We start from the raw sequence: 115,343 nt of genomic DNA, 5'->3' as shown, positions 1-115,343 counted from the left end.
TGCTGTAAATCGCCGCACTATCGCTGTCTGTAATATCGACACCGTTCAGAACCAAGTGCACCAGCTCTTCCTCTGCCGTATCCACGATGATCTGTCCATCACTGAGCGTTCCGCTGAGTACATAGGTACCCGGGCTCGTAATGGTCACAGATCCTTCGACAGTTTCTGCACCCGTACCGTTAATTTGAGCACTTGCTCCATCCAGCTCAATGGTTACAGCACTCTCTGCACTCCATTCGGTGTTACGGTCCTCCTCATCGAAGGTAATCATATCCTCCAGCTTCAAGCTCGCCAGCTCAGCTGTGGCCTCATTCGCGGTGCCTGCTTCAGATGTTCCTGTATCGTCGGTCGCTGACGCATCACTGCATGCTGTCATCAGAGCAGCGCATAAGAATACGACGCTAAGTCTGTTCGCTATGCTTGTCTTTTTCATTTTATTCATCCTTTCAGGGCGCTCGGAAATTGAGCTGTTCTTTATAGCCTTGCGTATTGGCTCGGATAAGAGATGGCTATCTCCTTTATCAGGACGCTCGCAATTTGACTGTCTCTCTCCGGTTGGCTCCGCCAAAAGTCGTTCGTCATTCAAATTCCTCGCTAGGATGAGAGTCACCAACTTTACTGAAATCCTCGCTGCTAAGCACGGAGATAAAGAACTAGCTTAATTCCTCGCTAAGTATTTTGGGCTCAAATTTCATTTCATTTGAAATTTGAGCTGATTATAAGGTCAATCACAGTGGAGTGGATACATTAATACTCTGACGTCGTCGGGCTCATCGTCAGGGAAAGATCCAGATTACCATTACGGCATCGGATTTCATCCAGGAATTCTTTTTGGTTGGTAAGCTGATTCATCGTCACGCCGTACACAAGCTCATACAAGCTTCCCAGCTCGGTTGTTCTGATCTTTTTCAGCTCATATTGCACGTTGTATTTCTGGAACACCTCGTCAAAGGCATCATCGTAGCTCAAATTCTCAGGAATCGTGATTTTAAGAGTTCTTTGCAATGTTTTTCTTGCACCAAAGTTAAATTTACTCAGGACGAACATCAGAATACACAGGATCAGGGTGAACAACACCGCATACCCGAAGGCTCCCACACCACAGGCAAGACCCGCTGCCATCGTAAACAGGACAAAAGCAATATCCTTCGGATCCCCAGGCGCACTTCGAAACCGGATGATGGAGAACGCTCCCGCCAAGCTAAACGCTCGTGCAATATTGCTGCCAATCAGCAGAATAATAATGGCCACAATGGCCGGTAAGATGACCATAGTCAAGGAAAAGCTCTGGGTATACCCGTTTGTGTTCGTCTTCATATAGGTAAGACTGATGATACCGCCTAACAAAATGGCGATGAGAATACTGAGCACCGTGCTCATAAATGTAAGTTCTGTCGTTGTGTCTGTAGCTGCGTTTAATAGGGAATCAAGCATAAAGCATACTCTCCTGTTTCTGTTTTTCGTTTTTGATCATTTTTTTGTATTCATTGCCGTATTTGGAGAAACTCGTTCGATACAGCTGATGCTCTGAGAGCAGGACCGACAGCCACATGGGCACTGTTTTTTCGGCCTTCACTTCCATGAGCCATTGGCCTTCATCCAGCAGCTGCTCGCCGTAATCTCCGTTTTCCAATTTCAAGTCATAGCGTCTTGTGCGAATATTGGTATCAAACGTAATTCGAAGATCGCGGCTGTCTTTGCAAAAGAGTGCTTTTCTGTCATAAGACAGGTACAGCTTAGGTGCCAAATCGTACATCCGCAGGAAATAGCTGATCTCGTTCACGACTTGGGCGTTCATGTAATCCTTCAGCTCCGGCGCCTGTCCGGTACGGACAAATTCGTATGCCTCATCCAGCTTGAGCGCGGTTCTCCGCTTGTTGACCAGGCCGAACACCTTCTTCTTGATCTCGAGATACACCTTTGCGTCCTTGCTCGGAACACCGTAGGCTCTGAGTCTGAGCTTCTCCTTATACTTGGGCTTCGCCAGGCTCGCTCTGATCAATGAATCATGTGCTGTGTCGAAGTACAGATTGCTTATGGAATAAAATTCATGCTGCTTGTTATATTCATCGGGTTCCATATATTCCATGAGATCAAGATACAGCCTCCGGTACGAGTTGCTGTCGAGCAGGTATTTGCTCTCATAGCGGTTAAATACCTCTATAGCCATGTGCTTCAGATCCTTTCTCTGTTGTGGTAGGTCTCATGTGGTGATGTATGTATCGTAAGCTCTCAACCTTTAATGAATCTTAAATGGATTTAACATTTCGAGAATCTTTTTTACACTGCGTTTACAATCCTGATCTCTAATTAAGAAGCTTCATATAATAGGCACTGATTATTGATCTGAAAGTTATCCATTCGTATGATGGTAGAATAAACAGCTTAAGGTTGGTTAAAGGTACTCCTGCTATACTAGACCTATTCTAAACCTACAGATAATCCATACAGAGGATGAAAAAGCGATGAGAATATTAATTGTGGAAGACGAGCTTCATCTTGCGGAGGCACTCTCCCAAATCTTAAAGAAACAAAACTATTCCGTAGATATGGTCCATGACGGCAGAAGCGGACTCGATTATGCTCTCAGCGGGATCTATGATCTGCTGCTGCTTGATATTATGATGCCGGAAATGGATGGGATCACTGTCCTGAAGGAAATTCGCAAGGAAGGCCTCTCCACTCCCGTCATTCTGCTGACGGCCAAAGGCGAGATCGATGACAAAATTACCGGGCTGGATTATGGTGCCGACGACTACGTCGCCAAGCCCTTCTCCTCTGGAGAACTGCTGGCCCGAATCAGAGCCGTGCTGCGGCGCAAAAGCGAGGTCATGCCAGAGGAAGGTCTGAAATTCGGGGATATGGAGCTCAATACTTCTACCCTGAAGCTTTCGGTTAACGGGAAGGAAATGAAGCTGAATCTGAAAGAAAATGAGCTATTGGAGCTGCTAATGGTAAGGAAGCAGTCGATTACCTCCAAGGAGCAGATTATTGAGAAGCTGTGGGGCTTTGATTCTGATGTCGAGCACAACAATGTAGAGGTATATATCTCTTTTTTGCGTAAGAAGCTGAACTTCCTGAATTCTGGCGTCCGCATCAGCACCGTTCGAGGCGTTGGGTATGTGTTAGAGGTGAATACCTGATGTTTACCAAGCTTAGAAACCGGTTCCTGATCTTGAATCTCGTCATCATCTCGATCATTATGCTGGTTGCTTTTACCTCGATATATACGATTACGTATCGGGATGTTCAGCGAAATATTCATATGGAGCTGAATAAAGTAACGGATTCCTACACCCGGGACTTTGATCTTCCGCACGGAGATCGTCCAGGTGCAGATCTGAATATGGGAGGACCGGACGATGGTGAGTTCGGATTCGAAGGATCACCGCCCAAACGTTCAATCTCCTTCATGCTGGAGACAGATTCCAGCCTCACCATTACAGGTCGTGAGACCACGCTTGAACTGGAGGAGACGTTCTATCCGCTTGCTCTGGATGCAGCCGTTGCGGAGAACAAAGCGAGTGGACAATTTGAACTGGATGGCAGTCACTGGACTTTTGAGATTCTTCAGACCAGCACAGGCTACATGCTAGTATTTCTCGATACCAGCTCACAACAGGTTATCCTGACGAATCTGATCTATACCTTCGCGATTGTTGCACTCGTGATGCTGATCGTCATCTTCTTTACGAGCCGCTTCTTTGCCAACCGGTCTATTACACCGATTCAGGAGGCCTTTGACAAGCAGAAGCAGTTCATCGCCGATGCCTCTCATGAGTTAAAGACACCACTGACCATTATCAATACCAATACGGATGTTCTGCTGGCTAACAGTGAGGATCAGATCCGAGATCAGGAGAAATGGCTCTATTATATCAAGTCCGAAACGGAGCGCATGACCAGACTGACCAATGATCTCCTATACCTGACGGAGATGGATGATTCTCGTGCGGGTACCCTGTATACGAAATTTGATATGAGCGAGGCGGTCGAAAATATTCTGTTAACGATGGAAGCCGTTATGTTCGAGAAGCAGGTTCACCTCAGCTATGAGATCGAACCCGGTCTTCAGGTAACCGGAGCGAGTGAACAGCTTAAGCAAGTGGTCATGATTCTGCTCGATAATGCCGTCAAATACACGAATGAGGGCGGCTCCGTTACTCTCACTCTAAAAAAACAGCAGCAAGAGGTCGTCTTATCCGTCACGAATACCGGTGAAGGTATTGCTCCAGAGCATTTGTCACGAATATTTGACCGCTTCTATCGAACAGATTCCGGGAGAGCTCGCAAGCAGGGTGGCTACGGACTGGGTCTCGCCATTGCGAAGTCGATTGTGGAGCAGCACAAGGGCAGGATTTATGCTAAGAGTACCGTAGGTGAATCGACCACATTTTATGTGCACCTATCCTAGCATTGCTGCTTAATATAGTGAATTAACATTTAACTTGCTTAACGTTTCATTGCGTAAGTGACCAATATCTTTCCTTGAGAAAATATTCCATATATAATGGGGTAAGATCAGTACAGTCGAACTTCATATGTGGAGACGAAGGAGGGAATACGTATGGATCAGCGGATCAACCTCTACCCAGAGGAGCTGCAGCAGATTTCGCGCCAGTTCACTCAGGCATCCCAGAATGGACAAACGGTGGTGCAGCAGCTGAACAAGATGATTCTTGAATCGGAGGGTCAGTGGGAAGGCGAGCGGCAGCGGGAATTTCTCCAGCGGATTCAGGAGAGTCTCACCTCCGTCCAATCCTACTTGAGTGGGTTGCAGGAGACAGGTACGCAGCTGCAGCAGACGGCAGTTCATTTTCAAAATGCGGACCAAAGCAGATAATACAGCAACACAACAAAGAAGCCGTGGACAAATACCAAGTCCACGGCTTCTTTTACTTACTTTAATCGAGATCCTCACCATTGGAAGCGATGACCTTCTGATACCAGCCGAAGCTTTTCTTCTTATATCGATCGAGTGTTCCCTTGCCATGATCATCCTGATCCACATAGATGAATCCATAACGTTTGGACATCTCGGAAGTGGAAGCACTGATGATATCAATGACACCCCAGCTTGTATAACCCATCAGATCTACGCCATCCATTACCGCTTCCTTCATCTGCTGAATGTGCTGGCGGAAATAATCAATCCGGTAGTCATCTTGGATGGAACCATCCGGTTCTACTGTATCTCTTGCTCCCAACCCATTCTCCACAACAAACAGAGGCAGCTGATAGCGATCATACATTTCCTTCAAGGCAACTCGTAGTCCAATCGGATCCAACTGCCACCCCCACTCTGTTCGTGGGAGATTCGGATTACGGATCGTACTGTACAGATTACCGCCGGTAACTCCGTACTCCTCCGGATTCACCGCAGAGACGAGCGAGGTGTAATAGCTGAACGATATGAAATCAACGGTGTGCTGCTTCAGCAGATCCAGATCACCCGGCTCCATATGAACAGATACCCCATGCTCTGCCCAATATCTCGCCATGTAAGGAGGATAGCTTCCTCTAACCTGTACATCGGTATGCAGTAGATTGAGCTGATTATCGATCTGTGTCTGAAGCACATCCTCAGGCTTGGACGTTGCCGGGTAATGAATCATGCGGGCAAGCATGCAGCCAATCTTGAACTCTGAATTGATCTCGCGGGCGAGCTTCGTTACTCTACTACTGGCTACAAATTGATGATGCAAAGCTTGGTACGAAGCCTGCATTGGATTCTCTACCCGGTCCTCTACAATGCCTCCGCCGGTGAACGGCTCGATAATCGTGGTGTTGATCTCGTTAAAGGTCAGCCAGTATTTGACCTTATCCTTGTATCGATTCATTACCGTATCCGCATACCTAACGAAATGGTCGATGACTTCACGTCCGGCCCAGCCCCCGTAATTAAGCACTAGGTTCATTGGCATTTCATAGTGAGACAGTGTGACCAACGGCTCGATGTTGTTTTTTCTCAGCTCATCAAACACCTCATCGTAGAATCGCAGACCTTCCTCGTTTGGCGTCAGGTCGTCTCCATTTGGAAAAATACGCGGCCAATTGATAGACAAACGGAATACTTTAAGTCCCAGCTCGGCAAATAAAGCAATATCTTCTTTGAAACGATGGTAAAAATCGATTCCGTAGCGCTTAGGGTAACCTTCCGCACTGCGATGTGCCATTGCCTTCTGTATGGAATCACTCGTTACATGCATCAATTCCTTGAGATTAACATAGTCCTTCTTATCGAAGTATGGGACCATGTCCGCTGTAGACAAGCCTTTGCCGCCTGCATCATAGGCACCTTCAGCTTGATTGGCCGCAATGGCACCTCCCCATAGAAAGTCTTTAGAAAAACCCTGTACATTCTGCATTTTGTATATCTCTCCTCTCAAATTACAGCCTAGCTGCTAACACAGCTTCCCCTGTTCTGATATCGCCAAGCTTCAAGGGTCTGATCTCTGTATAATCCGCCGTATTGGTGACAACCATCGCTGTTGTGATATCGTAGTTCTCTGCGATTTTATCCAGTTCAAAGGTAAGCAGCTCATCCCCCGCCTGCACCCGGTCGCCCGTTGCCACATGAGATTCAAAATATTGCCCCCGCAGCTTGACGGTATTAATACCGACATGAATTAAGAGCTCCATTCCGTTGTCACTGCGAACGACGATAGCATGCTTCGTCTTGAATACATTCATAACCGTGCCTGTAACCGGAGACGCTAGCTTGCCAATGGAAGGTACAAAGGCCACACCTTTACCCATCAGCTCTTCACCAAAGGTAGGATCATTAACTTCCGAGAGCGGAACCGCCTTCCCTGTCATTGGCGCAACGGCTGTTGCATCCTCAGTCGGTACCGGGGTCTCCGGCAGCTCGGATACGACTGCCGCTTCCTTCGCTACGGGTACAGATGTTGTTTCTGTTGTTTCAGTTGCTGCAACAGATGATGCTGAAGCTGTAACATCTGACTTTCCTGTTGTTTCTTGCTCTGCTTCTTCCTCACGTATTCCGAAGATGACTGTCATAATGACAGCAACGCCAAAAGCAAGAATCATCGCAATCAAGGAATACCAGAAGGTTTGACCTACCAGAGCTGGCAAGCCAGGCAAGCCCCCATTTCCGGCCAATACGTAAGCTTTTGCACCGAAGGCAAGTCCGAATCCGCCGCCCACGGCACTACCGATCATGGCCGCCGCAAAAGGCCGTTTATATTTCATGTTAATACCGTACATTGCCGGTTCTGTTACACCCATGAGTGCAGTGAAGCTGGTGGACAGAGCAACAGATTTCAGGTTCTTGTCCTTCGCTCGGATAAATACCCCAAGCGTCGCGCCCGCTTGCCCCATGTTGGAGATGTAAGTAAGCGGCAGGAACTTGTCAAAACCAAGCGTAGCGATGTTGCTCAGAATAACAGGCACAAGTGCATAGTGCATCCCTGTCATCGTAATAACCGCCATCGCTCCCCCAAGAACAATACCTGCAATCAGTCCGCCCTCATCAAGCAGCCAGTTGATTCCACCGGACAGCCCGCTTCCGATTACCGTCCCCAGTGGACCAATCGCGATGAGTGTGACTGGAACCATAATTAGCAGTGAAATGAGAGGTACTAAGAGCAGCTTTAATGCAGAAGGGATGATCTTGTCTACCCACTTTTCTACATAAGACAGAATCCAGACTGCTAGCAGCACGGGAATGACAGACGACGCATACGACACTGCCGTAACCGGAATGCCTAAGAAGGATACCGCTGCTTCGCCTGACAAGAGGGTGCCCATATCCGGATACATGAGCGCGGTACTAAGGGCTAGGGCAACAAACGGATTGCTGCCAAATTTCCGAGCCGCACTAGCTGCAATCAGCATAGGCAGGAAGTAGAATACCCCGTCACCGATCGCGGATAAGATCCGGTATGTATCGGTTCCGACGGAGATCCAGCCTAATGATGACAGCAGGGCCAGCAGCCCTTTGAGTAAACCCGCTGCCGTAATGGCAGGAAGCATAGGTGCGAAGACGCCTGCTATCGTTTCGAATATTTTCAGGATCACATTTTGCTTCTTATCCGGTTTTTTCGTTTGCTCGCTCTCTTTTGCTTGTGCAAGCTCTGGATACTCTTTCACCATGGCATCGAATACCTTCGGTACTTCGTTACCGATAATGACCTGGAATTGGTCTCCTGACACATTTGTGCCCATGACCTTCTCGATCTTTTTAAATGAATGGCTGTCGACCTTGTCATGATCTTTAAGCTCAAACCGTAAACGCGTAATGCAGTGATATACAGAATTGACGTTATCCACGCCGCCGACAGACTTGATAATCTCCTGCGCCGCTTTTTGATGACTCATCTTAGATTCCCCCTGATCTTTTTGCGCATAAAAAAATACCCGAACGAAACCAGCACACCATGTATCGCATGCAAGAACTCATCCGGGTATTGCCTGATTGAACAGTAACAAGCCCTGTATAAATCTATTTCATAATAACTTTAGCTGACTCATGAAATGGATTCGTTGTATATTTATTTTTTGTGTTTCATCAATCGTTCCAGATGCAGCGTCAAGTATAACTGCTCCGAGTGCGTCATCTCATACTGATAATGCTTGAGGATGAACGTCTCGATTTTCTCTATACACTTAAACGTTGATGGATAATTCTTTCGTACCACTTCATATAAATACTCCTCTGTATCATCATACGATGAATGGGTAATCACACGCTGGCAGAAGTATTTGAGATGCGTAATGAATCGGAAATAGTTGACGGAATCCTCATCAAACTCTACGTTAAAATGATATTTGATAATATTCATGATCTCCTGCAGCAGCTGCATGAGATGCGTCACATCATTCATGGAGTCGTTGACTTCTGCATTGATGAAGTGCAGAGCGATATTGCAAATCTCCTCTTTGGGAAAATCAATCCCGAGTCTCTCCTTGATCAAGGTCAGTGCATCCGCGGCTACATCATATTCCGCCTTGTAAAAATGCTGCACTTCCCATGTCAGTGGGTTACGAGTAATTTGCCCTTTCGTTAACCGCTGCACTGCAAAATGGATATGGTCAGATAAAGAAACGTAAATCCCATCGCTGATCGACTTGTTCAGCTGCGTGCGCGCGAGACTGACGATATCGTCTGTAACCTGCAAAATTTCTGCGGGCACTTCGGCCACAATCGCCTTGAATCTCTCGTATATGGACGAATCCTGCAAACGGAATATTTTCTCGATGCGTCCTTCGTCGATGGTGTCGCCAACCTTGAACTGAAAACCAATTCCTCGGCCGAGAATCAGCAGCTCCTGGTCCTTGTCATCCATCGTGCTTACAATATTGTTGTTGAATATCTGTTTAATGATCACATGAACCACCACTTTTTTGAGGAATAAAAAAAGGGCAAAACGACAACGGGTATATACAAAGATATCCCCATTGTGGTTTTGCCCGCATTACCGGTAACAAGCCTCGCAAATACCTTAACACAAGCTGAAAACGGTGTCAACATGGTGGGTCTTCCCAGTAACCTAAGCAGATCCATGATCATACTATCGTCTCACTGTCCCACTCTTAGTGAATAGGATGTCCACCTAAGCCTCTTTTAAACGTGCAGAGAACTGCTCCTCTTCCTGATCCACAAATCCCATGAATACGATCTCCTCAATATCCTCATGATTGAAACCGTACGTATAATCCGGGTTGATATACCCTTCCGGATACAAACATCCGATATAGTCAAAAGTTCGCGGTGGCTCGGTCATCATAATCTGCTTGCGCCCGTAAATAACCAGCTTCTTGGATCCTTCCTTCAATCGGACGATGGAGCCGTTAGGGAGCGGTGTTTCTGAATTGTTCATTGTTAGCTATACCTCCTTTAACCATGCTGAGCAGTCTGCTGATCTCCATTCGGAGCGCTGCTTCCTTGATGAATTCGTCTAATCCAATAGTACCGATGGAGCTCCATGATGAAATGAAACAGTACAAAAGCGAGCATCGAGTACACACACATCAGGACAATGACAACGGTGTTCTCACTCACAAACATCAATGACAGGTTCGCGAGCAAATATCCGAGTCCGGCGATCATCGTTAACGGCAGCAGATGCAGCCCCTTACGCTCTTCCTGCTGCTTCTTCTCTGGTGGGGTCCGGAGCTTCCGCAGATGAGAACGCACATAGTGATACAGTGCAAATCCATAAACGGCAAAAGAACCGATCGCATACCATGGGGTCGTTAACTCCAGACTGCTATATGCAAACTTCTGCGTTGCCAGCATCAGACCAAGTGATGCTACAATACCGAACACGCCCCTGAACAGAATATAGTTCAGCTGCAGCCTCCGGGGAATTGCCATCATTGCAAGGGCCCAACCATTCATGACAGCAAGCGGCGGGAACAACAGATAGGCATAGAGCGGCTCGTATGGTGCGCTTAAGATCGGAATAATCAAGAACACGTTTAAGAAAAAAAGCACGAGAATACCGGCATTTAGCCGGATGGTGCTTACCGGATACAGCGAGAGATACGTCTCAAACTTTGTCCGGTCATAGTCTGTTCCTTCCCAGTTACGGTTCTGAGTCTGAGACTTATGCAGCTTACTATGCTTCGCCATCTATTTAAACCAGCCCGATACGGTAGACCAGGCCTCTTTCGCTCCATGCTTAACAACATCCTTCAAGGAGTCGTCCTCTCCATCCTTGTCGAGATCCATGTCCATCTTAATGCCCTCGGCAAGATACGTCAGTCCCACGGATACACCAAGTCCGACAGCCCCGACAGCTAGGACAGGTGCTGCCGCAGGCATCACTGCTGCTGTCAGCAGTGTAGCTCCAACCGTTGTTGCTCCCCCGACGACGACATTTCCGATAATATCTCCGGCAACCTTGTCAGTCGAAGCGTTGTTTGCGAGATTTTCTTTGGTATCGGTAAACACATCAATACCGACGCTTGCCCAGCCCAGCTTATCCTTCAGCGCTGCCTTGGCTCCGTACATCGGATCAGCCATGGAATAGATCTCTTTAATTTTGGGAGAGGCAGTTCCATTCGCAATCTTAGCTTCCATATCGCGTAAATAATAAATCTTGTAGTTTCTAGGTCTTCCATTAATCATGGGATTATTCCGAACCGAATCATAGCTGTCACGAACGAGAATTCTCGGGCTTCTCCGATCCAGCTGCTGTCTGACCATGTATCCGTTATGTACCTTATACCCGAGCCGCGCTACGGCAGCTGCCCCCATAACCGTCCCTGTAATGTTGCCAAGACCATCAATTGGTGCCATTGGATTAAAGCCTGTTATGCCAATACCGCCGCCGGACTGGTCCTCCTGTTCAAACTGCTGACGAGTAGTGTTCACAAAATTGGACAGCTCCTGCATATTCTGAGCTGCTGTCTGGAAATTGCGCTGATGCGCCTGATACATCCCTATGATGGCCTCACGGTTGCCTGTCTGCCAGGCCGCGCCATTCAGCGCATTCATCAGTGCGGTATCCACCTGTGTCAGCTGCTGCGCTACCTGCTCCAGCTGCTGAACCAGCGTGTTCAGATACGCCGATGTCATTACAATCCGAGTCATGCTTCTCCTCCTCTAGATCTGCTCCAATCCTTCAACTTGGCGTAAGAACAGACAGTGTTCGTGTCGTTATCAGATATAGGGTCTGTATAAATTCGGGCTCCGTTACCGGATATCCTTGTGCGAGATTCCGCTCTGCATCCTGAATGAATAACCAGTTTCCCTGAGGACTTCCTATATAATAAATAGTTGCCGAACGAAGCTCTGTTCCGCGAATGACTGCCTCGAACGTTCCCTGCTGCCGGGACGAAGCACAGGCTTCCATCAATGCGGGGAATAACGGAGTAGAGCTCTGCACCATTTGATCATTTTGCAGAATAGATTGCAGCATCGTGTCATCTGGATGGCCCAGCTGATTTATCATTCGATTCAGAGTCTCTGTATGCATCGTTATTCGTCCACTCTGCTCTTGCACGTCAGGCAGCAGCAGACTATCCCCCATACGGGATACGAACGCCTCAAGTCCTTCCTCAAGCGCCGTAAACAGCACTTCTCCTGTCTCTGAGGTCCACTTCATTTCAGTAACCTCGGTTCCGGATAGGAAGCCATATATAATAGTAGATTCGCCATTCGCTGTGCAGGATCTAAGAATCGTCACTGCGCTGCTGTATTTGCAGCTCTTTAACAACTCCAGCAGGACAGCGTCAAGGATGATCTCTCTACCCTCCATAGCGAGCAGCCCTGCATCCTCCAAGCCCTTTGCGATCTGAGCATAGCGTTGTTCCGGCGAAATTTCTACTCCTCGTTCCACATCCGCTTCATAGATCTTCGACCATGCTTCTCCTTCTGGTATATCCATGAGCTGGAACAAAAACGCCGCCTCCGCAGCGGTTAATTGGACTGTATAAGATGATGACAACCATTCGTCCTCCTTCTATAGCAAAAGCAGCTTCAATTTATTGTAGGGTGATTTAGAGCAGGACTCAATCACTCCTTACGCCCATGTCCTGCGTCCTATATTTTTAAATAGATACACATTTAGGAAATCCTTGAATCGATGAGCATATAAAAAACGCAGAATATCTTCTGCCAGTGCCTTATAGCGGCGTCCTGTCATTAGAAGATATCTGCGTTTATCGTTGTATTGCTGTATTCATGTGCCTGGCCATTTGCCTTATCAATCAGGCTCAGGCTTCTGCTTATCTCAGTGTTTTTAGTGCTCCGCTCCAAGCTACCGTTTGATCCAGCATCGCATTCACATTTGTCAAATGCAGCTCTTGTGGCTTGAACACCGATCCGTTCTCAAAATCAGTGAACAGGGACAATGTTGGATGCACGCGAACGTCAGCAACGGATAGCTCGCCAAGGATCCCGCGAAGATGCTCTGCTGCACGAGCCCCGCCTGTTGAGCCATAGCTTACAATACCGGCAGCCTTGTTATTCCACGCTTCACGCGCAAAGTCAATCGCGTTCTTCAGTGCTCCTGTAATACTGTGATTGTACTCCTGCACGATGAATACAAATCCGTCCAGGCTATTCAGCTTATCATTCCAAGCAGCAATGCCTGGTTCCGAGCCGTCTGTAGTACCGAGGAACGGCAATTTGTAGTCCGCAATATCGACGATCTCATAATTCGCATCTCCGCGCTTGTCAGCAATTGCCTTTACCCATTCTCCTACTTGCGGACTTACGCGTCCTTCCCGTGTACTTCCCAGAATAATACCGATGTTTAACTTCGTCATTGTCTCTTCCTCCTTGGTTTCTTTTCCAAATAATCGATCTATAAAACCCATTCTCTACACCACCTGTATTTCGATTTGCTAAAAGCAAAAGATGCATTAAGTTACTTTATGTAAGTAATTGTAGTAATTATATTATGTATTGTCAAGTAAGTAATTAAATAAAATATAGATTGTTTTTTCTCACCCTATATAATGAGCAGTTCAATAAGCCCCCGACCAGCGAAGTGATCCCTTGACTATGCCTACATTCTATCCATTTATATGTTGTCACTGTATAGAAACATACCTATGCCTTTTATTCTGCTCAAAAAAGCCTGAAAGATTCATTGCTGATCCTCCAGGCTGCTAACTACAACATATGTTTTATTATAAAGTGAAGCTCGTTATGCGAGATACCGAGCAAGAAATTGGGTGATTTACATTTTATAGTATAATCTACTTCCACTCTCCTGGCTAGCTGCCCAATTCATGTTCTTCAAGATAAGCGGTCATTTTCTCCTCAAGCCTGCTGTCTACTTTATGCTTTACCCCATCTTTCGAAGAACCCGTGACGATGGCAATTTCGCCATAAAGCAGCTTCTCCGCTTCTTTAAGAAATTGCTGGTCTCTTAAGCTGATCGTCTTTTTACCGCTCTGGATGGCAAGAAATCTTTTGGCGTGGATGACTTTAATCAGATATACAAGGTCCTTGCTGCCGGACGACTTGATATAATCTTCATAATGATCGTCAATAGATATGCTCGTACACTGCTCTGCGATGTCCTCTATGAACACATATACCTCATTTAACAGCTGATGTGCTTCTTCTTGTGCCATAACAGGGCGCATAAAAATCGTTGTATCCGTCGGCGTATAAATCGTTTCTGTGCTGAACAGCGGCGTCAAAGTGTAATATTGCTTATCCTGATCCAGAATCGGTAGCGCACCAATGGATTGGATCTGACATACGCCATTATTGCCGTAAATTACATAATCATCTACATGATACATTCGATCTCTTCCTCCATAATACATATTATACTATTCGCATTAACATACTTGGTTTAAATTTGTAATAGAAGCAATTGGTTTAGAACTGATTGATCATTAAAAGATGATAATCAGCGCTGAATCCCTTCATTTCCGATAGCTGATAGATTAAGAATACACTTTTAGACGCCGCATAAGTCAAGCTTTTTTTGTACATATGAATGCAAAAAAAGAGCATCGGATTAGTTGTCCGAATGCTCTATTAGGCAGTAAGAATCTACATTTTCGCTCGTTTATAGAAGAGAGTTACTGTTTGTATATGACACCTAGCTGATCCAGCTCATCCCCTGCTCTTCCATAAAAACCGGCAATATACCAGCCATCTGGAGCACTAAGCACCATCTGTTCTGAGGTAGCCTGTCCACCAGATACGGTATTCCCTAGGTTCGTCGTGAGCTGCACATAAAAGATCCGCTTCCCTCCGCTGCGCGTGCCTTGACCGATAACAGCCTGGGTCACATATTCATTCGCCGCCAGATTAAGGGTGTTCGCCGTTGCCGTCCCGCCATGCGCAAGTACCGTTCCATCCTCATACACGGTGGACACACCATCCACTCTGCTGCCGCTGTGGATCGTAACAGAGCTCATTCTTGAATCCGGAATCTGATTCAGATCGTTAAATCCGATTCCTCCCGATCCTCCAATGCTTGAGCTCATCTGCACATCTGGAGAAGTGGAGTAGGCAAATTCAGCCGTAATCGGATAGTGGTCAGACAGCTGCTCTCCCGTACTCGTCAAGAAGTAGGTGTCTTCAATCCGGAAGGACTCCGCATTTAATTGAAGCGCACTGCTGCCACGGTACAATATTTTGTCCACGATTTCGAAGTTAGGTCCGTTCACATCAGACTCATCCATCAGTGCTTCCCCGTCTGCCGGAATCTCACCGCCCCGCACCAGATCTACCCAGGGATCGCTTAATCCGTTACGCGTCATCAAGAGCTCGATATTATCGTCTGCACGGGTGTATCTCGTATTCGTATCGCCAAAGACGATCACGGCATTCCCTTCCGAATGCTGCTCTATATAATTGGACAACTGCTCTATGTTGCTGCGTCGTGCAGCAAGAGACTGTGCGTCCGAGCCCGCATCAGCGTGCAGATTATACACATCAATCTTGACACCAGGTTCAATCTCATAGGTCATGAACGTAAATCCTTTTGGCGTCAGCTCGTCACTTCCACTGTCAAACAGACCATGGCGATCATTCCAGGTGATTCGCTGCAGATCCCGATAGGGATATTTGGACAAGCTGTTCAGCCCGCTTCCAAAACCAGCGACCCCGCTGCTTGGTGTCAGATACGGATGTGTCACCTCAGAGATCAGCTCAGCATGATAGTTGAAATCCTCCTGAACGTTGATAATATCGTACGCATTCAGTTTCGGAGAAATCTGCACCGTATATTCTGCCGGATTAGAGCTTGAGAAAATATCAGGCAGGCCACCGACGTTGTAGCTGAGCACATTAAAGGAGCCTGTCTGGATCTCTGCTTCCGCCGCAGCCACTGGCTGTGAAGCCATAGGAATCGAAGTGAACAATACTAGTGCCGGCAGCAGGCTGCGCAGGCATTTGGATTTTAAATTCAGTTTTTTTAACCTCCTGGTCTTCGTGGATTTTATTTCGAGCTTAATTCAGTCCCAGCAATGGATGAGCAACACCGTCCTTCGCCTGTAACGTATGAATCGATCTCAATCTAGCATTAGGCTCCAGCACGCAGCAATATGATAATTGCCACCTTATATAAAAATAGGACAATTCCAAGTATGATTAGCTATTTTTGTATTTTTCGAGCTGCAATTTTACATTCTGTTAATACAAATCGTGAATGATTCGGTCGAATCCTGTCCATTGCATCGGTTATGCTCGAGAGTGGGAGGAGAGTCGATTTGAAAAAGCGGAATTCTGTATTTGCAAACCTGGCCATTTCTCATGTATCCATCGTTCTTGTTATCGTTCTGTTGCTGTGCTCTGCCTTCTATGTCTTTTTCACGAACAATTATAAGGAAGAGCTTCATAGCAAAAATAGAATTATGATGCAAAACACGGCCCAAACGATTGAATCTAACGTGCTGAAGAGAGTCGAACAGATCTATCTCGACATCTCTCTCGATAAGAGCGCAGATCTTCGTTTATTTGCTGATTCCTCCTACACCGGGCATCTCAGCAAGGTCATTGACCTGCACGAGCTGATCAAGTCCAAGGTAACGAACAATTCGGATCTTATCCATGCGGTTCATCTCTACTATCCGGATGAACGGATCATGCTGTCTTCAAACCATGGGCTGAATTATAACGCCGATCAAGGAAGCGGCTCTGTATATTTTGCAGACTGGATCAACGGCATGCAAGCCAGCAAGGACAGCAGTTTATGGACAACAACCCGGCTGGTGCCTCAGGATATCTACTCCAGTCAGCTGGACAGCAATGCGAGTGCCTTATTCACATATGTACACAGCTATCCCGTTCAGTCCTCCGGACATGACAGCGACCTGCTGATTGCCATTGATGTGAAGGAGAGCGCAGTCAGCTCCATCATTCAGCGGATGATGCCGTCGCAGTATAAGGACACCTATACTCTGGATTCGTCGGGAATGACGATAAGCGATGTAAGCAAGGGAAGTATCGGTGTCTACCGGGATTATGATTCGGGGGTACGCAGAGCGCTTATGTCTGAGACCCCGTCGGGAAGCTTCAAGGAAAATATTCATCACACCGACTATGTCGTTTCATATCAAACGCTTGAGACAACCGGCTGGAAGGTTTACAGCGCAGTGCCCGCCAGCACTTTTTATGCGCAGTCAGACTTTATTCAGAAGCTGATTGTCGGCATCTGCCTGTTTGCCATTCTGCTCGGCACCATTTTATCCGGCATATTGGCACTCGCCAGCTACAATCCGATCAAGCGCATCGTGAACAAAATCAAGGAATCTGCAGATCATGCCCCGGATCAGGTTCAGAATGAATACGGCCTCATTGATACGGCTTTTAGTAAGCTGAGCAGTAAGGTCAGCAGTCTGGAAGAGACGCTAATGGCAAACAGCTCCGTCATTAAGCATAATGTGGTGCTGAACATGCTTCGTAACGCCTACACCCCTGAAGAATTGGCAGAAGAGCTGCCTTTTCTCGGTATCCCGCAGTCATATACACATTACTGCTGCCTGCTGCTGAATCAGGGGGAGGCTGGCAATGCTCTTGATCACACCAAGGAGACATTTGCCTATCCTATCGTGAACGAGCTGAATGCTGCCTTCCTGCATGAGCACTATCTGATTGCTGAGGAGCTGCCGGACAATAAAGTGGCGCTCATTGTATGCACGAATACAGCAGGCGATTCACTGCTGAAGCAGATATCAGACCTGCTGCTCTCTTCTGACAGAAGCCAATATTATAGAAATATTCAAATATCCTGGGGCTGCTGGGTGCAGGAGATGAAGGAGATCCATCTCAGCTATAGCGAGGCAGTGACACTGATGAAATATGGTTACTTCCTGCCGGAGCAGACTATTCTGAAGGACCGCCTGATTCTCACACGAGAAAATAGTGTTGAAGAGATCCCTCAGTCTATGCTGGGCAGGTTCAGAGATAAGCTGCAGAACCGGCAGTCGGAAGATATTATCGGAGCAGTCGATGCCTTGATCAGAACTTTGCAGGAAGGAACATACCCTGCTCACTACTGCCATTTTATCCTGGCAAATATCGTATTTATGTACTCCGATCATCTGAAGAGCATCCGTTATAAGCCACCAGGTGATGAACATGCGGATCTGTATCAGCAGTATCTTCAGCTGAATCATATCCATGAATTTCGAGTATGGATTACCGAGTCCATCGCCACATTCACTGCCCAGATGGATAAAAGAAGCAGTGAAAGGGCCGTTTCCAGCATTGAACTCGCGAAGCAGTATATCGACCTCCATCTGTCGGAGGATCTGTCGCTTGATGCCGTGGCGGCAAAAGTGTTCATCAGCCCGAAGTATTTGAGCCGGCTCTTCAAGGAGGAGCTCGGGGTCACCTACACTGAATATGTCACCACTCAGCGGCTCGAAAAGGCAAAAACGCTGATCGAAAGTAACCACATGACGATCGAGCAGGTGGCGAGCACGGTTGGCTATGGAACCTCCGCCTATTTTATTAAGAAATTCAAGGAAACGTACGGCTGTACGCCGCGCAACTACATGCGCAGCATCGCTGAGCATATGTAGAGATGTGCTGAGGAGCAAGCTACATGTTCACAGATGAACACGTGAGAGGTCTCGCGCCTTGCGCATGATCATGCTCTGATAAACGCTTATTACCTATGCCGTATGTTTAGGATTCAATCTTTGTTTAAGGCAGGTTTTTACATGATGATGAAATTCATTCCGTCTCTTACTACTCTAATTGCCCTAATGAGCATACTCAGCGGTTGTGATACGAAGCCGGATGCAGCGTCCGGCCCAGCAGATCCACAAACCTCTACCTCCGCGAGCTCGCCGCGTTACCAGATTTCATGGACGATGCATCTCAATCTGCCGGTGCCAGAGGATGCTGAGATGGTTCAGCAGGTGGAGAATCAGTTCAATGTGGATCTGAACATCTGGAATATTGAGAACAACCGTTATGAAGCACTGCTCGATAAGAAGCTCGCGCAAGGCGAAATTCCGGATCTGTTCAGGGTGAGACAGCCGCAGGACCTGCTGAGGTATCAGCAGCAAGGACTGCTCGCGGAAATTCCCGAGGACATGCTGAAGGAATATGCGCCCAACATTATGAAGGCTCTCGAAGCCTATGCTCCGGACTATCAGGACGATGGAATGATTGATGGCAAATATTACGGTATTCCTGGTATCAATCCGACCAATATTTATCGTATGCCTGTCGTCTATCGCCAGGACTGGCTCGATAAGCTCGGTCTGCCTGTGCCGGATACACTGGATGAATTCGAACAAGTCATCTACGCATTTGCGAACGAAGATCCGGATGGCAACGGTCAGAAGGATACCTACGGCTTGTCCAGACAAGGAATGAATGTCGTGTTCGGTGCCTTCGGCCAGATCGTGTTCGCGGATCAGCTCTATTTTGGCAATAAGGATGGGAAGCTCGTCATCGGTGCACTGGAGCCCGAAATGAAAGAAGCACTGCAGTATCTTCGTAAATGGTACCGGGATGGTGTCATCGACCCTGAATTTATTACAGGTGAGAATAAAGGAGGCTATAAGCATCTCTCTCATGCCTTCATTGATGGGAGAATCGGCATGACCTCCATGGGCAACTATTATCACTGGATTCAAGACGGGGATTACATGACACTAAATGCATATGGTGAGGAGGCGCCCGTAGAGGCCGCATTTAATGCGAAGGAATTAAGCGTCAAAAATCCGCAGGCCCGAATTACTTTTGGCCGCCCCTTCAGCGGACCCGATGGACAGCGGGGCTCCCAGGCTTATGATATGCTAATGAGCTTTACAGCCATTGGTGCAGACGCCGCGAAAGAGCCCGGCAAAATGGAGGAAATTCTAAAGATACTAGACTACGTCAGCGCGAATCCCGATGTGGAACAATATACTTCCATGATTCATGGTATTCAGGGAAAGCATTGGCGATGGGCAGGAGACTCTCAAGAGGATGTCATCGTGCTCCCTCCTTACGACAAGATGTTCAGCTATCAGAATAGTATTGGCGCTAACATCGGAATGACCGTGCCCCTCATGCCTACTTCCCGAAGAGAGCAGTGGGCCTCTACGCTGGATCTCGATCAGGATGGCATATACAATGCATTGGAGGTCGCAACACCCTCTCTGACAGATAAAGGACCCGATCTGGTTCAATTGAAAAACAAGGCCTATATCTCAATCATTACGGGAGAGAAGCCACTGCGTTACTTCGACGACTTTGTACAGGAATTTATGGCAGCCGGTGGAGCAGAGGTGATTCAGGAAGCGAATGAGTGGTACTCCAAGCATGCAGTGAAGTTGGATGCAGAGCGTTGAGTGTTGAGAGTTGAGCCATAACACACCGCTTCATCTTCATAGAAAGATCAGCTCTGTGCGTAATTTGTAGGTGGGATAAGGGTTAAATACGGGTAAGGAATACTAGACCTGTAAAGGAGGCCGATATGTTTTTTGACAACTGGTATTCTCTATTCCGTATCATTATCGTCGGCATGCTCAGCTATTTCGCACTGATCCTCATGCTCCGTACATCCAGCAATCGCACACTTTCCCAGATGAACGCATTTGATTTTACCGTATCGGTTGCCGTTGGTTCAGTGCTTGCTACCGTCATTTTGGATGCGAATATCTCCTTGGCAGAAGGACTAACCGCATTCCTTCTCCTTCTAGGACTTCAATTTGTCGTGAGCTGGCTGTCCATGAAGTTCTCCTCGCTGAATAAGCTCATCAAGTCGGAGCCTCATTTATTGTTCTATCACGGACAGTTTGTGGACAAAGCTTTGAAGAAGACCCGTATTCAAAAAGATGATATCTACCAGGCCGCGCGAAGCGAAGGGCTGGACAGCATGGACTCCGTCGCTGCTGTTGTGCTGGAGCCAAACGGAAGCCTATCGATTGTGGAAGCTGCTGACACAGCAGCAGCCGAAGCATTGAAGCCTGTCCAAGAGTCATAACTACCTCTCTGCTCTTCTCCTCTATTCGATATGCAATACGGGCGAGATCTCAATTATCTCGCTCCTGATTATTTCGCACAGCAGCATAAAAAGGCGCCTTTCACGAAGTCCCTCGTAAAAGGCGCCTAGTTTTATTTCGCTTCCGATTTCACTTGATCCAGCATTTTGTCGTTAAATCCGAACATCCAGGTTAATACAAAGGTAATTGCCATCGCTGTCAGATTACACAAAATGTACCATGGAAGCTGACTGTTCAGATACAGGAGTGTGCCTGGAATAACTGTGATCGCCATCCCGGTTGCCTCCAGCTTGAGCAGGGAGGCCATGAAGCCGCCAATCCCACCACCGATAAGACCCATAATAAAGGGCTTCACATAACGCAGATTTACTCCGAAAATAGCCGGCTCTGATATGCCGAGAAATGCGGAAAAAGAGGATGGCAGCGACAAAGCCTTCAGCTTGTTGTTCTTGGTCTTCAGACCAACGGCCAGACAGGCCGCACCCTGAGCGGCCATAGCACTTGTCACAATGGCGTTGAACGGGTTGCTTCCCGTTTGCTCCAGCAGCTGAATCTCCAGAAAGTTAAAGATATGATGCACTCCGGTCACCACAATAATCTGGTTGAAGAAGCCGATCACAAGGCCCGCAATGCCGAGCGGCAGGTCGAGCAGGAATGTAGTTACGTTAAGAACAACCTCTTCCAGCGAATGGAAGATCGGTCCAATTGCAAACAGGCCGAGAATAATCATCACAAGCAGCGTTACGAATGGGGTAACAATCAAGTCTATTGCTTCCGGGATCCTCTTTCTCAAATATCGCTCAAACTTAGCGCCAAGAAGACCGATGAAGAAGGCCGGCAGAACGGAGCCCTGGTATCCAACCACCGGAATAAATCCGAAAATTTCTAATGCCTCCGCTGAGCCGTTCGCAACGCTATACGCATTCGGCAGCGCCGGGTTGACGAGCATCAGTCCGAGAACGATACCCAGCACCGGACTTCCACCAAATACTTTGAATGCGGACCAGGCCACAAGTGCAGGCAGGAAGGCAAAGGCCGTATCAGTCAGCACCTGTGTAAGCATGAGGAAATTCGCCGAAATATCATCCGGGGTCAAACCGAACCAGGCAAGGACTGTTTCTTGTGTCAGCAGACCACGAAGTCCCATGAACAGGCCGGTAGCGACCAATACTGGAATAATCGGCACAAAAACATCTCCAAAGGTGCGGATAGACCGTTGAAACATATTTCCAGATTTTTTCGCTTCAGATTTCAGGTCCTCCTTGCTCGTACTCTCCAGACCCAGAGCTTCCACCGCTTCAAAAATCTGATTTACAGTGCCAGTTCCGAAAATAATCTGATACTGACCGGAATTGAAGAACGCACCTTTAACCTTGTCGATGTTCTCTACTTTGTTCTGGTCGATCTTCTGCTGGTCATGAACCATAATGCGAAGCCGTGTCGCACAATGGGCAAAGGAAGCGATGTTCTCCCTTCCGCCGATGGCTTCTACTACCTGCTTAGCGATTTCACGGTTATCTGCTGCCATATTCAATCCTTCCCTTCTATATCATTTACGGCTTGAGTCAAATCCCATTTAGTGACCTTTAAGCCGGCAATTCCATGATTTGAAAAAAATCGAATTCCTTTGCTGCCTGACTGAGGAAAAATGCGGCTTGTAAACACTTCTTCACCGTCATTGATGAACAGCTCGACGGAGGAGGTGTCTACAAACAGATGAAATTTGACGTTTCTTCCATCCAATCTGCAGGATCGCGCGGTTCCGTACTCACTGCCAATCCGTTCACCAGATGCGGAGCGATCCATCGTAAGCTTGCCAAGCGTCACATCATACCTGATAACCGTGCGCTCGGTTTCACCCACTCGGATCTCCACACCGACCGCTTCAGCATCAATACCTCTGAACTCACATATCAGTTCGTATGCGATTCCGTCTATTTCGTCGTAGGATTTGGTCTCACTGGATAAAGTGTCCTGTACTCCAGCTTGCTTTCCCCGAAGCTTCTTCAGCTCCTCTACAGGCATCTGAGTGAGTTTGCCGTTCCGAAGCTCTAGCGCTCTAGGTAATGTCAGGCAGTGTGCCCATCCATGCTGATCAGTGGGATATCCGATTTCGGGCTGTCCCATCCAGGCAACCAGAATTCGTCGTCCCTGCTCATCCTCCATCGTCTGGGGAGCATAATAATCAAAACCTCGGTCCAACTCATGAAAAACGCCGTGTTCAAACTCCAGGGTCTCCCGATTCAGTGGTTTTCCCGTAATATAACCGGATTGATAAATGTTTTGATAATGATCCCCCTCAGCCTCCAGTCCCTGCGGACAAAAGATAAGAACCCCCTGTCCGTTCAGCTCAAAGTAATCGGGGCATTCCCACATGTAACCAAATTCCTTCAGCCCGGTTCCCAGCTCACCTGCAAACATCCAATCGACCAGATTCGAAGATGTATACAGAACAGCGGTTCCGGTCAGATCCATCCTCTGGGCGCCGATAATACAGCGGTAACCATCCTCGTCTCTCCACACCTTAGGATCCCGAAAGTGCTCTGTGTACCCTTCCGGCACATGGTCGATGAGGGGCTTGTTAAGCTTCGTAATATTTCCTTCTGCGTCCATGACAGCCATACATTGATATGGGCGCCTATTCCAGTTGTCATCCCGGGTGTTTCCCGTATAGATCAAATGCAGCTTTTCGTCCTTCACGATCCCGCTCCCCGAGTAAGCTCCCAGCGAATCATAGGGTGCACTCGGCTCAATGGCAATACCAGCGTTACGCCAAAATGCCAGATCCTTTGAGGCAGTGTGATACCAATATTTGAGACCATGATAGGTGCCCAGCGGGAACCACTGATAAAAGAGGTGATATTCTCCTGCATAATAAGCGAATCCATTAGGATCGTTTAATAGTCCGGTCAGGGGCTGTATATGGTAGGTCTGCCTCCAGCTGCTGTCCTTAACCCGTTTTTGCAATGCAGCGATTTCTTCCAGAGGAGCCTGATCTAGACGGCGGTATTTGAGTTCTCTGTCCATTGCCCTCTCCTTCCCTTTCAATCTGTCCGTTTGCTCTCAATTTGCGATCTATGCTGTGGCAGCTAAATGGAACCGGTTCCAATCAGCTGTAAAAATAATGAACTCAAGTTCCAAAGTTATGCCAAACTACCTTGGAACCGGTTCCGTCGTTTTCAGTATATAAGAGTTTATTTTATGTTGTCAACGCTTTCTCGTTCCATAAATTCATAGTGCAGGATGGTAAGGAGGTCGATTGACTCTTCTTGGACAAGCTTGATCACTTGGCGTGCTGCCAAGCATCCTCCATCCCAATACTTATACTTCACGGTAGTCAGACTAGGATGTATCATCTCCGTTACGTCATAGCCGCCAAAGCCAGTCACTGAAAGATCTTGGGGAATATCAATTCCTCTCATATGAGCGGCCTTCATGACGCCAAGAGCAATATTATCCGTTGCGCACACAATGGCTGATGGACGGTTCGGGCCATCCAATATGCCCGAGGCCGCCTCCACAGCTGCAGACATTCTGAATCCGCTCTCGAAAAAATACGCCTCCGCCTTCTTCTGTTCCTTTAGTGCTTTTTGGAACCCGAGCTTTCGCTGAATCCCTACAGCAACGTCCTTCTCAGTTACACCTAAATACGCTATCCTGTGATGACCCTTGGATATAATATACTGACCGATGTCATAGCCTGCGGCATAATCGTTGTAAATAATGCTGTGCACATCCTGATGCTGCTGTCCGAGAAAAATAACTGGAATCCCTATTTCTTCAACCGCGTTTAAATGGGCTTCCGTAATTTCGGTTGCAAACAGAATAATTCCTGATATTTTTTGCCGAGCCAGATCATATAAGGCTTCGATTTCCCGAGAGAGGTTCTGGTTGGTATTAATAATCATCAGCTGATACCCGTTCTGCCGCAGCTCTTCATCCATTCCGGTCACGGTTTGCGAGACTGAGTAGGAATCGAGGCGCGGCACAATAGCACCAATCATGCTGGTCTTCTTCGCTTTCAGGCTTTGGGCAAAAGAGTTTGGAATATAGCCGGTCTCCTTGATAACCTGTTCGATTTTTCGCCGGGTCACATCACTGACTGACCCCCCGTTTAAATACCGGGATACTGTGCTCTTAGCCACTCCAGCAATTTTGGCAATATCTGAAATGGTGTTCTTCATGTGATTCCCCTCTTCACTTTTCTATGCTCCCCTAAATATAACATGCGGTAAAGCACGCGCAAAACCGAATGGGTTACCCTGCTTAGTTCGTTTTACAATCACTGTGTCCTGACCTCACCATCTGATGCAAAAAATTCCGAGAGAAACTGATAAAACAACTGCTCTGTTGGCAGTAATTTTCGCTGCGTTGGGATGATCACACCTACAGTTCGAGTCACCTCAGGCCCGACGAGAGGAATTTTCACCGTGGAATGTGGAATGCTGTCAACCAAGGTGACCTCGGGCATCAGTGCAACACCCAGTCCTGCGGAGACCAAGCCTTTCAACGCATCGATATCATCCCCTTCGAAGGCAATATGGGGAGTAAACCCGATCTCACTGCAAGCCCTCAGCACAATCTCCCGAAAAATTGTCCCTTCGGGCAGTGTAACGAATGCATCATCCTGCATGTCGGACAATTGAATCGCCGTTCGATCTGCAAGCCGATGCTGAAGCGGCAATAGTGCCACAATACGTTCCGTGAAGAGAAGCTTGGACTGAATCTGCGGATCTTCACCAGGCAGCGGGGCAATCATAGCCAGATTAAATTCGCCATTAATGACACCGTCTATTAAATCCCGGTAAAGGGCCTGTCTCATCTGGAATCTGGCTTCCGGATACCGCTGACGGAAGGCATAGATGACGGTCGGCAGTACATGAGCGGCCAAGCTGATCGGAAATGCAATACGGACAACACCCTTCTCCGGATCCAAATATTCCTTCACTTCTCGTTCCGCCTCACCGATCATATTCATCACTTGCTCTACACGTGCCAGCAGTATTTTCCCGATTGGTGTCAGCTTCACTCGCCGTCCTTTGCGAATAAAGAGATCCACGCCAAGCTCGCTTTCCAGCTGAACGATCTGCCTGCTGACCGAAGATTGGGCAACGTGCAAAGCATTAGCTGCATCGGTTACATGCTCACGCCTCGCAACCTCAATAAAGTAACGCATCTGCCTAATCTCCATGGAACTCTCCCCTCCCCTTATGCGCAAAACGCATTAACTTTATCTTATCTATATATTGAAGCGATGAATTAGTTGAATTTAATATTAAACTACAATCAGATAAAGAGAAATAGGTAAACGACAAATGAATTCACACACATCAAAGGGAGTGGAACAATGAGTTTAGTGAAGGAAGTAGAGCAAGCACCAACGGGGCATGCAGATGCGGCACAGCAATACGTTAATGAGGTATTCGAAACCGTTCAGAAGCGAAACCCGGGTGAAACGGAATTCCATCAAGCAGTCAAAGAAGTTCTGATATCCTTGATTCCTGTTCTGGCCCGTAATCCGCAGTACGTGAAGCACGCTATCCTGGATCGGTTGGTCGAACCGGACAGGCTCGTATCTTTCCGTGTGCCTTGGGTAGATGATCAGGGAAACGTTCAAGTGAACCGAGGATACCGTGTTCAATTCAGCAATGCGATCGGTCCTTACAAGGGCGGGCTCCGGTTCCATCCCTCGGTTAACGCGAGTATTATCAAATTTTTGGGATTTGAACAGATCTTCAAAAATTCGTTAACCGGTCAGCCGATTGGCGGCGGTAAAGGCGGCTCTGACTTTGATCCCAAAGGAAAAACCGACCTCGAAATTATGCGCTTCTGCCAAAGCTTCATGACCGAGCTGTCAAAACATATTGGACCGGATACAGATGTTCCTGCCGGCGACATTGGTGTCGGTGCCAGAGAAATCGGCTACATGTTCGGTCACTACAAGCGGCTGGTCGGTGCGTACGAAGCAGGTGTTCTTACCGGCAAAGGTATTGGATACGGCGGAAGCCTGGGACGTAAAGAAGCCACCGGCTACGGAGCCGTATACTTTGTGGAGCAGATGCTGCAGAATGCGGACCTCAGCTTCAACGGAAGCCGCGTCGTGGTATCAGGGTCAGGAAACGTCTCCATCTATGCCATGGAAAAAGCAATGCAGTTAGGCGCCAAAGTGGTCGCGTGCAGCGACTCCAGCGGCTATATTTATCATGAAGCAGGTATTAACCTGGATACGATCAAACGGCTGAAGGAAGTAGAGAATCGCAGATGCGAGGAGTATGTGCTTGAGCATCCGGATGCGATCTATGTTGCAGGCTGCTCCGGCATTTGGACCATTCCTTGTGATATCGCCTTGCCATGCGCGACTCAGAACGAAATAGACAAAGCTTCCGCTGAATTACTTGTCCACAATGGCGTGAAAGCCGTCGGCGAAGGTGCCAACATGCCTTCTACACTCGAAGCTGTGGATGTCTTCCTCGAAAACAACGTCTTATTCGCTCCCGCTAAAGCGGCGAATGCCGGCGGCGTATCCGTGTCGGCCTTGGAGATGGCACAGAATAGCGCAAGGCTGTCCTGGACGATGGAAGAAGTCGATACGAAGCTGCAACAGATCATGAGTAATATTTATAACGAGTGTATGAGCGCTTCCGAGGAATACGGTCTTGCCGGCAACCTGGTCATTGGTGCCAATATTGCCGGGTTTGTCAAAGTGGCTGATGCGATGATTGCTCAAGGTGTTTAACGTGTGAGCTAATTGCTCAGGGCACCAATGAGAGGAGTATACAAACTTCTCTTAAAAAACATGAAGAATACAAACAGCTGCTGCCGATTACTGGCAACAGCTGTTGTGCGTTAAAGCGATATAATAAAATATCGTTTCTAACGCTTACTTCATACTTACTACAGGACAATGCGTAAGGACAACAACGTTCCAAGCAGAATACTTAGAGCCTGGTCCCTCCTGTGGCATCAATAAATTGACCCGTGATCCATCGTGCCTCCTCAGATGCTACAAACGCAACTACATCAGCGATGTCTTTCGTGGTGCCAACTCTTCCAAAAGCAGACATGGAAGCTGCTTCAGCATGAGCTTCTGGGTTGGCGAGCCATTCCTTGTTCATATCAGTAGCTGTAGTTCCAGGTCTTACTGCGTTAACCGTAATACCTCTTGATGCAAAAAGCGGAGCTAACGCTAAAGTGAGTGTCTCCACGGCTCCCTTCGAAGCTGAATAGATGGAATGCGTCGGACCGGCAACACGAGTAAAGCCAGTAGAAATGTTAATAATTCGACCACCGCTTCGCATAAACGGGCTAGCTGCTTGGGTAAGAAAGTATGGAGCTTTAACATTAACATCTATAACATCTTCAAACGTTTCAATTGATGTCTCTTCAAAAGGAATGGCCGGTGCAATACCTGCGTTATTTACTAAAATATCCAATTTCACAGATCCAATTTCCGAACCAACAGCATCTTCAAATGCAGCCCAGAGTTTTTTCACACCGGAAATACCAGTTGTCAATTCTGCTTCCAGAGCTACAGCCTTTGAGCCCAACGCCTTAATCTCTTCAACAACTTTAAAAGCAGCCCCCCTATTACTGGCGTAATGAACGCCTATAAATTCTGCTCCGCCTGCAGCTAATTTTTTGGCTATTTCAGCCCCCATCCCACGACTAGCCCCTGTGATCAAAGCAACCTTACCACTGAATCTTCCTTCGCTTGTCGACATACGATCTACTCCTTATAAGTTAATTTGAACGATCTTTAATAAAAACTTCTCAAGCATAGCTTCTGGCACTAATCCCATACTTCGCTTTAGCAAATCCATGTTTTCTACATGAAGGAACCTCCTTGAAAAGAATCTCTATGTACGTCGATGGACGACTTCGATCTGATGAACTGTAGATTTAGTAACGACCATTAAGTTAATCTATATTATATGCTTCAATTAAATATTGTCAATATCATAATGACTATTATGTTACGAGTTTATTTTTCATTCTGATACATACTGTCATTGTTCCATTAAAAGGGCGTCAGCTGTATCACATTAGGCGATTACAATACGTTTTTATGATGAAATATGCTATCAATGCAGGCCGGGTATAGCGCCTGATACATGCCAAAAGATCCAGAAGCTCAAAATTATGGTCAAACATGCGCTGACGCAATTTCTTGTCCTGTGGGCTGGCTGCATTTTGTAACGTGTGTTATGATAATGTGGAGTATGAAGATAATAATTGGATAGGAAACAATTTAATATCAATCGTTATAAAACATATTGAGGTGATCTGACTGATGGGACGTAACCGCGAATTCGATGTGGATCAGGCATTGGACGCAGCACTTTGCGTTTTTTGGCGCAAAGGCTACGAGGGCGCGTCGTACACTGACCTAACGCAGGCCACGGGTGTTGAACGCCCCGCGCTTTACTCAGCGTTTGGCAACAAGGAGGCTTTGTTCCTCCGAGCTCTTGAGCGTTATTACAAGCATTATCATGATTTCTTTCCAACAGCAATGGAACTGCCGACCTCACGGGAGGTAGTCGCACACATCTTTCGCGGTGCCGCAGAATTGCAAACTCGTTACCCGGATCATAAGGGATGTTTATATGTACACGGTGACTTGGCTGGCTCAGACGATGCCGAACCTATTCGACGTGCACTGATTAATGCGCGTGCCGATGGAGAAGCTTCGCTGCGTGATCGTTTAGAGCGGGCAAAGAAGGAGGGAGATTTACCGGAAACGGCGAACTGTACTGTGCTAGCTGCATTCGTAATGGCTGTGCTCCATGGTATGGCTGTTCAAGCCAAAGCTGGCTTCAGCCGCAATATGCTAGAGGCTGTGGCTGAGCAGGCTCTCTCTACCTGGCCTAGTAGTAATTCATCTACACTTTCCAGAGAAGTTCATCCTAATTCTTAGTGCTGCGAAATCTCCTCCATTAGATCATAGTGCTATTGGGTTCTTCATCAGATACATGGCTACAGCAGCGAGCGATCAGGACGGACTAACAAAGCATTCACCAGCTTAGCAAAGAAATACAAAAAAGGCTTCCGATATTGGAAGCCTTTTGCTTTTTTGGATCTCTGATTATCTTTCGTAAATCTATCATATGATAATGGCCAACAAAGTAATATATTCTATGAAGGTTAAGGTTTATGGACGCAATACTCCCTTTTTAAAGAACTAACTGCGTGGGTTAAGGATTGCGAGGATCTGATGATCCTCCCATTTTCCATTAATATGAACATTCTGTCGAGCGATGCCCTCTTTTTGAAAGCCAACCTTCTCAAGCACTCGAATTGAAGCGATATTATGCGTCATTGCCCCTGCTTCAATTCTATGTAATTTCAATTCATTGAAGCCATAGTCCACGGCTAGCCGAACAGCCTCTGTTGTATAGCCTCTACCGTTATTTTTTTGATCTAAGTCATATCCGATATATGCACTTTGAAGAGGGCCCCTCATCACTTGGAAAAGGCTGACCGTCCCCACTAACATATTATCGGAGTTTGTAAAGATCCCAAAATCATATGCTTGGTCATTCCGCCTATTTTCGACCTGCTTTTGGATACGATTAAGCTGTCCTTCCATCGTATAAAAATCGTCCGTACGTGTAGGAGCGTAGCTTTCAAAAAAATTACGGTTCTCTTTCTGCAACTGGAGTAGTCCAGCGGCGTCATCGACGGAAATATATCTAATATGTATGTTGTCGCTTCTCAAAGTGAGCCACTCCTCTTTTAAAAATAAGTTATTAACCATTTCTCTCTGCAATTTTGTTGGTTTCTTTTATTACAATTGCGTACATACCAATAGGCTTATTTAGAAACAATTCTCTATTAGCTTCTTCGTTTGGTTGCTCTTTACTGTCTACTCTTCCTTAATATTATATAAAATGAACTTCAGTAGAATCAATTTCATAATATCTTTAGCTGCTTCAATCTACTAACATACGTTTCAGAGTAAAGAAGAGAACCCTCGATACATCCATGCTTGCAATGAATCAAGGGTTCTCTTCTATTCCCTTAGATTTACTTTATAACATTTATTCCTAACAGCACCAGAATCCCCATTCCGACAGCCCATACGACGATGGCAATCGTCTGCCAAATCATCACATATCGTTTCGATGCACCCGACGCGATACAGACTAATGCCGCGATATGGTCTCCGATCAACAAAGGACCTAGAAGCGACACTCCGGGAACACCGTACTTTTGGAATAGATTCTGTCCGCGTTCTAGACGTTTATTTTGTTTTTCTTGTTTACGTTCGGACGATTTTCTTCCTTGCAGCCACTGCCTTACGCGATCACTAGCCAGGATAACAACCATAACCGAGATCCAGTTTCCGACGATTGCCGCTACGATCGTCATCACTGCAGGGAACCCGACCGCAATCCCTACAGGTACGGCAAAGTATCCTTCGAGAAAGGGGATCATTCCTACGAGCATAACCCCCAGGAATTGTAATATCGGATTCGAATCTTGCAGCTGTTGCAAAAATTGTTCCAACTTGCCATCATCCTTTTCTAATATTTGTTGAATTCTGCTTCCATTAGATCTTATAAGCCTTCATCGCTTTTCTAAGCTCCTTGATACTAGGGCGTTTGCCATACATCAGTACCCCGGTGCGATAGATCTTGGCCGACAACCAGCCGAACACCAGAATCGACGCAACCAGAAGGATGAGCGACACCCAGATTTCCCATACCGCAATTTCACCCATACCGATTCGAAGAATCATCACCGTTGGAGAAGTAAACGGAACGAAGCTTGAGATTTGCACGAGCAGGCTGTTCGGCGTACTAAGGCTGAAGATTCCAATATAAAAAGCAACTAAGGACAGCATCGTCATTGGTGTCAGCGCCTGGCCCAGCTCTTCGGTACGGCTGACAATGGAGCCGATGGCTGCGAACAGAACCGCATACAGGAAGAAGCCCAGAATATAGAATAAGAATCCATAGATCAGTACATCCAGATTCATAGTGGACAGGTCGATATCAATACTGCGAAGCAGCTCGATATTATGCGGCAGCATCAAGTTTCCGAAGATCACAAGTCCGAAGATTCCGATCTGCGTCAGGCTGAGCAGGAAGATCCCGATGATTTTGCCAAACATTTGTGTCAGCGGCGATACGCTCGTAATAAGAATCTCCATAATCCGCGAGCTCTTCTCTGCCGTAATTTCAGAAGCAATCATATTTCCGGTCATAATGATCGAGAAGAAGAACAGTATCATAAGTACATATACAAAGATATAATCAACAGCTGCACTTTCCACATCTGCTCCAGAACCAGCTGCAGCATCCTCTTCCACGCTTACCTCCTGAACATCAACGACAGCCGGTACGCTGATCGCTTCAATCTGCTCAGGACTAAGCGCATCCTGTACGATCGATTTGGTCTTTGCATTTTGCAATCCAGTTTGAATGGTTGTCATGACTGCCGGGGACGGATTCGCATCCTCTGCATAATAGGTAGCCATTGGTGCTGTACCGTCTCCTGCAGCATGCAGCTCAACATATCCCTCAATCACTTCATCCGCGAGGTCTGTCTTGAGCTCTGGCGCATCTGCCTGTTCATAGGTTATGAAGTGGAGAGCCGGCACCTGCTGACTGGCCACAAACTCCTCAAGCGCCTGAGCCGATGCCTGCTGCTCACCCACGACAAGCCCGATCGCCGGGATATCGGCGGGAGCATTGCCCCCACTCTCTCCGTCATTGCCTGCAAACATATCAATTACATAAGGGATATTCATGCCGATGGTCATCAGTATAGCCAGAATCAATGTCGTTATTTTAAAAGCCTTCGTCTTGGCCTTCTGCTTGTAAGTAAAACCGATAATCGTCCCGAGTTTATTCATGTCCGGTTCCTACCTCCTTGATAAAGATTTGGTTAAGCGTAGGTTCTTTAATCTCAAAATGCTCGACCGTCGATTCCTGGAGTGCTTTTTGCAGAATCAATTGAGCCGCATCGGAGGAAGAGATTGTGATCAGATATCCTTTATCCATCTCTTCTACACGAGTTACGCCTGCAATCTTCTCAAGTCCGTTCAATCTATCCGTTGTTACAAGACGCACATGCTCCCGCGGATACCGTGATTTGACCTCCTGTATATTCCCCTGCACGACCGTGTTCGAACGATGGAGAATGGTGATGTTCTTACACAGCTCTTCCACATGCTCCATCCGGTGGGTTGAGAACAGAATCGAGGTGCCTTGATCCCGAAGCTCCTTGACCGTCGCTTTGAGCAGCTCGACATTAACCGGATCCAGTCCACTGAACGCTTCATCGAGGATCAATATTTGCGGATTATGCACGACAGCAGCGATAAAGCCCATCTTCTGCTGATTCCCTTTGGACAACTCTTCGATCCGTTTATCGTAGTACTCGGGGACTTCGAACCGCTCCAGCCAGTATCGTAGGCTCTGATCCGCGTCCTTTGCATTCATACCGCGCAGCCTGCCCAGATAGTTAATCTGCTCACTGACCTTGACCTTTGGATACATTCCGCGCTCTTCGGGCAGATAACCCATCATATGCTGCAATTCAGGGCTGTATTTTTTGCCGTTGTACAAAATATCTCCGCCGTCAGGGTAGATTAGCCCCAGCACCATGCGCATCGTTGTTGTCTTCCCCGCTCCGTTGGCACCAAGCAGGCCGTATATTTCTCCTTCGCCTACTGTGAGTGTTACGCCGTTTACCGCTGTCTTGTCTCCGTACTGCTTCATTACTTGGCTCAGTTCTAATCGATTCATCGTATCTTCTCCCCCTTTTTCGTCTCCCAGCCTGTCGGACCATATCCTTCAATCCAATAGGCCAATATTTCATCCAGCTCTAGAATTCGGGCCTTCACTGGTGTAATGCCGGATTCGGATAGAATTTCCATGACGTCGCTCGTATGTGTCGTCACAATACGGCGGATACGCCCAGTCTCCTCTGACCAATCCACAACTCCCGGCAGATGCGCCGGCTTCATATCACCCTCGTACCAAATTTCTCTCCAGCTGTCCAGAAGCAGATCTTTCTCCACCATCCCGAGGGTATGCCCTCGATGCATGAGGATAATATAGTCAGCAAGCCGACGGATTTCATCAAGGATATGAGTTGCAATGATGACAGTCGTATTCCCTAGATCCATATAGCGCTGGAGTTCTATTATCATCTGCTTCCAAGAGAAGGGGTCCAGTCCCGAAGAAGGTTCATCCAGGATGAGCAGCCTAGGCTGTACGGCCAGCGCTGCTGCAATTTCATACTTCCTGCGCTCCCCCTTCGACATCTTCTTCAGCTTGGACTTGGTAGGAACCTCAAACTTGCTCAGCAGTTCTTCGAACAAACCTTGGTTCCAATTGGGATACCAATAAGCCCGAAATTCAGCCGCTTCCATTGCCGTCATATGATCTTCATCTAGAATGGATTTCTCTGTTACCGAACTGATCTTCTCTCGAAGCTCTGGTGGAAGCTCTCCTTCCACTTCACTTCCGTACCAGAGGATCCTCCCCGAATCAGGCATGACAATCTTCTGCAGCATATTGAGCAGCGTGCTCTTGCCCGATCCGTTATGACCTACTATGGCATATATATATCCCTCGGCCAGCTCCATATTAATGGGCCCGATCGTTTTCTCTTTTCGGGATTTATATACCTCTTTCATTGTTATTACGGGAGCTTCTGTCATGACTGCTTCTCCTCCTTACCATCGTAGACCTCACGGAGCACCTCACTAAACCATGCGGCCAGCTCTTCCTTCGTACTGCCAACGGAGATGCCAACCTTGGCTGCCTGAACAAGCGCATCCTTAACTGCCGTCAGCTTGAACTCGTTTCGCTCCTTCATGCCGACTTCAGCTACAAAAGTACCCGTGCCTTGTTTTGTACGAAGAAGCCCTTCATTCTCCAGATCCTGATACACTCTTCGCACGGTAATTACACTGCAGCTTAGACTGCCTGCGAATTCACGAATAGACGGCAATAGCGTTCCCTCCTTAACCTGACCGGATATAATTAGTGAACGTAGCTGACTTTCAATCTGATGGTACAAGGGCTCCGCACTGTTCTCGTTAATTTGAATAGGTATATTCACAGGTTGCGCACCCCCTCAGCCTGTATAGGTTCATCCTTCATTGTTCTCATTTGTTCGTCTCCGTCCTGCTTCCTTAACTCAAATCCCTTTGTAACAATTGTCTACGAGTCAACTTGAAGCTGATCGTAAGACTGGCTCCAGCGATGAGCAGTATCCCCCACATCATCGGCGATAATAAACCATAATCCGCACTTTGCTGAAGTGTAATTTTAATCAAATTCTGGTCGAACATCGCAGCTAGCAATGATACGAGCAGAGTGAATAGCATCAGAGCCATGGTTTGAACAAAATATCGCTTGCCGCTGCAATTAAATTCCCAGTAGAAGTAGATCGAGTTAATGAACAGCCCGTACCCAATCCACATGATTGTGAACGCCAGGACCCCCGATAGTCCAAATTGCTCTCCTCGAAGAGCTGCTGTATAGATCAAGCTGAAGAATGCAATTCCGTTAATTACAAAAGTGATCAGCATTTGAATGATACGATTCAAGAGAAGGGCATCCACAGGAACAGGAATCCGTCTCATATAAGCAAGCATTTGTGTATATGAATCTTCCTGTAAATAACGAAAGGACCTTCTTGAGAAGAAAAAGCCTAAGAATGGAACAAAAATAAGAAAAAAGTTATCTCCCATTAACGTATAGCCTTTATCCTTCAGTGCTTCATGCATGGAGGCGCCGCACATAATTGCCGCATACGCTGTGAACAACAGAGTCCAGATCCATTGAAGCCAATCTCGCCCCATTTCCTGCCTCGTCATCCACCAAGCTTGCTTCCTTACTTTCGAACTCATGCTGTATATCCTCCTCACCATTCCAGGTGTGATTACTGTATATATCTTTATACACACTATACAAACTAAGCTCATACCAAGTCAACCTCTTTTTGTAAAAAAAACGAATGTACCCGCCTTTAAGCGTTACATTCTTTGTGTTTGTATATGGAAAAGTATTCACACGTCTCTCACAGGCACAGCAAACTCCCGCCGCAGCACATCAACAAATGCGCTCTGAACAGGTGACTGCCACCTGCTGCCATGATAATAAGCCTGGCTGTATATCTTCGTCGGCATTTGGATCTCCCGATAGATAAGCTGCCCCTTTGCTTCAGCTTCCTTCACAACCATATGCGGCAGTATAGCAATGCCTAATTGAGCCATAACCGATTGTTTGATCACCTCGATGCTCGAGCTCTCCAATGTGCGTTCAGGAGCAGCCCCATTCTCCATGAGCACCCTATGGACCAGCTTGCGATAGCTGCACTCCGGCTCTGTATATATAAAGGGATATTGCTGCAGCAATTGATGATAGCTTTGATCTGTATGACCCTCAGGGAGAATCCAGCCAAATTCCTCCTGACGAAGCAATATCGCCTTCACCCCATCATATTCCAGCTGTTCTCCAATTCGAAAAACAATATCTGTCTCGCCTTCTCTCAGCCTTTGCAGCTCATTAACACCTGATGAAGCTTCAATAGTAATATTCACCTTCGGATACTGTTCCTTGAACCTCTTGAGTATTCCAGGCAGTAGATATACAGCAACCGATTCATTCGCTGTAATGCTCAGGCTTCCGGCCACTTCGTGCTTCTCTCTGGATATCTCCTTCGCCTTCTCATAGATGACAAGCAGCTCAATGGCATACTGGTGAAATCGTTCGCCCGGCTCAGTCAGGATCGTCTTCTTGCCAAGACGGTCAAACAGACGCAAGCTCAAATCCTGCTCCAAGGACTGAATATGCATCGTAACGGTGGATTGCGCATAGCTAAGCGCTTCTGCCGCTTTGGAGAAGCCTCCGTGCTTCACTACAGCACAAAATGTTTTGACATGCTTGATATCCATAGCGATGCTCCTTTTATATCATCCTTTGCGAACAACCTTATCGGATCTTCTGATGATCATTATACCACCTGCTGTATTACAATAAATGAAATTCAAGATGTGAGGAGATCCATTAACCCATGAAAAAAACGGAGTACCATGTGGCGATCGTCGGCGCTACCGGAGCTGTCGGAACCAAAATTAAAGAACTGCTTGAACAAGACACCCAATTTGCAATCGGTCAATTGAAGCTTCTCTCCTCTCGGAGATCTGCAGGTACACTCATCCCGTTTCGGGATGAAGTGATTCAATGTGAAGAGCTGACAGCGACCAGCTTTGAAGATGTGGATATTGCGTTTTTTAGCGCTGGCGGTGAGGTGTCACGGCAATTTGTGCCTATCGCAGTGAGAAGCGGGGCAATCGTTATAGATAATACAAGTGAATTCCGTATGCATAAGGAAGTGCCGTTAGTTGTTCCCGAGGTCAATCCACATGTGCTGCAGACCCACCAAGGCATCGTATCCGTACCGAACTGCTCCGCCCTGCAAATGGTCACTGCTCTTACACCTATACACCACACTTACGGTCTCGAACGCATTATTGTCTCCACCTATCAGGCCGTATCCGGTTCAGGTGTCGGGGCAATCACGGAGCTGTTGTCCCAAGCCCAAGCCTCTCTTCAGGGAGAACCTGCTCAAGCTAACCTGCTGCCTGCCAAGAAGGATCAGAAGCATTATCCGATCGCATTTAACGTTTTGCCCCAGGTCGATGTATTCACAGACAATGACTATAGCTACGAAGAGCAGAAGATGATGGATGAAACTAAGAAAATCATGGAACTGCCCTTCTTAAAAATGGCTGCAACCTGCGTTCGTGTTCCTGTCGTCACTGGCCATTCCGAATCTGTATATATTGAGCTGGCAACACCTGCGTCCGTAAGTGAAATTCGTGAGCTGCTGTCCCAATCAGCCGGTGTTGTCGTACAGGATAACCCTGCAGAGCAGTTATACCCCACGCCGCTACAGGCAGCAGGAAGCCCTGATGTATTCGTTGGCCGGATCCGCAAGGACCCGGATATTCCTAATGGATTCCATCTATGGATCGTTTCTGATAACCTACTCAAAGGCGCTGCGTGGAATTCACTCCAAATCGCCCACAGCCTGATGGAACAGGATCTTATTTAATTTCATTATCTTTGCCTATAGAAAAAGGCCAGCCAACAACGTGAACATGTTGTTGGCTGGCCTTTACAATACAAGATTATATTCTCTTCAATAATTTAACCTGATCAATGCTATATGCTACGAATATTTAATCTTGTGAATCATCCTAAGCACCTATAATGACTTCCCATACAGGCTTGGTATGACCGCCCGGATACATCACATAGAGAAGCGTATAGACAACAACCCCCGTAATGGCTGTAAAAAACCATACCATTGAGGTCACTCTTCCGAGCTTCCGATGCTTCGCATATTTCTCCTTGAAGCCCCAGACCAGGGTCGTAATCCCGAATACAGCAGCCACTGTTGCCAATATAATATGAAAAATCAAAAATACATGGTAGAACAGCTTCAAATCATCTGGTCCACCCCAGGAGGTATTACCAACAATAAAGGTACGGGAAGAATAGATGATAAAAAACAGGATCGCTGCCCAAGCTCCGGCAATCATCATTTTCTTATGTGCCTCTCGCTTACCCTTTACGATGAGATACCAGCCAATCCCTACCAGCACCGCACTGATCACAATAAAGGCGGTGCTTAGTGTTGGCAGTATGAAATCCAAGTCCATGTCTCTTCCCCCTCGAGTCTTCACCTGCTTGTAGTCGTTCCTTGAATGCCTTCGTGAATCGATCGCCCTTATAGACACCTTTATGCTTCAGTTCTGCCTGATACTTGTAAGGGAATATTCTCGTCATCCTCCTGACTTTCCTTCCGATACCACTGAAAGAACACGTATGCCAGCATCACGCCGAATATCAGCTCCTGGATCATCTTCATCACAATGCCGCCGACCTGCTGATCCTGCTGTGCGGTTGACAGGAAATTGAAGAACGAAGGGCCTCCGAGACCCTGCAGGCGAAGCTGCGTTTCTGGTGATACACAGTATCCCATCGCTGCTACCCAAGCATTAGGATTGCTATAGGTCTCATAGATAGATTCTGAGGCGAAAATAATCAGTCCGCAGGCTGGCGTAAGCAGCACCATGTTGAGGAAGATATATCCGATCTTGTGTAAACCTGATCCCCTGTCCCGCTCCGGTATCGGATGCACTAGCGATCCCCACATCAGCATGGCAGTAATGAACAAGACGATGTAATACAGCCGGTGCACGGTGAAATTGAGCATGACGTAATCATGAATGACCGGAATGTGATAGAAGGAGAATAGTCCATTAAACAGCAGTGCCGCTACGATCGGATGGGCAAGAAATGAAAACCACCGAACAGGACGATAATCCAGCGCTTTACGCCAGACCCATGCCGGGATTCCTCTCATAATGAGAGGTGGAGCCGCAATATAGGATAAGGCCATGCTAAGCATATGGAAGGTAAACATCGTATGGCCAAACAAGCTGATCGGACCGCCCTGTGCCATATACAAGATGAGCATCCCGCATAGAAACATCACTTTTTGCCGTGTCGTTGCCTTCTCACTTCCTCTTGCCTTCTCGGCAACCGGACCAATCACAACAAAATAAAGTGCAGTCATCATAATCATAAAAGCCAAAAACAGCGGGCTCCACAGATCATTAAAGCTGAAATATTGTAGACCGAGCATGACTCTCCTCCTCCTGCCTTACTCCGCGTAGAAGAATGGTAATGATTGGCTTTACGAAAATTCGAAAAGGCGGCGAAAGATTCGCCGCCTTCTTGCCTCACTTACCACCACATCCACAATAAGGCGGTAATAATGGCCGTAAAGGCCACGAAGAATCCGAATGCCATAAAGATGAGCGGGATCAGATGCCCTTTGTCCTTCATATGCATCCAATATGCCATCTGAATAATGACCTGAAGCACAGCCATGACCAGCAAAATAATAATCGTAAACGTATTATTCACACCGCCGGCGGCCACTGCAGCAAATGCAATTAGCGTAAGCGCGATCGAGAATATAAAGGCAACAATATGCTTCTCCGGTCCCTCCGGACGATGGCGATGCTTAACACCTTCCGCGCCCGAGCTTGATTGACCATTACCCGCCATGGATTAAACCACCTTCCCAAGCAGATATACGACCGTAAAGATGAAGACCCAGACCACGTCGATAAAGTGCCAATAGATCGCCGACACATAAATCTTCGGTGCGGTTACGACCGTTAATCCTTTTTTGTACAGCTGTCCAATGAGAAGTCCGATCCAGCCTAGACCGAAGGCAACGTGAGCCCCGTGAAAGCCGACCAGCGTGTAGAACGCCGAACTGAATGCGCTCGTTGTCATACCAAATTCTTTATGAACAACATATTCGTAGAACTCATAGATTTCGATACCTAGAAAGACGAGTCCAAGCAGAATGGTAACCCCGAGCCAGCTAATGAGCGCTTTGACGTTATGCTTATGCATCGCTTGAATCGCAAATACGCTCGTCAAGCTGCTCACCAGCAGAGTGAAGGTTGCCGCTGCAACCAAGGGAAGATGAAACAGATCATTTGCTGTTGGTCCATCCAGTGTCTGGTTGCGAAGCGCCAGGAAGGTCGCGAATAGCGTACCGAACAGAACTGCTTCTCCGCCCATGAACAGCCAGAAGCCAAGAATCTTGTTGCGGCCCTCCAGCGTTGCTTTTTCCGGTTCATGAGGCAGCTGACCATTTACAGCTTCTGCGTGTGGGTTTGTCATGCTTTTGCCCCCTTATCTTCCAGTTCCTCAGGCTCGATATGCCATCCATGGTCGTCATAGAGTGAGCGAACGATCATACAACCGAAGGTAATCCCCAGACCAATAATGACGACAATATAGTTATTGAACATAAAATTCATGAATGCATTGCCGAAGTCATCATTCGTAAACATCAGACCGAGACCCGCGATGAATATCCCTACGGACATTAGAAACGGTAATATGGTCGCCGAAGGCATATGGATCGGTCCGACCGGCTCAGCCGGAGTCATCTCTGAATGGCCAGCCATCTTCTCTTTCCAGTAAGCATCAATTCCGCGTACGAGCGGAGTCTGTTTAAAGTTGTATTCTGGCGGAGGAGAAGGAATCGTCCATTCTAGTGTACGTCCATCCTCCCAAGGATCGTTGCCAGCATCAGCAGGCTTCAGTGAAGTCTTAACGATATTCACCAGGAACAAAATGACGCCTACACCCATCATGAGTGCACCAACCGTACTGATCAGGTTCAGCATGTCAAAGCCCTGATTCGGTGCGTAGGTTGCAACCCGGCGCTGCATCCCCATCAGACCGAGGAAGTGCTGAACGAAGAACGTAAGATGGAAGCCGATAATGAAGATCCAGAACGTAATCTTGCCCAGCCCCTCTTCGAGAACACGTCCGAACATCTTCGGCCACCAGTAGTGCAGACCGGAGAACAGTCCGAGGACAAGGCCACCTACAATGACGTAGTGAAAGTGCGCGACGACAAAATATGTATCATGGAACTGAAAGTCTGCCGGTGCAGAGGCGAGCATGACGCCGGTTACCCCGCCCATGACAAAGGTAGGAACAAAGCCGATCGCGTACAGATTCGCAGACGTGAACCGGATTTGTCCGCCCCACATTGTAAACAGCCAGTTAAAGATCTTGATCCCCGTAGGTACCGCAATCAGCATTGTTGAGATCGAGAACAAGGCATTCGCTACCGTACCCATCCCTGTTGTAAACATATGATGCGCCCAAACCATGAAGCCAAGGAACGCAATCAGAATTGTTGCAAATACCATGGAGCTGTAACCGAACAATCTCTTTCTGGAGAAGGTCGGAATAACTTCGGAAATGATTCCGAATGCCGGCAGAATCAGGATATATACTTCAGGGTGACCGAAGATCCAGAATATATGCTGCCATAATACCGGGTTACCTCCACCTGCAACATCGAAGAAGTTAGCTCCGAGTATTCGGTCAAAGGTTAGTAGAACAAGACCCACCGTAATGGCTGGGAAAGCAAACAGAATAATGGCGGATGTTATAAATGTCGTCCAGGCAAACATCGGCATTCTCATAAAAGACATCCCGGGTGCACGCATCGTAATAATCGTAGCAAGGAAGTTGATGCCCCCGATCAGCGTACCAAGACCTGCAATCTGGAGACCGATGGTGTAGAAATCGACACCGTGTGTTTTGCTGTACTCCGTGCTTGATAGCGGGACATAGGATGTCCAACCCGCGTCCGGAGCACCCCCCATCAACCAGCTCAGATTAAGCAGCAATCCCCCGAACAGAAAGGTCCAGAAGCCGAGCGAGTTCAGAAAAGGAAACGCAACGTCCCTTGCCCCGATCTGCAGCGGAAGCACCGCATTCATCAGAGCAAAAATAATCGGCATAACGCCGAGGAAGATCATTGTCGTCCCATGCATTGTAATCATTTCATTAAATGTCTGGGTGGTCATTATTTCATTGTAAGGAATAATTAATTGAAGACGAATCAGAATAGCTTCAATTCCACCGATCCCGAAGAACAAGCCTCCTGCCGCCAAGTAAAGAATCGCGATTTTTTTGTGGTCAACGGTCGTCAGCCAATCCATAATTCCCGTATACCGTTTAACCGTATGAGCGTGAGCCAAGTTCAAGTACCTCCTTCTCAATCCGCACTGTTCGTTTCATAATCCAGCTTGTAATCGGCCAAATACTCGGCTATAGCATCGACCTCTTCCGTGGTTAGTCCAAGCTCTGCCGGAGACGGCATCTCATTGCCCGGTTTGACAGCCTGCGGATCATGAAGCCATTCTTTGAGGTTCTCCTCTACAGGTGCACCCTCCTGACCTTCACGTTCATTCAGAAGCATGCTCGCGATGGATTCCCTGCCGCCGATCCCAGTAAGGTTCGGACCTAGAGGACCGCCTTGATCGCCCACAGCATGGCAGCTCAGGCAAGCAGACTTGAATTTCTCAGCAAGCTGCTCATCTTCAGGCAGAACAGCCGGCGCCTGCATCGCAGTCACCCAATTATCAAATTCTTCTTGGCTGACAGCCTTAACCTTGAATTCCATATATGCATGGGATGGTCCGCACAGCTCAGCACACTTCCCGCGGTAAACGCCTTCATTCGGTGCAGAGAAATGGAATTTGTTCAAGGTTCCGTCGAAGTTCGTGTCAATCTTGCCCGCCAGGGACGGTACCCAGAAGGAGTGAATTACATCATTACTTTCAAGTACAAATGAAATCGTCTTATCGGTTGGAATGATGAGGTCTTGTGCGGTCGTCACACCCAGATCAGGATAGCTGAATTCCCACCAGTACTGGTGAGCGGTCACTTTAACCTGAAGGGCGTTTTCGTCTTTGGTGTAGTCCTTGCCTAAAGCGGAGAGCTGCTGAACGGTTGGAACAGCCAGTATAATGACAAGCACGAGAGGAATAACGGTCCATATAATCTCCAGCTTGTGATTACCTTCCACCTGTTCAGGAATTTCATTCTGTCCTGGCCTGCGCCGGAACTTGATCAATACAAAGGCCGCAATCGCAAACACCACAAGGAGTACGACGACCATGATCGTTATGGCAAGCTTCATTAGATCAAGCTGCCCTTGTGCTACGGGACCCTGCGGTCTCAATACAGACAAATCCTCACGGCCGCAAGCGGACAATAACAATGAGAATGCTGCCAGCAATGGGAGGATTCTTTTTCCGTGCCGCCACCTTTTCATCACCTATCTACCCCACTTTTCCCAATTTCGCTGATTACCATCTGGTTCCAAAAAGCGAGTATTCTACCTGCTCTAGTACCTTTGTTGTAATCCTGTAAATTAATACAATCACTTATTAAATATAAGTCGACCCCCTGTTTTTGTCAATCTTTAGACACATGTTCACAAATTGTTCAAAAAGTCTCAAAAACCGCGCCATTATTATGTTTGTTAACGATTTCACGACTGAATAACAGAGCGATAACTCATTGTTTTCTTCCAAATTACGGATAATACGGGAACTTTCGAGCAAGTTCCGCGGTTTGCTGATTTATGTAGTTTAGTGCAAATAAATTGCTGACAACTCTAGCAATCTATTTATAGAATGCATCTCTCTTTTTTGCTATCTCAGCACATGAAATGCCATCTCATTTCTAATTTCATCCATCATTTACCACAAAAGAAAACCCGATCCTATGCAGAAGCGGGTTACAAAGAAGCCCGAAGTACCTTAATGAAAATATTACATAATTACCATTCAGAACTAGCTTTTGTTCTAACTTATACGGTTAGCAGGAGAGGGCCATCCTTTGTAATGGCTACCGTATGCTCATACTGGGCTCCGATGCTGCCATCCGCAGAACGGATCGTCCAGCCGTCATCTTCCCAGTAGACGGCACCACTCGGCCCCATAGTTAGAACAGGCTCTACCGTGATAACCATCCCCTCTTCAAGCCGGATGCCTTGACCAGGCTTGCCATAAGGGAAAATGTCCGGCTGCTCATGCATGATACGGCCAATGCCATGTCCAACCAGCGGCTTGACGATCCCGTAGCGCCACGGCTTCACGCATTTTTCAATTGCGTAACCGATGTCACCTACCGTCTTGCCCGGCAGCGCTTGCGCAATCCCCTGCTGCATAGCCTTTTCCGTCCGTTTCAGAAATCTCGCGGTCTTGGCATCGGTCTTTCCTACCGCATAAGTCCATGCAGAATCCGCCAGCCAGCCATCCTTGTTGACCACCATATCAATGGTTACTACATCTCCATTGACTAGAGCTGTATCGGAAGGGAAGCCGTGACATACAATTTCATTCACTGATGCGCATATCGCATAGGGATAGCCTTTATACCCCTTCTGTTCCGGCGTTGCACCCTGTTCGGCAAGGAAGTACTCAACAAAGTTATCGATCGCTTGGGTTGTTATTCCTGGCGTAAGCATGGATTCGATCCTTCGGTGACAAGCCTTCAGGATCCTCCCTGCCTCCCGCATGTACCCGATTTCCTCTTTTGTCTTCAGGATCACAGACATCTCAGGTCAGCCCCTTCCCGTAGTGGCGCTAACTCTATGTATATGCATGCTCACGCGCAAAAAAAACCGCCTCTCCTGCATTCCATTCACAGGCGGGCGGTTCTATTCAAATAAGAACAGTATATTCAGATGCTTGATTACAGTAGTGACGCAAAATTGAAGAATCAGGAGACTGAGGAATTCAGTCTTGTCAGTTCACGCTCGACGACGAGTGTAAGCTCCTCTTCGTACCCTCCTGTTATCCGGTATTTTTTCACATACTCCTTCACGAATTTTTTAGGATCCTTCGGCCTGAAAATCCGAGTCATTTCTCGTAAACTTTCTTTGACCTCATTATGACCTTTTGTTGCCATGATAACTCCCTCCCAAAACGTTCAAAAGTAAATGCTCCGTTTAGAGAATCCGTAGAAAAAAAGATCTAAGTGATACCATGAAGAAGTGTGTGCAGCTGTAATTAGCTTCAGGCCGGGAATCCCTGACTTAAACAGGTACCTGACATTATAAATACCCGAAATGATTCTTTTTGAACCACACTTCTATTGTATCATATTCAAAGCTTGCGTACAGCTTTCCAGAAATATCAATTTTGTAAAATACAAATCAAATGTTCAGTACCATTTTCCATATATAATGTATCGGCAAATGTTTGCTCCGGATTCAGTCCTATGACGCGAATACCAATCGTTTACATACCTTTATTATGCCGTGAACACGGATAGTTATGCGCCGAAACGGAGAACCTATCCTACTGAAGTAAGAGCTTATAGCCGTTTGTATAAGCTGCTGCACTCCCTAAGATCCATTGATTTCATGTAATAAAATAAGTTCAAGGAGGCTCCACATATGAGCAGCAAGGATAAGGACATGCTCCCGATCACGCGGGAAAAGGTTGAGGTAGATGGTGTATATACCAATGAGCGGGGGCTGACGGAGCATCTGCACAGAGGACAGCATTTTCCGCCGGACCCGATTCATGGAGCCACGGAATGGGAGCTGACGGAGTTTGCGTTTGAGAATCATCATGAAGGCAGAACAGACGAGCGCCTCGTTCCCAAAGAGGATGATGAGAATAAAAAAGGCAAAATAACAAGCCCGCGGCGTCAATTTCAGGGCGGAAGCTGACAGAGTTAGAGAACACATATCACTGTTCCTTCATGGAAGAGTGATATTTTTTTATTTAGATGGTTGTTCAACTCCACGCCTCTCTCTCATATGATGCTTAAAGAGAGATGGACAAAGGAGGAGGATACTTGATGTCCCCATTCAAATCATCGACCGGTCTTGATGAGAATATTGCAGGTGCACTGTGCTACTTCTTCGGTTTTATCGGAGCCATATTGCTGCTTGCGCTTGAGAAGCGGAGCCGTTTCGTTATGTTTCATGCACTTCAATCCTTGTTTGCCTTCGGTGCTGTTGTCGTCGGTCATGTACTCAGCGGCTTGATCCCTTTGCTTGGACCCCTGCTTGCTTCGCTGCTGTCACTGCTTGGTGTGGCGATATGGGTGATAATGCTGGCGGCAACTCTGCAAGGGAAATGGCTCAAGCTTCCTCTAGCAGGTGATCTTGCAGAGAAGCAGATGCGCAAGCTGTAGTCCCCCTAATGAGCAGAGCAACTGGTGCTTATACTTTGCCGCCTGCCTGCCCCCAGCCGCTTCATAACACATAAAAAAACCGCTGATGATCCTAAGCAGGATAACCAGCGGCTATATTTATAATAGAAGATTAGACCGATTCCGTTGTCGTGTCCGGCTCAGCCTTTTTCTGCGGTTTGGGACCCAATCCATTAAAGATCAAGTTCAGCAAGATCGCAGTAAAGCTGCCGACCACAATTCCGTTATTCAGCAAAATACCGATCTCGGAAGGAAGCTGTGAGAACAGGTTTGGTACAACCGTGACGCCGAGACCCATCCCTACGGACACCGCAATAATAAGCAGGTTCTCGTAACGGTTAAAGTCTACCTGATCAGCCAGCATCCGGATACCAGAGGAGACGACCATCCCGAACAGGGCTACAGTAGCACCGCCAAGCACAGCAGGAGGAATCATCTGAGCGGTTGCTGCAATCTTGGGAACAAATCCGATCAGAATGAGCAGCAGACCGGCCACAGCAATAACGTCCCGTGTCTTCACACGGCTCATTTGCAGCAAGCCTACGTTCTGGGAGTATGTTGTATACGGGAAGGAGTTAAAGATCCCCCCAACCACAATGGCAAGCCCTTCTGCTCTGTATCCTCTGGACAGGTCCTTAGAATCAATTTCTTTGTTCAAAATTTTACCCAGAGCCATAAATACCCCTGTTGATTCTGCGATACTGACAATTGCCACCAGGATCATCGTCAGAATAGCAGACAGGTTGAAGGTAGGCGTCCCAAAATGGAACGGTTCAGGTGCACGGAACCAGCTTGCTTCAAGCATAGGAGACAAGTCCACTTTACCGAAGAACAGCCCGGCAACCAGAGTCCCGGCAACCAGACCGAGCAGGATCGAAATCGACTGGATAAACCCCTTTGTTAAACGGTTTAAGATAATGATGAATAACAATACACCGAAGCCCAGCAGAAGGTTCACAGGATCACCGAAATCCGCCGCTCCATTACCGCCGCCAAGATCGTTTAGCGCAACCGGAATGAGCGTAAGACCAATAATCGTAACGACCGAGCCTGTAACGACCGGCGGGAAGAAACGAATCAGCTTCCCGAACAAGCCGCCAAAGATCATAACGAACAGACCAGAGGCGATAATCGCACCATAAATGGCGCTCACACCATATTGATTACCGATCAGAATCATTGGAGAAACGGCCTGGAAGGCGCAGCCGAGCATTACCGGAAGACCGATACCGAAATATTTGCCGCCCCATACTTGCAACAGTGTGGCCAGACCACAGGCCAGCAGGTCAATCGCGATCAGATACGTGATTTGATCCGGCGGCAGATTCAGACCACTTGGTCCACCGACAATCAGCGGAACGATGACGGCTCCCGCATACATGGCCAGGACGTGCTGAATGCCGAGTGAAAATGTTTTTAAAGGGTGACGATTACGGTTAAATATACGTTCACGTGACATTAGATTCCATCCTCTTCATCTGCAAATGTAACTTGTCCATTCTCAAGTGATGCAATTCGCACCAGTGATTCAACACGGTAGCCTTTCTCTTGAAGCAGGCGGCCGCCCGGCTGAAACGCTTTTTCTATTACGATACCGATGCCGACAACCTCAGCACCTGCTTGCTCAACAATCCGCGCAAGACCAAACGCCGCTTCCCCATTCGCAAGGAAATCATCAATAATAAGCACGCGGTCGCCCGGCTTCATAAACTTCTTAGCCACCGTAATTTCGTTAGACTCCTGCTTGGTGAAGGAATAAACCTTCTCTACAAAAATATCGTCACGCAGGGTCAAAGACTTCTGTTTGCGGGCAAAGATCAGCGGTGCCTCCAGTTCAAGTGCAGTCATGATGCCTGGCGCAATCCCGGAGGATTCGATGGTAAGCACCCGATTAATGTCCTCTCCCTCAAACCGTCTGACAAACTCGCGGCCGACTTCCTTCATTAGAATCGGATCCATCTGATGGTTCAGGAATGAATCCACCTTCAGTACCTGATCTGACAACACAATTCCTTCATTTATCACTTTCTCCTTTAGCAGCTTCAAGTGGTATCTCTCCTCCTGTATGGATATTTCTTAAATTTGAGCCTGATCCGGCAAAATGCAAATAACCCATTCCAAATCAACCGCCGAATAACACGGATGGATTAGAACAGGTACTGGTTAGAATAAAGATGCAGTAAAGAATTTCGAGCTCACATGCAGCAGTATAGCAGAGGCCTTCAAATTTTGTTGCATTCTTCATATTCCTCCCGTAGTCCAATCATTCCGGTGATCGGGTAGAGACATGCCGGCCCATTCCAGCACATATACGAGTTAATTGTAAATATTACGACATGAGCAAAGGAGCAAATCACTTTATTGGTGTACTCCCTTGCCTATGTTAGGACAATGTTAGAAGTATAACGAATTGATGCTGCAAAATAAAGAGTTATTTTCAAGAACCTTTTCCAAATATCTTTTCAACGGGCCAAGCCTAATGTTTAAATGAAGGGGAAGGTTCTTGCTCTTACTGTATATAGAGCCCAGGTTAGGAGAGTTGATATGAAGAAAATGTTGAATGAATTCAAGGAGTTTGCCGTTCGCGGCAACGTCATTGATCTGGCCGTCGGGGTCATTATCGGAGGAGCATTTGGCAAAATCGTAACCTCGTTCGTTAATGACATCCTCATGCCGCCAATCGGACTTCTGATGGGGAATAAGAGCTTCGAGCAATTGTTCATTCCGCTGGAGCGAGGGGTGCTGACCTCAGAAGGCAGCAAGTACACGACACTCGCTATGGCTGAGGCAGACGCCATCCCAGTACTGAAGTATGGACAATTTATCAATGTCGTACTGGACTTCCTGATCGTGGCATTCTGTATCTTCCTGTTCATCAAAGGGATTAATCGGCTGAAGCGCAAAAAAGAGGAGCCCGCACAGCCGGAGCCGACAACGAAGGCTTGTCCTTACTGTCTCTCGGACATCCCGCTTGCCGCTACGCGCTGCGCTCACTGCACCTCTGTGCTGGAAGTGGAGAGATCTTCCTAGAGAAGATTCTCCAGAATTCTGCGCAGGTTCGCATCTTCCCTGTAGACTTCTTGACCTGTATCAAGCTCGGTTACACGGAGTCTGATGTAATCTGCGCCAGGATTCACTGGCTTGAAGGTCAGGTCGTCCGGATTCTCGGTGACCACTTCATAACCCAAGCGTTTGAACATCGGGATAAGCTGCTCTGGACCGGGAGGCGTATTATTATCCATGAGCAGAAGCCCTCTTAACGGTTTAGGCTCATCTTTTTTGTAGATCACTTGAAATTTTACAATGCATTCCATGGTTCTCATACTCCCTTCTCTATCTCATCAATCATACATAAGCAACAGTATGTACTTATAGCGCTCTACCCATATTGTAATTATATTCCCCTGAAAAAGATGTAATGATGCTGACATAAGATCATCGCATTGTATGTTATATCACATCTCTGGAGGTCAACCGACATGAGTGAAGAGCAGTTTGATATATACGATCCATCTGGTGCACACATCGGTACAGCACCGCGTTCTGAGGTTCACCGCCAAGGCCACTGGCACAAATCCTTTCACTGCTGGCTGGTGCGGGACACCCCTCAAGGTAGAAGGGTTCTGTTCCAGAAGCGGACGAGCAGCAAGGATACCTTTCCCTCCTGCTATGACATCACGGCTGCAGGCCATCTCACAGCTGGAGAAACCATTCGGGAGGCGGCCAGAGAGCTTGAAGAAGAGCTTGGCCTTCGTACCGATTTTGATCAGCTTACCCCTCTGTTTGAAATAACCGAAGAAATGAAAGGCGAAATATCAGGTGTCCCCTTCATCGATCGAGAGATCAGCCATGTATTCGGCTATCTTAGTTCATGGGAGCTGACAGAATACAAGCTGCAAGTCAGTGAGGTTGCGGGATTGTATGAAGCAGATCTTACGCAGATGCTTCATATGTTCCTCGGCGGTCCAAGCGACATGACAGCAACCGGCATCCTCTATCATGAAGAAGACGGCCATTACACCAAGGTTACAGAGACAATTTGTCCTGCGCAATTTGTTGCCCGCCCTTATTCCTATTACGTTTCTGCCTTCCAAAAGTTACAACAGCTATAGATGCGGAGACATAAAAAAAGGTCCTCTGCCGCGATGCTGCACCAAGGCAAACCATCTGCGGGCAGAGAACCTGTAACCTACATACAGTACAGTGTTACCTCTCTACAACATATTTGTTCATCATATGCTCGAAGCGCCGGCCATAACGTCTCACCAGCTCCTCTCCCATATCTTCCTCTAATTCGTACAAAATCAATTCCTGCGCAAAATACTCCAGCAACAGCTTGACCATCAACGGATGCTCCGTGACGAGAGCCTGTGTTATGCATTCTTCCCCTCGAAGTCCCAGCATGCACCATTGCCGGTCAATGACAAAAGAAAACTTCCGTCCGCATAACTCGGCCGAGGGCTCAAAGGGATCCCATGGGAGCATGGAATACTGCTCCCCCGAATCGGCATCGTAAGACCAGAGCAGCCTAACCCCCCGTTCCTCTGCAGCTCTCAGCTCCTCGTGGAACAGAGCCGCCTCCTCTGGACACATATCAATGACGATCTCCTTCTCTGCCTGAGCAACCCGGACCAATAAAGTATCCAGCACCTGGCGGTCTCCCTCCATGTTATAGAAGCCTGGAGATCCCGGATGATGTCTTGGCATGGATCTCTCAACAAAATGAAGCGACTGTCTCACATTGTCCGAAATCTTGCTGGTCAGCTCTTCCGGTGTAAGCATGCTGTATCTCGCCGGCTCCCCCTTGCTGCAATGAAGATAGCCTTCTGCATTCAAGCGCTGGAGCATCGCATATATATTCGAGCGTGAAGCGCCAAGACGCTTAGCTACCTCATACCCTGATGAAGCCCCCTGGCGGGACAGATCAACCATAATTTTGGATTCCATCTCTGTAAAGCCCAGATTCTTAAGGTGCGCAAGCAGCTGCTCCATCGTCACTGTCCTCCCATGCTGTTAAGGAACCTATGCGTACCTTGTAGTTAGATCTGCTCTGCACCACAATGCGGACACCATTTCGATCCTTTTGGCAGCTCGGAGGCGCAAATTTGACATTTGACACTATCTCTCGGCACCTCTGTTTTGACAGGTGCTTCCACGTGTTCATTGTTCTCTTTCCAGTAACGGATTCGCTCGTCCAGCTCCTGCTGTCTCTCCCGTTCCCGCTGCAGTTCCTCTTGACGTCTGCGTTCCCACTCCGCGTCAAACTCTTCCTTCTCTTCCGGGAGGAAATCCTTCAGATCGTAGTCCTCTTCATCCGGTGGCAGCACATCATCATCCAGCAACAGATCAGGGAAGAGCTCCTCCTTCTCCTCTTCCGCTACAACCTCTTCCGCTGCCGCAGCTTCCGGTTTGGCCGGACTCGTATAAGTCTCCGTATTCGCAGGCGTTAATGGACGACCGCATTTCGGACAGAAATTCGCATCCAGATCAGATACATGTCCACATACACAGACCCGCTCATTCTTAAGTACTGCGATCTTCTCACGAAGCTCATTGATCTCTTCCTGCAGCTCGTCACATGCTTCTGACAGCTCCATCATTTTCTGTTCAGCGATCGACATGTCCTGAGCACGGTAACCCTCATAGAAGATACGGCCCATTTCTGTATAATTCACCGACATTTCGTGTTTGATATTCGCAATTTGTGAGTTTAGTTTGTTGATTTCCACGGCATGCTGTGCCTTCTCCGTTGCGCGGCCTGCCCCGTCTTTAATTCGCTGTAAAAAATTCATCTCAGGTTCTTCCTCCTCTTTCCCATGACAAGCTGAAAGTTAATTCACTTAACAGCTAAGCCTTCACTCATTACTTAGCCAAGACCCAAAAAGATAAAACCTGAATCAATTTCATAACTCGTTAGCCTTGATTGAAGCAGCTAAACGATATGAAAATGATTCACCTGCCGTTAAATTATACCGGATGCTTCGCAGAACTCTGTTCATTTAGGTATAATAGAGAGCGGTTTGTTTATACTTATTTGCTTCCATTTTGTGATGGTTCAGGCATGATTATAATCGTGCTATGATGCTCCCTAGCACTGCTGCAGTAGCTAAGGTGACTCTATCATACCAAATTTACAGCCCTCTTGTGAAAAGGGCAATGATTTACTTTGAAATTAGATGAGGTGTACGGTTTTTATGTATAGTGTGAACCCCATTTTTCATCTGCGTCCGCTGGGTGTTACCGGAAATTCAAGATTACCGCGAGCCAAGCCTGCTCCGGATCAGACAAGTATTGAGCTTGTGTCTGACAGGGAGAAGGATGCTTACTTCTTCAGGTCACTTGAGCAGGCAGGTATCCTGCTGAATGCTCCGCAGATCAAGGCTGTGCGACATGGCAAGGGACCGCTCCTGACACTTGCTGGCGCAGGCTGCGGCAAGACAACGGTGCTGACCTCCCGGACAGGCTACCTTATTCAGGTCGCTAATGTTCCGGCCGGGAGTATACTGCTCGTCACTTTTACAAGTAAAGCAGCCGGCGAGATGAAATCAAGAATTGCGTCTATTCCCGGTATTCGACCGGCAGCCGCCCGTGCGGTCCAAGCACGGACATTTCATTCCTTTGCGCTGATGCTGCTGCGTCACTACGGCATGACCGAGGATATTTTTGGTGATACCAAAGCCCAGCATACGATCATTAAGATGATTCAGCGCAAGCACGGACTCAGTGATGCCTTTCAGCCCGAAAGCCTGCTCTCCTCCCTATCCGCCTGGAAGATGGAGGGCAAAACCGCAGATGAGCTGCCGGATACAAGCCGTGAGGAGCGGGAGACCAAGCAAATACTGCTTGGCTATGAAGCATGGAAGAAGGAACGCCATAAAATCGATTTTGACGACATCCTGCTTCATGCGAACCGGCTGCTGTCAGACCCTAACATCCTTCGTCCGCTTCAGCAGCGCTTTCAATATATTATGGTGGATGAATTTCAGGATACGAACGGACTTCAATACGAAATTGTACGCAAGCTGGCTGCAGCACATCGGAATTTGATGGTCGTAGGAGATGATGATCAGACGATCTACACCTTCAACGGGGCTAAACAGGAGGTCATTCTGGAGTTTGACAAGCTGTACCCCGGCGCATCGGTCATTACGCTTGATATAAATTACCGCTCTGACGCCCATATCCTGGGTCTGGGTACCGAGATCATTAAGCATAATAAGAAACGCAGATATAAACGGCTCGTCTCAGCCGGCAAGCCGGGCTCGCAGCCCTTGTATGCGACTCCTTCCGGTGTAGAAGAGGAAGCCGCCTGGATCGTAAGTCATCTGCAGGAGCAGATTGGGAGCGAACAGCATTCTTATAAAGATATCGCGATTCTGCATCGCACCGCGAGCAGCAGCCGCGCGATTTTTGAACAGCTGGTACTGAAGGACGTTCCGTTCATACAGCACGGTGCAGGACCGGTGTTCTACGATCAGAGCCTGGTCAAGCCGCTGATGGATCATCTCAGATTGTCTCTCAATCCGCGGAATTTCGAGGCTATACCGAGCACACTGGGTCCTCTCTACATTTCCAGGGACGCGGGTCTGCTCTATCTGGATCAGCAGGAGAAGCAGCAGCCGAAGAAGTATCCCCTGATTCATTTTACCCGTTGGGAACAGCTGAAGCCGTTTCAGCAGGAGGCCGTGAAGGAACGGATCAAGCTGATCAAGATGCTGAAGTCCATGACGCCGCTTGCTGCCATTCAGGAGATGAGAAGACAATTCTACGATTCCTATATGGAAAGTGGAGATCCGAGCATCTACACCCATTATCGTGAGACGATTCTGGAAACACTCGATGAGCTTGAAGCGGCAGTTAAACGTTTTGAAACAGTCGAGAGCTTTGTGGCTTTTGCAGATGAGCTTACAAGACGGCATAAGGAAATGGAAAGCCTGCAGGCAGCAAGCGACAGTGACGCCGTACAGCTCATGACGATTCATCGGGCCAAAGGGCTTGAGTTCCCTATCGTCTACTTAATTGGAGCAAGTGAAGGGATCCTGCCGCACAGCTCTGCGCTCACGAAGGAAGCACCCGAGGATCGAAAGGCAGCTCTGAATACAGGTGCTTCCAGCACGGAGGTCGAGGAGGCTCTGCTTGAAGAGGAGCGCAGACTCGCCTATGTTGCGGTCACAAGAGCCAAGAAGCAGCTGTATATCACATCACCAGCAAGTCAGCACGGCAAGCCGGCCCCGGTGTCCAGATTTCTGCTGGAGGCGTTCGGCATTAAAGATTCGCAGGAACAGCGAGGGCCTGTGAGCGAGCGCAAAGCCTATACAAAGGACCATTCCCGATCCAAGGAGAAGGAGCACAGCCGCTCTGATCGATCTTCACATCAGCGGATGGAAACGGTGCCTGTATGGTCCTGCACTTCCAGCTCCTGTCCCGCCTGGATTAGACAGCATCCCGCTCAAGGTACGAGTAAGCCGTCTAACAAACCACCGTCCTGTCCTCTGTGCAAGTCGGCGATGGAGAAATCAATGCGCGAGGTCCCTGCCATACCCAAGCATTATAGATGAATGATTCATTCATGGAGAAAACCGTGTAAGAACTCATAAGCACTGCGTTACACGAATTTATGGAATAAATTAAATTTGAGTATGCCGTAGGCAGCTTAAGAGGAGGTGCTCCAATGGGAAAACAATCCTATTATGTATCCATCACTCAAAAGTTGATTCATCAAGATTCCTCTGAATCGAGTGATTATGAAGTCCACTTAGATGATGAACAGCTAAGTATTCTTCAGGATATGCTCAGGGCCATGGATCAAGAGGACAGATACACGTTGCAGCGGACCCCTGTGCCTTACAAATCAGCCGATCACGATGATGCGAACGATGAGTTTACAGGTCAATTAAAAGAACTGTATCAGTTCATCTACGACGCAGGAACCGATGACACCCGTGCCGAGATCCGTAAGCTTCGAATCTTGGACAAGCTAGAACATACCGACTATGACAATAGAGGCTATGAGAATTCACCCATGAACAAGTAAACTCGATAAGAAATGAAGCGCGTAACGAAGGCTTCATCTTACGAAAAGACCAAATTCGCATCAACGAATTTGGTCTTTTCGTATTTAAGCAAAAATAACCTGACATGAACCCTTCAACAGTTCTATTCAACGATTTTTCGTAATATCTAAAAGTAACCGCTTTAAGCTAACACCAAATTTCGTAGATCGGTCTTGACAGTGATCACAGCAGCGTTTCTCGTCAAATATGTTTACATCATATTGACAAGGATGTGAGATGACCATGTTTTCATTTCTGCGAACGTGTGGATTATTGAGCCTCGTATTGGTACTTTCCTTAATTCATGTCCCCCCTTATTCTGTTACCGCAGCAGCCCGGATTACGATTGATTCGCATCAGGATGGACAGACGATCTCCCCAGGCTTGACCCAGCTCTATGGTACGTATACCGATGTATATGAAGTGGAACTGATTGTGAACGGCGAGATGGTAACCGATGTTCAGATGGATGATCCGGACGGTAACGACAGCGGAGATTGGTCGTATTCCCTCGATACTTCACAATGGGACGGTCCGATTGAGGTTGTCTTGAAGTCGAAGGATACCGGCACCAGATATGGGATATGGTCCTCCTTTATGTCACTTGTCGTGGATAACCCTGCAGCACACATCCCTGAGGTTCTTGTTACAGGTCCGGCCGAACGCGCTATGCTGAAGGCCAAAGAGCGGGTCAATATTGCGGTTAACAGCAAGAACTCCATTACAGCAGTTGAGCTTCGCATTGATGGTAAAGAATGGATTCCACTTGCATCCAGCCGTGACGGATATTCCTATACCTGGGATACACGCATGGAAGCGAAGAAGGTACACAGTCTGGAAGCTAGAGCGACCGACGCGAACGGGAATACAGGCTACAGTCCGACGATTTACGCAGACACGAGGAAGATTTCAAATGCCGGGGAGTTAAACGATGCGGCGAATGATATGGAGATTGGTATAGAGAATGATATAGAGAATGATGTAGATAGTGAAACAGTGAATGACGGATCATTACAGATGGACCTCGAATCCATTGATTCGGTTGCTTCCGTCGTAGACAGTGTATATGAATCGGATTCGGTGACAGACAGTGTCTATGAACCAGACTCTTCCACTGAGGAATTGGGGGAATTGCTGGCTGAGCCTTCTCCACTCCCTGATCAGGATCGAGCGATATGGATATGGGAGACCGCGTCTTATCATCTCGTACGGAATCCAAATTCCTGGCCTGTCTTGTCCTCGCTTGCATCCGATACAACGACCTTTAATCAGCGGCCCATCACGACATTGTACTTAGGTGTTGACCAATATGATGGAGCCTCTATGCTGGAGGATTATCGCAGTGAAGTCCGGCAGTTTATTACATGGGCTCATGGAGCAGGATTTCGGGTAGAAGCTCTGATTGCCGGTGGAACCAAGCCGCCTTATTTTGGAGCCTACACAAGATACCGTACACAGGCGGTGCGGGAGTTTGAAAAAGTGCTGAATTACAATATTGCTTCTGATTCCGAAGCGCAGTTTGATGGCATCAATCTCGATACAGAGCCTTACATCCTGCCTGATTTCAAGACAGCCAAACCGTCTGTCCAGGTTCAGTATCTTGATATGCTTGCCGCACTTATGGAACGCAAGGCCGCTTCCGGCCTCACCTTCCCTGTAGGAGCAGCGATCCCAAGATGGTACGACACATCAGCCGATGCCAGCAACATTCCTTGGAATGGAGCAACCAAATGGATGTCGGAACACATTCAGGATACAGCAGATTATATCTCGATTATGAACTATCGTGATCAGGCGGAAGGAAGTGCCGGCATCATTAATCATGCACTCGGAGAAGCTGCTTATGCGAATGCAATCGGCAAGCCGAAATCCGTCATTATCGGAGTGGAAACCAAAGACATTGCGGATGGTGGAGACCCGGAGACGATCAGTTTCCATGAAGAAGGAAGAACCTACATGGAACAGGAGCTGGCCAAGGTCTACACTGCCTTTGAGAATGACCCTGCCTTCGGCGGCGTTGCGCTGCACCATTATTCTTCACTGATTGATTTCCCTAGCAAGTGGGGACCTGGAGGATATAGCTGGGCACCTCCTGCGGACAGCGAGCCGCCAACCGCTCCTGCCGGACAGGTGCAGGCTGTAACCTTTGACCATCAACGGATCGACCTCTCTTACGGGATGGCACAGGATAATACCGCCATCAACGATTATCGGATTTATCGCAGTACAGATGCTGCATTTAGTATTGGGCCGGAGACGTATGCTGGCACAGCCAAAGGATTATCGTTCAAAGACAAAGGACTGCTGCCGGATACGACCTACTACTATCAAGTGACAGCTGTCGATATTCAGGGCAATGAAGGTCCGGCGAGCAGCATCGTCTCTGCGACCACGGGCTCTTCCACACTCAAGCCTATGGTCATCCGTGATATGAACATCGAATTTACTGACGGAAAAGCAGCCGTCTCCTTCAGTGTCATCGACCGTGATACCGGAGAACCGGTGCCTGCCAAGGTCAGCGGCAGATTCACACGCATGGCAGGCAAGTATATTACCGCCGCTACGGATGCGAACGGACTTTTTCAAGCGGTGTCTGAGAGCATTACCGCCGCTGACGGCGAGATCAGCTTCGAGCCCCGCCGCATTATGGCATCCGGATATTACTGGGCAGGCGCGTACGATGAACTGCCTTATCTAAGTGTCACATGGGGACCGTAAATCGGTGAAATGAGAAGAAGGCAGAGCGACCTATGTGAACAGCCATCTCAGTGCTTCGGGAAAGTGCTTGGCAAAAAACATAGCATCATGTGTTCCGCCTTCTTCGACCGTGAACTTCAGCTTATCCTCGGGAAAGCCATTGTCAATCAGTGCTCTGTAGGCTTCATGTGTATTCTCTACCATATTTCGCTGGATACTTTCTTTATATACACCTTCCAGGCTGCCTACAGACATATACAGCTTCTGATCACAAGAGGGCACATCCGTATCTTGAATAAAGGCCAGCATCCCCTCGTACCACATCGAGGCAGATATAGCACCAATTCTTCCGAACAGATCCGGGCGCTGATATGCCGCATAGATCGAGATCATCCCGCCCAGAGAGGCTCCTGCCATTGCTGTATTCTCTGGACCGGAAAGGGTGCGGTAAGTCTGGTCCATATGCGGCTTCAGTACGTCCGCAACGTACGATATATACTCCTCCCCCATGCCGCCAAAACTCGCTGACCTTCCATTTAATGACGGAGCAGGCCATGGGGTATACTCATCATTGCGATGATTAGGTACGATGCCCACAAATATGATCTCGGGAAGCTCCTTGTTCCGAAGCTTGTGTTCAAGTAGATTCAAGCAATCTCGTACCAATGTCATTCCGTCCTGTATATAAACAACGGGAAATCGTGCAGCACCTTGATGATAGGATGGAGGCAAATATATGTGCACGTCCCTCCCTCCGATTTTTTCTTGCTTAAAGGTTTCTCTCATCTGTCTCTATTCTCCTCGCTATCTTAGAACAGGGTATTATGGAAGTCATCATCCCTAATTTTATTAACATGAGGCAGCAACATCCATGGACTATGTACGGAAGAGTATAGGGATGGGAGCTAAGCACCAATATAGAGGACGTTGCAACCTTCATTGCATTAACTTCGTCTAATAACTTGTCAACAGCTGGATCGAATACGCTAGGCTATTCGTGTTCTTAAGCTAAAACGACACTTACATCAAGACGAAGGAGAGATCAAGATCTAATGAACAAGAAAATGAAAACCGGCGCAGCTGCACTCGCACTGACCGCAGCCCTAAGCAGTGGATATGTGTACGCTAACGGTAACGCCGACGCCCCTGTATCTGTCTCCACCACAGCGGCAAGCAAGGTGAGTATTACAGTCAACGGTCATGCCATTGATGCAGGATTTATGCTGCCTGATGCCGAGCATCCAATGATTCCTGTCCGTGCCCTCGCAGAAGCGCTGGGTATGGAGCTCACATGGGTGAAGGATAGCAAAACAGCGGAATTAACTAAAGGCAATGTATGGACCGCTATACCGACAGGTAAAGATCAGTATAATGTGAATCGCATGTACGTCGAGCTTGGACAAGTACCTGTCATTGTCGAGGGGACACAATACGTTCCGCTAAACTTTGCAAGTGAAGTACTGCATGCCAATGTGAAGACGGAAGGAGCCTCAGTAACGATTACGACAGAAGAAGTACAGGAATTCGCAACATCAGTAGGTGTCGTTACTTATGCTGATGATTCCAGAGTCCACATTAATGGAGTCGGCCCAGAGAGCTTAATCCTGAATGCAAATGACGACACGGAATACCTGTTAGCGGATGGTACTAGCCTGGATATCACCGATCTAAAAGTCGGGGATCAAGTGGTAGCACAGCATTCCATAGTAATGGCACTCAGCATGCCGCCTCAATCTGCTGTGTACAAAATCACAGTCACAGAGCAGGCTCAAGAGAACCTTCACAGCGTTGAAGGGACCATCGGTGATATTCGTGTAACAAATAACGGTGACCGCAGCCTCCTCATCCAGAGCGGAATGCTTGCAGCAAATCCTCAGTCTGAAATCGTACTGCAGATTCATGAGGATACTCAGGTCGTGAATACCAAAGGGGAGAAGGTTGATCCGGCATCCATTACGGACGAGGATTATGTAATCGGCTTCCACAATGGTGTTCTGACCCGCAGCCTGCCTCCAATCGGCAATGCAATCAAGATCGTTGTTGATTCGGTAGACGTCAGTCAGTCCCCTGAAGAGTCAGCTGAAGCACCGGCAGAAGCTGACAATTCGGCAGAGACAATCAAGCCATTCCCTGCTGAATAACGTTTATAACAGACGTAAAATGAAAAAAGAAGCAGGAGATCTTCATGGATCTCCTGCTTCTTGTCATGTTCAAAATCTGTTCGCAATAATTATTAACTGAGCTTACCGGCAAATCTTCTCTCATGAACACGAGTAATGAGCTCATCCATCACATCATCCGGAGTTCGTTCCGTCAACCAATTCTGTCCATACATTTGAAGGATTTTTATCGCAGGAGCATCTCCCCAGAAGCCGACAAAGACCTCGTCCAGATAAATTTGTTCCGTAACGTGCTGATTCATCTCTTCCAACGTTTCTTCAAATACGGCCTTCGCAATTGGATCACTGACCCATTCACTGATCAGACTGAATTTATGAAGCTTAATCTCCTCCACTTCAAATTCACAATAGAGACGCTCTGTCATTCTTAGATCACGAGACGTGCTGCCAAGTGAGATCTTGAAATAACCACTCTCTGCTATCCAGCGGCCATGCTTGGTATTATAGTATGCAAAGTCCCTTTCCTCCAGAGTAAAGACAATCTTCTGTTTCTCTCCCGGAGCAAGCTCAATTTTCGCGAAAGCTTTTAATTCCTTGTCAGGCCGTACGAAGTTGCACTCCTCATCATGTACATACAATTGAACGACTTCTTTACCTGTCCGATCACCTGTATTTTCTATTTGTATTGATACGGTGACACCTTCATCATGCTGAGTTACTTCTAGATCGGTATAGGTAAACGTGGTGTAAGATAAACCGTGGCCGAATGGAAATGCCGGTGCTAGTTCCTTACTGTCATAATATCTATATCCAACAAATATCCCTTCACGATAGTACAGCTTGCCATTTTCTCCGCGAATCCGCATATGAGCAGGATTATCAGACAATTTAACCGGGAATGTCTCTGACAGCTTACCAGATGGGTTGGTTAGACCGAACAATATTTCTGCTATGGCTCTGCCCATACCCTGACCTGTTAACCAAGAATGAATCACACCAGGCACATGCTCTACCCAAGGATGCATGGACAGTGCAGTACCGCTGCTGGTCACCACCACACATTTCGGCTGAACGGCTGCTACCGCTTGAATGAGCGCAACTTGATGATCTGGAAGTTTAATATCTTTTAAGTCATGCATTTCTGACTCCGCATACTCCGGTTGGCCGACGAACAGAATAGCCACATCAGACTTCGCCGCGATGGACACACTTTCTCGAATCATCGCCTCATTAATGGAATCATCTTCTGGATAACCATCAGTATAGCTCAGATTCGTTGATGCTCCCGCAAGCTCCTTCATTTCTTCCCATGGAATATCGACCTGTGTAGGTGTTACCTTCGCACTTCCTGCGCCTTGGATTCTCGGCGTCTTCGCAAATCGTCCGATGATGGCAATCGAACGATCGGTATTCGGCTGCAGCGGAAGAATACGGCCCTCATTCTTTAACAGCACGATGCTCTCTGCCGCAGCTCTTCTCGCAAGTGCATGATAGTCCGGCTTGGAGCCTGCAGCAGGACCCGACTCTTCATTACCGGTCACTCGCTCTACGAGCTTAAGGATACGGGCAACGCTTTTATCGAGCTGCTCCTCCTTGAGGGTACCGTTGTTAACGGCTTCTACAATCAGCTTCATATTGTAATGAGCAGGCCCTGGCATTTCCAAGTCAAGTCCGGCTTTGAGTCCGCGAATACGGTCATTCACAGCTGTCCAATCTGACAATACGACCCCTTCGTAGCCCCATTCCTCTCTCAGAATGTCGTTCAACAAATACTCGTTCTCACTTGTATAAGATCCATTGAGCAAGTTATAAGAGCACATGATAGTCCATGGATCTGCTTTTTTAACAATCCGTTCAAACGCACTTAAATAAATTTCGCGTAGCGTGCGCTCATCAATCTCCGAGCTTGTCACCATCTTCTCGAACTCCTGATTGTTGCCGGCAAAATGCTTGAGGGAAGCACCCACCCCCTCACTTTGGAGTCCATTAATGAAGGCTGCACCAAGCTCACCTGTGAGGAAAGGGTCCTCCGAGTAGTATTCAAAGTTTCTTCCCCCAAGCGGAGTTCGCTTCATGTTGACCCCTGGTCCGAGCAGGAGCTCAACTCCCATCTCCTTGGATTCACGACCGAGCGCAATCCCGATTTCGCCCAGCAGTTCCGTGTTCCAAGACGAGCCAATGGCTGAGCCGGTAGGATAGCAGGTTGCCGGAACATTTTCCGTTGTGATGCCCATTTCTTCATCACTATTCGTTTTGCGGATACCATTGGTTCCATCATACATATGAATGGGAGGAATATTTAGCCGTTCGATTCCTTTGGTCATCCACATGTTTAGCCCTGCAGTGAGAGCTGCCTTTTCCGTCAGTGTCATTTCATCTAGTGTTGCTTCAATTGACTTATTCATCTATAACCATCCTTTACTAGCGATATTTAATTCGATGCTTGTTCTTGTTCTTTCTTCAATTCCTGTGCATCGTACAGCTTGAAGAACGGAAACCATACGATAAATACAATGGCCAACACGACAGCGAGCAGCACGAGCCCATTCAAACCAGACATAATGTAAGTCGATAATCCAATCGGTGTATACCATAGCTGGAAGATTTGACTTGGGATGCGGGCAAGTCCCATATCGAGCGCCAAATATACAATGACAGGCGTGATGAGTCCATTAATCCACATTGGCACCATTAAGAGCGGATTAAATGCAATCGGCGCTCCGTAGACCACAGGTTCGTTAATATTAAATAAGGAAGGAATAATCGTGGCCTTACCGACCGATTTCAGCTTCTTCGACTTAGCGAGCAGGAACCAGATGACCAGCGGCAGCGTCGCCCCCATGCCTCCAATACCAAGCCAGCCGGAAAAGAAGGTCTCAAAGGTGTTAATATTGACTGGATCTTGTCCTTGCGCCACCAATGCAGCATTCTCCTCGATGGCAGGAATCCATATGGCATACCAGATCGGAGTCATCACCCATGGACTGACACCAAAGGAATACAGCACGACACCAATAAAATTAAACAGTACAAAACCTAGCAGACTTTGTCCCACTGCGTTGATTGGCTCGAACACGCTTACAATGAGTGCAAAAATATCAAATTGAAGCTGATATACAAGCACCCAGCCTGTGACAAGAACAACGGCAATCGGAACAAGGAAATCAAACCAGTCCATAATGAATTCCGGAAGCGTAGAGCCTTTCTTAAAGAAAGAAAATTTATTGCAGACATTCATAATGACAGCTACAAAGACACCTACCAGAAGTGCCGTAATCATACCTGATGGACCAAAGCGCTCAAGAATGAACTGGATGGTTCCATCTTCGTTTATCGTCGGGCCAAGCAGCATGACAAACAAAGATACCCCGGTCATACCTGCAAGCAGTTTTATTTTGTGGAGTTCTTTTTTCTCCATCACCACATAAGGCGTTAGAAATGCAATAAATAAACCTAACAGTCCGAAGCTAAACGTCGTGATTGGTGTTAGGTCCGGCATGCCGGGTATGAAGTCCTGTAAGATCGAAATCAGTGTAATAATGGAACCGATGAATATCATCGGTATGGCAACCATGATGGCTTCCTGAATAGATGCAACCCAGATATTATTTGTAAACGCCTCCAATCTAGGCGCAAAGGATTCTGTCATCCATTTCATAAAACGCTTCATCTGTACTCCCCCTCGTCTCTCCTTGGTGTTTCGTGTTTCGTATCTATAGTATATTTTTTGCTGTTAACGCTTTCTTGTTATAACTTGCCGTGTCACGGGTTGTTTTTTGCCTACTTCTTTATCTTCCTACTATCTTTTCTTTCCCTCTCTAAAATAAACAACAAAAAACACCCCTCGAACTAAAAGAGGGATGTTCCGAAAAAAATATTCATATTTCTAATATTGTCTCTCCAGCGTAATCATCATCACACCATGAGGCGGAAGTATAATTTCGCACTGCCAGCTGTCTTCGTGTACTATTTCTGTCTTGATATCTGGACCGCTTCTGCCATGAAGATACATCTTCTCTTCATCTGTGAGAGATTCAGGAGCTCCCATGCGAACCCACTCATCAAACACCGATCCATGCTTCTGATCCAGCTGATAACGGGTGCATTTATAGCTTCCGGATAGCTGATCGAGTGTGACGTCGAATACTCTATTTCCTTTTTTCTCAAACACATCATAACGGTTTAGACTCGAAAGCTCAGACCAATCCCCACTGGCAAAGAGCTGATCCACATGAACATAATGGTAGAACAAGAGCTGGATACTTCCATTCTGACTGCGAGTTACCACATAACCTTCACCAATGCCAAGCAGTTCATCACCCAGCTTCTGCAGCAGTTCAAAAGCATAGTAACTCGGTTTTTTTAACCCATCTCTGCTGATAAGACCAAACCCGCCATAGAATGGAGATGAAGGAACCACACTTTCTTCAAATACATCGGTAAAGCTCCAAAATGCCAAGGCACGAGCTAGGCCGAGCGTATTCATCGCTTGATGGATGACAAACGGACCCATAAACATCGTATCATGCAGCAAATTTCGGTCATATAGCGAAAAATTCCACTCCGTGATCAGAAGCTCAAGCTCACGGAAGGCAGGGACACTTATTTTCTGCTTCAAGCGATCAAGGCTCTCTTTATAGTAGGACGGTGGCATAATTTGGGTTAGAAGCTCTTTCTCCAGCTTGGTTCTTGGGTATTCCGAATAAATATGAAATGAAAAGAAATCGAGCGGCACTTTTCGTTCTTCACAAAAGTTCATAAATTCCTCGGCCCATGTGTCATTCCATAGCGAACCATACCCCATGGCTGGTCCTCCTGTCTTCAGCTCTGGCATGATTGACTTGATTGTGCGGACAGTCGATTCATAGAAGTGAAAATACTCCTCCTTGCTCCCCGCCCAGCAAACCCCGAGCAAATCCGGCTCATTCCACACTTCGAAATACCAGCGCTTCACCTCATCTGCCCCATACCGATTCAAACAATGACGGATGAACTCGCGGACTAATGCATTCCATTTACTTTGATCAGCCGGAGGCGATATATTTCCTCGCCACCAGAACACCGTTTCACCAGAGCGGGCGAGCTGACTTGGCATAAAGCTGAGCTCTACGAACGGTCTGATGCCCACTTCCAGCAGATAATCATACAGCTTGTCCACATAAGCCCAGTTATACGCGGGATTCCCATCCATATCCTCACTGTATACCATCATTTCATCATTAAATAAGCCATGAAAACGGATGTATTGAAAGGGAATACGCCCTATCATTTCGGATAGCTGCTGTCGCCAGTCTTCTCTCAGCCCTTCCACAGCCCTGCCTGCTGTCGTTATGACATTCCAATGCTGATCATAAGGAGTAGACGCACAATCCGCCTTAATTTCAATCAGTTGATGTTCTGCTGTCTGGTGAGTCGAGGAGTCCATTGTCTTCTGCTGCGAATCCGTCCTAGGACCAAGATAACGATACAACGAGCCCATGGCATTCAAAGTATCCATCTCATAATAATCCCCGCTTGAGGATTCCTCGTAAGTCAGTGGCTTGCGATCAGGCCTGTCAGGTTCACGGATCAGGCTGGCTTCACGGTAAGCACCGGGAGTATAGCCGTACTTTTCCTTGAAATACTTATTAAACAGCTTCACATTAGCAAAGCCACAATCCAGGGCAATTTGTGTGATACTCTTGTCACCGCCTGCCAGCTCGGCCTGAGCCTTCTCCAGCCGAATCAGCGTCAAATATTTTTGAAAGGGTATGCCGATCTTATCTGTAAAGAAATGGGAGAAATAATGCAGGCTTAGATGCTCACGAGCTGCCATAGCCTGCAGCGTTATTTTTTCACTGTAATGCTGATCTACGTATGTAAGGACTCGATTCAGCCTTTTATAGTCATACTCCCGGCTTCCTTCTTCCTCGGTGGGATGGACTCCAGCATAGAAATATCTCTGCAGGCACCCGCAGAGTGTCTGTAAGATCCCCATGGTGTAGCTCTGATAACCAGACGCCTTCTTGTTGATCTCCCACACCATCTGTGCGAGATTCTGTTTAATCTGGTACATCTGCGACTCTTGATCCGTATGAGCAGCTGAATTGCAGGCGATAAATGCATTGCTTAGCCATTCCGGGCCAAACTGCAGTGTAAGTAGCACATTGTCCTGTGTTGTCCGTGCGATTTTATGTACCGACATACTGTTGACCACGATCACATCATCTGTATTGAGTACATACTCTTTCTGATCCAAATATATATCGACCGATCCCTGTAATACATAGATAATTTCAACTTCTTTATGCCAATGAAAGTCAATATGCTTTACGCTGTTAACAAACAGCTTCATTGGCAATCCATCCTGATGCTCTATAAATTCGTATAGATAGCGAATACCAATAACCTCCCCTCTCGATAACGATCATACTAATATCGTAAGCCGCCTTTGAAGTTTTCATCCAAAAAACCAATTAAAAATAAAAATTAATAGCGGCGCAGAATGCTGCGCCGCTAACTTAGAACTTATGTCATTTACAGCTTAATATTCGCTTCGTCAAAGTACTCCTCAAGCGTTAGTCCACTTGCAGCAATATCCGGTGCCAGCTCTTTGCCTACATAACGAATGTGCCAAGGCTCATAAACATAGCCTGTCGTTTCTTCCCGTCCTTCCAGATAACGAATAATGAATCCATATTCAGGCGCATGCTCAGCAAGCCACTTACCTTCCTCGGTGTCGCCAAGGATTTCTTCCAATACATTGCCTACGCTTGGGCTGGATACATCAATAGACAGTCCCGTCTGATGCTCACTCTTCCCCGGCTGTGCACTTACACGGAGCGCATATTCTTCACCATTACGTTCTACACTACTGTTGAATACGGCAACCTGACGGTCATAAGAGCGATATCCCGATACCGCGCGAAGCTCAATATTATCCGCTTCTGCAGCGGCAAACAGCTCCTCCAGCGCATCTGCGGCCTCTTGACGCATGTGCCGCTTCTCGTGAGGCTCATCGAATGAGAAGGGAACGTCCGGCTCCACAAGATCTGTCGGCTCGTATCCATCAGGCAGACTGCGTTCTTTGTTGACGATGACCGTAATCGCATCCGGGTTCGTAACCACATTCTTATCTCCAACGACTTCCACCGTACTTTGCAGGGAGCTTGCAGCCCGAAGCGCCATAATGCTGTCTTCCTCTGCACTTCCTGTGCTGTCATCCTCTCCTGCACCTTCCGTAGGATCGTCGGCGTCATCGTCCTTATTATCTTCGCCTCCGTTAGGAGCTTCGCCGTTCTCGTTCGCATCGTTATCCGCAGGCGCATCTTCACCTGTGTTGTCGTCTTCCGACGCATCTGGCGTTTCCTCCTGTGAAGGATTCTCCGCTCCATCCGGCGTCGTCTGCGTCTGATCTTCCTGTGGATCTTCCCCGTTCCCACAGCCTGCTAGTGCAAAGGCAGACAACAGCATGATCGTAAACAGAACCATAGTCCAGCGTCGTTTCTTGGTTGTTGAAGTCGTCATTTTGTTATTTCCCCTATCCCAAATTTATAGCTGTTCAAATCTCTCCCATCCATTATAGACCTATCGAGATAGAGCTTCAAACCCTCATCTTGGTATAGGTCAATCTAAGGTGGCAGATACAAAAAACCACCGAGCCTAGGATCCGCGCCTGTTCGGTGGTCTTCATTTGGTTCTGAGTAGTCGGATTACCTACTTCCGTTCATTTCTTGGCTGTCTTGAGATTCAGTTCCTCTGCCCACTTGGACGCTCTCTCCGAAACCTGCTTGCGGATATGCTCTAAAGCTGCCTCCGCAGGAACGGACGGCACAAGCTGAGCAATACCGGACGACGGCGGAGTCAGCTCTCCAGGTGGAGATAACTTCACTTCAACAGCATCGAATTCTGGACCCGGCCTGTGTAGCGAATGATTGCCAGCGGCATCGCCGATGTAGTCCAGAATGGCAGAAGAATTGCCGCCTGCGCGCTGGGTTTTGCGTTCCAGTAACGACGCTGCCTGAGAAGTGCTGGTGGATACCGATTCAAGGGACCACCTACGAAACACCTCTGTAAGCAGCTCCTCACGCGCCAGACCCAGCATATCAAGCAGTCTCAGCGTATCAGCAGCGGCCCATTCTGCAGCCGCCTGCAAGGCGAATTCGATATGAGGGCATGCGATGCGATTACAGGAGCAGCTCACAACTGCATATTTTACCCAGGAGATCAGCGCAGAATGGTTGAGCTCTACAGCGCCTCCTGTAAGCAGGAGGTACAAGGTATAGGCGTCTTCTTGCAGCTCGCCAAGCACTTCCGATCTTTGCTCTTCATTAAGCTGCTTATATGCAGCTTCGACCTCCGCCTCGTCCTCTGGTGCTTGGGAGTCAGTCTCCGCTGTGTCCCCAATGATTGCCTTCCAGCCGTGAGGCTCCAGTTTAAAATGGTTTACTTGATATGCCACTACAGCCTCACCTCCTGTTTAATCCGTTGTGTACTATACCCACATCTCACCTTGCAGGCTTACGAGGCCCTTCAGCTCATCATCGGACATTTCTGTAATCCAGTTCTCACCCGAACCGACTACTTGCTCCGACAGCTGCTTCTTGCTCTCAATCAGCTCATCAATTCGCTCTTCCAGCGTCCCTTGGCATATCAGTTTATGCACCTGGACATTTCGTTTCTGTCCGATGCGGAATACACGATCCGTCGCCTGATTCTCTACCGCAGGATTCCACCAGCGATCATAATGGATGACATGGCTCGCATGAGTCAGGTTGAGGCCTACCCCGCCTGCCCGCAAGGAGAGAACGAAGAGAGAAGGACCCTTACCGTTCTGAAATTGCTCTACCATTTCGTCTCGTTCTGCCTTCGAAACCCCTCCGTGAAGGAAGAAAGGCTTCTCATCATACCGCTGAGACAATTGCTGAACGAGAATCTCCCCCATCGACACATACTGGGTAAAAATAAGGGCTGCCTCGCCATTATCACGAATTGCATCTGTCAGCTCCATCAAGCGCTCAAGCTTGCCTGACGCCTCTACGCGCCCTGCGTCCTTGCGGCTATGCTCAATGAGTACAGGATGATCGCATATTTGCTTCAGCTTGGTCAAGGAGGATAATACAACGCCCTTGCGTGTAAATCCGGTTTGTCCCTCGATGCCGGTCAGCAGCTGATCGACTACGCCCTTGTATATAGCAGCTTGCTCCACTGTAAGTGAGCAGTAGGATTTAAGCTCCAGCTTCTCCGGCAGATCCTTGCGAATATCCGGATCACTCTTGAGTCTTCTCAGCATAAATGGCGATACCAGACGATGAAGCTCTCGCAGAGAGCTCGTGTCTTCCTGAGCACCTATTGTATAACGCTGTCTAAAGGACGCCGCCGTACCCAGATAGCCGGGATTCAGAAATTGGAAGATGGACCACAGCTCACTAAGCCTGTTCTCTACAGGCGTTCCAGTCATGGCGATACGGTGCGGCGCAGACAGCTTCATGACACTTTGTGCTTGCTTGGTTCGATAATTCTTAATGTACTGGGCTTCATCCAGCACGACAGAGGACCACTCGATCGAGGCCAGATCTGCCCCGTCCCTGCCTGCCAGATGATACGTTGTGAGAATAATATCGTGCTCCCCAGCCTGCTTTCGAAAGGCCTCTCCGTGCAGCCGCTGTGTACCATGATGAATATATAATTTAAAGTCGGGTGCAAAACGCTTAATCTCCCGCTGCCAGTTTCCAAGCAGGGAGGTAGGACAGATGATGAGGGCCGGATGCTCCATATCGAACTCCTCATCTTCCAGGATATCTTGCCCGCCCTGACGATCATCCAGCTCCCGCTCTGCATCTCTCGCTTCCCGTGCAGCAAGCTTGGAATCCAGCAGACAGGTAATCACCTGTATGGTCTTCCCGAGACCCATATCATCGGCAAGGCATACCCCGAAGCCAAGATCACGCATGGCAGCAAGCCACTGATAGCCACGCTGCTGATAGGGCCGCAGATTACCATGAAGGGAAGGCGGCGTATCCCTGATCTGGGTTCGACTCAGCACCTGGCCATCCAGTAGGAAGGACAGCATGCCAAACGATTCCGCACCAAAAATGGACATCCCCTTCCAGCTTGCTTCCTCATCCTCATCAACAGCCAGATGAATCCACTCGGACAGAGCCATGGAGCCTTCCTCATTTTTCTTCATAAAACGCAGCACCTGGCGGATTTCTTTCGGGTCAATCTCGATCCATTCCCCCCGAAACTCCACGAGCGGAAATGCAGAAGCCGCAAGCTGTGCAAGCTCCTCCTTCGTTACCGGCACCCCGTTCAGGACAGCTTCAGCCTCAAACTTAACGAGCTGCTCCATTCCCAGGGTCGGTGCCTTCTGTGCACCCGGTGGCTCACCATTCTGGAGCATCCGGAGCCGAAGCCCTGTCTTCCGCTTCCCTTCCCGACTCCAGCGGGAAGGCATCAATACGGTAATCCCCATCTGCTGCAGCTTGGGAACAGAAGAAGACATAAATTCATAAAATTGCTGTGCATCCATCTCGATCTCATGAGGAGCTGCTCCCATAGCCAACTGCAGGCTGGGTGCAGCTTCACTTGCTTTGCCTAAGGCGAGGAGCATCTGCTCCTGGACCCGGCTGTATTTTACCGTCCCTCGATCCACATCTGGCGAAGGATAAGCCCATATCGCCTCGATTGGCACCCGAAAATCAGCTTCGTTCTCGCTCTCTGCCCAGAAGCTCACTTTCCATGCAGAGGACCGCTCCAGCTCTGACGGCTCAAGCCGCAGACTCAGCTTCAATCTCCCCTCCTCAGGACCAGCAGCCTCCCCTTCGATTACGGGAGGAGCATTGTCTGCTGCTTGAACCACACTGTCGCTTAATTCCTCGATCTCTTGCACAGCAGCCTGCACACTCAGCTCCCGCGAGCCTGTCAGCAGACTGTTCCACCACAGCTCCGTGAGCGGAGAATACCCTCGTCTGTAATTAGCACGGTAACGAGACAGACTGCTCTCTACAGAGGCAATCTCGGCAGACACCGCAGCATGTATCGTTTGTCTGAGGAAAGAGTATAGGACAGCTGATCCTGCCTCCTTCACCGTACTGGCTTCCGAATCCGCGTATGCACCCGATGCGGTCAGACAGATGGCAGGGATGGACTCAGCCAGCTTCAGGAAACGTTCTGTATCAGCAGGCTCTGTTATTTTGGGAAGCCATACGGCTGTTACAGCAGACTGATTGCCTCTGCGCCTTCCACCAGCCGAGGTCACAGGGGCTGTGCCTGGCGTAATTTGCCCTCGAATCAGCAGCTCCATGGCAAATCTAGCCGCCTTAGCCCAGTATTCCATTTCACCGCCTGGGGCAAAGCCTGCCTGCTCTGCCTCTTCCTTATTCCAGCGAATCAGCAGCTCGAAGGCATCTCTTGGAGCGAGCGCCAAGCCTTCCAGCGTCCGGCCAAATGCGGGCCGCTTCTTCCTCGGGCCTGAGCTCGCTTCCTGTTGAACCGATTTCATCTGCCATCTCAGCTCAGCAAGGCGCAGAGCGGCATGTTGAAATGGACGGTAGGTTCCGTCCTTCAGCTTCATTTTTCTTATTAAATGACTCCAAGCGTCGACTTTTGGTTCCGATGTTTCTCCTGAAAAACAAAAAAACACATCTCCGAGCCATATTCCATAAAGTGGTTGATTCATCGTAAGTCACCCGTTAGCCCCTTTAGATTGTTACTCTCCATCATATACGAAAATCAATCTTTTTAAAATTGTTAAGTCGAATTCTAGGGCAATCCCTTGGTTTACTTGATTCTGTATCACAGAAAAAGAGACAGCCCTTCCATTACGGAGCCGTCTCTAAGCCATCTCTTACGATTTCTCTATATCTATGGTAATCATACGCTTACTTCATCTACTCCTTAAGGCTGTCCCAGCTCTTCTGCATATCCTCCAGCAGCTTCGCCGGGTCCGGATTTGCAATGTAGGCCTGCATCACAGCACCATACTCCTGCGGTACACCTTCCGGAAAACGGTTGAAGTTCCAGCTCAGCAACTTATCCTGATCACTGTAATTTATAATTTCTGCCGCCAGATCTCCGAGCACCTCACCGTCAGCCGTCACGCTCTTAAAGGCCGGAATAAACTTGAATTCCTCGGTCATATACCGCTTACCCGCATCCGAGGTTACGAGCCATTCCAAGAAGTCCTTCGCCTCTTCCTTCACCTCAGAGTTCTTGTTAATCACATAGTTGTTCGGCACGCCGACAAACAGTTTATCATACACCTCAGCATCATCTCCGATAGGCATTGGCAGGATGCCGAGGTTCAGATCCGGGTTGATCCCATCAATCTGCACTTGTGTCCAGTTCCCCTGCTGCATCATTGCAGCCTCGCCCGTAGCAAAGAGAGTGACCTGTGTATTATAGTCTGTCGTCAGCGGGTTCTTATTCCCATAGGCAAGGGTCAAATCGAGCAGATTAACCCAGTCTTCAAAAATAGCATTGCCCGGAATTGTTTCCGTTCCCGCATTCAGACCATCAATAAAGGCAACCGGATCGGGCTGATGTGCAAAGGGAACGTTGGCATTGTGATTCCCGAGCACCCACCATTCCTGATAACCGTTCGAGAATGGCACGATGCCGGCGTCCTGCAGCTGCTGTGCCACGGCTTCAAGCTCCGTCAGTGTCTTCGGAAGCTCCGTGATGCCTGCCTGCTCGAACAGATCCTTGTTATAAATAAATCCATATCCTTCAAGCCCAAGCGGCTGACCGTACAGCTTGCCATCCTTCGTCATTGGCTCTTTGGCGACATCAATAATATCATCTACCCACGGCTCATTCGACAGATCCTCAAGAGAATCAATCCATGTGTCCAGCTCACGGTAACCGGCAACGTTGAAAATATCCGGATGCTCTGTACCTGCAAACTTGGTCTTCAGCGCTGCACTATAGTCACTGCCGCCACCAACCGTCTCAATCTCGATATTGATATCCGGATGCTCTTCCTCATACTCAGCAATAAGCCGATCGAAGGCCTCTGCAATTTCGACCTTGTATTGAAAAATCTTAATTGTCTTCTTTCCATCCTCAGCGCCGCTGCCTGACCCTCCGCCGCAGCCGGATAGAACGACAGCACATACCCATACCAGCGTAAACAAGAACAGCCCTTTTTTCTTCAAGATGAATTCCTCCTCATATGAATTAACGTGATTGATTCACGGAATCGATGCTTAACCTTTGACCGAGCCTGCTGTAATCCCCTGAATGATGTGCTTCTGCATCAGCAGGAAGAACAGGATGATCGGTGTAATCCCCAGGACCAGCGCAGGCAGCGCGAGATCCCACTGCTTGGTGTATTGACCGAAGAACGCGTAAGTTGCGATCGGGATTGTATGCAGCTCAGCGTCCTGCAGCACAATGGAGGGCAGTAAGTAATCATTCCAGATCCACAGCGTATTCAAAATGATAATCGTGACATACATCGGCCGCATGAGCGGATAGACTATGCGAAAAAACACACCGTAGGCGTTACTGCCATCCACTCTTGCCGCCTCCTCGATCTCGACAGGCACCGATTTGACAAATCCGTGGAACAGGAAGACCGACATCGGGACCCCGAAGCCGAGGTAGCAGATGATTAGCCCCCAGTGACTGTTCATAATCCCGACGGTGCTTGTTACCTTAACGAGCGGAATCATAATCGATTGAAACGGAATGACCATCGCCGCAACGAACAGGGTGAACAGCACGCGATTGAATCGGGTATTGTGCCTAACCATGCGATAGGCGGTCATTGAGCTGATCAGCACAAGCAGTAAATTACTGATAACGGTTACAATTAAAGAATTCGTAAGCACTTTGGGAAAGTTCGTGATCTCCCATGCTCTTTGGTAATTGCTCCACTCGAACGCTTGCGGCCAGGAGGCTGCATTGGTCAGCAGATCACCGAAGGTTTTGACAGAGTTCACAAACAGGAAATAAAAAGGAACAAGAAACACGAGAGCCAGCAGGATCATGAACAATTCGGTGATGAAGGTACTTATCCGATAGCTTTTTGCAGATTCCATCTTAGGCTTCAACCTCCTTGCTCTTCGTCAATCGAACCTGAATGAACGTAATGATGGCCACGATAATGAAGAAGATCAAAGCTTTTGCCGTACCGAGTCCGTACCTTCCGTTCACGAACGCCTCATTATAAATATTCAGCGCCACCGATTCGGTCGAACGGAACGGCCCTCCCTTAGTGAGGGACAGGTTCAGGTCAAACATTTTGAAGGACCAGGAGATGGCGAGGAACAAACATACGGTAACCCCTGGCATAATGAGCGGCACAATAATACTCTTCAGAATTTGTCCTTTGCTCGCGCCGTCAATCTGAGCTGCCTCAATCACTTCATTCGGTATGTTATTCAGTGAAGATATGTAGATGACCATCAAATATCCGGCTGTCTGCCATACAAAAACAATCACAATCGCCCAGAACGCCGTTGCCTCATCTCCCAGCCAGGGAAGATTAAAAAAACGCGAGTCCTGTCGCTTCTCCAACAGATGCGAATCCGCGGACAAATATAAACTGCCAGATGAACCCGAGAAGCAGTCCGCCGATGACGTTCGGCATGAAGAAGATCGTACGCAGGACATTTTTGGTCTTGAGCGGCCTTGTCAGAAAGTAGGCAAGGAAAAAGCCGAGCACGTTGGTCAGCAGCACACCCGCAAGTGTGAACCAGGCTGTAAACGTAAAGGATTTTAGAAAGGCGGGATCATCCGTAAATATTTTCGTAAAATTGGATAAGCCTGCCCATGTGGGCTCGCTTGCCGCACCATTCCAATTAGTAAAGGAATAGTACATTCCCAGCAGAAATGGAGCCACAATAATAAGGAGGAAAAACACGAGTGAAGGACCTACAAAGACAAGCTGCTGCAGCCACTGTGAAGACCTTTTGCTAATCACGCTGGCCAGCCCCCTTTCAAGTAGCAATATTGTATCTCTAACTATCTTTAACCCATATGAATGGAAATGAATGAACATTACGGAAAATTAAAACTTTCGATGCAGATCATTACATGGCTATTCTTTTGCATACACTTATGTTGAATGTGAAATTATTGGGTAAGGATATACATGAAGGTTTAATTAACCATAGAGTCAATATTATACTTGCGAGGAGGAATTGTATGCTGCGCACCACTCACCGGAACCCTTATAAATGGCTAAACGTCATCGGATTTGTACTTGTGATCGTCATGAACGCGCTCGCTAACCTGCTGCCCATCGGCGGAAGAACCACTTCGGAGGTGTCGGCTCTATACCCTGTACTGATTACACCCGCCGGATATGCCTTCGCCATCTGGTCAGTCATTTACGCCTTTCTGGCCGGATTCATCATTCTGCAGTTTCTGCCGTCCCAGAAGCAGCGAAATACAGCGGCAGTCCTTAAATTCTGGTTCTTCATCAGTTGTCTGGCGAATGCAGGCTGGATTGTCCTATGGCAGAACCTGTGGTTCGGCTGGTCCGTGCTCGTCATCTTTATCCTGCTGTTCTCTCTGAGTCAGATGTATGTGCGTGTATTGGCACTTCAGAAGCCGACTACAGGTGAAAAATGGTTTGTCCAGCTTCCCTTCCGGATTTATCTTGGCTGGGTCAGTGTGGCCACCATTATTAATGTGACCGTTTGGCTTAGCAAACGGGAATGGGATGGATTTGGCCTTGGAGATGAGACATGGGCAATCCTGCTCCTGATCATCGGGGCGATTGTCGCACTCGCAGTCAGCTTCTCTTATCGTGATGCCGTACTACCGCTGGTCTTCGTATGGGCTTATATTGCAATTAGTGTGAAGCAATCCGATATCACCGCTGTAGCTTATACCGCAGCCGGAATTGCAGCCTTGCTGCTGATTTACTCGATCTGGCTGTTCTTCTCCAAACGAAGACAGTAAGTAATAGAGGCCTTGAATTCCTCGAGTGGCTCCGTGCCGCATATAAATAAAGAAGGACCGTCTGCCCTGTCAAATCAGGGCAAGCGGTCCTTCTTCTTTATTGTATGCTTCTACCTATACACTCTTGTTATTTCTTCAGCGTAATCGTTTCAATCTCGACCAGCGCATCCTTCGGAAGACGGGCTACCTCTACCGCGCTGCGCGCAGGATAAGGCTGGCTGAAGAACGAGCTGTACACTTCATTTACACGGGTAAAATCATTCATGTCCTTCAGGAATACCGTCGTCTTCACGACTTGGTCCAAGCTTGCTCCGGCAGCTTCAAGGATGGCCTTCACATTCTCAAGGGATAGACGAGCCTGCTCCTCAACGGTATCACCGAATTCACCTGTCTGCGGATTGATTCCGAGCTGACCAGACGTAAATATGAAACCGCCTGCTTCAACTGCCTGACTGTATGGTCCAATGGCTCCTGGTGCCTTTTCTGTGGAAATCGGGTTCTTACTCATATGTATCTCCTCCTCTGTAGGTTAGTTTATCCAAGCATTTCTATAGTCATTGTATTCAAAGCAAGCAGGCTTGTCTATTTTTGTTGTTCAGCCAGCTTCCAGATATCCTTGTTCGAATGGCGGTACACCCCGCTCTGATCTCGCATCGCTGCCCTGATCATGGCCTTCGCAACATAAGCACCCGGAACCGCTCGGTACTCCCGTCCTCTTCCTTTGCGAAGCAGCGGATCGGCAAGCGTCAGCACCCATTCACCTATCTTCTCCCCTGTGCGTTTTTCTTCTCTGTCGCCAAGCAGCAAGGATGGTCTTAGAAAATGAATACCACGAAAGCCTAGTCTCGCGATATCGTCCTCAAACTCTCCCTTGGTTCGGCTGTAGAAGATGCGTGAAGTGCTGTCTGCTCCCATGGATGTAACAGCAATCATCTGTCTCGTCCCATGAGACAACGCGAGTCTGGCTGCAGTAACGGGGTACTCCAGATCAACTTTGCGGAACGCCGCCTGCGATCCTGCCTTCTTGATCGTCGTGCCCATACAGCAGAACAATTCGTCTGCTCCGATGAAAGCCTCCTCATGCCTTTCAAGCTCGTCCCAGTTCACAATCACTTGAGACAGTTTAGGGTGGGATATCGGAAGCTCCTGTCTCACGAGCGTGGTAACCTCTTCATATTCATCATGCGCGAGCAGCTGTGATACGAGCTGCTTGCCGACCAACCCAGTAGCCCCAATGACTAATCCTTTTCGTCCCACTAGCTAGACCTCCTGACAAACTCACTTTTCCCTATCATACCATGCAAAGAGAGCACAAATCCTCTATGGGATCTGTGCTCTCTTATTTTGGAAAAATCTATTAAAGTTTCTATATAGAATGAACTAGATATCTCAAATTCACATGCCTGGTTCAATCTATGTTAGCGGTACGTTCTGCTCCAGTTATCATATTCCTTCTCGGCTTCGTCGCGGGAATGACCGTATCGCTCCTGAAGCTTGCCGACCAGCTTGTCCTTCTCACCATCGATGACATCCAGATCATCATCAGTCAGCTTACCCCATTGCTTCTTGGCTTCGCCCTTCACTTGATTCCATTTACCTTTGAATACGTTGTTATCCATTCTTCTCATCTCCTTGTCTGTATGGTGATTCCAAGTTCCTAGAGACTAGAAAGTATGTCACCAGCGTGTTATATTCTTAACCCGAATCAGGATCTTTGAATCGACAAGGCAGGAGATGAAGTTCTTAACGGATTCTTAACAGCAGGATGGTCTGCACCGGTACTGGTCTACAAATATGCCAGCTATAATCGGGTCCCACTGTGTTCCTCGGCCCTGTTCCAGTATAGAGATGGCCTCCTCATCCTTCATTCCTTTGCGGTAAGGCCGGTCCGAGGTCATAGCGTCGAAGGCATCCGCTACTGCAATAATTCTTCCAAATAAAGGAATACGCTCTCCCGCCAGCTGATCCGGATATCCCTTGCCGTCATAACGCTCGTGATGGGAACGTACCCCGGATAGGAAGGGCTTAATCGACTGTGCCGGCTGGACATGCTGTAATATCGATTCGCCAAGCACCGGGTGACGCTGAATCGTCAAATACTCCTCTTCACTGAGCTTACCTTCCTTAAGCAGCACCATATCGGGGATGCCTACTTTTCCGATGTCGTGAATCAGCGCCGTTTTGTAAAGGGTGTCAAGCTCTTCCTCTGCAAGCCCCAGCTTGCGGCCGATCATGACCGAATATTCTGCCACCCGCATGGAATGACCCGCCGTATAAGGATCCCTGGCGTCCAGCGCTGCGGATAAGGTACTAAAATAGCTGTCCTGCAGCTGCTTCACCAGCTCGTCTCTCTCCTTCAGCTCAAGACTTAATTGATTCATCCCTTCCGTCGTAGAGCCTTCCGTCGTAGAGTGATCACTTTTTATAAGACGGGCTGCTGCAAACATAGACAAGCCAATCCCAAGCAGCAGTAGCCATACGCCAAGTCCGGCATACTCCCTCATGACGGTTTCAGAGTAATAAAATTGCTGAATTTCGGTTATAAAAAACACGAGCAGCAAAGGATAGATGATGATAAAGATTAACCTTATCCATGTGTTGGGACCAAGAGAAACAGGCTGCTGCCCTGTAAAAACTAGCTGGGTAACGCTTGCCTCCGCTTTATTTTCGACGGCTAATATGTAAGGTCTAATGGCTCTCGTTGTCATCATAAATTCGATAATGGCATGCAGGTAAGCAGCGAAAAGAAAGCTTATTACAATATATAAAGTATGTATAAATGATAGTTGGAGAAGATCTAACCGCTTCAGGATCGTACTTAGCAGCACGACCGGTAAAGACAAGCAAATATAATGCGAGTACAGTATCCGACAGAAGGCGTGAGCCGGCAAGGTGTGGAGAAAATCATACGCATACTGAAGACCTGTGCCGGTCTCAGCTTGAAGCTGTATATCTTTATAAGGTCTAACCTGCCTGAGGATAAGGTATATTCCAGTCAGCAGTGTAAGAAGTAATGCGGCAGCCAAGATCACTGCCAAATAACGGGACTCTGCTGCATGCAGATGAAGCGTTAAAGATCGTATAGACAGAAGCGCCAGTACAGCAGTTGCAGCCCAGCTAGCGATGTAGTTAACAGCCAATCTTTTGCGCAGCGCTTGATACCGTTGCAAGATGAATACAACCTCGCTTTCCCTAGAAGCTTATTCTCAAGTTCTATTATAGCCCAGAAGTCCCAATAACGAGAATATGCTTTTTCCTGTTTCCCCTGAAGAAGTTCTGTATTTGTAAATTGCTGTAATCTATGATATACTACTTAGTATTATGAATATTTAACCCCATTACATTCCTCTTTGAAGGTCATGCATTTATTCGCGGCTGGCATAAGAATAATGCATATGATCCGGAGTAAGATAACTCTTCATTTAACCCCATGGAGTAATCGCGTTATAACCCAAACACGAGATTTTATGATTTTCATTCAAACTGGCGCGGTCATCGGAGCCGTAAGGACAAAAGAGAGGTAGGGCTTTTGTTGTGTGAAATGTAAGTAGAGGAATACAATGCAGCTGTAGTTTCTACGCTACTACGAAGAGCAGCATTATAATATAGGTTAAATTTATATTGCTGAACCAAGCCGCTTTTGATCATTTAGACGAGGGCGACCTTGGGAGCACAAACATTAAGCCCCCGAGCATTCATCGCACGGGGGCTGTCCAACGTTCTGGAGTGTACCGCTCGCTTGTGCTGATCGAACTCACGTGGTCACGAGCACGGCTCTCTCCTTAGCGTGACGACTATGTACTGTACGCCCATTCAGGCAATGTGATTACATCGTGTACTCTCTGCCAAAACTTAAGGCCTGCCTATGCAGGCAGACCTTAAGTTTATATCATGGTCAAATCATTACCAGCAGAAAGCTTTAACGATAATAACCAAGAGAATAAACAATACCAAGATTGCGCCGATGGATTTACCTCCATCGTAACCGCTGAAGCCGCCTACTTGGCCGCCGCCATATCCGTATCCTACTTCGCTCATTGTAACTCCTCCTTTCTGTGTACTACACTCATACCATATGTTGCTCGACCTTATTTCGACCGGGCTAATTGCCCTTTTATTTCGAATTTTGAGCTGCCGTTGAATCCGAATAGGATGGTGGTCTGTGATTAGGATGGGGACGACCGGGATGGAACGGATGAGGTGGATGGTGCAGTCCTGCTTGGAAATGCGGGCCATTCGAGTGATGATGCGGTGGCTGCTGAGGTCCTGACTGAGGATGAGGGCCATTCGGACCTGGCGGATGGTGCGGGTGTTGATGTAGTGCCTGCTGGACCTGTGGCTTGTTCGGTAATCCCTGCGACGGTCCCTGAGGAGTCGGCAAGGCTTGCACGGATTGATTCACTTCCGCAGGGGAGGGCTGATCCAGATTCATTTGCTTCAATCTCTGACCGAGCTCCCCCAATGCAGCCTTATATTTCTTCGGCAGATTGAGCTGGTCGGATTGATCAAGGAACTGCACGATCAAACCGTGCATTTTCTGCTTCTTCTCAGGCTTCACCTCTTTAAATATGTCGACAACCCCATCCTTCATCTCCATTAACGTACTGCATAGAGCCAAGAACTGCTCCGGGGATAAATTCTCCAGAAGCTTCGATGACAACAGAGAAAAAGCATTAGAGGCAGCTTCACGCTTCGCCTTCTTCTTTGTCCTTTTTCTAGCGGGGGTCTTGGACACTTTCCTTCTTACATCGGTTCGCTGTTTATTCACGGGCTTCTCTCCTTTCGGGCACATATCGCTTGGGAAAGCACCCTTTTTTAGAACGCCTTCCTATGAGTAATCATAAACTAGAAGAAAGAACGGAGGCATCTTGATTAAAGAGGGTGACATGGATGAAAAAAAGCAGCATATCAAGCAAGAATAGAAATAACAATGGCAACAATTCGGAAGAAGCTGCAGCAAGAAAGATCGAATACTTAGCCCTGATCGCTGCTATCCTTGCATTCATTGCTGCAGGCATCGGATTGTACATCGCCTTGAAAGATTTTTCTCTGCCAGATGTGACGGAGGTTATAACCTGATGCGGAGAACTCACCTTACCTAAAGTAGCTTATGCGAACCTTCATCAATTGATATGGGCACTCGTTTTACGATAGACGAATAGCGGGAAGGCTTCGGCAGATTTTTTCATCGTTCATTCGATCTGACCCGGGCTTATCCCGCATTTTTGTATACTGAAATAAGCATTCTTTTGTGGAAAAAAGAGGATGTTTTTTGTCTTAAAATTAAGTATAATCAAATTACTTAACTGTTTTTTTGTTCCATTATTATCATTTGCGACCATCTAGTCGATACATAGAGTATGTAATATTTTTGGAATGGAGGGATTCTCATGCTTGACACACTGAAATATGCAGAAGATAAAGGATACAGCGTATGCTTGGTGATGCATAACGGCACATCCTACTTCGGTGAGATTGAAATCAGCCCTGATTCAGAGAACCTGGTCATTATTTGTGACCAAGGACGGATATCAGCTAACATACATGATATTAAACACTCCTCTACCATCGTTGCTGCTCACTTCTAAGTTGATTCACCCATTGCACAAATCTCACAACAAGATATTGACATACAAGCACCTATATAGCTCTGACAAGACCAAAGAAGCGAGCGCTGTTACAGCGTTCGCTTCTTTATGTGGATCTATCGATAATAATAGGTTGGCATAATACAAGGACATCCACAGCTTCTCGGTGCTCCTGCCCCAGGATAGCCACCAAATCCGCCGCCGAATCCGCCGCCCATTCCACTGCCGATGCCTCCGCCTCCATGTCCCTGACATTCAGGCAGCCACCACATAAAGCTGCAGTATGGCGGTCTTGGCGGTGGTGTTGGTCCAGGACCGGGACCAGGACCGGGTGCAGGAAGTGTTGGGCCAAGGTATTGGGCCCCGATAATATCCACATTGCTCACTTGCATGAATTGTACAGTGCCGTTCGGAAAGACCAAATTCAAGCTGACAATGCCGCTCGTATCTGGAGGAACAGGAGGTGCGTAGCCGAGGAGCTGCCAGGTCACCTGACCATACCCGGTGATGACGGATCGGTAGTAATGCCCTACTCGGCCTCTGTTGATCTCATCCTGAAAGAAATTTGAAGGTAACAAATATACGGACATGAACGTTACACCCTTTCGTGTAAGAAAATGATCTATACACGATATATGCCCATGGTTCGGGCGAGGTTCAAAGAATCCGCACCAGCCCAAATGAGAGCATCTGCTTACGCTAACGGTGCCAAGCCGCCCTTATCATACAGTACGGGTCCCTTAGACCATGCAACAGCAAGATGCATCAGCAGCTCTGTCTTTAGCATTTCCCGGATTCCCGCATGCTCCTCCGCTTCATACAGGTTAACCCACTCACCAGGATCAGCCGCAAGGTCATACAGCTCTCCCTTAGTATGCTGTACTCTAGCCCCAGCATCCCGCACTGCTCCCTCAATATACAAGATCAGCTTCCATTCCTTCGTTCGCCACATATAGGCCGGTGCGGAATGCGGTGCGCTGACTCCTTTTCCATGAAATTCACAGAATGTCCCTTGCCGTCTCAAGTCACCCAGCAGATCAAATCCCGGCAGCATAGGGTTGCGCGGCAATCCAGCAGCTTCGCTTAGCGTCGGAACAAGATCGATAAGCTCTGCTGGGCGATCATCGATGGTACCCCGCTGCGCTTCTGCAATCCAGGAGCCCGATAAGATCAATGGCACCCGGACACTTGCATCATATAAATTATATTTGGAGAACCGGAATTGTCGCTCACCGAGCATTTCTCCGTGATCCGAAACAAAAACGATCAGCGCATTCTCCAGCCTTCCCAGTCGTTCAAGCTTCTCAAGTGCCAGGCCAAAGTAATGATCGAGCCATGAACAATTGGCAAAATATCGGAGCGTTGTACGCCTTCGCTCCTGCTCGCTCATCGCAAGAAAGGCCTTTTTCTTGTCCAGATAGGACTCCCTGCTTCGGCTGTTAAGTTCATCTGATGCGGCAAGGTGAGTATTCTCTTCGTCGAGCCATGGCGGCTGTGGAATATCCGGGATATCGGCAATGGAGTACAAATCTTCGAATCGCTTAGGCACATTAAAGCCAGCATGGGGCTTAAGGAAGGAAAGGTAGAAAAAAAGCGGACGATCCGGGTCTACGTCTTCATTCAGAAACTTGAGACTTTGCTCAGCGACCCATCCATCACGATGCTGCTCCATAGGCACCTGGCTGGTCATGCCTATATAGCCGTGAACATTCTCCTCGCCACTGCCAAAGTGAGCCGTTTCACTGCTGTAAGCTTCCAGATACTCGGGATGTGTGTCGCCCATCATGATTGCATTTTCCTCGTAATGACCGCTGTTCCGCGCGAGTCCCACAGCCCTCACCTCGAACCCTCGGGAAGACGGAATCTCCGTCCGTTCGCCGTGATTCCAATGCGTTTTCCCGAATCCAGCTGTCTGGTATCCTGCCTTGCGCATCAATTCGGGAAGCGGATCAGAGGGCAGCCTGTCCTCATCGTAAATGCCGCCATAATTGGTTCTGACCCCCGTCTGAGAAGGATAGTATCCGAACATCATGGAGGTCCGGCTCGGTACGCACATTGGAGACTGGCAAACTGCCTGACTGTATGTAATGCCCTCCGCAGCCAAACGATCTAAATTAGGCGTGTGTATATGCTCGTTGAATTTACCTATGCAATCCCAGCGCTGCTGATCTGTCATGAAAAAGATAATATTGGGCTTATCCTGCGGCATTTCCCCTTCATCCTCTCTTCATCTATTCGAGAACTTCAAGGCAAGACGGAACATTTAGACAGTCTGGTCATTATATATACATGTAGATGGAGTCGAGTCAGGCAGGTCGCGGAAATGAATGATGAGAAGACATCAAAATCTACAGCTTCTCTCTGACTGAAGCCAGCTTCTGGGCACTGGAAGACGGCTTATCACGGCGGTCATCAATCTTAACCGAAGTCGAGACCCGCTGTGCGCCTGTACCGAACGGAGTCTCGTGCAATGCCCGAATGGCAGCAAATATATCGTCCAGTTCACCTTCGATAATGGTGCTCATGGATGTAAGCTCGTATTGAATTCCAGGCTGCTTAGCCAGCGTACGCTGCAGCTCTGCCACATAAGGACTCAGGCTTGTGCTTCCTGTTCCAATCGGAATAATAGTTACCTCAGCTATAGCCATTTATATCCCCTCCAAATTAGTCGAAATTCCAATTATTTATAATTTACGCCTCGATAGGCTCTTCACTTGATTCAACATTCTGACTTTTGCTGACGATATACCCATTGTAGCATGATCCTGTTCACAGAAAAAAAATATTTAAGAGATTCTACTACTTCTTCCAGCCCTTTTCCTTTGCGGTATGTTGGGATATTTGCTATAATCGCAAATGCGTTTCAACATCAAGCTGGTGTTTACAAGCACAACATATTGGGGTAATCTTGTAATACATCAACCAAATGTAGTGTTGAGACAGAATCGACCATTGTACGAATCTCTATAACTGTCAAGCTTTTTTTAGTAGAAATTTATGCGGCTCCACATTAGGCAATTCTAGAGATTTAAGAGCTCCATGTTACGGGACAACGAACTGAGCAGGTACATATGGGCTATCCAATAATCCTATATTCACACCTTAACTCGCGTACCCCCGGCGTACAGTATAACTATACCAGCAAGCGGGGACGCAAATGGCATTTATCTGGCCGCGAGAAAGCCGGAAAATGCTTTTTCTATGTAAGATGACTTCAAGTACGATTCTCTAGCCCGAAAATCCACGATGTAGATGCGGCGAAATTCACAGCAGGATGATCTTACTTTTTTTAATGCTTTACTCCATTTATCACTATCATAAGAAAGCGAGGGCTCTTCATGCCACAAGTGGTTAACAAACCAAACAATCGTCAGCTTGCCTTTGACGAGATCCGTATTTCCGTGTACGCAGACCGTATTCTTGCTGATCTGCCTATGCTTGATAAAGAAAAACTCGTTCGTGGTGTAACCTCTAAATTGCGCCGTGACGAAGTATCCAGTGAAGAAATCAGCAATGCATTCTCCATGTCTGCTCTTGAACTGGTAACCAAAGAGGAGCCGAACTGGAAATATGCAGCAGCTCGTTCACTGCTCACTTCTCTATACAAAAAAGCGGCTAACAACCGCCGTTACAAAGCATATCCGGAAGAGCCGTACGGTGCATTCTATCCACTGATTACAACACTTGTGAAAAAAGGCATCTATCGCGAAGAGCTGCTCGATTGCTATACAAAAGAACAAATTGAAGAACTCGGTGCCACGATTGAAGCAAAAAATGACCTTCTGTTCGATTACATCGGACTCCTGACGCTGGCTGAGCGTTATCTTGCGAACGACTTCGACGGCAGAGTCATGGAGCTTCCGCAGGAACGCTACATGGTTATCGCAATGTACCTCATGCACAAAGAGCCTGCAGACAGACGTCTTGAGCTCGTTAAGGAAGCCTACTGGGCGATGAGTAATCTCTATATGACAGCAGCTACTCCAACGATGTCCAACGCAGGTAAGAAGGTAGCTGGTCAGCTGTCCAGCTGCTTCATTGATACGGTTGACGACTCGCTGGAAGGAATCTTCGATTCCAATACGGATGTAGCACGTCTCAGCAAAATGGGCGGCGGCATCGGCGTATACCTCGGAAAAGTACGTTCCAGAGGCTCCGATATCCGTGGACACAAGAATACAAGCTCCGGCGTTATTCCTTGGATCCGCCAGCTGAACAATACGGCTGTCAGTGTAGACCAGCTCGGTACACGTAAAGGTGCGATTGCCGTTTACCTTGATGTTTTCCATAAAGACATTCTGGCATTCCTGGATCTGAAGCTGAACAATGGTGACGAGCGCATGCGTGCTCATGACATTTTCCACGGCATCTGCCTGCCGGACTTGTTCCTTGAGCGTGTAGAGAGCCGCGGCGAATGGAATCTGTTCGATCCGCATGAAGTGAAGAGAGTGATGGGCTGGAAGGACGAGAACGGCCGTGCTCTGGGTCTTGAAGACTTCTATGATGAAGAATTCGGCAAAGGCACTTTCCGCGAAAGATACGAGGAGGCTACCAATCATCCAGACCTGTCCCGCATCACGGTTCAAGCGATTGATATCATGAAGCGTGTCATGAAGTCTCAGCTGGAAACAGGCACACCGTACATGTTCTACCGCGATACGGTAAACCGTGCGAACCCGAACCGTCACAAAGGAATGATCTACTCCTCCAACCTGTGTACAGAAATTATGCAGAATCAGTCTGCTACAACGATTGAGCAGGAAGAGCTTGTGACGAAGGACGGCGAGACCCGTATCATCATTACGAAGAAGCCGGGCGATTTCGTTGTCTGCAACCTGAACTCGATCCATCTTGCACGCGCTGTACCACATGGCGTTCTGGATCGTCTGGTTCCGATTCAAATGCGTATGCTCGATAATGTCATCGACATTAATAATATTGAAGTACTTCAAGCACAATATACAAACAGCCAGTACCGCGCTGTCGGTCTTGGAACCTTCGGTCTTCATCACCTGCTTGCGCTTGAGGGCATTCGCTGGGAATCCGAAGAAGCAGTAACCTACAACGACAACCTGTATGAGAAGATCAGCTATATTGCCATCAAATCCAGCATGGAGCTGGCAAAAGAAAAAGGAAGATTCCCTAAATTTGCTGGTTCAGATTGGGAGAACGGTAACTACTTCGCATCCCGCGGCTACACGGACGGAAGCCGTGAAGGTAAATTTGTCAGCACAGCGCAGTGGAATGAGCTTGCAGCAGAAGTAAGTGAGCATGGTGTACGTAACGGATGGATGATGGCGATCGCACCAAACGCATCGACTTCGATCATTGCCGGTTCCACAGCAAGTATTGACCCGTTGTATGAGCTCTTGTCTTATGAAGAGAAGACCACTTACAAGATTGCGAATCCAGCACCGGATCTGTCCGAGAAGACGATCTGGTATTACAAGACTGCATTTAATATCGATCAGCACGCTTCCATTGATATGGCTGCTGCGCGTCAGCGTCATATTGACCAGGCACAGAGCTTTAATCTGTATGTGCGTCCTGATATCCGTGCAAAAGATTTCCTTGATCTTCACCTGCATGCTTGGAAGGCGGGCATCAAGTCCACTTACTACGTACGCAGCCGTGCGCTGACGATTGAGAACGAATGTGAATCATGTGAATCTTAAGGAGGCAACACCCGAATGAATGAGCAAAAGATCTTCAACACTGAGGCACCGAATAAATCCACCCGTATCATTAACGGCGAGAACTCCGGGATTCTGAACTGGAACGACATTCGCATGCCTCATATGTATAAATTGTATAAAGTGCTGCTGCTGAATTACTGGATCGCTGACGAAATTCCAATGTCCAAGGATGCTCAGCAGTTCCCGCATCTGGATGCCGAAGAACAGCGCACATTCAAGATCAACATCGGCCTGCTGGCCGTGCTCGATTCCATGCAGACCATGTTCGTCGGGGACGTTAGAGAATACTTGACCGATTCCTCCCTTGAGGCGATCTCCGCTATTATTGCCCAGCAGGAAGTCGTGCATAATCAATCTTATTCTTATGTGCTCTCATCCCTCGTATCGTGGGATGAGCAGAAGGAAATCTTCGAGTACTGGAAGCATGATCCGGTTCTGCTGGAGCGGAATCGATTCATTGCGGATATTTATCAGAACTTCCGTGACGAAGCTACGCCGCAAACGTTCTTTGAGGCGCTTGTTGCCGATATGATTCTTGAGGGTATTTTCTTCTACAGTACATTTGCTTTCTTCTACAATCTGGCACGGGATCAGAAGATGATGGGAACGGCACAGATGATCTCTTACATTCAGCGGGATGAGAACCAGCATTGCTACTTCTTCGCTGAAGTTTACAAGCAGCTGCTGGCTGACTACCCAGAGCTGAATACAAAAGAGAACAATGACTATGTCTACCGTACAATCAACCGTGCAGTAGAGCTCGAAACCAATTGGGCACACTACACACTGGAAAAAGTACGCGGCATCAATCTTCCTGAGCTTGAAGACTACATCAAGTTCACAGCGAACAAGCGTCTTCGCCTGATGGGAATGGACAAAGCATACGAGGGCGTTGACGTCAACAGTATGCCTTGGATCAAGCCGTTCTCTGATGAGGCATTGAATGCAACGAAGACCGACTTCTTCGAAGCTAAATCCCGTAACTACGGTAAAGTCGGTGATGATAACGGATTCGACGATCTGTAAGATCAGCTGCGTTCTTTCAAGCGATAAATCATTTAACGGATAAACGATTAACGATATCAAAAAGCGATCTTCCGTCTCGGCGGGAAGATCGCTTTTTTTGGTGCAGTTAGTTCAATCGAGAATGTCAGGCATGAACCTCTACACTCGCTTGATGCTTGTCGAGGAAATCAGCCATCGCTGTATATACAAGAATTTCATTCGCCTTACGAGAGAAGCCATGGCCCTCATCTTCCAGAACGATATATTCGACTTCTGTCCCCTGCTCCTTCAACGCCGTAACAATCTGATCTGATTCAGCCTGTACTACGCGCGGATCATTCGCTCCCTGAATGACAAGCATCGGCTTCACCATCTGCTTCAGGTAAGTAATCGGTGAATCCTTGATCAGTCGTTCACGGTCTTTCACCGGATCTCCCAGCCACTGCTCCATCATCGGCTTCCATGAATCCGGAACCGATTCAATGAAGGTAAACAGATTGGACGGTCCGAAGATGTCTACTGCTGCGCGGAACAGCTCGGGATGACGTCCGGCAAGCAGCAGCGTCATATAGCCGCCGTAGCTGCCCCCCACGATAAATAGACGATCTGGTGAGCTTATACCCTGTTCAAACAGCCATTCGATACCTGCTACGCAGTCCAGTCGAGGGCCTTCACCCCAGTCTCCTTCCACCAGCTTGATGAAGGTCGCCCCATATCCTGCACTTCCGCGGAAGTTAGGCGCGAAGATGTTATAACCCCGGGCTAGAAGGAACTGGAACATCGGTCTAAAAAACTTACCTTCCGAAGCCTGCGGTCCCCCGTGCGGCCAGAAGACCGTATAACCGTTAGCCGCTTCAGGCTTCGCCTTAAACAGTAAGGCCTCAATCTCCATTCCGTCGAAGGAGGTATACCTAACGACATCCGGGTAACACAAATCCTCTTCCGTCAGCCCCACGACGACGTTATTCGTGAGCTGCTCCCACTCCCCATTCACATGACGGTAAATGTTGAAGGGCTTCACTGCCCCGCGGCCAAGAATATATACATTTCCCGATTCAGCCACCGATATCTGCTCTACGAAATCAACGGGCAGAGGAACGGACGTATACCCTTCTTCACCATAAGGGACAGCATACATTCGGCTCTCAATTCCCACACTCGTAACCATATACAAAGTCTGAGACTCTTTGTGCCACTCGATGGCTCCAACCTCTTCCTGATCAAAGGCTTGGACCGTTCTAACTTCACCCCTTGAGATGTTATATTCAGCTGCATAAGAGAATTCCTTTCCTTGGTTGGTCACAAACAGCAGCGTATCGTCATCGACAAAAGTAACGCTTCTAATGACTTGAACCTCTTCTTCAGGGAATACATACTTTACCTCAGCCTCTCCATCCGATTGGATGAACAAGGACTGATGTGTATTTGAGAACATCTTCAGATAGGCTCTGCGCTTCTCATCCGGGCTGATCGCTGCAAGATAAGTCGGTCTATTTGCTCCTTCATGAAGCAGCTCGTCCTGCCCGGATTCAAGGTCAAGGCATCTGGAATTCAGATACACCGGATTATCCTTGGAGGTGTCATAGTATATTCTTTTCCCATCCTTCGACAGCTTCACGAAATAGAACTTATCGTCTGCTTCACCGGGCACAATCTTAACCGGCTTGCCGCCGCTCGGCTTCAGCACATACAGATGCAGATTCTCATCACCGTCTTTGTCAAAATCAGCGAGTATAAACTCGCCGTTCGGGTCTGTCTTCATAAAGCTGCCTGACTGATTCTCATATGTAAGCGGGTAAGGAAAGCCGCCGGGCAGGTCCATAGCCCACAGGTTCGGCTGACCGTTCAAGTTGCTGTTAAACAATAGTCTGGATTCATCCTTGGTAACCGTAAAATATCGAATAACACTGGTTTGGAAAAATTGAGCCACGTCCGGGATAGGAAAGTTAATCATTGCGATAAAGCCTCCTTTATATTCGTTTGCTCACTTCCTCTACATCATAATTTACACATCCCTCATGATCAAGATATGGAATGCGCTTAAGCTAACGTATTGTTCGATATTTAAGGCTCATCGAGCCTCTGCCGAGATAACAGACCGAACCAATGTAATCATTCGAGAGATAGAGCGGACGAGTCGTATAGGACTCCCCTGATTCCAATTGTGAATGCCGAATCCAGGTATAATCCTCCGCAAGCGTATTAAGCTTAAGCCACCGGCCTCCGATCCCGAGCCCCGTCGCTTTGGCGAGCGCCTCCTTGCGCGTCAGCATCTGTAGTAATATTCTTGTTCGGTCCTGTTCATTACTCGAGGCAAGACAGTATTTTCGTTCGGATGGGGTCAGAAACCGGGAAGCGATTCGCTCTGCTCTCAGCATGTCCCGCATGCGCTCCACATCAACACCGACAGGACAGCTGCCTGCAATGGCAACGCATGTCAATTGATCCGTGTGGGCCAGATTGAATTCAATCCCTTGGCGGACGAAGGGCTTCCCATTCGCATGGTACTCCAGCTGTACTGACTGGGGAGAACAATCGAGGTGCTGACTGAGCACGTATTTTAAAAAAGCTCTTGAAGCGGCAAACTGGGTCCTGTCCTTCAAGGTTCGGTATCGCAGCATTCTCTTTACCTCACTATCGTTCAAGGCATTCCGCAGCTCAGGCGCCAGTGTACACTGCCCCTGGGCAGAAGTGTACTGAATCCACACCTCTAACGTGCAGCTCATACATTCACCCCCATTACTATAGCAGCTAGGTCATCACTGACATTCGCAGCTTCTCAGGGACTGCATGTTGATACAAAGCGTGCAGTATTTCCTCATCTGAAGGCAGGAGGAACATTTCTCCCATTTTCATATAATCCAGATTCATCAGTGCCGATTCTGATACATACATGCAGGCCTGCTTGAGCGAATCGAGGTCTGCATAATGTCTGCCAATACACTTCATCCGGCTCATTTGCAGTACCTTCCCGCTGATGCCTTTATACGGCAGCTCCATGAGACAAGAGACGACCTGGTTGTACAGCTGCTTGGGATCAATCGAGAACCCGCTCAGAATGGAAAATGAAAATGAGGATCGATAATAATGCTCCCATGCTGCATTTTTATTGATCAAGCCGTTATGAACTGCCTCTTGAAAAAACAGAGAAGCTTCGCCAAAGAGAGCCTCGAGTCCAACCATCAGCATGACGTGCTCTCTCGTCGACATAGAGGCAGGATCGGCTGCAAAGCCAAATTGAACAACCGGAATCGGCTGAAACCTCTGTGTTTCACGGTACATATCTATTGAGGGCTTCCTGGATAAAGCCACCTGTTCACCTGAGGCAGGAGCGATCACAGCTGGTTCGGGGATTACGCTCTCCAAATAATCAATGACAGCATCTGCCTTAACCGGACCTGCTACCGCCAGCGCCATCCGGTTCTGTGTATAATACGTCCCATAGACCTCATGCAGCACGGATGCATGGATCCCTTCAATGCTATCCGGCGTACCCGCGACATCCATAGCCAGTGGATGATTCTCCCCATACAGCATGGAGAGAAGCTGCTGCATACATAACCATACGGTCTCATCGGTATAGCCGGATAATTCCTGCCTGATGATCGACTTCTCTAATTGAATTCGCTCTTCAGGAAAATAAGGCGTGAGGATCAAATCCATAAATAGAGCCAAGTTGCTGTAATACTGATCTGTAGAAGCCATCTGATAGGTTGTTACATCGTACCTGGTAAGAGCCGAAGTCGAAGCACCTTGCCTACGTAGACGCTGATTAACCGAGGGGCCGGGCTGGCAAAACATCATGTGCTCCAGAAAGTGCGCCGTCCCATAAGGAGCATGTATTGAAGCGGATCTGATCTGTGAATCAGAGACTTCCGGTCCATCATGAATAGCTCCGTAGGATACACTGAGCGAAGTGAACGTGTGGGCATGCTCCGGCCTTGGGAGAATCCGAATGAGCATGCCTCCCGGCAGACAGTGCTCTATCACATCCTGATCGAGTGTTATTTTCATGCTTCTATGCTCCCTTCCCGCTTCTGTCCAGATTCTCATTCGGAAAAAGAACCCAGGTTACAGCTTTTTCAAGGTTCGAAGCGATATGTACAATGTCATCTGAAGTTACAGCTGTGATCTGTGCCAAGAAGTCTGCTGTATCCATTGTGGCACCCGTAAGACATTGATCCAGGTGGATATCGATCTCTTGTTCGGGCAGATCGATGCCGACTTTCATGAAATGAAGTACTCCTTCAATCGCCTGTGTGATCTCGGCCGCTTCCACCTTCCCATCGGCGACCTGCTCCAGCTCTCTGTCAATAATGGAGAGAATATCACTCATATTGCCGACTGTCGTACCCGTATGAACATGCATCAGTCCTCGGAATCGATCCAGCTCGCTCATCACTTGATATACAAGCTGGCTCCGTCTTCGCAGTTCCCGATTGAGCCGGGACATGGGGCCGGCGGCAAACAGATTATGAAATACAAAAAGCGCTGCATAGGCTGGCGAACCATAGGATACATGGGTCTTATAAGTAATGTTTAATTTACACTGATTAAAATTACCGTGTTCAATCATAAGGGAAGGCTCTTTCCCGGCGGGTATGCTGCTCCCCAAAGCTATTTGATTCGCAGATGAGATAAGAATCGGATCCCCTTGCTCTTGTACGGCAGAGGATTGCGGTGTGAACCAGGAGAATACATCATCCGTATAATGTTCAGGCAACACATTACCAACAATGTGGATGTGTATAGGTAAACGAATGGCTTTTTCATAAGCCTCATATATATGGTGCTCTTCTATGGTCCACGAGTCCTCTTCACCATCTTCACAGCTATTCGCTGATTGTGATGCATAGCCGATATAGGATAGACAACGGCTCTTTAACAAGGAGCTTGGATCATGTGCCTCTCGATGTACCGCATACTTAAGCCCATCCATTTCCTCCCTCATTCGCTCTGAATCAAAGCGATTGGGCCCGGAAGGTCTCATCATTATTTCGGATAAGAGCTTGAGCGCCTCCCTAGCGGGTGAGCTCTCTGCCTCTGAATCGCCGGGCTGCAGGACCTTAATAGCATAGGAAAGGATCTGATTGGACCCCTTCTGCTCGATGTGATACTTACAGCTTGCTCCGTACAGCATACATAACCGTTCTCTTTTTGCTGATTCGCTCAGACCTGTGCCTCCTGCTGTCCAGAGAAGCCTTCCGAGCAAGGAGTACATCTGTTCATTAATTTCTCCGCTATTGATAATGGATACCGTCAAATAAGCGTTATAGTACTTGGTCGTAGGCATTAAATGAAGAGATACGTTGCCGCGACTCGTTGATATGAAGCGATGGGACATGATGACACCTCCCTAATATGAAAGTCCAGGAATCTTAACTTAGGCTTAGGTTGTATACCTCCGCTTGGTGCAAATTCATTCCGAGCTGGCCGAAGCCTTCAACAGGCCGGCTGATCCAGTCAAGCCGGGGAGGCCCAATAGGAGAGGAAGGAGCTGTCGTCTCCTCGCTCTTCCAGGCTAGAACCTGCTCATGATGACGATCCCAGAATCGCCACTGCTCCGGCTGCTGCAGCAGCTGAGCCCGAAAGGGACCATAGATCTGCTCTGCAATATGCTGAACATCCTCACTCGGCTGAAACGGAGGAAGAAATACAATCCGGCTCTTGTAATCCGCCGTCATGGTCATGAAGTACAGACACACCGGCTTTTTGGCTTTGGGACAATATTCGGAATATCCCGCTCCTTGTTCGTATATTCGATGTTAGAAACGGCAGCTGCAGCTGATAATTGTCTGTGTTATAGCCCGTCTGTCCGTCCACGAACAAGCTGAAGCAGCCGCCTTTTTTCAAATGGGAATACAGCTTGATGCCGATCAGCTCATCCTGGGAGTTCAGCATCTCCGCTCTTGAATATTTACGAATGGACTCCCACTTATCGAGCTGCTTCTCCTGCATAACGGTATCCCTCTCCGCTACCAGATAAAAAGGAAGACCCTCACGGTAATAACCCTTGCGGATCTCTTGTCCAATCGTCACCATATTGTGTCTGACAAACCCATAGTGAAAGGTGAGGAAGGCCCCTCCCTCCTGAAGAGTATGCTGCAGGTGCTCTCGTCCATGAACCTCATCCCATTCCAAGAAGGAATACGGTGACTTCTTATGCTCTTCTACCGTCCGCAAGAAGGACAGATAATCAATCCATGTCTCCTCAGCCGTTCTCGGCCCTCCAAGCGGGTTCATTTCCTTCGCAATATTCATAAGCGCATAGAAGTAGCCCAGCTTGATGCCGGCCTCCCTCTGCTGCTCAAGCTCGAGCTGTACTGCATTTCGGTGAAGCTCAAACGATTCTCTAAGATTCATGACAGATCTCTCCTATATGTAGACTGCAATCGCAAGACATCCGGTTCTGATGCAGACCCTCGAGCATGTGGGCCATCAGCCGCAGGGCCAGCTCCATCTGCCCTGGCAGCCGATCAGAGGCGAGAACGCCTTGACCTTCAACCAAATCGCCGCCAATGAAATACAGGTCGGAACGAAGCACCATTTCCATCGCTTGCAGCACGACGTGCCAGGAAGGTCCGCCGCTCAGCGGAAAGTCGACATGAGGGAAGGTGCCGGGGTCCAGACAATCCATGTCAAAGGAGAGATATGCCACGGCCTCAGGATGAATAGCCCGCAGATCCGAAAGTATTTGCTCGATCGTCTGCGGCTCCAAACGTTCTGCAGAAATTTGAATGAGCTTATCATGGGTATACATTTGATCCACAGATCGGATCCCTCTTAGTCCCAGCTGTACGACCGCTGCAATCTCATCTTGTGCCAGCAGATGGCGTACAAAATTGGCATGATGAATTCGATCATGATGCAGCGCGTCAATGCCGCAATCATGGTGCGCATCAAACTCTATCAAAATAATCGGCTTGTTTATATACTCCAAAAATGCAGATAAGAGCATATGCGTGATCGAATGATCTCCACCTATACTGTACAGCCCTGCCTGCTCTGCAACCGAGAGCTTCACTGCCTCTGAGACGGCTGCCGAGCTCATCCCCAATTCATTACGAATGAAGAGCTCTTTCTCGCACGAACCCAAATCCTGCATAATGACGCCCTGCATCAAACGCCGGTCTGTTCCAATGTCATATAGACCGGAAGTATAGGGTGATACAAGAGCAGGGTACACGGTTCTTTTCCACGATTCGGCCCTGAGGCTGTCCTCGAACAAACCGACGGATGAATCATGAATGCTGGTCCCTCCGGCATAAGGAATACCTAATAAATAGAAGTTTGGCTTCGGCTGACCCAGCAGTGGACTGAATTTAAAATAGGGAATGAGCGGATGACGAACACCTGGAATCATCGGAGTATCTCTATCCTTATTCCAGGTGTCAGGCTGCACCTCATAGAATTGTGTAAAGCCTTCATCTGCCGCAACCCATGATTCTCCCAGACGCTGCATCAGATAGTAGGGATTCATAACGTACCTCCTTAGGCTTGTGGTGAGAATACTTTTTCTTGAGCTCTGTGATCTGAGTCCGAAGCTTCTTGGATGTAGCGCTTCTTATACATTCGAAACGTAGGGATAATAACACTGGCACCCGCTAGATTAGCGAAGAATATGCACCAATAGAAGGCTTCTGGCTGATCTAAGAGTGTCGTCATTCCGAAACCGGCAGCCACGATAAGGATAAAATAAACCGCGTTCAGCAGGAGCGCACGATACCCCTGACCTGTCTGTTCCATCGTCAGAAGAGCCGTCATTAATGGACCCATCAGTATATAGGAGGGCGCCACGATGCTCAGATACTGTACCGCTTCCTGCCGGGCTGCTTCCTCTGCGATGAGAAAGGTAACGATGGGCTCCTTGAACAGCCATACGCCGGCTGCAATCAGCGCATAGGCAGCGTATGAATGCTGCATCCCTTTCTTGAAGCCTTCATATGCTCTCTCTCCTTTCTTCTCAGCCATGTTCTGATTAATGATGATCCCAATGGCGGAACCGATCACGATGCCTGGCAGAATGGCCATGGTCTGGATTCGATAACCTACCCCGAAGCCAGCAATAACACTCTCGCCATAGGGGCTGATAATCCGGTTATAAAAGAACGTGCTTAGAAAGATAAGACAGTAAGACACAAAGACGGGTACACCTACATGCCGCAATAGAATTAACTGTGACATCCTCCATTGAAGAGGAGGAAGCTTGAGGTGACCCGTGCGAATGAGATAAATAACCGCAGCAGACAGGGATAGCAGACCGCTGATCATATTGGCATAGACGATTCCACTTAAGCTAAGGCCAATAACACGGACCAGTAAATATACAAGCAGAACATTCACTGCCGCTGTTCCTACCGCTATAAGGGAAGCCTGCTGTGCCCTGCCGAGTCCACGCAGGGCAGCACTCGCAATGGCCCCTAGAACGGTTGGGATGGCCGCAATCATCATCCCTCTTACGTAACCTGAGAAGAGCGGATGAATGGAGTCTGCAATCCCATAATAGTAGCGGAATAGCGGCACACACAGAATGACGATCAGACCGATCGTCATCGTTAGCAGAAGGCCGCCTGCTGCATAATGAGCCAGCAGACTTGAGATTTCTGCCTGATCCTTGCTGCGATGGCGAGATATCGTAACCTGTGCAGACAGCTGGAGCGCTTCGACGAGTGCGATCAAGAGGAACGAAATAGGGATATATAAAGACAGTACATACAGCACATCCTGTCCTGTATGTCCCATAAAGAACACATTCGCCATCTGAGTGATCATATTAACGAGAGAGGCTAGAAGCATAGGTACTGCTGTCTTGAGCAGCAGTCCGCTGATCTTTCCTGTCGTGTAATCCAGGCTCTTCATGACATATCTCTCCTTCGTTAAACGTCAGCAAATTTAGTGCAGGCATCGAATGCACAATGACAGAGCAGACCGACAGTTGATGATGATCCCCTGCCACGAGCATTACTCTGGTGCCGGTTTCAGGCTGGTTCAAGCGGAGCCATTCGGCAAGCTGTACCCAGACATCTCCGCTTAGCGCGTCTTCTGCCCTGCGGTGAACAGCGGGTGCTGAATCAGAATCAAATCCATAATGGAGTGCAGACTGGATAAAGGTCTGGTCCGGGCTGTATCTCTTAATGAGTGATGCTATGATCGTCTCTGCATTCGCAGAAGACCACTCCTGCTTACCCTCGTAATGAAGCTCAAGTGCTCCTCCTGCCGGGTTCACTTCCATTGCAACTGCCATATCCGTTCGAGGATAGGGCCCCACTTCCTTCTGTGGAAGGGAGTTCCCTTGTTCGGGGAAGTCAGTAACCTCTTTCTTCTGAACAATCCTTTGCTCTGAGAAGACAACAAGTGACTGACGCTGGATTGTCCAGTGCATAAGAGGAATGAATTCTACTGCGGCAATTGGACCCAGGTGAGATAAGCCGAGATAGTTTGCGAAGTGAAGCGGAGTCTCCTCCATCAGCCGGGCCAGAGGAGGATTAAGTGCATACCTGTCAGGATAGGACTGTGCTAATACAATTGAATCCCAGCAGCTGTCCTTCTGAAAGGGCTCCAGTACTTTACAAGCCATGTCCCCGCTGGTCACGCGCTTTCCGTCTCGAATATATGCGCGGGTTACAGAATCCATGGGAGTACCGAAATATGCCTTCTCCGCATACAGGTAGGGAGAGAGGACATGATAGTCTTCCGGTGATGCCTCCAATACATAATCCTGATCAGGTATAGTCAGCCAGTTGATACAGTTGACGAACAACGGAGCAATCTTCCTCTTATGCATAGCTCATCTTCCCCGTAATATAAGCCTGGAACACATTGACCTTCTGTATATTGGTCGTTCCCTCCATGAACTCAAATGCTCTTGCGTCCCGATACCATTTATTTAATAGCGGATGCTCATACAGCGATCCAGGACCCAAATAATCTGCTGCCAGCTGGGTGGCTTCCTCTGCAAGCTGAGTTGCCCGGATCTTCCCCAGCGAAGCAAGATATCCCTTCTGTCCGTCAGCATCGATCTCCATCGCGGCATAACGGATCAGTGAACGTGTTGCTGCCAGCCGAAGACACAGCTTCTCAAGCTCCTGCTGCTCCTTCTCCTTATATTGCCTGCGCTCTGCAAGCAGATAATCGTAAGCTGCCCGGGCAACACCAAGACCAAGCGCGGCTACACCGGGGCGCATCTGATGGAAGGTTTGCAGCGCTCCCCAGAAGCCCCTTCTGGATTTGCTCAAATGTCTGCCGAGCACCTGTTCCTCCTCAATCCTGCAGCCGTTGAAGGTAAGATGACTAAGCTGCACAGCACGGACACCCATCGTATCAAGTGGAACCGCACTAAACCCTTCTACCGAGGTGTCGATCAGCAGAACCTGAATTCCGAGCGGCGTATGGCTGGTCTGGGCAAATACAAGTCCCATGTCTGCACGGCAGCCGTTACCAATAAAATATTTCTCGCCATTTAGAATCATGTCTCCATCAACAGCTCTATGGACTCTCGTCTGGATTCCGGTTGCATCAGAGCCCTTCTTGGGTTCAGACAGAGCAAAAAATGTCCAGGAGGGCGCCTTCAGAAATCGGGAGTAGAAGCGCTCCTTCTGCTGAGAATCTGCAAGCTCATTGATGATAATGCCGGACATGGAGGGACCCGGACAGCCCAAGAATGTGCCTGCATCGCCATAGGCCAGCTGCTCGATGGCCGTGACCCGTTCGATACAGCTAAGCCCATAATATTTCTCTGATCCGATCGTAACGATTGGTTCGCCGCCATATTCAGGAGGAATCATCATCCGATTGGCAAGCTGCAGAGAAGGACGGCTGGTGTATAAGGACAAGCGCTCGGGCTGCTCATCTACCAGCTGTCCTACCTCCCTCAAATCGCTGCCGATCTCTTTCATTTCCTGCTCGAAGACTCGTAATTTATCGGTGGTAATCATGCTCATACTCCCTCCTTTAGGACACGTAATAAATGTTCTTAACTGCCTGGGATATGTAATAGCTATACATGACCGGTCCATTCACGTAACCATGTCCCCCGCCCAGCTTTTGAAGGAGACCAAAAGCACGGTCCAGCTCTTGATGAAGCATAGCTCGCAGCGACGCCCGATTCACAGGGCTGCAGCTATACTCCATATGCTCACTACTCGTGCTCTTGATCATCTCCAAAATCGTCAATATATCCGTAATATTGCCTTTAACCAGCTGATTCTGCAGCGTCGGCCCGTTTCCGGATACACGTCCGGAGAGGTGCTGTCTTACAAGCTCTAGTCCTGCAGCACACAGTTCTGCCCGGTACAGCAGCATTCTCTCCAGCAGCTCACTGTAGAGCGGATCCTCGTGGCTGCCTTCCTGAACACGCTTCTCCTGTGTCTGTGGAAGCCGCAGCAATTGAAGACCCTCCAGCTGTAGAATAGAATCCTGGATCAGATGGATATTCTCCAGCTCGGCGATAGAGAACAGCTCATGACCGTCATACAGGAAGCAGTCCAGCTCTTGAAGCAGCCGCTGAGAGATCATAATATAGCCGGTGCTATTGATTGGAACAATCATTTTATCCTTGATCTGAAATAAAGAATTCTCCAGAAGACGCTCGGCTCCCAGATCGGCAGAGGCACTCGCAATTCCGTTGTCAGCCGTCGCGACACTTCGATTATCCTCGTCTCTGTTCATTCTACTAGCTCCCTTCAATGTCTCATTAACACAAATCCGAAAAAGCTGCCCAGACCAATGCTGGTCATCACATAATGACTCCCTTTCTCCATCCATCCCTTCGCCATCGCTTCCGATAGGTTGATGAACGCATCACTTGAGAAGGTATGACCAATGCTCGGAATCATATCAAGGTATACCCGCTCTTGGGCGAATCCGGTCCGATGCAGAAATTCCTTCCACGTCGTCCAGTTCACATTATGCGGCAGGATATAATCCAGATCTGACAGCTCCATGCGGCAAGAGCTCAGCAACTTATCTAAGCCGCTGATAATATGGCTTACATAGGTTTGGTTAAACCCTGCCATCTCTTCCTCCGTAGCATAATATCCTGTATGAAATCTTGTATCGTTGAATAGATAAACCGATTGAATCACGTTACGGGTTTCTCCATTTTCGAGCAGCAGAGCTACCGCTGAATCGCCGAGCATTGTAGACTTGCGAATATAACGCCAGGAGTTTGGCAAAAAGTTGAACTGGTCCGCACAGAGCAGCAGGATTTGGCGAATCTCTGGATCACGTTCAATCATCCGGTTTGCCACATCCAGCGCTGCCATAGATGAAGCGCAGTTCAGCTGAGAGATGCCGTAGCACGGAAGGAGCTCCATGGAAAAAGGACGCAGCACCTTGTGCAGCAAGCCATAATCTCCCGGAACCTGCACATGGGCAGAATGGGCGTACAGCACAACGTCGACCTCATCCAGCGACTGCTTCTCCTTCAATTTCTGAATACACTGGATCAGAGCGTCATCCAATGTCTGATCCGTGTCCCATACCGGTGACCCTTTGAGCTTATGGTATTTACTCAGAAGCTGCAGCTCTCCCTTACTGTAGCCAAGCCCATCGAGGAGGTCGGCGGGAGATTCAATCCGTTCCGGAATACTTACACTGATATCCTTAATGCCTAGCCCCATCGCTCCCCTCTCCCTTCAAGCATCCTTCTTACATTTCCAGCAGCAATTGATACAGATATTCCTCCTCTTCCTCGTAGTGAAGCACGCATACATGGGTATAGGAGTGCTCTTCACTTAGAAGAGAAGACAAGGCCATGAAGGGAGCTGCACTCCACCTGCAGGTGTCGTAGCCCCTGACCTCATAGGATGGATCAAGCAGGCCGCACAGCGAAGGGTGAGCCAGGATGAGCAGCCTTTGCGGTACGGCCCTCTTCTGTACCAGCCATTCATCCATCTGGTTGTTCAGCGCCTGTGCACTCAGCGATGGCATATAGTTCATTCGGATGTCTACAATACTTCCCGAGCTTCCCTGCACCCTGTCCATGAGCAGGAGAGCTCCGGTGTCCACGCCTGAGACTTCCTGCAGCTCCTTGGTCTTATACGGCAGAGAGGTCTGATCCATCACCAGCAGCATTGCCCGGCTGAAGCCCGATTCCTTCAAGTACTGATTGATGATATGAAGGGCCATAAAGGGAGCAGCAAAGCCCATATCATTAATGGCAAAGCTCAAAAATCCGGCCCCATAACGGTCCATTATATAATTGACAATTGAAATATCCGGCCTTATATTCGGAAAGCTGTAGGCCAGAATGAATAGATCTGTCCTCGATATTTCCTGCTTCCATCGCTCATCATCCAGTATTTCTGCAGCCATATTGTGGTATGAATTGTTGTTCCCCTTCTCGAGCCATTCATAGTCTGGAATCATGTCGAAGCCGGATAATAGATCATGATGAAACCGCTCTAACTGCGGATGCTCAAAAGGAGGGCTCTTCTGCGTGAATTCCTTTACGAATAACTGCTGGATTCCGAGTGCCATCAGCTTACACCGCTACAAGCTGTCTCTCGATATATTCAGCCAGAGACCCTACTGTACTGAACACTTCCGGCTCCAGTTCATCAGGATCAATCTCCAAGCCGTCAATCCGATCCTCCAATGTCATCAGCAGCTCAAGCACCGAGGTAGAGTCAAGATGCAGCTCTTCAAACAGGGATGTCTCCAGCCCAATTGGACGTTCCTCCTTTGTGTTCAGCACTTCTTCCAATGCACCTTTGATTTCCTCAATAAGCATATTTGTTGTCATCTCTATTTCCTCCTTAGAAATATAATTTATAGAGCCGGAATCATCGGCTTGACTTCAACCAAATGCTGCTTGCCCAGCAGATCCTGCACCTGGTCCCGGTCTCGGATCAAATGAGCCTCTCCCTTAGCAACAAGCACTTCAGCCGGATACCCATGACTTAAAAAGTTTGTAGGTGAAGCTGTCGGCCCATAGGCTCCGGAGTTGAATATGCCAATCAAGTCACCCGGCTGCACTTTGGGGAGAGCTACTTTCTTGCCCACCACATCGTTCGGAGTACACAAGGGTCCTGTAATGTTGTATTCTCCTTCCGCCGGCTCATCGCAGCGGCTTAACAGAGCGATAGGAAAGTTCCGTTTAACATAGGAACCGACGCCGACAGCAGCCATATGGCAATTGGTTCCTCCGTCTGTCACAACAAAAGTTTCATCATACGATTCTTTAACGTACAGTGCCTTGCTCACCAATAATCCTGACCGCCCGACCAAATATCTTCCCAGCTCCATAATGAGCCGTGTCTCAGGATGCGTTTCTTTAAAAGCCGCGAACAAGGGATTCAGCTGCTCAGCAAGGCCATGCACATCAAGAGAGGACTCTCCTTCGAAATAGGGAACACCCAGTCCTCCTCCCACATCAACCATATCAAGCTGCACGCCAAGAGCATCCTCGATCCTTACAGCGAGATCCAGAATATGTCCGGTGTTCTGAACAATCGGATCGATGTCCAGCATCCGTGTTCCCATATAGACATGGATACCCCTGATCGTGATATGAGCATATCCATTCATCCATGCTGTGCTGCTGAATAAAGCCGCCTCATCGATGCCGAATTGACGCGGCTTGCCGCCCATAGTCAGACGAGAGCCCTTAACCGAAAAGGCAGGATTAATTCGCAGTGCAACCTTCGCTTTAACATCAAGCTCTTCTGCCAGCCGATTGATGATCTCCAGCTCCTGAAAGGACTCACAAACGATGGCGTAAATGTTGTAGTGCAGACAAGCCTTGATTTCCTCTTCGCTTTTTCCCGGCCCTAGAAAAATAATGTTGTCCGGATCAGTCCCCGCTTTTATACTTGTTATCAGCTCGGCGAGAGAGCAGACTTCTGCATGGGCTCCGAGGTTTTTAAGATAGTTATAGATAGAGATGTTCGGATTGGCCTTCAGGGAATAAAAAATGTCTACTTCCTGATGGAGCACTCGGCGAAGCTCCGAGTAAACCTCTTCAAGGATGTCTCCGTCATAGATATACAGCGGAGTTCCATATTTGCGTGTCAGACTGGATATTGCATAGTTCTGAATCGTATATTCCTGGCTCATTTGACTCCTGCCTCCCATTCCCTCAGCTTATGATCAATTGATGCATCCAGCTCAAGCAGCGCTTCGCGTGAATCTGCCACAAGCAGACCATACAGCCGCCCTGTAAACAGGCTGCCCGGCTCCTTATAAGCGGCATTTACTGTAGCAAAATTATTAATAATGAACCCTTGCCTGCTCTGCGGGCTGTAGATGAACGCTGAGAGCAGTGCTTTGAGCTCTGGGTATGGGAAATAGTCCTTTAGCGTAAGGGTATATTTCTTCGCAAGACCGCACTGCTCTTGTCCAATGAGCCGGTCCTGCAGATTGGTTTGATACGTAGACATGTTGAATCTGGCATTGATCTCAAGATTGGGATACAGTCTTCCTTCCTGATCAAGAATGGCATCAATACCGACCATCCCATAATATCCGTCTGCAAACATGGCCTTGCCGATCAACTGAGCGGCCTCCTGCAGAATTTCGATCTGAGCCTCCGTAAGTCTTGAAGGCATCACATGTCCCTGATGCACGCCGTTCTCAACCAAGGATTCCTTCACACAGAGAAACTCTACCCGGCCATTACGATCAATAAGAAATTGGTAGTTCAGGTCACAGATTTTATCAATCCACTCTTCAAGTACATAGTTGATACTGCGGGTTTCCTTTTTCCGAGACTGCTGCTCCAGCATTTTGAGCACTTTATCGAACCGCTGTCTGTCGCCAATGACCGTGATGCCCTTGCCCGACACGCCCAGTGCGTCCTTCAAAACCAGGGTACCGCCTTCTTCAAGCAAATAAGACAATTCATCAAAGCCTTGCTTCAGCTCTTCAATCGTGCTGCACTCCCTGCCATTGATCTGACGTATTCCAAGCTCTCTGTTCAGCCTGCGCGAATACCCTTTATCATTTACTTTCTGAAAAATATCTGCACTTGGAACTGCAAGAGGTATACCTACGAGCTTCGACAGCTCCTCCTCCTTGGCCGAGACGCCAAAAGGAACGAGATATACAGTGTTATGCCCGGCGATTTCCCGAAGCCGGTTTAATGTAGACTCGCAGTCCAATACATTTTCTGTTATATTTAGCTTAGGTGCGTTATTACACATTGTTAGAAGCAGTGAATTCCCGAATCCAAGTGATTTGGCGTCTGTCATCATCTCTGGGTCAGGACTTTCTTTTAACAACACATAGTCACCCTTCCCTGCAAGAAAGACACCCAATTCCTCCATTCGATTCACCAGCTCTACAGAGGAACCGACAGTGAGAGATGGCAGCTTCAGGGTATGCTCCTGCTTCCATTGCTCTTCCACTTCAAAATTGTTGATATAGATGAAAGTGGACTCTGAGCTGCCGGTCAACGCTTGCTTCAGCTTAACCGAGAAGTCGTTCGTTAACGCTTGAGACATTGTACTCATCTGCATTTCCACCTTTACTCTCATATTTCATAACAGCTGCACTAAATGTTGCACCAAGCCCAACGGATACCAGCAAATAATAATTTGCCGGCTTCAGCCTGTTTTCGGATATTGCCTTCTGCAGATTAATGAAGGGATCTGAGCAGAAGCAATGTCCTAATTCTGCAATATTGTCTATGTAAATCTGTTCAAGAGGATATTCGAGTGATGCAGCAACCTTTTTCCAGGAAGAAATGTTGACATTGTGCGGAATAATCCAGGAGATCTCCTGCAGTGTTATACCAGCCTCCCTCAAGGTATCCTGTATAACGGTGCATAACGTGGGGACATAAATTTCCTGAAACTCCTTCAATGTTTCTTCTTCACCCGTAAGCACGTTGCAGAACTTGCCAATGGTATGATGCTTGCTGTACACCATGCAGCTTCCCTCGCCTTGCGAGCCAAGCAATACGGCAGTCGATGCTTCTCCCATGACGGTCGTATTGGGTATGAGCTGTACGATTGGGCTGAACGTCTTCTCCCCCGTCAGCAGCAGCACGTACTCATCATCTGACATTGACCGCAGCAGGCGCTCTGCGATATCTAGAGCTACAATTCCAGTTGCACAGTTTTGCTGGGTTAACGAGAACACGATGCTATGCTCAAAATGATATTTCTTTTTTAATTTCTGGATTATTTTCATATTGTATGGAGAAACATCCTGAATGGTATGACAGTAGATGATGTACTTGATCTTCGAGCTATCGATATCAGGATCACTGCTTACTCGCTCGAGCAGATTACCAAGCAGGTTGAACAAGTTTCCTTGCTCCTCCTGACGAATCTTTTTTAATCCATGTATCTTTTCAAGCACTTTGATCTGTGCTGATTTTAATCCTAGATGCGTATTAAGCTGCTGGACTTCTAATGTGTTGCCCGGAATATAGGTCCAAATGTTCTTTAAGTGAAGCATAATAGGTCATCACCTCGGCAGCATAAGGCTGAATGGATTGCGGAGGATCCGGAGAGCTTCTGATTCACATCGCTCTCCTCCTCTGCAATAAAGAACTGGCGGATAGATGGAATGAAAGTGATTAGTGAGCTATGTAATCCCTTATGGCATCCTTTGTTCATCTACCCATTCAAAAGATAAACATGATTAGTCCGTGTGAGGAGCTTATGCGCGAGCGGCGGCTGCACGGGCGGCAGCTGCACGAGCAGCGGCTGCGCGAGCTTCAGCTGCGCGGGCTTCGACTGCACGAGCTTCAGCTGCGCGAGCGGCGGCTGCGCGAGCTTCAGCTGCACGAGCGGCGGCTGCGCGAGCTTCAGCTGCACGAGCGGCGGCTGCGCGGGCTTCGACTGCACGAGCTTCGACTGCGCGGGCTTCGACTGCGCGAGCTTCGACTGCACGAGCTTCGACTGCGCGGGCTTCGACTGCACGAGCTTCGACTGCGCGGGCTTCGACTGCACGAGCAGCGGCTTCGCGTGCTTCGACCTCCTGCTCTTTTGCTTTTAATTGCTCCAGTGTAATCGGTGTCGCTTTGATTTCCATTTTTCATTTCCTCCTTTCGTGGGATAAGCCCATTCTACATCCTTAATTTTCCTTTTTAAACGGTAAATGGGGGTAAACGTCGTTAATCCGATGTAAATGAATTGACAGTTACTTTGTGTTGAAAGGAGCTTATTCAACTGCCATGCTGGGAAAAAAAATTAGAGAAACCAGAGAACAAAAGGGATTATCACAAAAACAGCTTGCCGGCGAGGAAATGACAAGGGCTTATATCAGCTTGATCGAAAAGGGAAGAGCGGTGCCTTCCTCACGCATGCTGCGAGTAATTGCCAAGCGTCTGGGCAAGCCAGTTGAATATTTCTTAGGTTCAGTGACAGAGGATGAGATCCACGAGGATGTATCCGAAGCCTTACTTGACAAGGCATACATGCGTTTCAAGGCTGAAGACAACGATTCCTGCATCCGAATCGCTGAACATCTTCTGACGCTTGCCGTGCCTGAGCCTGTACAGGCAGAAGCCTACCTGCTCATGATCAGAAGCTGCAATCGGATGAAGCAGTATTCCAGGGCTGCCGAGCATGGAGAGTCCTCCGAATTTTTGTTTATCCGTTCAGGAGACCGCAAGCTCATTACCCAGTTCTATCTGGAAATGGGCAAAGCAGCGATCTATATGGAATCCTATATCCAGGCGAAGAAGCAATATCAGCAAGCCTACACCTACAGCAGCAAGCTGAAGCATTTACAGGAGGAGCATATTACTGCTCTCACCTTTTTGGCGACCTCTCATATGTTCCTGGGTGAAATTCCGGAAGCGATTGATGCTTACTTAAAAGCCGAGGATGAAGCCAGGATGGCAGGTAACCCCGAGTCATATGGCGAGATTGCCATGGGACTCGGCAAAGCTTATTTCAAATCAGATCCTCACTCACAGGAAAGTCTCTACTGGACTCAAAAGTCTGTGGACTGCTTAAAACAAGGGAATAGCGAATCGTATATCTTTGCCCTCCATAATCTTGCTGTCATTATGCTGCACACAGACAAAAAGAAAGAAGCTCTCCCCCTTCTGCATGAATGTGCATCCATTTACGACGAACGCAACATGCCGGATAAGAAAGCTTCGATATTTGAAGAAATGAGTAAGCTCTATTTGGAGGAAGGCAATCTAGAGGAAGCAGAAAAGGCCTGCAAAACAGCCATTCGATTGCTGGATTTAACCGATAGCGGTGTACAGCGCGCGCGCCTGTACAGGCTGATGGGCGCTGTCTACCATGAGCAGGCTAATCCAGAACAGGCCTACTTTTTCCTGAGAATGAGCTATGATCTGCTCAAAAGACTGAATGCAGGCAGTGAGGCCGAATCCAGCTACAAGCTCCTGACACTCAGCGAGCGTAATGATGGTATGGATTATAATGATTACCGAATGTATCTTAAGTGAGGAAATGACCCTCTCGAATTCATTATTTAGGCATTGGGGAGTTCAGATCCTGCGGCTCTACAGTCCCGGGCGGATTCGCCTGATCCTTTGAACTTCCCTCTATATCAGCGAACACAGCGCCTGTATTTACAGTTAATCCAATAACCAAAGTTAATACAACGGAATATAGAGGTGATCTCATTTTTTTCATTGTCCATCGCTCCCTGTTTTTTTTCTTAAGTTTATTACGCAGTATGGATGTGATGAAGTTGTAAATGAGGATTTACCCCCTCTTACCTGTGGAAACTGTCTAAAGCCAATAAAGAATTGCTTCACTGAGTATATTCAAATGCTGCACAATACGAGGACTAAAAAAAGAGACTTCTGATCGTTCAGAAGTCTCTTTCCACGTGAAAATTATGCTTCAAAAAAACTTGATATGCGGCTTATCTTCCCTATAGTAATTCATGCGGTCCTGCAGTGTCCCTGTATGGAACTCAAACATATGCCCATCCGGATCGAGAAAATAAATGGACTGTTGATCCCTTGCATCCCGTTCTCTGCCTGGCAATACCTTGGCATTCACCTCTGCGAGCCGTTCCCGCAGCTCATTCAAATCCTGTTCATCTACGGTAAACGCGATATGCGTGTAGGTCGGTGTCGTATAATTGCGCGGGACATTCTCTTGGTTCAGTGCAATCCAGATTCCGTTTAGATCAAAGTAAGCAAGTGTACGTCCTTCAAGCAGAATCTTGGCCCCAAATACAGTCTCATAAAACCGGATGGACTGACTCAGATTGGATACAGAAAAACAAAGATGATTAATACCTTGGATATTCAAGTATGGCTCACCTCCGTTAAATAGGATATACTCCCATAATACCATATTTAACCACGTCTTATTTCTCGATCCGTAGGGAGAACATGCACTACCCTGCCCCTAATACGGCTCCCTCCCATACAGAATTCACTTACACCAAAAAGTCCAGCTGACGACGTTCATCCACTGGACTTCTCTGTTCATATCCGCTTATTTCGAATTCTTCTGGTTCTCTCGAAGCTGAATTTCCTCGGTAAATTCTTGGAGTCCGGCTTGCAGACGCTCTACCAGCTCTGGAGCAATATCCAGGCCCCCTTGATCATTACGTGCAACCTGTGCATCCACCGTATAAACACCAGCCAAAATATGACGAGCGCCGAGCACGGAGAGGACAGGCTTCAGTGCATAATCCATGGTCAGCAGATGGGCCAGGCTCCCTCCAATAAAGAGCGGGAGAATGGTCTTGCCGGCAAGTCCCCGTTCCGGAATCAGATCCAGGAATGTCTTGAGCACGCCTGTATATGATGCCTTGTATACCGGGCTCGCTATAATAACCGCATCTGCTTCAGCCACAATACCGTTAGCCTTCACGATGGGCTCACTTTCAAATTTCGTATGGATCAGGTCTCCTGGCGGGAGCTCAGCAACGTTAATGCGTTCAACTTCAAAACCTGCTTCTCTAAGACTTTTTTCTGCAAATTCGATAACAGCATTGATCCGGGAAGTCAGGGAAGGGCTTCCGTTAATGACAGCGATTTTGGCCACGTTATTCACCTCTGACAAGTATTTGTGTTGCTTATCTATTGTTAATTCCTACTTATTTTCTTGGTATATTGTAACATGATTCCCCTTTCCGCTGTCAACCTGGGGAACAAGCTGCATCCTGTCTTTTACAGGTCTTTTGCCACGATCAGTAGATCAATATGCCGTGCATTACGTACCAGATGATGGGCAACGCCTCTTCTCCTGCTTGATCCCATTAATCGATAGTGATGCCTAGACTGGCCTGCAATGATCTGTGTGGCCTTATCCTGATTGGCCAATTGAATCAGCAGCTCCGGCACCTGGCTTCGATCACCTGCCTGAATCACACGGAATACTCCGCCAAGCCGCTCTGTCATTAATTTTAACTGATCCAGTCTGTGCTCATACTCCTTATGCAAGGAGCTGCCTCGATCCGTAAACTGTACATGATTCACGTACCAGACCGCTTTGAGCCTGTGCGCAATTCGAAACCCTCGCCTGATGAGACGAGCTGCTTCTTCGTGTGCATCTACACAGACATGAATCACTTCCTCCCTGCGCCATGGACCGCGGAGTGAATGGTTTCGCTCCCAGGCTTCCATCCGTTCATCCACATCATCTGCCAGCTCTCGAAGTGCAAGCTCTCTCAGTGCAATCAGATTGGCCTCTTTGAAAAAATGCTGTAAAGCCTGATCGACCTTTTCCAGAGCGTAAATCTTACCCTCACGCATCCGCTTTCTCAGTGCCCTTGGCGCGACGTCGACAATCTGCACCTCGTCGGCAAGGTGCAGGATGGAATCCGGCACTGTCTCTCTTACTTTAACCCCGGTGATGTGCTCGACCGTATCATTCAGGCTCTCTAGATGCTGTACATTCATGGTTGAGATGACAGAAATGCCAGCCTCAAGAATTTCAAGGACATCCTCGTACCTTTTTCTCAGCCGGCTGCCCGGGACATTGGTATGAGCAAGCTCATCCACAAGTACCACATCCGGTGCTTCCCGTCGTATCGCCTCGGTATCCATCTCCGTCAGCTCCGTCCCCCGATAAGCAATTCTCTTCCGTTCGATGAACGGAAGCTGACCTGTCTGTGCCTCTGTCTCCTCGCGTCCATGTGTTTCAAGCAGACCAATCCGGACATCGAGACCGCTGTTGAGAAGCTCATTACCTTCCCGCAGCATGGTGTACGTCTTGCCTACACCCGGAGCAGCCCCAATGTATAGTTTGAAGTGTCCTCTGATGCTGCGATTATGCCGTTCCTTGATCTCTACCAGGGAGGAGCTCCCGGCAGTATTCAAGGATTTCGTAGGCAGAATCCGTTCCCCATCATGATCAGCCCGATCCGCGACCAGAAACAAATCCACATGACGGATCTTGCGGAGCACCTCCTTCACGACGGACCCCTGCCGCAGCTCCTGGATGAAGCTCTGCTTGGAATGACCCATAACGATGCGGGTCACTCCATTTCTCAAGGCATAGTCAACGAGCTGATCGGGCAGCATTCGTCTTGACCGAAGCGGCAGCTCTTCGAATTTGGCCCCCACTTTATCAGCGAGCTGAATCATCGCTTTGCGAAATGCCTCCTCCTCTTTGGTCCGTTTACGGTCAGGGTCAACAAACGTAACAATTCGCAGATCCCCATTCAGTCTTCTTGCAATTTGCTGCCCTCTACGGATATAGATAGAGCCGTTAAAGTGATACTGCACCGAGACAAGGATCCGTTCTCCCGTGCGGGAAGGCCCTGTATATCCCTGTTCTTCTCGCAGCTTGATCAAGGATTCGCCAACGCCTTCTGCCACCAGCCGCAGGGCAAGCTCACGCAGGACCGAGAGATTCCCCTCCTTCACGACGGAGGAGTGCTGATCAACCCGGAGTTTGTGCTGCTCCACCCTGCTGAGCAGCTTCTCTGGCGTCACATCTACAAGTCTTACTTCATCCGCCATCTCGAGCACATGACCAGGCAGAACCTCCGCCGCTTTGATGCCTGTCAGCTGACTGGCTGTATGCTGAACCCCTTCCAGTTCATAGACATTCACGGTCGTGACCACACTGATGCCATGCTTAAGGAGCCGCTCTACTTCCTCAAGCCGAGTTCTTGCAGCTGCATCTGGACGATTACGGTGGGCCAGCTCATCGACCAGAACCCATTCAGGACGACAGCAGAGGATCGCTTCCACGTCCAGATCCTCCGTCTCTGTCCCGCCTCTGCTCCAGATGATGCCAGGAACTCGGTCCAGCCCGTTCATGAGCTGGGATGTCTCGACCCGGTCGGAGGCCGTCATAGAGCCGATCACAACATGGACTCCCTGCTCACTTAACGATCGGCCCTCCAGCAGCATATGATACGTCTTCCCTGTTCCACTCGCTGCACCAATCAGGATGTGCAGCCTGCCTCGGCCCTGCTTCTGAATAACTGCCAATATTTCTTCCGGTGTTTTTCTGCGAAAGGTATCGATTCAGCTCCCCTCCTGCCGCCTTTACTGAATTGTAAACTTCGATTGAAGCTCTAGATTAAGTTCCAGGACACTAACGACAGGCTCTCCCAGGAAACCGAATTGTCTGCCCTTGGTATGCTGGTCAACCATCTGCATAAGCTCTTCCTCGGAGATGCCGGTTTCAGCATGGATTCGTGGAATTTGCACTCTTGCCGCCTCTGGACTAATATGTGGATCAAGCCCCGAGCCTGAATTCGTGATAAGATCTGCGGGCAGCTGGCTTATAGGGACTTCGGGGTTCTCCTTCTGCCACTCTTGTATGGAGGCTTCCATACGAGCAAGTAAATCGGGATTTGAAGGAGCATAGTTGCCCGAGCCCGAGCCTGCTGCATTATACTCGATGCTGGATACTCTTCCATGAAAATACGCGGGCTCTGTAAACTGCTGCCCAATCAGCTCTGAACCGATCGGCTCTTGCTGCTCATTGTAGATCAGACTGCCATTCGCCTGATGCGGCATGGTGAATTGTGCGATGCCGGTGACCAGCAGATTGTAGCCCAGTCCAAGCAGCAGCAGCAGCGCAAGGCTTACCCTCAGTGATATCGTCCATACTTGCATATCTGTATCTTCCTCCTATACCCAAATGTGTACAATCAAGTCAATTATTTTGATGCCGATAAACGGAGCAATTACGCCGCCGATGCCATAGATCAGCAGATTCTGGCGAAGCAGGCCTGCCGTGCTCATGGGTTTATACCGAATCCCCCTCATCGCCAGCGGAATCAGCAGCGGAATGATAATCGCATTAAATATAAGCGCAGACAGGATGGCAGATGACGGTGAGCCCAGCTTCATGACGTTGAGTGCTTCAAGCTGAGGAATAGCCAGCATGAACATCGCCGGAATAATGGCAAAATACTTGGCGATATCATTCGCGATACTGAACGTCGTCAGCGCTCCCCGTGTCATCAGCAGCTGCTTCCCGATCGCGACCACCTCAATAATCTTGGAGGGATCAGAATCAAGATCAACCATATTGGCCGCCTCCTTAGCAGCAACCGTACCACTGTTCATCGCTATCCCTACATCCGCTTGGGCCAAGGCCGGTGCGTCATTCGTTCCGTCTCCAGTCATCGCGACGAGCTTGCCTTCCGCCTGCTCTCGTCGAATCACCGCAATCTTATCCTCTGGGGTACTTTCCGCAATGTAATCATCCACTCCGGCCTCTCTGGCGATGGTTGCTGCGGTCAGCGGATTGTCACCTGTACACATGATGGTCTTGATCCCCATCTCACGCATCTGATCAAAGCGCTCCTTCATCCCCGGCTTGACCGTATCCTTCAGATAGATCAGTCCGTAGATTTTACTGTCGACTGCAACTGCGAGCGGGGTCCCACCGGCTGTTGCAATGGCATCACTGTTCGTATCAAGGTTCGACGGGATGCTGCCTCCTTGCTCCTTCACCCATTTTTTAATAGAATCCACTGCGCCCTTTCGTACCCGTCTTCCATCAGGAAGATCCAGCCCACTCATTCTTGTCTCCGCCCTAAAAGGTACGAACTCCCCTTCGGCCGCATTTTCATCCATCGTAATCGACATCTTCTTCATGAGCTCCAGCACCGATCGCCCTTCCGGCGTCTCATCCTTGACTGAGCTGACAGCCGACCAGTACACTAGCGATTGCTGTGTCTCTTCTCCAACCGGCACAAATTCACTTGCCATTCGGTTCCCATAAGTGATCGTCCCCGTCTTATCCAATATAATGGTGCTCACATCCCCAGAAGCTTCAACTGCCTTACCAGACATCGCCAGCACATTAAACTGAGTAACTCGGTCCATACCTGCAATCCCAATAGCAGACAGCAGACCGCCGATGGTCGTCGGAATCAGACAAACCAGCAAAGCGATAAGGATTGGGATTTCCAGCTGGATTTCCAGATAACCCGCATAAAACGGAAGCGTAACAACAACGAGCAGGAAAATAATCGTAAGGCTCATCAGTACGGTGTTTAACGCGATTTCATTCGGTGTCTTCTGCCGCTTGGCACCTTCCACCAGGGAGATCATCCGGTCAAGGAACGACTCTCCCGGGTCACTCGTAATCCGGACCTTGATCTGGTCACTGACAACCCTTGTGCCGCCTGTCACCGAGCTGAAATCTCCGCCAGCCTCCTTAATGACCGGTGCCGACTCTCCCGTAATCGCCGATTCATCGACGGAAGCAAGTCCTTCAATAACCTCACCATCACCCGGTATCAGCTCACCTTCTCTTACAAATACGACATCGCCTTTACGGAGCTCTGAGGAGGAGACCACCTTGATGTGATCGCCAGCCACCTTGTTTGCTGAAATGTCCTGCTTGGTCTGCTTCAGACTATCGGCCTGTGCCTTCCCCCGGCCCTCAGCAAGCGCCTCCGCAAAATTGGCGAACCAGACAGTAATCAGCAGGATCACTGTGACGGTCAGATTAAATCCCCGTGAGCCATCCGTACCGAGAAGATTCGGAAACAGGGTCAACAGAAACGTGATCACCATACCCACTTCGACGACGAACATGATCGGATTTTGCAGCATTAACTTCGGGTTCAATTTATAGACAGCTTCAAGCATCGCTCTCTGCACGAGCTTCTTGTTCAGCATTGATTTCTTTTGTCCCATTGACGATCGTTCCTCCATTCAAATAAGAGCTTCAACTTTTTTATGAAAATCGTCCCTACACTATCTGCTCAGCGTCAAATGCTCTACGATCGGTCCAAGCACCATCGCCGGGAGATAAGTTAGTGCCCCTACAATCAGCACGGTACCGACAAAGACCGCGGCAAACAAATAGGTGTCCGTCCTAAATGTACCTGAGCTCACAGGGATGCTCTTCTTCACAGCCAGTGATCCTGCAACCGCAAGCAGCAGTACAATCGACAGATATCTGCCCAAGTACATGACAATTCCGGTCGAAATGTTCCAGAACGGTGTAGCATCTCCTAAGCCTTCAAATCCGGAGCCATTATTGGCAGCCGATGAAGTGTACTCATACAGCACCTGCGACAGACCATGGTATCCGGGATTCGATATCGTGTCCGCATTGGTGAACAGTGCCAAAGCTGTAGGAGCCAGAATAAGCAGCGGCTGAATCAGCAGGCTGATTGCAATCAGCTTAATCTCTTTGCCTTCCAGCTTCTTGCCGAGAAATTCCGGAGTGCGTCCCACCATCAGACCGGATAAAAAGACAGCAATGAGTGCGTACATGAGCACATTCAGGAAGCCGGCTCCCATACCGCCGAACACCGTGTTCAGCATCATATTAGCCAAAGTGACAAGACCGCCAAGCGGTGTCAGCGTATCATGCATCGTGTTAACTGCTCCTGTCTCGGAAGCGGTCGTTACGACCGAATACAGAGATGACAAGGCCACACCGAAGCGGGCTTCCTTCCCCTCCATACTGCCGCCTTC

At 48.2% G+C, this 115,343-nt stretch carries 105 protein-coding genes, 2 pseudogenes and 1 riboswitch (2 of these 108 only partly in view); of the genes and pseudogenes, 24 read left to right on the top strand and 83 right to left on the bottom strand.

The genetic code is table 11. The features are described from left to right. The 3 genes from TCA2_RS10410 to TCA2_RS10400 form a co-directional block, all read right to left on the bottom strand. Positions 1–433, bottom strand: partial view of a carbohydrate-binding domain-containing protein gene (locus TCA2_RS10410; protein WP_052511883.1) — the start only. The gene continues 1,970 nt to the left of window position 1, outside the view; only the first 433 of its 2,403 coding nucleotides appear in the window; the start codon lies at positions 431–433; its stop codon lies beyond the left edge, outside the window. A gap of 314 nt (positions 434–747) precedes the next feature. Further along, positions 748–1,434 (bottom strand): DUF4956 domain-containing protein, encoded by a 687-nt coding sequence (locus TCA2_RS10405; RefSeq protein WP_047911525.1) that lies wholly within the window; start codon positions 1,432–1,434, stop codon positions 748–750. After that, complete coding sequence (locus tag TCA2_RS10400; RefSeq protein WP_047911524.1) at positions 1,427–2,170, bottom strand: polyphosphate polymerase domain-containing protein; 744 nt, start codon at positions 2,168–2,170, stop codon at positions 1,427–1,429. Before TCA2_RS10400 ends, TCA2_RS10405 begins: the two co-directional genes overlap by 8 nt. Positions 2,171–2,465: 295 nt before the next feature. Between TCA2_RS10400 and TCA2_RS10395 the strand changes: the two genes are divergently transcribed. The 3 genes from TCA2_RS10395 to TCA2_RS10385 all read left to right on the top strand — a co-directional run bounded on the left by TCA2_RS10395 (position 2,466) and on the right by TCA2_RS10385 (position 4,843). Beyond that, positions 2,466–3,143 carry a response regulator transcription factor gene (locus TCA2_RS10395; RefSeq protein WP_047911523.1) on the top strand — a complete coding sequence of 226 codons (678 nt, stop codon included), beginning with the start codon at positions 2,466–2,468 and terminating at the stop codon, positions 3,141–3,143. Next, positions 3,143–4,414: a cell wall metabolism sensor histidine kinase WalK gene (locus TCA2_RS10390; protein ID WP_047911522.1), complete on the top strand. Its 1,272-nt coding sequence runs from the start codon at positions 3,143–3,145 to the stop codon at positions 4,412–4,414. The genes TCA2_RS10395 and TCA2_RS10390 overlap by 1 nt, the downstream gene beginning before the upstream one ends. Positions 4,415–4,567: 153 nt before the next feature. After that, entirely contained in the window at positions 4,568–4,843 is a 276-nt protein-coding gene (locus TCA2_RS10385; RefSeq protein WP_047911521.1) for a WXG100 family type VII secretion target, read from the top strand. A gap of 61 nt (positions 4,844–4,904) precedes the next feature. Here TCA2_RS10385 and ascB read toward each other — a convergent pair whose 3' ends face one another. The 10 genes from ascB to TCA2_RS10330 form a co-directional block, all read right to left on the bottom strand. Then, a complete protein-coding gene (gene ascB, locus TCA2_RS10380; protein ID WP_047911520.1) occupies positions 4,905–6,368 on the bottom strand; it encodes a 6-phospho-beta-glucosidase in 1,464 nt (487 codons plus the stop codon). 22 nt (positions 6,369–6,390) lie between these two features. Continuing rightward, complete coding sequence (locus tag TCA2_RS10375) at positions 6,391–8,340, bottom strand: beta-glucoside-specific PTS transporter subunit IIABC (RefSeq protein ID WP_047911519.1); 1,950 nt, start codon at positions 8,338–8,340, stop codon at positions 6,391–6,393. 173 nt (positions 8,341–8,513) lie between these two features. Beyond that, positions 8,514–9,350: a BglG family transcription antiterminator LicT gene (gene licT / locus TCA2_RS10370; RefSeq protein ID WP_047911518.1), complete on the bottom strand. Its 837-nt coding sequence runs from the start codon at positions 9,348–9,350 to the stop codon at positions 8,514–8,516. A 225-nt stretch (positions 9,351–9,575) separates the two neighbouring features. Continuing rightward, a complete protein-coding gene (locus tag TCA2_RS10365; protein WP_047911517.1) occupies positions 9,576–9,842 on the bottom strand; it encodes a DUF4176 domain-containing protein in 267 nt (88 codons plus the stop codon). A gap of 17 nt (positions 9,843–9,859) precedes the next feature. Next, positions 9,860–10,597: a hypothetical protein gene (locus TCA2_RS10360; protein WP_238546342.1), complete on the bottom strand. Its 738-nt coding sequence runs from the start codon at positions 10,595–10,597 to the stop codon at positions 9,860–9,862. Then, a complete protein-coding gene (locus TCA2_RS27550; protein WP_238546341.1) occupies positions 10,598–11,560 on the bottom strand; it encodes a WXG100 family type VII secretion target in 963 nt (320 codons plus the stop codon). Between the two features lie 31 nt (positions 11,561–11,591). Next, the gene (locus TCA2_RS10345) at positions 11,592–12,416 is read right to left on the bottom strand and encodes a hypothetical protein (protein WP_047911516.1); all 825 of its coding nucleotides are present in this window, start codon (positions 12,414–12,416) and stop codon (positions 11,592–11,594) included. Between the two features lie 280 nt (positions 12,417–12,696). Continuing rightward, complete coding sequence (locus TCA2_RS10340) at positions 12,697–13,290, bottom strand: NADPH-dependent FMN reductase (protein ID WP_047911515.1); 594 nt, start codon at positions 13,288–13,290, stop codon at positions 12,697–12,699. A 402-nt stretch (positions 13,291–13,692) separates the two neighbouring features. Continuing rightward, positions 13,693–14,229 (bottom strand): CarD family transcriptional regulator, encoded by a 537-nt coding sequence (locus tag TCA2_RS10335; RefSeq protein ID WP_047911514.1) that lies wholly within the window; start codon positions 14,227–14,229, stop codon positions 13,693–13,695. Between the two features lie 285 nt (positions 14,230–14,514). Continuing rightward, the gene (locus TCA2_RS10330; protein WP_238546340.1) at positions 14,515–15,804 is read right to left on the bottom strand and encodes a jacalin-like lectin; all 1,290 of its coding nucleotides are present in this window, start codon (positions 15,802–15,804) and stop codon (positions 14,515–14,517) included. A 348-nt stretch (positions 15,805–16,152) separates the two neighbouring features. Here TCA2_RS10330 and TCA2_RS10325 point away from each other — a divergent pair, with 348 nt between their 5' ends. The 3 genes from TCA2_RS10325 (at position 16,153) to TCA2_RS10315 (ending at position 20,870) form a co-directional block, all read left to right on the top strand. Continuing rightward, the gene (locus tag TCA2_RS10325) at positions 16,153–18,468 is read left to right on the top strand and encodes an AraC family transcriptional regulator (protein WP_052511881.1); all 2,316 of its coding nucleotides are present in this window, start codon (positions 16,153–16,155) and stop codon (positions 18,466–18,468) included. 141 nt (positions 18,469–18,609) lie between these two features. Beyond that, positions 18,610–20,235: an extracellular solute-binding protein gene (locus TCA2_RS10320; protein WP_052511879.1), complete on the top strand. Its 1,626-nt coding sequence runs from the start codon at positions 18,610–18,612 to the stop codon at positions 20,233–20,235. A 125-nt stretch (positions 20,236–20,360) separates the two neighbouring features. Continuing rightward, on the top strand, positions 20,361–20,870 hold the full coding sequence (locus TCA2_RS10315) for a DUF421 domain-containing protein (protein WP_047911512.1): 510 nt from the start codon (positions 20,361–20,363) through the stop codon (positions 20,868–20,870). A 131-nt stretch (positions 20,871–21,001) separates the two neighbouring features. On the opposite strand, the gene TCA2_RS10310 is transcribed toward TCA2_RS10315, so the two are convergent. The 4 genes from TCA2_RS10310 to TCA2_RS10295 form a co-directional block, all read right to left on the bottom strand. Beyond that, positions 21,002–22,417: a sucrose-specific PTS transporter subunit IIBC gene (locus TCA2_RS10310; protein WP_193746021.1), complete on the bottom strand. Its 1,416-nt coding sequence runs from the start codon at positions 22,415–22,417 to the stop codon at positions 21,002–21,004. A 2-nt stretch (positions 22,418–22,419) separates the two neighbouring features. Continuing rightward, complete coding sequence (locus TCA2_RS10305; RefSeq protein ID WP_047911510.1) at positions 22,420–23,916, bottom strand: sucrose-6-phosphate hydrolase; 1,497 nt, start codon at positions 23,914–23,916, stop codon at positions 22,420–22,422. Between the two features lie 167 nt (positions 23,917–24,083). Continuing rightward, complete coding sequence (locus TCA2_RS10300; protein WP_047911509.1) at positions 24,084–25,073, bottom strand: LacI family DNA-binding transcriptional regulator; 990 nt, start codon at positions 25,071–25,073, stop codon at positions 24,084–24,086. A gap of 98 nt (positions 25,074–25,171) precedes the next feature. Further along, positions 25,172–26,080 carry a LysR family transcriptional regulator gene (locus TCA2_RS10295; RefSeq protein WP_047911508.1) on the bottom strand — a complete coding sequence of 303 codons (909 nt, stop codon included), beginning with the start codon at positions 26,078–26,080 and terminating at the stop codon, positions 25,172–25,174. A gap of 156 nt (positions 26,081–26,236) precedes the next feature. On the opposite strand from TCA2_RS10295, the gene gdhA reads away from it, so the two are divergent. Then, complete coding sequence (gene gdhA, locus TCA2_RS10290; RefSeq protein ID WP_047911507.1) at positions 26,237–27,625, top strand: NADP-specific glutamate dehydrogenase; 1,389 nt, start codon at positions 26,237–26,239, stop codon at positions 27,623–27,625. Between the two features lie 202 nt (positions 27,626–27,827). Here the strand turns inward: gdhA and TCA2_RS10285 are convergent, their stop codons facing one another. Beyond that, the gene (locus TCA2_RS10285; RefSeq protein WP_047911506.1) at positions 27,828–28,610 is read right to left on the bottom strand and encodes an SDR family NAD(P)-dependent oxidoreductase; all 783 of its coding nucleotides are present in this window, start codon (positions 28,608–28,610) and stop codon (positions 27,828–27,830) included. Positions 28,611–29,179: 569 nt separating this feature from the next. Between TCA2_RS10285 and TCA2_RS27545 the strand changes: the two are divergent. Next, positions 29,180–29,338: pseudogene (locus TCA2_RS27545) on the top strand (TetR/AcrR family transcriptional regulator); the annotation flags it as partial. Next, entirely contained in the window at positions 29,339–29,803 is a 465-nt protein-coding gene (locus TCA2_RS10280; RefSeq protein WP_238546351.1) for a TetR/AcrR family transcriptional regulator, read from the top strand. A 264-nt stretch (positions 29,804–30,067) separates the two neighbouring features. On the opposite strand, the gene TCA2_RS10275 is transcribed toward TCA2_RS10280, so the two are convergent. The 8 genes from TCA2_RS10275 to TCA2_RS10240 all read right to left on the bottom strand — a co-directional run bounded on the left by TCA2_RS10275 (position 30,068) and on the right by TCA2_RS10240 (position 36,805). After that, entirely contained in the window at positions 30,068–30,643 is a 576-nt protein-coding gene (locus TCA2_RS10275; RefSeq protein WP_047911649.1) for a GNAT family N-acetyltransferase, read from the bottom strand. A gap of 269 nt (positions 30,644–30,912) precedes the next feature. Next, positions 30,913–31,395, bottom strand: coding sequence for a small multi-drug export protein (locus tag TCA2_RS10270; protein ID WP_047911504.1), 483 nt, complete (start codon positions 31,393–31,395; stop codon positions 30,913–30,915). A 43-nt stretch (positions 31,396–31,438) separates the two neighbouring features. Then, the gene (locus tag TCA2_RS10265; protein ID WP_047911503.1) at positions 31,439–32,746 is read right to left on the bottom strand and encodes an ABC transporter permease; all 1,308 of its coding nucleotides are present in this window, start codon (positions 32,744–32,746) and stop codon (positions 31,439–31,441) included. Beyond that, positions 32,739–33,641, bottom strand: coding sequence for an ABC transporter ATP-binding protein (locus TCA2_RS10260; protein ID WP_047911502.1), 903 nt, complete (start codon positions 33,639–33,641; stop codon positions 32,739–32,741). Before TCA2_RS10260 ends, TCA2_RS10265 begins: the two co-directional genes overlap by 8 nt. Continuing rightward, entirely contained in the window at positions 33,638–34,561 is a 924-nt protein-coding gene (locus TCA2_RS10255; protein ID WP_047911501.1) for an ATP-binding cassette domain-containing protein, read from the bottom strand. Before TCA2_RS10255 ends, TCA2_RS10260 begins: the two co-directional genes overlap by 4 nt. Continuing rightward, a complete protein-coding gene (locus TCA2_RS10250) occupies positions 34,558–34,965 on the bottom strand; it encodes a GntR family transcriptional regulator (RefSeq protein ID WP_047911500.1) in 408 nt (135 codons plus the stop codon). The genes TCA2_RS10255 and TCA2_RS10250 overlap by 4 nt, the downstream gene beginning before the upstream one ends. Positions 34,966–35,038: 73 nt before the next feature. Then, a complete protein-coding gene (locus TCA2_RS10245) occupies positions 35,039–35,758 on the bottom strand; it encodes a hypothetical protein (RefSeq protein WP_047911499.1) in 720 nt (239 codons plus the stop codon). A gap of 159 nt (positions 35,759–35,917) precedes the next feature. Further along, entirely contained in the window at positions 35,918–36,805 is an 888-nt protein-coding gene (locus TCA2_RS10240; protein ID WP_047911498.1) for a LysR family transcriptional regulator, read from the bottom strand. Between the two features lie 119 nt (positions 36,806–36,924). Between TCA2_RS10240 and TCA2_RS10235 the strand changes: the two genes are divergently transcribed. Further along, positions 36,925–37,968: an aspartate-semialdehyde dehydrogenase gene (locus TCA2_RS10235; RefSeq protein WP_047911497.1), complete on the top strand. Its 1,044-nt coding sequence runs from the start codon at positions 36,925–36,927 to the stop codon at positions 37,966–37,968. Between the two features lie 145 nt (positions 37,969–38,113). On the opposite strand, the gene TCA2_RS10230 is transcribed toward TCA2_RS10235, so the two are convergent. The 8 genes from TCA2_RS10230 to TCA2_RS10195 all read right to left on the bottom strand — a co-directional run bounded on the left by TCA2_RS10230 (position 38,114) and on the right by TCA2_RS10195 (position 45,233). After that, the gene (locus TCA2_RS10230; protein ID WP_047911496.1) at positions 38,114–38,578 is read right to left on the bottom strand and encodes a DUF420 domain-containing protein; all 465 of its coding nucleotides are present in this window, start codon (positions 38,576–38,578) and stop codon (positions 38,114–38,116) included. Between the two features lie 80 nt (positions 38,579–38,658). Further along, positions 38,659–39,567 (bottom strand): cytochrome c oxidase assembly factor CtaG, encoded by a 909-nt coding sequence (gene ctaG / locus TCA2_RS10225; RefSeq protein WP_047911495.1) that lies wholly within the window; start codon positions 39,565–39,567, stop codon positions 38,659–38,661. A 101-nt stretch (positions 39,568–39,668) separates the two neighbouring features. Continuing rightward, complete coding sequence (locus TCA2_RS10220; protein WP_047911494.1) at positions 39,669–39,995, bottom strand: cytochrome C oxidase subunit IV family protein; 327 nt, start codon at positions 39,993–39,995, stop codon at positions 39,669–39,671. Between the two features lie 3 nt (positions 39,996–39,998). Next, on the bottom strand, positions 39,999–40,625 hold the full coding sequence (locus tag TCA2_RS10215; RefSeq protein WP_047911493.1) for a cytochrome (ubi)quinol oxidase subunit III: 627 nt from the start codon (positions 40,623–40,625) through the stop codon (positions 39,999–40,001). Next, positions 40,622–42,472 (bottom strand): cytochrome c oxidase subunit I, encoded by a 1,851-nt coding sequence (gene ctaD / locus TCA2_RS10210; RefSeq protein WP_370510333.1) that lies wholly within the window; start codon positions 42,470–42,472, stop codon positions 40,622–40,624. Before ctaD ends, TCA2_RS10215 begins: the two co-directional genes overlap by 4 nt. Positions 42,473–42,528: 56 nt before the next feature. Next, positions 42,529–43,593 carry a cytochrome c oxidase subunit II gene (gene coxB / locus TCA2_RS10205; RefSeq protein WP_047911491.1) on the bottom strand — a complete coding sequence of 355 codons (1,065 nt, stop codon included), beginning with the start codon at positions 43,591–43,593 and terminating at the stop codon, positions 42,529–42,531. Between the two features lie 537 nt (positions 43,594–44,130). Next, a complete protein-coding gene (map, locus tag TCA2_RS10200; protein ID WP_047911490.1) occupies positions 44,131–44,880 on the bottom strand; it encodes a type I methionyl aminopeptidase in 750 nt (249 codons plus the stop codon). A gap of 164 nt (positions 44,881–45,044) precedes the next feature. Then, positions 45,045–45,233, bottom strand: a complete 189-nt coding sequence (locus TCA2_RS10195) for a hypothetical protein (protein WP_047911489.1) — start codon at positions 45,231–45,233, stop codon at positions 45,045–45,047. A 490-nt stretch (positions 45,234–45,723) separates the two neighbouring features. On the opposite strand from TCA2_RS10195, the gene TCA2_RS10190 reads away from it, so the two are divergent. Together TCA2_RS10190 and TCA2_RS10185 are read left to right on the top strand one after the other, a co-directional pair. Beyond that, entirely contained in the window at positions 45,724–46,002 is a 279-nt protein-coding gene (locus TCA2_RS10190; protein ID WP_047911488.1) for a hypothetical protein, read from the top strand. Positions 46,003–46,133: 131 nt separating this feature from the next. Then, the gene (locus tag TCA2_RS10185) at positions 46,134–46,472 is read left to right on the top strand and encodes a DUF4870 domain-containing protein (RefSeq protein WP_047911487.1); all 339 of its coding nucleotides are present in this window, start codon (positions 46,134–46,136) and stop codon (positions 46,470–46,472) included. Between the two features lie 130 nt (positions 46,473–46,602). On the opposite strand, the gene TCA2_RS10180 is transcribed toward TCA2_RS10185, so the two are convergent. Then, a complete protein-coding gene (locus TCA2_RS10180) occupies positions 46,603–47,949 on the bottom strand; it encodes a nucleobase:cation symporter-2 family protein (RefSeq protein ID WP_047911486.1) in 1,347 nt (448 codons plus the stop codon). Continuing rightward, positions 47,949–48,536, bottom strand: a complete 588-nt coding sequence (locus TCA2_RS10175; protein WP_047911485.1) for a xanthine phosphoribosyltransferase — start codon at positions 48,534–48,536, stop codon at positions 47,949–47,951. The genes TCA2_RS10180 and TCA2_RS10175 overlap by 1 nt, the downstream gene beginning before the upstream one ends. 189 nt (positions 48,537–48,725) lie before the next feature. Next, positions 48,726–48,825, bottom strand: a riboswitch (purine riboswitch). A gap of 209 nt (positions 48,826–49,034) precedes the next feature. On the opposite strand from TCA2_RS10175, the gene mscL reads away from it, so the two are divergent. After that, complete coding sequence (gene mscL / locus TCA2_RS10170; RefSeq protein WP_047911484.1) at positions 49,035–49,520, top strand: large-conductance mechanosensitive channel protein MscL; 486 nt, start codon at positions 49,035–49,037, stop codon at positions 49,518–49,520. On the opposite strand, the gene TCA2_RS10165 is transcribed toward mscL, so the two are convergent. Continuing rightward, entirely contained in the window at positions 49,517–49,804 is a 288-nt protein-coding gene (locus TCA2_RS10165; RefSeq protein WP_047911483.1) for a hypothetical protein, read from the bottom strand. The genes mscL and TCA2_RS10165 overlap by 4 nt on opposite strands. A gap of 165 nt (positions 49,805–49,969) precedes the next feature. On the opposite strand from TCA2_RS10165, the gene TCA2_RS10160 reads away from it, so the two are divergent. Further along, positions 49,970–50,602, top strand: a complete 633-nt coding sequence (locus tag TCA2_RS10160) for an NUDIX domain-containing protein (protein WP_047911482.1) — start codon at positions 49,970–49,972, stop codon at positions 50,600–50,602. Positions 50,603–50,696: 94 nt separating this feature from the next. Here the strand turns inward: TCA2_RS10160 and TCA2_RS10155 are convergent, their stop codons facing one another. Together TCA2_RS10155 and TCA2_RS10150 are read right to left on the bottom strand one after the other, a co-directional pair. Continuing rightward, complete coding sequence (locus TCA2_RS10155; protein WP_047911481.1) at positions 50,697–51,482, bottom strand: TrmB family transcriptional regulator; 786 nt, start codon at positions 51,480–51,482, stop codon at positions 50,697–50,699. Positions 51,483–51,529: 47 nt separating this feature from the next. Next, positions 51,530–52,282, bottom strand: coding sequence for a zinc ribbon domain-containing protein (locus TCA2_RS10150; protein ID WP_047911480.1), 753 nt, complete (start codon positions 52,280–52,282; stop codon positions 51,530–51,532). 402 nt (positions 52,283–52,684) lie between these two features. Here TCA2_RS10150 and TCA2_RS10145 point away from each other — a divergent pair, with 402 nt between their 5' ends. The 3 genes from TCA2_RS10145 to TCA2_RS10135 all read left to right on the top strand — a co-directional run bounded on the left by TCA2_RS10145 (position 52,685) and on the right by TCA2_RS10135 (position 58,261). Next, positions 52,685–55,048, top strand: coding sequence for a UvrD-helicase domain-containing protein (locus TCA2_RS10145; protein WP_047911479.1), 2,364 nt, complete (start codon positions 52,685–52,687; stop codon positions 55,046–55,048). Positions 55,049–55,161: 113 nt separating this feature from the next. Next, positions 55,162–55,524 (top strand): hypothetical protein, encoded by a 363-nt coding sequence (locus tag TCA2_RS10140; protein ID WP_047911478.1) that lies wholly within the window; start codon positions 55,162–55,164, stop codon positions 55,522–55,524. 262 nt (positions 55,525–55,786) lie between these two features. Then, positions 55,787–58,261, top strand: a complete 2,475-nt coding sequence (locus tag TCA2_RS10135; protein WP_047911477.1) for an Ig-like domain-containing protein — start codon at positions 55,787–55,789, stop codon at positions 58,259–58,261. Positions 58,262–58,291: 30 nt separating this feature from the next. On the opposite strand, the gene TCA2_RS10130 is transcribed toward TCA2_RS10135, so the two are convergent. After that, complete coding sequence (locus TCA2_RS10130; RefSeq protein WP_238546339.1) at positions 58,292–58,984, bottom strand: alpha/beta hydrolase; 693 nt, start codon at positions 58,982–58,984, stop codon at positions 58,292–58,294. A 308-nt stretch (positions 58,985–59,292) separates the two neighbouring features. Here TCA2_RS10130 and TCA2_RS10125 point away from each other — a divergent pair, with 308 nt between their 5' ends. After that, the gene (locus tag TCA2_RS10125) at positions 59,293–60,381 is read left to right on the top strand and encodes a copper amine oxidase N-terminal domain-containing protein (RefSeq protein ID WP_052511877.1); all 1,089 of its coding nucleotides are present in this window, start codon (positions 59,293–59,295) and stop codon (positions 60,379–60,381) included. A 92-nt stretch (positions 60,382–60,473) separates the two neighbouring features. Here the strand turns inward: TCA2_RS10125 and TCA2_RS10120 are convergent, their stop codons facing one another. From TCA2_RS10120 to TCA2_RS10080, 9 genes and pseudogenes are all read right to left on the bottom strand, one after another. Continuing rightward, the gene (locus TCA2_RS10120) at positions 60,474–62,765 is read right to left on the bottom strand and encodes a beta-glucosidase (protein ID WP_047911475.1); all 2,292 of its coding nucleotides are present in this window, start codon (positions 62,763–62,765) and stop codon (positions 60,474–60,476) included. Between the two features lie 26 nt (positions 62,766–62,791). Next, entirely contained in the window at positions 62,792–64,030 is a 1,239-nt protein-coding gene (locus tag TCA2_RS10115; RefSeq protein ID WP_047911474.1) for a PTS sugar transporter subunit IIC, read from the bottom strand. 216 nt (positions 64,031–64,246) lie between these two features. Next, entirely contained in the window at positions 64,247–66,694 is a 2,448-nt protein-coding gene (locus TCA2_RS10110; protein WP_081872373.1) for a helix-turn-helix domain-containing protein, read from the bottom strand. Between the two features lie 182 nt (positions 66,695–66,876). Continuing rightward, positions 66,877–67,866 (bottom strand): M15 family metallopeptidase, encoded by a 990-nt coding sequence (locus tag TCA2_RS10105; RefSeq protein ID WP_047911472.1) that lies wholly within the window; start codon positions 67,864–67,866, stop codon positions 66,877–66,879. A 199-nt stretch (positions 67,867–68,065) separates the two neighbouring features. Beyond that, positions 68,066–68,800: a hypothetical protein gene (locus TCA2_RS10100; RefSeq protein WP_047911471.1), complete on the bottom strand. Its 735-nt coding sequence runs from the start codon at positions 68,798–68,800 to the stop codon at positions 68,066–68,068. A gap of 33 nt (positions 68,801–68,833) precedes the next feature. After that, positions 68,834–72,019 (bottom strand): DEAD/DEAH box helicase, encoded by a 3,186-nt coding sequence (locus TCA2_RS10095; protein ID WP_047911470.1) that lies wholly within the window; start codon positions 72,017–72,019, stop codon positions 68,834–68,836. A 211-nt stretch (positions 72,020–72,230) separates the two neighbouring features. Continuing rightward, entirely contained in the window at positions 72,231–73,496 is a 1,266-nt protein-coding gene (locus TCA2_RS10090; RefSeq protein WP_047911469.1) for an ABC transporter substrate-binding protein, read from the bottom strand. A 51-nt stretch (positions 73,497–73,547) separates the two neighbouring features. After that, complete coding sequence (locus TCA2_RS10085; RefSeq protein WP_047911468.1) at positions 73,548–74,384, bottom strand: carbohydrate ABC transporter permease; 837 nt, start codon at positions 74,382–74,384, stop codon at positions 73,548–73,550. 1 nt (position 74,385) lies between these two features. After that, a pseudogene (locus TCA2_RS10080) lies at positions 74,386–75,268 on the bottom strand (carbohydrate ABC transporter permease). A 224-nt stretch (positions 75,269–75,492) separates the two neighbouring features. Here TCA2_RS10080 and TCA2_RS10075 point away from each other — a divergent pair. Beyond that, the gene (locus tag TCA2_RS10075) at positions 75,493–76,254 is read left to right on the top strand and encodes a TspO/MBR family protein (protein ID WP_047911467.1); all 762 of its coding nucleotides are present in this window, start codon (positions 75,493–75,495) and stop codon (positions 76,252–76,254) included. Between the two features lie 127 nt (positions 76,255–76,381). On the opposite strand, the gene TCA2_RS10070 is transcribed toward TCA2_RS10075, so the two are convergent. From TCA2_RS10070 to TCA2_RS10050, 6 genes are all read right to left on the bottom strand, one after another. Next, positions 76,382–76,762, bottom strand: coding sequence for a RidA family protein (locus TCA2_RS10070; RefSeq protein WP_047911466.1), 381 nt, complete (start codon positions 76,760–76,762; stop codon positions 76,382–76,384). Positions 76,763–76,836: 74 nt separating this feature from the next. Then, entirely contained in the window at positions 76,837–77,511 is a 675-nt protein-coding gene (locus tag TCA2_RS10065) for an oxidoreductase (protein WP_047911465.1), read from the bottom strand. A gap of 161 nt (positions 77,512–77,672) precedes the next feature. Beyond that, positions 77,673–77,873, bottom strand: a complete 201-nt coding sequence (locus TCA2_RS10060) for a CsbD family protein (RefSeq protein ID WP_047911464.1) — start codon at positions 77,871–77,873, stop codon at positions 77,673–77,675. Between the two features lie 135 nt (positions 77,874–78,008). After that, complete coding sequence (locus TCA2_RS10055; protein WP_047911463.1) at positions 78,009–79,424, bottom strand: HD-GYP domain-containing protein; 1,416 nt, start codon at positions 79,422–79,424, stop codon at positions 78,009–78,011. A gap of 733 nt (positions 79,425–80,157) precedes the next feature. Then, positions 80,158–80,292: a YjcZ family sporulation protein gene (locus TCA2_RS27540; protein ID WP_238546338.1), complete on the bottom strand. Its 135-nt coding sequence runs from the start codon at positions 80,290–80,292 to the stop codon at positions 80,158–80,160. 76 nt (positions 80,293–80,368) lie between these two features. Continuing rightward, entirely contained in the window at positions 80,369–81,022 is a 654-nt protein-coding gene (locus tag TCA2_RS10050; RefSeq protein ID WP_047911462.1) for a hypothetical protein, read from the bottom strand. A gap of 122 nt (positions 81,023–81,144) precedes the next feature. On the opposite strand from TCA2_RS10050, the gene TCA2_RS10045 reads away from it, so the two are divergent. Next, positions 81,145–81,333 (top strand): hypothetical protein, encoded by a 189-nt coding sequence (locus TCA2_RS10045; protein WP_047911461.1) that lies wholly within the window; start codon positions 81,145–81,147, stop codon positions 81,331–81,333. A 311-nt stretch (positions 81,334–81,644) separates the two neighbouring features. Beyond that, positions 81,645–81,842, top strand: a complete 198-nt coding sequence (locus TCA2_RS10040; RefSeq protein ID WP_047911460.1) for a hypothetical protein — start codon at positions 81,645–81,647, stop codon at positions 81,840–81,842. A gap of 116 nt (positions 81,843–81,958) precedes the next feature. Here the strand turns inward: TCA2_RS10040 and TCA2_RS10035 are convergent, their stop codons facing one another. The 3 genes from TCA2_RS10035 to TCA2_RS10025 form a co-directional block, all read right to left on the bottom strand. Next, a complete protein-coding gene (locus TCA2_RS10035) occupies positions 81,959–82,432 on the bottom strand; it encodes a hypothetical protein (RefSeq protein ID WP_047911459.1) in 474 nt (157 codons plus the stop codon). Between the two features lie 104 nt (positions 82,433–82,536). Continuing rightward, positions 82,537–84,051, bottom strand: coding sequence for a sulfatase (locus TCA2_RS10030; protein WP_047911458.1), 1,515 nt, complete (start codon positions 84,049–84,051; stop codon positions 82,537–82,539). Positions 84,052–84,190: 139 nt separating this feature from the next. After that, positions 84,191–84,490, bottom strand: a complete 300-nt coding sequence (locus tag TCA2_RS10025; protein ID WP_047911457.1) for an MTH1187 family thiamine-binding protein — start codon at positions 84,488–84,490, stop codon at positions 84,191–84,193. Between the two features lie 690 nt (positions 84,491–85,180). Between TCA2_RS10025 and TCA2_RS10020 the strand changes: the two genes are divergently transcribed. Together TCA2_RS10020 and TCA2_RS10015 are read left to right on the top strand one after the other, a co-directional pair. Further along, complete coding sequence (locus TCA2_RS10020; RefSeq protein ID WP_047911456.1) at positions 85,181–87,517, top strand: ribonucleoside-diphosphate reductase subunit alpha; 2,337 nt, start codon at positions 85,181–85,183, stop codon at positions 87,515–87,517. Between the two features lie 15 nt (positions 87,518–87,532). Continuing rightward, positions 87,533–88,564, top strand: a complete 1,032-nt coding sequence (locus tag TCA2_RS10015; protein WP_047911455.1) for a ribonucleotide-diphosphate reductase subunit beta — start codon at positions 87,533–87,535, stop codon at positions 88,562–88,564. 124 nt (positions 88,565–88,688) lie between these two features. On the opposite strand, the gene TCA2_RS10010 is transcribed toward TCA2_RS10015, so the two are convergent. From TCA2_RS10010 to TCA2_RS26135, 18 genes are all read right to left on the bottom strand, one after another. Continuing rightward, complete coding sequence (locus tag TCA2_RS10010; protein ID WP_047911454.1) at positions 88,689–90,497, bottom strand: S9 family peptidase; 1,809 nt, start codon at positions 90,495–90,497, stop codon at positions 88,689–88,691. Positions 90,498–90,588: 91 nt separating this feature from the next. Continuing rightward, complete coding sequence (locus TCA2_RS10005) at positions 90,589–91,269, bottom strand: 4'-phosphopantetheinyl transferase superfamily protein (RefSeq protein ID WP_047911453.1); 681 nt, start codon at positions 91,267–91,269, stop codon at positions 90,589–90,591. Between the two features lie 25 nt (positions 91,270–91,294). After that, entirely contained in the window at positions 91,295–92,557 is a 1,263-nt protein-coding gene (locus tag TCA2_RS10000; RefSeq protein WP_047911452.1) for a pitrilysin family protein, read from the bottom strand. Positions 92,558–92,561: 4 nt separating this feature from the next. Further along, positions 92,562–93,887 carry an insulinase family protein gene (locus tag TCA2_RS09995; RefSeq protein WP_047911451.1) on the bottom strand — a complete coding sequence of 442 codons (1,326 nt, stop codon included), beginning with the start codon at positions 93,885–93,887 and terminating at the stop codon, positions 92,562–92,564. A gap of 34 nt (positions 93,888–93,921) precedes the next feature. Further along, a complete protein-coding gene (locus tag TCA2_RS09990; protein ID WP_047911450.1) occupies positions 93,922–94,233 on the bottom strand; it encodes a hypothetical protein in 312 nt (103 codons plus the stop codon). Then, entirely contained in the window at positions 94,172–94,906 is a 735-nt protein-coding gene (locus tag TCA2_RS09985) for a hypothetical protein (RefSeq protein WP_047911449.1), read from the bottom strand. Before TCA2_RS09985 ends, TCA2_RS09990 begins: the two co-directional genes overlap by 62 nt. Beyond that, positions 94,896–96,023, bottom strand: a complete 1,128-nt coding sequence (locus TCA2_RS09980; protein WP_047911448.1) for an arginase family protein — start codon at positions 96,021–96,023, stop codon at positions 94,896–94,898. Before TCA2_RS09980 ends, TCA2_RS09985 begins: the two co-directional genes overlap by 11 nt. 11 nt (positions 96,024–96,034) lie before the next feature. Further along, positions 96,035–97,402: an MATE family efflux transporter gene (locus TCA2_RS09975; protein ID WP_047911447.1), complete on the bottom strand. Its 1,368-nt coding sequence runs from the start codon at positions 97,400–97,402 to the stop codon at positions 96,035–96,037. Next, on the bottom strand, positions 97,317–98,327 hold the full coding sequence (locus TCA2_RS09970) for a hypothetical protein (protein ID WP_047911446.1): 1,011 nt from the start codon (positions 98,325–98,327) through the stop codon (positions 97,317–97,319). The genes TCA2_RS09975 and TCA2_RS09970 overlap by 86 nt, the downstream gene beginning before the upstream one ends. Further along, positions 98,320–99,477: an acyl-CoA dehydrogenase family protein gene (locus TCA2_RS09965; protein ID WP_047911445.1), complete on the bottom strand. Its 1,158-nt coding sequence runs from the start codon at positions 99,475–99,477 to the stop codon at positions 98,320–98,322. The genes TCA2_RS09970 and TCA2_RS09965 overlap by 8 nt, the downstream gene beginning before the upstream one ends. 16 nt (positions 99,478–99,493) lie before the next feature. Continuing rightward, complete coding sequence (locus TCA2_RS09960) at positions 99,494–100,210, bottom strand: hypothetical protein (RefSeq protein WP_047911444.1); 717 nt, start codon at positions 100,208–100,210, stop codon at positions 99,494–99,496. Between the two features lie 14 nt (positions 100,211–100,224). Next, a complete protein-coding gene (locus TCA2_RS09955) occupies positions 100,225–101,163 on the bottom strand; it encodes a 3-oxoacyl-[acyl-carrier-protein] synthase III C-terminal domain-containing protein (RefSeq protein WP_047911443.1) in 939 nt (312 codons plus the stop codon). A gap of 28 nt (positions 101,164–101,191) precedes the next feature. Further along, positions 101,192–102,022 (bottom strand): hypothetical protein, encoded by an 831-nt coding sequence (locus TCA2_RS09950; protein WP_047911442.1) that lies wholly within the window; start codon positions 102,020–102,022, stop codon positions 101,192–101,194. A 4-nt stretch (positions 102,023–102,026) separates the two neighbouring features. Then, complete coding sequence (locus tag TCA2_RS09945; RefSeq protein WP_047911441.1) at positions 102,027–102,287, bottom strand: acyl carrier protein; 261 nt, start codon at positions 102,285–102,287, stop codon at positions 102,027–102,029. Between the two features lie 26 nt (positions 102,288–102,313). Continuing rightward, complete coding sequence (lysA, locus tag TCA2_RS09940; protein ID WP_047911440.1) at positions 102,314–103,600, bottom strand: diaminopimelate decarboxylase; 1,287 nt, start codon at positions 103,598–103,600, stop codon at positions 102,314–102,316. Beyond that, complete coding sequence (locus TCA2_RS09935) at positions 103,597–104,994, bottom strand: ATP-grasp domain-containing protein (protein ID WP_047911439.1); 1,398 nt, start codon at positions 104,992–104,994, stop codon at positions 103,597–103,599. Before TCA2_RS09935 ends, lysA begins: the two co-directional genes overlap by 4 nt. Next, positions 104,951–105,946, bottom strand: coding sequence for a 3-oxoacyl-[acyl-carrier-protein] synthase III C-terminal domain-containing protein (locus tag TCA2_RS09930; RefSeq protein ID WP_047911438.1), 996 nt, complete (start codon positions 105,944–105,946; stop codon positions 104,951–104,953). Before TCA2_RS09930 ends, TCA2_RS09935 begins: the two co-directional genes overlap by 44 nt. A gap of 204 nt (positions 105,947–106,150) precedes the next feature. Then, positions 106,151–106,525: a hypothetical protein gene (locus tag TCA2_RS26135; RefSeq protein ID WP_052511875.1), complete on the bottom strand. Its 375-nt coding sequence runs from the start codon at positions 106,523–106,525 to the stop codon at positions 106,151–106,153. Positions 106,526–106,667: 142 nt separating this feature from the next. Here TCA2_RS26135 and TCA2_RS09915 point away from each other — a divergent pair, with 142 nt between their 5' ends. Next, positions 106,668–107,918, top strand: a complete 1,251-nt coding sequence (locus TCA2_RS09915) for a helix-turn-helix domain-containing protein (protein ID WP_047911435.1) — start codon at positions 106,668–106,670, stop codon at positions 107,916–107,918. 22 nt (positions 107,919–107,940) lie between these two features. Here TCA2_RS09915 and TCA2_RS27170 read toward each other — a convergent pair whose 3' ends face one another. From TCA2_RS27170 to kdpA, 7 genes are all read right to left on the bottom strand, one after another. Further along, a complete protein-coding gene (locus TCA2_RS27170) occupies positions 107,941–108,108 on the bottom strand; it encodes a hypothetical protein (protein ID WP_193746020.1) in 168 nt (55 codons plus the stop codon). 213 nt (positions 108,109–108,321) lie between these two features. Then, a complete protein-coding gene (gene fosB, locus TCA2_RS09910; RefSeq protein WP_202964132.1) occupies positions 108,322–108,783 on the bottom strand; it encodes a metallothiol transferase FosB in 462 nt (153 codons plus the stop codon). A 144-nt stretch (positions 108,784–108,927) separates the two neighbouring features. Next, positions 108,928–109,482 carry an NADPH-dependent FMN reductase gene (ssuE, locus tag TCA2_RS09905; RefSeq protein WP_047911433.1) on the bottom strand — a complete coding sequence of 185 codons (555 nt, stop codon included), beginning with the start codon at positions 109,480–109,482 and terminating at the stop codon, positions 108,928–108,930. A 125-nt stretch (positions 109,483–109,607) separates the two neighbouring features. Further along, on the bottom strand, positions 109,608–111,881 hold the full coding sequence (locus TCA2_RS09900; RefSeq protein WP_370510328.1) for a histidine kinase: 2,274 nt from the start codon (positions 111,879–111,881) through the stop codon (positions 109,608–109,610). Positions 111,882–111,938: 57 nt separating this feature from the next. Further along, positions 111,939–112,514, bottom strand: a complete 576-nt coding sequence (kdpC, locus tag TCA2_RS09895; protein WP_047911431.1) for a potassium-transporting ATPase subunit KdpC — start codon at positions 112,512–112,514, stop codon at positions 111,939–111,941. 15 nt (positions 112,515–112,529) lie between these two features. After that, positions 112,530–114,554: a potassium-transporting ATPase subunit KdpB gene (kdpB, locus tag TCA2_RS09890; RefSeq protein ID WP_047911430.1), complete on the bottom strand. Its 2,025-nt coding sequence runs from the start codon at positions 114,552–114,554 to the stop codon at positions 112,530–112,532. A 60-nt stretch (positions 114,555–114,614) separates the two neighbouring features. Then, a protein-coding gene (gene kdpA / locus TCA2_RS09885; RefSeq protein WP_047911429.1) for a potassium-transporting ATPase subunit KdpA crosses the window boundary here: on the bottom strand, positions 114,615–115,343 show its 3' portion. Its footprint extends 942 nt past the window's final position; the window shows 729 of its 1,671 coding nt (coding positions 943–1,671); the start codon falls outside the window, past its right edge — the gene reads right to left on this strand; it ends in the stop codon at positions 114,615–114,617.

It is taken from the genome of Paenibacillus sp. TCA20 (assembly GCF_000732325.1).
GTDB classification, from domain to species: Bacteria; Bacillota; Bacilli; order Paenibacillales; family Paenibacillaceae; genus Paenibacillus; species Paenibacillus urinalis.
Note: the sequence above shows the minus strand (reverse complement) of the source record. Positions and strands in the feature narration are given on the sequence as shown.

Coding starts and splice junctions, on each gene's coding strand:
- TCA2_RS10110 (WP_081872373.1), bottom strand. CDS start 66,694: ATGAAGCTGTTTGTTAACAGCGTAAAGCATATTGACTTTCATTGGCAT.
- TCA2_RS10305 (WP_047911510.1), bottom strand. CDS start 23,916: ATGGACAGAGAACTCAAATACCGCCGTCTAGATCAGGCTCCTCTGGAA.
- TCA2_RS10140 (WP_047911478.1), top strand. CDS start 55,162: ATGGGAAAACAATCCTATTATGTATCCATCACTCAAAAGTTGATTCAT.
- TCA2_RS09965 (WP_047911445.1), bottom strand. CDS start 99,477: ATGATTACCACCGATAAATTACGAGTCTTCGAGCAGGAAATGAAAGAG.
- TCA2_RS10040 (WP_047911460.1), top strand. CDS start 81,645: ATGCTTGACACACTGAAATATGCAGAAGATAAAGGATACAGCGTATGC.
- TCA2_RS10395 (WP_047911523.1), top strand. CDS start 2,466: ATGAGAATATTAATTGTGGAAGACGAGCTTCATCTTGCGGAGGCACTC.
- TCA2_RS10120 (WP_047911475.1), bottom strand. CDS start 62,765: ATGAATAAGTCAATTGAAGCAACACTAGATGAAATGACACTGACGGAA.
- TCA2_RS10335 (WP_047911514.1), bottom strand. CDS start 14,229: ATGTATCATGTAGATGATTATGTAATTTACGGCAATAATGGCGTATGT.
- TCA2_RS10260 (WP_047911502.1), bottom strand. CDS start 33,641: ATGAATCGATTAGAACTGAGCCAAGTAATGAAGCAGTACGGAGACAAG.
- TCA2_RS10235 (WP_047911497.1), top strand. CDS start 36,925: ATGAAAAAAACGGAGTACCATGTGGCGATCGTCGGCGCTACCGGAGCT.
- TCA2_RS10255 (WP_047911501.1), bottom strand. CDS start 34,561: ATGACAGAAGCTCCCGTAATAACAATGAAAGAGGTATATAAATCCCGA.
- TCA2_RS10385 (WP_047911521.1), top strand. CDS start 4,568: ATGGATCAGCGGATCAACCTCTACCCAGAGGAGCTGCAGCAGATTTCG.
- TCA2_RS09975 (WP_047911447.1), bottom strand. CDS start 97,402: ATGAAGAGCCTGGATTACACGACAGGAAAGATCAGCGGACTGCTGCTC.
- TCA2_RS10275 (WP_047911649.1), bottom strand. CDS start 30,643: ATGGTTAATAACTTATTTTTAAAAGAGGAGTGGCTCACTTTGAGAAGC.
- mscL (WP_047911484.1), top strand. CDS start 49,035: ATGAAGAAAATGTTGAATGAATTCAAGGAGTTTGCCGTTCGCGGCAAC.
- TCA2_RS10340 (WP_047911515.1), bottom strand. CDS start 13,290: ATGGGTTTTATAGATCGATTATTTGGAAAAGAAACCAAGGAGGAAGAG.
- TCA2_RS10060 (WP_047911464.1), bottom strand. CDS start 77,873: ATGGATAACAACGTATTCAAAGGTAAATGGAATCAAGTGAAGGGCGAA.
- TCA2_RS27550 (WP_238546341.1), bottom strand. CDS start 11,560: ATGACTCGGATTGTAATGACATCGGCGTATCTGAACACGCTGGTTCAG.
- TCA2_RS10075 (WP_047911467.1), top strand. CDS start 75,493: ATGCTGCGCACCACTCACCGGAACCCTTATAAATGGCTAAACGTCATC.
- ascB (WP_047911520.1), bottom strand. CDS start 6,368: ATGCAGAATGTACAGGGTTTTTCTAAAGACTTTCTATGGGGAGGTGCC.
- TCA2_RS10005 (WP_047911453.1), bottom strand. CDS start 91,269: ATGAGCTGCACGTTAGAGGTGTGGATTCAGTACACTTCTGCCCAGGGG.
- TCA2_RS10400 (WP_047911524.1), bottom strand. CDS start 2,170: ATGGCTATAGAGGTATTTAACCGCTATGAGAGCAAATACCTGCTCGAC.
- TCA2_RS10160 (WP_047911482.1), top strand. CDS start 49,970: ATGAGTGAAGAGCAGTTTGATATATACGATCCATCTGGTGCACACATC.
- TCA2_RS10315 (WP_047911512.1), top strand. CDS start 20,361: ATGTTTTTTGACAACTGGTATTCTCTATTCCGTATCATTATCGTCGGC.
- gdhA (WP_047911507.1), top strand. CDS start 26,237: ATGAGTTTAGTGAAGGAAGTAGAGCAAGCACCAACGGGGCATGCAGAT.
- TCA2_RS09915 (WP_047911435.1), top strand. CDS start 106,668: ATGCTGGGAAAAAAAATTAGAGAAACCAGAGAACAAAAGGGATTATCA.
- TCA2_RS10360 (WP_238546342.1), bottom strand. CDS start 10,597: ATGGCGAAGCATAGTAAGCTGCATAAGTCTCAGACTCAGAACCGTAAC.
- TCA2_RS09935 (WP_047911439.1), bottom strand. CDS start 104,994: ATGAGTACAATGTCTCAAGCGTTAACGAACGACTTCTCGGTTAAGCTG.
- ctaG (WP_047911495.1), bottom strand. CDS start 39,567: ATGCTCGGTCTACAATATTTCAGCTTTAATGATCTGTGGAGCCCGCTG.
- TCA2_RS09985 (WP_047911449.1), bottom strand. CDS start 94,906: ATGAATCTTAGAGAATCGTTTGAGCTTCACCGAAATGCAGTACAGCTC.
- TCA2_RS10070 (WP_047911466.1), bottom strand. CDS start 76,762: ATGAGTAAGAACCCGATTTCCACAGAAAAGGCACCAGGAGCCATTGGA.
- TCA2_RS10135 (WP_047911477.1), top strand. CDS start 55,787: ATGTTTTCATTTCTGCGAACGTGTGGATTATTGAGCCTCGTATTGGTA.
- TCA2_RS10320 (WP_052511879.1), top strand. CDS start 18,610: ATGATGATGAAATTCATTCCGTCTCTTACTACTCTAATTGCCCTAATG.
- TCA2_RS10155 (WP_047911481.1), bottom strand. CDS start 51,482: ATGGAGCAGCTGCTTGCGCACCTTAAGAATCTGGGCTTTACAGAGATG.
- TCA2_RS10220 (WP_047911494.1), bottom strand. CDS start 39,995: ATGGCGGGTAATGGTCAATCAAGCTCGGGCGCGGAAGGTGTTAAGCAT.
- TCA2_RS10105 (WP_047911472.1), bottom strand. CDS start 67,866: ATGACGACTTCAACAACCAAGAAACGACGCTGGACTATGGTTCTGTTT.
- TCA2_RS10015 (WP_047911455.1), top strand. CDS start 87,533: ATGAATGAGCAAAAGATCTTCAACACTGAGGCACCGAATAAATCCACC.
- TCA2_RS10365 (WP_047911517.1), bottom strand. CDS start 9,842: ATGAACAATTCAGAAACACCGCTCCCTAACGGCTCCATCGTCCGATTG.
- TCA2_RS09950 (WP_047911442.1), bottom strand. CDS start 102,022: ATGGCACTCGGAATCCAGCAGTTATTCGTAAAGGAATTCACGCAGAAG.
- TCA2_RS10295 (WP_047911508.1), bottom strand. CDS start 26,080: ATGGAGATTAGGCAGATGCGTTACTTTATTGAGGTTGCGAGGCGTGAG.
- TCA2_RS09990 (WP_047911450.1), bottom strand. CDS start 94,233: ATGACCATGACGGCGGATTACAAGAGCCGGATTGTATTTCTTCCTCCG.
- TCA2_RS10025 (WP_047911457.1), bottom strand. CDS start 84,490: ATGGCTATAGCTGAGGTAACTATTATTCCGATTGGAACAGGAAGCACA.
- TCA2_RS10115 (WP_047911474.1), bottom strand. CDS start 64,030: ATGAAGCGTTTTATGAAATGGATGACAGAATCCTTTGCGCCTAGATTG.
- TCA2_RS10180 (WP_047911486.1), bottom strand. CDS start 47,949: ATGTCACGTGAACGTATATTTAACCGTAATCGTCACCCTTTAAAAACA.
- TCA2_RS09970 (WP_047911446.1), bottom strand. CDS start 98,327: ATGCATAAGAGGAAGATTGCTCCGTTGTTCGTCAACTGTATCAACTGG.
- TCA2_RS10030 (WP_047911458.1), bottom strand. CDS start 84,051: ATGCCGCAGGATAAGCCCAATATTATCTTTTTCATGACAGATCAGCAG.
- TCA2_RS10375 (WP_047911519.1), bottom strand. CDS start 8,340: ATGAGTCATCAAAAAGCGGCGCAGGAGATTATCAAGTCTGTCGGCGGC.
- TCA2_RS10265 (WP_047911503.1), bottom strand. CDS start 32,746: ATGAATAAACTCGGGACGATTATCGGTTTTACTTACAAGCAGAAGGCC.
- map (WP_047911490.1), bottom strand. CDS start 44,880: ATGTCTGTGATCCTGAAGACAAAAGAGGAAATCGGGTACATGCGGGAG.
- TCA2_RS10230 (WP_047911496.1), bottom strand. CDS start 38,578: ATGGACTTGGATTTCATACTGCCAACACTAAGCACCGCCTTTATTGTG.
- TCA2_RS10150 (WP_047911480.1), bottom strand. CDS start 52,282: ATGAATTTTTTACAGCGAATTAAAGACGGGGCAGGCCGCGCAACGGAG.
- TCA2_RS09960 (WP_047911444.1), bottom strand. CDS start 100,210: ATGAACAGAGACGAGGATAATCGAAGTGTCGCGACGGCTGACAACGGA.
- TCA2_RS10045 (WP_047911461.1), top strand. CDS start 81,145: ATGAAAAAAAGCAGCATATCAAGCAAGAATAGAAATAACAATGGCAAC.
- TCA2_RS10085 (WP_047911468.1), bottom strand. CDS start 74,384: ATGGAATCTGCAAAAAGCTATCGGATAAGTACCTTCATCACCGAATTG.
- TCA2_RS10035 (WP_047911459.1), bottom strand. CDS start 82,432: ATGTCCGTATATTTGTTACCTTCAAATTTCTTTCAGGATGAGATCAAC.
- TCA2_RS27540 (WP_238546338.1), bottom strand. CDS start 80,292: ATGAGCGAAGTAGGATACGGATATGGCGGCGGCCAAGTAGGCGGCTTC.
- lysA (WP_047911440.1), bottom strand. CDS start 103,600: ATGAGCCAGGAATATACGATTCAGAACTATGCAATATCCAGTCTGACA.
- TCA2_RS09995 (WP_047911451.1), bottom strand. CDS start 93,887: ATGTCCCATCGCTTCATATCAACGAGTCGCGGCAACGTATCTCTTCAT.
- TCA2_RS10215 (WP_047911493.1), bottom strand. CDS start 40,625: ATGACAAACCCACACGCAGAAGCTGTAAATGGTCAGCTGCCTCATGAA.
- TCA2_RS10390 (WP_047911522.1), top strand. CDS start 3,143: ATGTTTACCAAGCTTAGAAACCGGTTCCTGATCTTGAATCTCGTCATC.
- kdpC (WP_047911431.1), bottom strand. CDS start 112,514: ATGCAAGTATGGACGATATCACTGAGGGTAAGCCTTGCGCTGCTGCTG.
- TCA2_RS10095 (WP_047911470.1), bottom strand. CDS start 72,019: ATGAATCAACCACTTTATGGAATATGGCTCGGAGATGTGTTTTTTTGT.
- TCA2_RS10300 (WP_047911509.1), bottom strand. CDS start 25,073: ATGAAGAACACCATTTCAGATATTGCCAAAATTGCTGGAGTGGCTAAG.
- TCA2_RS10310 (WP_193746021.1), bottom strand. CDS start 22,417: ATGGCAGCAGATAACCGTGAAATCGCTAAGCAGGTAGTAGAAGCCATC.
- TCA2_RS10190 (WP_047911488.1), top strand. CDS start 45,724: ATGAGCAGCAAGGATAAGGACATGCTCCCGATCACGCGGGAAAAGGTT.
- TCA2_RS10195 (WP_047911489.1), bottom strand. CDS start 45,233: ATGGCAACAAAAGGTCATAATGAGGTCAAAGAAAGTTTACGAGAAATG.
- TCA2_RS10145 (WP_047911479.1), top strand. CDS start 52,685: ATGTATAGTGTGAACCCCATTTTTCATCTGCGTCCGCTGGGTGTTACC.
- TCA2_RS26135 (WP_052511875.1), bottom strand. CDS start 106,525: ATGGAAATCAAAGCGACACCGATTACACTGGAGCAATTAAAAGCAAAA.
- kdpB (WP_047911430.1), bottom strand. CDS start 114,554: ATGGGACAAAAGAAATCAATGCTGAACAAGAAGCTCGTGCAGAGAGCG.
- fosB (WP_202964132.1), bottom strand. CDS start 108,783: ATGGTATTATGGGAGTATATCCTATTTAACGGAGGTGAGCCATACTTG.
- TCA2_RS10240 (WP_047911498.1), bottom strand. CDS start 36,805: ATGGATATCAAGCATGTCAAAACATTTTGTGCTGTAGTGAAGCACGGA.
- TCA2_RS10165 (WP_047911483.1), bottom strand. CDS start 49,804: ATGGAATGCATTGTAAAATTTCAAGTGATCTACAAAAAAGATGAGCCT.
- TCA2_RS27170 (WP_193746020.1), bottom strand. CDS start 108,108: ATGAAAAAAATGAGATCACCTCTATATTCCGTTGTATTAACTTTGGTT.
- TCA2_RS09980 (WP_047911448.1), bottom strand. CDS start 96,023: ATGAATCCCTACTATCTGATGCAGCGTCTGGGAGAATCATGGGTTGCG.
- TCA2_RS10185 (WP_047911487.1), top strand. CDS start 46,134: ATGTCCCCATTCAAATCATCGACCGGTCTTGATGAGAATATTGCAGGT.
- ctaD (WP_370510333.1), bottom strand. CDS start 42,472: ATGGATTGGCTGACGACCGTTGACCACAAAAAAATCGCGATTCTTTAC.
- TCA2_RS10245 (WP_047911499.1), bottom strand. CDS start 35,758: ATGAGTTCGAAAGTAAGGAAGCAAGCTTGGTGGATGACGAGGCAGGAA.
- TCA2_RS09955 (WP_047911443.1), bottom strand. CDS start 101,163: ATGGGGCTAGGCATTAAGGATATCAGTGTAAGTATTCCGGAACGGATT.
- TCA2_RS10285 (WP_047911506.1), bottom strand. CDS start 28,610: ATGTCGACAAGCGAAGGAAGATTCAGTGGTAAGGTTGCTTTGATCACA.
- TCA2_RS09945 (WP_047911441.1), bottom strand. CDS start 102,287: ATGACAACAAATATGCTTATTGAGGAAATCAAAGGTGCATTGGAAGAA.
- TCA2_RS10405 (WP_047911525.1), bottom strand. CDS start 1,434: ATGCTTGATTCCCTATTAAACGCAGCTACAGACACAACGACAGAACTT.
- TCA2_RS10000 (WP_047911452.1), bottom strand. CDS start 92,557: ATGAAAATAACACTCGATCAGGATGTGATAGAGCACTGTCTGCCGGGA.
- TCA2_RS09930 (WP_047911438.1), bottom strand. CDS start 105,946: ATGCTTCACTTAAAGAACATTTGGACCTATATTCCGGGCAACACATTA.
- TCA2_RS10020 (WP_047911456.1), top strand. CDS start 85,181: ATGCCACAAGTGGTTAACAAACCAAACAATCGTCAGCTTGCCTTTGAC.
- TCA2_RS10010 (WP_047911454.1), bottom strand. CDS start 90,497: ATGATTAACTTTCCTATCCCGGACGTGGCTCAATTTTTCCAAACCAGT.
- TCA2_RS10125 (WP_052511877.1), top strand. CDS start 59,293: ATGAACAAGAAAATGAAAACCGGCGCAGCTGCACTCGCACTGACCGCA.